The 115,343-nt window shown below is 51.7% G+C and carries 87 protein-coding genes and 2 pseudogenes (1 of these 89 running past the window's edge); 36 read left to right on the top strand and 53 right to left on the bottom strand.

From position 1 onward, the window contains the following. Positions 1-205: 205 nt before the first annotated feature. The 5 genes and pseudogenes from ACO0LO_RS10220 to ACO0LO_RS10240 all read left to right on the top strand — a co-directional run. Positions 206-544 (top strand): annotated as a pseudogene (locus tag ACO0LO_RS10220) (helix-turn-helix domain-containing protein); the annotation flags it as partial. A gap of 370 nt (positions 545-914) precedes the next feature. Then, positions 915-1,610, top strand: coding sequence for an alpha/beta fold hydrolase (locus ACO0LO_RS10225; protein WP_422964123.1), 696 nt, complete (start codon positions 915-917; stop codon positions 1,608-1,610). A 189-nt stretch (positions 1,611-1,799) separates the two neighbouring features. Next, positions 1,800-2,657 (top strand): alpha/beta fold hydrolase, encoded by an 858-nt coding sequence (locus ACO0LO_RS10230; RefSeq protein ID WP_422964124.1) that lies wholly within the window; start codon positions 1,800-1,802, stop codon positions 2,655-2,657. A gap of 122 nt (positions 2,658-2,779) precedes the next feature. Next, the gene (locus ACO0LO_RS10235) at positions 2,780-3,769 is read left to right on the top strand and encodes a zinc-dependent alcohol dehydrogenase family protein (protein ID WP_422964125.1); all 990 of its coding nucleotides are present in this window, start codon (positions 2,780-2,782) and stop codon (positions 3,767-3,769) included. Positions 3,770-3,979: 210 nt separating this feature from the next. Next, positions 3,980-4,750, top strand: a complete 771-nt coding sequence (locus ACO0LO_RS10240) for an SDR family oxidoreductase (protein ID WP_422964126.1) — start codon at positions 3,980-3,982, stop codon at positions 4,748-4,750. A gap of 224 nt (positions 4,751-4,974) precedes the next feature. Here ACO0LO_RS10240 and ACO0LO_RS10245 read toward each other — a convergent pair whose 3' ends face one another. After that, positions 4,975-5,655: a CGNR zinc finger domain-containing protein gene (locus ACO0LO_RS10245; protein ID WP_422964127.1), complete on the bottom strand. Its 681-nt coding sequence runs from the start codon at positions 5,653-5,655 to the stop codon at positions 4,975-4,977. 300 nt (positions 5,656-5,955) lie between these two features. Between ACO0LO_RS10245 and ACO0LO_RS10250 the strand changes: the two genes are divergently transcribed. From ACO0LO_RS10250 to ACO0LO_RS10270, 5 genes are all read left to right on the top strand, one after another. Next, a complete protein-coding gene (locus ACO0LO_RS10250) occupies positions 5,956-6,519 on the top strand; it encodes a TMEM175 family protein (protein ID WP_422964128.1) in 564 nt (187 codons plus the stop codon). A gap of 286 nt (positions 6,520-6,805) precedes the next feature. Further along, positions 6,806-7,708 (top strand): alpha/beta fold hydrolase, encoded by a 903-nt coding sequence (locus ACO0LO_RS10255; RefSeq protein ID WP_422964129.1) that lies wholly within the window; start codon positions 6,806-6,808, stop codon positions 7,706-7,708. A 50-nt stretch (positions 7,709-7,758) separates the two neighbouring features. Continuing rightward, on the top strand, positions 7,759-9,102 hold the full coding sequence (locus tag ACO0LO_RS10260; RefSeq protein ID WP_422964130.1) for an LLM class flavin-dependent oxidoreductase: 1,344 nt from the start codon (positions 7,759-7,761) through the stop codon (positions 9,100-9,102). A gap of 734 nt (positions 9,103-9,836) precedes the next feature. Further along, entirely contained in the window at positions 9,837-10,313 is a 477-nt protein-coding gene (locus ACO0LO_RS10265; protein ID WP_422964131.1) for a cupin domain-containing protein, read from the top strand. A 591-nt stretch (positions 10,314-10,904) separates the two neighbouring features. Further along, positions 10,905-11,678, top strand: a complete 774-nt coding sequence (locus ACO0LO_RS10270; protein WP_422964132.1) for a metallophosphoesterase — start codon at positions 10,905-10,907, stop codon at positions 11,676-11,678. Between the two features lie 121 nt (positions 11,679-11,799). Here ACO0LO_RS10270 and ACO0LO_RS10275 read toward each other — a convergent pair whose 3' ends face one another. Then, a complete protein-coding gene (locus tag ACO0LO_RS10275) occupies positions 11,800-12,339 on the bottom strand; it encodes a carboxymuconolactone decarboxylase family protein (protein WP_422964133.1) in 540 nt (179 codons plus the stop codon). Between the two features lie 311 nt (positions 12,340-12,650). Between ACO0LO_RS10275 and ACO0LO_RS10280 the strand changes: the two genes are divergently transcribed. Further along, a complete protein-coding gene (locus ACO0LO_RS10280) occupies positions 12,651-13,604 on the top strand; it encodes an MBL fold metallo-hydrolase (RefSeq protein ID WP_422964134.1) in 954 nt (317 codons plus the stop codon). Between the two features lie 68 nt (positions 13,605-13,672). Continuing rightward, positions 13,673-14,311, top strand: a complete 639-nt coding sequence (locus tag ACO0LO_RS10285) for an SDR family NAD(P)-dependent oxidoreductase (RefSeq protein WP_422964693.1) — start codon at positions 13,673-13,675, stop codon at positions 14,309-14,311. Positions 14,312-14,592: 281 nt separating this feature from the next. Here the strand turns inward: ACO0LO_RS10285 and ACO0LO_RS10290 are convergent, their stop codons facing one another. Beyond that, complete coding sequence (locus ACO0LO_RS10290; protein WP_422964135.1) at positions 14,593-15,708, bottom strand: NADH:flavin oxidoreductase; 1,116 nt, start codon at positions 15,706-15,708, stop codon at positions 14,593-14,595. 102 nt (positions 15,709-15,810) lie between these two features. Here ACO0LO_RS10290 and ACO0LO_RS10295 point away from each other — a divergent pair, with 102 nt between their 5' ends. Both ACO0LO_RS10295 and ACO0LO_RS10300 read left to right on the top strand, forming a co-directional pair. Further along, on the top strand, positions 15,811-16,719 hold the full coding sequence (locus ACO0LO_RS10295) for a LysR family transcriptional regulator (protein ID WP_422964136.1): 909 nt from the start codon (positions 15,811-15,813) through the stop codon (positions 16,717-16,719). Between the two features lie 269 nt (positions 16,720-16,988). After that, entirely contained in the window at positions 16,989-18,389 is a 1,401-nt protein-coding gene (locus tag ACO0LO_RS10300) for an FAD-dependent oxidoreductase (protein ID WP_422964137.1), read from the top strand. 243 nt (positions 18,390-18,632) lie between these two features. On the opposite strand, the gene ACO0LO_RS10305 is transcribed toward ACO0LO_RS10300, so the two are convergent. From ACO0LO_RS10305 to ACO0LO_RS10330, 6 genes are all read right to left on the bottom strand, one after another. After that, the gene (locus ACO0LO_RS10305; protein ID WP_422964138.1) at positions 18,633-20,135 is read right to left on the bottom strand and encodes an MFS transporter; all 1,503 of its coding nucleotides are present in this window, start codon (positions 20,133-20,135) and stop codon (positions 18,633-18,635) included. Between the two features lie 15 nt (positions 20,136-20,150). After that, positions 20,151-20,801, bottom strand: a complete 651-nt coding sequence (locus ACO0LO_RS10310) for a hypothetical protein (protein WP_422964139.1) — start codon at positions 20,799-20,801, stop codon at positions 20,151-20,153. A 1-nt stretch (position 20,802) separates the two neighbouring features. After that, positions 20,803-21,135, bottom strand: coding sequence for a hypothetical protein (locus ACO0LO_RS10315; RefSeq protein WP_422964140.1), 333 nt, complete (start codon positions 21,133-21,135; stop codon positions 20,803-20,805). 113 nt (positions 21,136-21,248) lie between these two features. Beyond that, positions 21,249-21,788 (bottom strand): carboxymuconolactone decarboxylase family protein, encoded by a 540-nt coding sequence (locus ACO0LO_RS10320; RefSeq protein WP_422964141.1) that lies wholly within the window; start codon positions 21,786-21,788, stop codon positions 21,249-21,251. 210 nt (positions 21,789-21,998) lie between these two features. Beyond that, positions 21,999-22,979, bottom strand: coding sequence for a cupin domain-containing protein (locus ACO0LO_RS10325; protein WP_422964142.1), 981 nt, complete (start codon positions 22,977-22,979; stop codon positions 21,999-22,001). 82 nt (positions 22,980-23,061) lie between these two features. After that, positions 23,062-23,472 carry a winged helix-turn-helix transcriptional regulator gene (locus tag ACO0LO_RS10330; RefSeq protein WP_422964143.1) on the bottom strand — a complete coding sequence of 137 codons (411 nt, stop codon included), beginning with the start codon at positions 23,470-23,472 and terminating at the stop codon, positions 23,062-23,064. Positions 23,473-24,015: 543 nt separating this feature from the next. Between ACO0LO_RS10330 and ACO0LO_RS10335 the strand changes: the two genes are divergently transcribed. Continuing rightward, positions 24,016-24,759, top strand: a complete 744-nt coding sequence (locus ACO0LO_RS10335) for a flavin reductase family protein (RefSeq protein WP_422964144.1) — start codon at positions 24,016-24,018, stop codon at positions 24,757-24,759. A gap of 58 nt (positions 24,760-24,817) precedes the next feature. On the opposite strand, the gene ACO0LO_RS10340 is transcribed toward ACO0LO_RS10335, so the two are convergent. Continuing rightward, positions 24,818-26,860, bottom strand: coding sequence for a putative bifunctional diguanylate cyclase/phosphodiesterase (locus ACO0LO_RS10340; protein ID WP_422964145.1), 2,043 nt, complete (start codon positions 26,858-26,860; stop codon positions 24,818-24,820). 823 nt (positions 26,861-27,683) lie between these two features. Between ACO0LO_RS10340 and ACO0LO_RS10345 the strand changes: the two genes are divergently transcribed. Continuing rightward, positions 27,684-28,319 carry a CGNR zinc finger domain-containing protein gene (locus tag ACO0LO_RS10345; RefSeq protein WP_422964146.1) on the top strand — a complete coding sequence of 212 codons (636 nt, stop codon included), beginning with the start codon at positions 27,684-27,686 and terminating at the stop codon, positions 28,317-28,319. Between the two features lie 836 nt (positions 28,320-29,155). Continuing rightward, positions 29,156-29,728, top strand: coding sequence for a CGNR zinc finger domain-containing protein (locus tag ACO0LO_RS10350; RefSeq protein ID WP_422964147.1), 573 nt, complete (start codon positions 29,156-29,158; stop codon positions 29,726-29,728). 49 nt (positions 29,729-29,777) lie between these two features. Here ACO0LO_RS10350 and ACO0LO_RS10355 read toward each other — a convergent pair whose 3' ends face one another. After that, the gene (locus ACO0LO_RS10355; protein ID WP_422964148.1) at positions 29,778-30,677 is read right to left on the bottom strand and encodes an AraC family transcriptional regulator; all 900 of its coding nucleotides are present in this window, start codon (positions 30,675-30,677) and stop codon (positions 29,778-29,780) included. A 1,401-nt stretch (positions 30,678-32,078) separates the two neighbouring features. Between ACO0LO_RS10355 and ACO0LO_RS10360 the strand changes: the two genes are divergently transcribed. Next, positions 32,079-34,988, top strand: a complete 2,910-nt coding sequence (locus ACO0LO_RS10360; RefSeq protein WP_422964149.1) for an ATP-binding protein — start codon at positions 32,079-32,081, stop codon at positions 34,986-34,988. A gap of 177 nt (positions 34,989-35,165) precedes the next feature. On the opposite strand, the gene ACO0LO_RS10365 is transcribed toward ACO0LO_RS10360, so the two are convergent. Next, complete coding sequence (locus tag ACO0LO_RS10365; protein WP_422964150.1) at positions 35,166-35,828, bottom strand: hypothetical protein; 663 nt, start codon at positions 35,826-35,828, stop codon at positions 35,166-35,168. Positions 35,829-36,508: 680 nt separating this feature from the next. Here ACO0LO_RS10365 and cfa point away from each other — a divergent pair. Continuing rightward, positions 36,509-37,672: a cyclopropane fatty acyl phospholipid synthase gene (gene cfa / locus ACO0LO_RS10370; protein WP_422964151.1), complete on the top strand. Its 1,164-nt coding sequence runs from the start codon at positions 36,509-36,511 to the stop codon at positions 37,670-37,672. 231 nt (positions 37,673-37,903) lie between these two features. Here the strand turns inward: cfa and ACO0LO_RS10375 are convergent, their stop codons facing one another. Genes ACO0LO_RS10375 through egtB form a run of 3 tightly spaced genes read right to left on the bottom strand, consistent with a single transcriptional unit; the run spans position 37,904 to position 42,009 of the window. After that, complete coding sequence (locus tag ACO0LO_RS10375) at positions 37,904-39,670, bottom strand: MOSC domain-containing protein (protein ID WP_422964152.1); 1,767 nt, start codon at positions 39,668-39,670, stop codon at positions 37,904-37,906. 51 nt (positions 39,671-39,721) lie between these two features. Beyond that, positions 39,722-40,720: an L-histidine N(alpha)-methyltransferase gene (gene egtD / locus ACO0LO_RS10380; RefSeq protein ID WP_422964153.1), complete on the bottom strand. Its 999-nt coding sequence runs from the start codon at positions 40,718-40,720 to the stop codon at positions 39,722-39,724. Further along, the gene (gene egtB, locus ACO0LO_RS10385; RefSeq protein WP_422964694.1) at positions 40,717-42,009 is read right to left on the bottom strand and encodes an ergothioneine biosynthesis protein EgtB; all 1,293 of its coding nucleotides are present in this window, start codon (positions 42,007-42,009) and stop codon (positions 40,717-40,719) included. The genes egtD and egtB overlap by 4 nt, the downstream gene beginning before the upstream one ends. 271 nt (positions 42,010-42,280) lie before the next feature. On the opposite strand from egtB, the gene ACO0LO_RS10390 reads away from it, so the two are divergent. Both ACO0LO_RS10390 and ACO0LO_RS10395 read left to right on the top strand, forming a co-directional pair. After that, positions 42,281-43,051: an SDR family oxidoreductase gene (locus ACO0LO_RS10390; protein ID WP_422964154.1), complete on the top strand. Its 771-nt coding sequence runs from the start codon at positions 42,281-42,283 to the stop codon at positions 43,049-43,051. A gap of 284 nt (positions 43,052-43,335) precedes the next feature. Next, positions 43,336-45,033, top strand: a complete 1,698-nt coding sequence (locus tag ACO0LO_RS10395; RefSeq protein WP_422964155.1) for a methyl-accepting chemotaxis protein — start codon at positions 43,336-43,338, stop codon at positions 45,031-45,033. A 399-nt stretch (positions 45,034-45,432) separates the two neighbouring features. Here the strand turns inward: ACO0LO_RS10395 and ACO0LO_RS10400 are convergent, their stop codons facing one another. After that, positions 45,433-46,260 (bottom strand): cupin domain-containing protein, encoded by an 828-nt coding sequence (locus ACO0LO_RS10400; RefSeq protein WP_422964156.1) that lies wholly within the window; start codon positions 46,258-46,260, stop codon positions 45,433-45,435. A 748-nt stretch (positions 46,261-47,008) separates the two neighbouring features. On the opposite strand from ACO0LO_RS10400, the gene ACO0LO_RS10405 reads away from it, so the two are divergent. Beyond that, positions 47,009-47,845, top strand: coding sequence for a prolipoprotein diacylglyceryl transferase family protein (locus tag ACO0LO_RS10405; RefSeq protein ID WP_422964157.1), 837 nt, complete (start codon positions 47,009-47,011; stop codon positions 47,843-47,845). A 510-nt stretch (positions 47,846-48,355) separates the two neighbouring features. Next, on the top strand, positions 48,356-51,799 hold the full coding sequence (locus tag ACO0LO_RS10410) for a DEAD/DEAH box helicase (RefSeq protein ID WP_422964158.1): 3,444 nt from the start codon (positions 48,356-48,358) through the stop codon (positions 51,797-51,799). Between the two features lie 173 nt (positions 51,800-51,972). Here the strand turns inward: ACO0LO_RS10410 and ACO0LO_RS10415 are convergent, their stop codons facing one another. Then, on the bottom strand, positions 51,973-52,689 hold the full coding sequence (locus ACO0LO_RS10415) for a trimeric intracellular cation channel family protein (protein ID WP_422964159.1): 717 nt from the start codon (positions 52,687-52,689) through the stop codon (positions 51,973-51,975). 301 nt (positions 52,690-52,990) lie between these two features. On the opposite strand from ACO0LO_RS10415, the gene ACO0LO_RS10420 reads away from it, so the two are divergent. Next, positions 52,991-56,863: a hypothetical protein gene (locus ACO0LO_RS10420; protein WP_422964160.1), complete on the top strand. Its 3,873-nt coding sequence runs from the start codon at positions 52,991-52,993 to the stop codon at positions 56,861-56,863. Positions 56,864-56,896: 33 nt separating this feature from the next. Here ACO0LO_RS10420 and ACO0LO_RS10425 read toward each other — a convergent pair whose 3' ends face one another. From ACO0LO_RS10425 to ACO0LO_RS10565, 29 genes are all read right to left on the bottom strand, one after another. Beyond that, positions 56,897-58,123, bottom strand: a complete 1,227-nt coding sequence (locus ACO0LO_RS10425) for a tetratricopeptide repeat protein (protein WP_422964161.1) — start codon at positions 58,121-58,123, stop codon at positions 56,897-56,899. Continuing rightward, positions 58,101-58,871 carry a sigma-70 family RNA polymerase sigma factor gene (locus ACO0LO_RS10430; protein WP_422964162.1) on the bottom strand — a complete coding sequence of 257 codons (771 nt, stop codon included), beginning with the start codon at positions 58,869-58,871 and terminating at the stop codon, positions 58,101-58,103. The genes ACO0LO_RS10425 and ACO0LO_RS10430 overlap by 23 nt, the downstream gene beginning before the upstream one ends. An 11-nt stretch (positions 58,872-58,882) precedes the next feature. After that, positions 58,883-59,665, bottom strand: a complete 783-nt coding sequence (gene fliP / locus ACO0LO_RS10435) for a flagellar type III secretion system pore protein FliP (protein ID WP_422964163.1) — start codon at positions 59,663-59,665, stop codon at positions 58,883-58,885. Then, positions 59,662-60,069: a FliO/MopB family protein gene (locus ACO0LO_RS10440; protein ID WP_422964164.1), complete on the bottom strand. Its 408-nt coding sequence runs from the start codon at positions 60,067-60,069 to the stop codon at positions 59,662-59,664. Before ACO0LO_RS10440 ends, fliP begins: the two co-directional genes overlap by 4 nt. Next, on the bottom strand, positions 60,066-60,410 hold the full coding sequence (locus ACO0LO_RS10445) for a FliM/FliN family flagellar motor switch protein (RefSeq protein ID WP_422964165.1): 345 nt from the start codon (positions 60,408-60,410) through the stop codon (positions 60,066-60,068). Before ACO0LO_RS10445 ends, ACO0LO_RS10440 begins: the two co-directional genes overlap by 4 nt. Beyond that, positions 60,407-61,216: a FliM/FliN family flagellar motor switch protein gene (locus ACO0LO_RS10450; protein WP_422964166.1), complete on the bottom strand. Its 810-nt coding sequence runs from the start codon at positions 61,214-61,216 to the stop codon at positions 60,407-60,409. Before ACO0LO_RS10450 ends, ACO0LO_RS10445 begins: the two co-directional genes overlap by 4 nt. Next, positions 61,216-62,400, bottom strand: coding sequence for a flagellar hook protein FlgE (locus ACO0LO_RS10455; RefSeq protein ID WP_422964167.1), 1,185 nt, complete (start codon positions 62,398-62,400; stop codon positions 61,216-61,218). The genes ACO0LO_RS10450 and ACO0LO_RS10455 overlap by 1 nt, the downstream gene beginning before the upstream one ends. An 11-nt stretch (positions 62,401-62,411) precedes the next feature. Next, positions 62,412-62,816, bottom strand: a complete 405-nt coding sequence (locus ACO0LO_RS10460) for a flagellar hook assembly protein FlgD (protein WP_422964168.1) — start codon at positions 62,814-62,816, stop codon at positions 62,412-62,414. Then, entirely contained in the window at positions 62,813-63,838 is a 1,026-nt protein-coding gene (locus ACO0LO_RS10465) for a hypothetical protein (RefSeq protein ID WP_422964169.1), read from the bottom strand. The genes ACO0LO_RS10460 and ACO0LO_RS10465 overlap by 4 nt, the downstream gene beginning before the upstream one ends. Further along, positions 63,828-64,298: a hypothetical protein gene (locus ACO0LO_RS10470; protein ID WP_422964170.1), complete on the bottom strand. Its 471-nt coding sequence runs from the start codon at positions 64,296-64,298 to the stop codon at positions 63,828-63,830. The genes ACO0LO_RS10465 and ACO0LO_RS10470 overlap by 11 nt, the downstream gene beginning before the upstream one ends. After that, the gene (locus ACO0LO_RS10475) at positions 64,298-65,608 is read right to left on the bottom strand and encodes a FliI/YscN family ATPase (protein WP_422964171.1); all 1,311 of its coding nucleotides are present in this window, start codon (positions 65,606-65,608) and stop codon (positions 64,298-64,300) included. Before ACO0LO_RS10475 ends, ACO0LO_RS10470 begins: the two co-directional genes overlap by 1 nt. Continuing rightward, positions 65,608-66,264, bottom strand: a complete 657-nt coding sequence (locus ACO0LO_RS10480) for a FliH/SctL family protein (RefSeq protein ID WP_422964172.1) — start codon at positions 66,262-66,264, stop codon at positions 65,608-65,610. Before ACO0LO_RS10480 ends, ACO0LO_RS10475 begins: the two co-directional genes overlap by 1 nt. 47 nt (positions 66,265-66,311) lie before the next feature. Further along, on the bottom strand, positions 66,312-66,875 hold the full coding sequence (locus ACO0LO_RS10485; RefSeq protein WP_422964173.1) for a hypothetical protein: 564 nt from the start codon (positions 66,873-66,875) through the stop codon (positions 66,312-66,314). Continuing rightward, on the bottom strand, positions 66,872-68,371 hold the full coding sequence (gene fliF / locus ACO0LO_RS10490) for a flagellar basal-body MS-ring/collar protein FliF (RefSeq protein ID WP_422964174.1): 1,500 nt from the start codon (positions 68,369-68,371) through the stop codon (positions 66,872-66,874). The genes ACO0LO_RS10485 and fliF overlap by 4 nt, the downstream gene beginning before the upstream one ends. A 13-nt stretch (positions 68,372-68,384) precedes the next feature. Further along, positions 68,385-68,693 (bottom strand): flagellar hook-basal body complex protein FliE, encoded by a 309-nt coding sequence (fliE, locus tag ACO0LO_RS10495; protein ID WP_422964175.1) that lies wholly within the window; start codon positions 68,691-68,693, stop codon positions 68,385-68,387. Further along, positions 68,690-69,127, bottom strand: a complete 438-nt coding sequence (flgC, locus tag ACO0LO_RS10500) for a flagellar basal body rod protein FlgC (protein ID WP_422964176.1) — start codon at positions 69,125-69,127, stop codon at positions 68,690-68,692. Before flgC ends, fliE begins: the two co-directional genes overlap by 4 nt. Beyond that, positions 69,127-69,510 (bottom strand): flagellar basal body rod protein FlgB, encoded by a 384-nt coding sequence (flgB, locus tag ACO0LO_RS10505; RefSeq protein WP_422964177.1) that lies wholly within the window; start codon positions 69,508-69,510, stop codon positions 69,127-69,129. Before flgB ends, flgC begins: the two co-directional genes overlap by 1 nt. Positions 69,511-69,574: 64 nt before the next feature. Further along, entirely contained in the window at positions 69,575-70,732 is a 1,158-nt protein-coding gene (locus ACO0LO_RS10510; RefSeq protein ID WP_422964178.1) for a flagellar basal body P-ring protein FlgI, read from the bottom strand. Then, a complete protein-coding gene (locus ACO0LO_RS10515; protein ID WP_422964179.1) occupies positions 70,699-71,286 on the bottom strand; it encodes a flagellar basal body L-ring protein FlgH in 588 nt (195 codons plus the stop codon). The genes ACO0LO_RS10510 and ACO0LO_RS10515 overlap by 34 nt, the downstream gene beginning before the upstream one ends. Then, positions 71,283-72,275 carry a flagellar basal body P-ring formation chaperone FlgA gene (gene flgA, locus ACO0LO_RS10520; protein ID WP_422964180.1) on the bottom strand — a complete coding sequence of 331 codons (993 nt, stop codon included), beginning with the start codon at positions 72,273-72,275 and terminating at the stop codon, positions 71,283-71,285. Before flgA ends, ACO0LO_RS10515 begins: the two co-directional genes overlap by 4 nt. 8 nt (positions 72,276-72,283) lie before the next feature. Then, positions 72,284-73,060, bottom strand: coding sequence for a flagellar basal-body rod protein FlgG (gene flgG, locus ACO0LO_RS10525; protein ID WP_422964181.1), 777 nt, complete (start codon positions 73,058-73,060; stop codon positions 72,284-72,286). A 9-nt stretch (positions 73,061-73,069) separates the two neighbouring features. Next, positions 73,070-73,786 carry a flagellar hook-basal body protein gene (locus ACO0LO_RS10530; protein ID WP_422964182.1) on the bottom strand — a complete coding sequence of 239 codons (717 nt, stop codon included), beginning with the start codon at positions 73,784-73,786 and terminating at the stop codon, positions 73,070-73,072. Positions 73,787-73,834: 48 nt separating this feature from the next. Next, entirely contained in the window at positions 73,835-75,883 is a 2,049-nt protein-coding gene (gene flhA, locus ACO0LO_RS10535; protein WP_422964183.1) for a flagellar biosynthesis protein FlhA, read from the bottom strand. Next, positions 75,880-76,965, bottom strand: a complete 1,086-nt coding sequence (locus ACO0LO_RS10540) for an EscU/YscU/HrcU family type III secretion system export apparatus switch protein (protein ID WP_422964184.1) — start codon at positions 76,963-76,965, stop codon at positions 75,880-75,882. Before ACO0LO_RS10540 ends, flhA begins: the two co-directional genes overlap by 4 nt. After that, positions 76,965-77,810, bottom strand: coding sequence for a flagellar biosynthetic protein FliR (locus ACO0LO_RS10545; protein WP_422964185.1), 846 nt, complete (start codon positions 77,808-77,810; stop codon positions 76,965-76,967). Before ACO0LO_RS10545 ends, ACO0LO_RS10540 begins: the two co-directional genes overlap by 1 nt. Beyond that, a complete protein-coding gene (gene fliQ / locus ACO0LO_RS10550; RefSeq protein ID WP_422964186.1) occupies positions 77,744-78,010 on the bottom strand; it encodes a flagellar biosynthesis protein FliQ in 267 nt (88 codons plus the stop codon). The genes ACO0LO_RS10545 and fliQ overlap by 67 nt, the downstream gene beginning before the upstream one ends. A gap of 550 nt (positions 78,011-78,560) precedes the next feature. Then, the gene (locus ACO0LO_RS10555; RefSeq protein ID WP_422964187.1) at positions 78,561-79,787 is read right to left on the bottom strand and encodes a glycosyltransferase; all 1,227 of its coding nucleotides are present in this window, start codon (positions 79,785-79,787) and stop codon (positions 78,561-78,563) included. Then, complete coding sequence (locus ACO0LO_RS10560; protein ID WP_422964188.1) at positions 79,784-80,788, bottom strand: NAD-dependent epimerase/dehydratase family protein; 1,005 nt, start codon at positions 80,786-80,788, stop codon at positions 79,784-79,786. The genes ACO0LO_RS10555 and ACO0LO_RS10560 overlap by 4 nt, the downstream gene beginning before the upstream one ends. Positions 80,789-80,815: 27 nt before the next feature. Further along, positions 80,816-81,970, bottom strand: coding sequence for a hypothetical protein (locus tag ACO0LO_RS10565; protein ID WP_422964189.1), 1,155 nt, complete (start codon positions 81,968-81,970; stop codon positions 80,816-80,818). A 1,024-nt stretch (positions 81,971-82,994) separates the two neighbouring features. Between ACO0LO_RS10565 and ACO0LO_RS10570 the strand changes: the two genes are divergently transcribed. Further along, complete coding sequence (locus ACO0LO_RS10570) at positions 82,995-83,483, top strand: DUF2846 domain-containing protein (protein WP_422964190.1); 489 nt, start codon at positions 82,995-82,997, stop codon at positions 83,481-83,483. A 31-nt stretch (positions 83,484-83,514) separates the two neighbouring features. After that, entirely contained in the window at positions 83,515-84,162 is a 648-nt protein-coding gene (locus ACO0LO_RS10575) for a hypothetical protein (protein WP_422964191.1), read from the top strand. Positions 84,163-85,536: 1,374 nt separating this feature from the next. On the opposite strand, the gene ACO0LO_RS10580 is transcribed toward ACO0LO_RS10575, so the two are convergent. Together ACO0LO_RS10580 and ACO0LO_RS10585 are read right to left on the bottom strand one after the other, a co-directional pair. Next, complete coding sequence (locus tag ACO0LO_RS10580; protein ID WP_422964192.1) at positions 85,537-85,833, bottom strand: hypothetical protein; 297 nt, start codon at positions 85,831-85,833, stop codon at positions 85,537-85,539. A 1-nt stretch (position 85,834) separates the two neighbouring features. Then, a complete protein-coding gene (locus ACO0LO_RS10585; protein ID WP_422964193.1) occupies positions 85,835-103,792 on the bottom strand; it encodes a DUF4214 domain-containing protein in 17,958 nt (5,985 codons plus the stop codon). Positions 103,793-104,042: 250 nt separating this feature from the next. Between ACO0LO_RS10585 and ACO0LO_RS10590 the strand changes: the two genes are divergently transcribed. The 4 genes from ACO0LO_RS10590 to ACO0LO_RS10605 all read left to right on the top strand — a co-directional run bounded on the left by ACO0LO_RS10590 (position 104,043) and on the right by ACO0LO_RS10605 (position 107,191). Further along, positions 104,043-104,633, top strand: coding sequence for a hypothetical protein (locus ACO0LO_RS10590; protein WP_422964194.1), 591 nt, complete (start codon positions 104,043-104,045; stop codon positions 104,631-104,633). 44 nt (positions 104,634-104,677) lie between these two features. Further along, positions 104,678-105,058 (top strand): hypothetical protein, encoded by a 381-nt coding sequence (locus ACO0LO_RS10595; protein ID WP_422964195.1) that lies wholly within the window; start codon positions 104,678-104,680, stop codon positions 105,056-105,058. A gap of 151 nt (positions 105,059-105,209) precedes the next feature. Continuing rightward, on the top strand, positions 105,210-106,457 hold the full coding sequence (locus ACO0LO_RS10600) for a glycosyltransferase (RefSeq protein WP_422964196.1): 1,248 nt from the start codon (positions 105,210-105,212) through the stop codon (positions 106,455-106,457). Beyond that, complete coding sequence (locus tag ACO0LO_RS10605) at positions 106,454-107,191, top strand: radical SAM protein (protein WP_422964197.1); 738 nt, start codon at positions 106,454-106,456, stop codon at positions 107,189-107,191. The genes ACO0LO_RS10600 and ACO0LO_RS10605 overlap by 4 nt, the downstream gene beginning before the upstream one ends. A 40-nt stretch (positions 107,192-107,231) precedes the next feature. On the opposite strand, the gene ACO0LO_RS10610 is transcribed toward ACO0LO_RS10605, so the two are convergent. Then, entirely contained in the window at positions 107,232-107,531 is a 300-nt protein-coding gene (locus ACO0LO_RS10610; RefSeq protein ID WP_422964198.1) for a hypothetical protein, read from the bottom strand. A gap of 166 nt (positions 107,532-107,697) precedes the next feature. On the opposite strand from ACO0LO_RS10610, the gene ACO0LO_RS10615 reads away from it, so the two are divergent. The 3 genes from ACO0LO_RS10615 to ACO0LO_RS10625 all read left to right on the top strand — a co-directional run bounded on the left by ACO0LO_RS10615 (position 107,698) and on the right by ACO0LO_RS10625 (position 109,053). Continuing rightward, a complete protein-coding gene (locus ACO0LO_RS10615) occupies positions 107,698-108,045 on the top strand; it encodes a nitrilase-related carbon-nitrogen hydrolase (RefSeq protein ID WP_422964199.1) in 348 nt (115 codons plus the stop codon). A 15-nt stretch (positions 108,046-108,060) separates the two neighbouring features. Continuing rightward, positions 108,061-108,279: a hypothetical protein gene (locus ACO0LO_RS10620; protein WP_422964200.1), complete on the top strand. Its 219-nt coding sequence runs from the start codon at positions 108,061-108,063 to the stop codon at positions 108,277-108,279. Positions 108,280-108,822: 543 nt separating this feature from the next. Then, positions 108,823-109,053, top strand: coding sequence for an MFS transporter (locus ACO0LO_RS10625; RefSeq protein ID WP_422964695.1), 231 nt, complete (start codon positions 108,823-108,825; stop codon positions 109,051-109,053). A 358-nt stretch (positions 109,054-109,411) separates the two neighbouring features. On the opposite strand, the gene ACO0LO_RS10630 is transcribed toward ACO0LO_RS10625, so the two are convergent. Continuing rightward, entirely contained in the window at positions 109,412-110,047 is a 636-nt protein-coding gene (locus ACO0LO_RS10630; protein WP_422964201.1) for a helix-turn-helix transcriptional regulator, read from the bottom strand. A 190-nt stretch (positions 110,048-110,237) separates the two neighbouring features. Here ACO0LO_RS10630 and ACO0LO_RS10635 point away from each other — a divergent pair, with 190 nt between their 5' ends. The 3 genes from ACO0LO_RS10635 to folE2 all read left to right on the top strand — a co-directional run bounded on the left by ACO0LO_RS10635 (position 110,238) and on the right by folE2 (position 112,206). After that, positions 110,238-110,822, top strand: a complete 585-nt coding sequence (locus ACO0LO_RS10635; protein ID WP_422964202.1) for a ferritin-like domain-containing protein — start codon at positions 110,238-110,240, stop codon at positions 110,820-110,822. Between the two features lie 101 nt (positions 110,823-110,923). After that, a complete protein-coding gene (locus ACO0LO_RS10640) occupies positions 110,924-111,292 on the top strand; it encodes a c-type cytochrome (RefSeq protein WP_422964203.1) in 369 nt (122 codons plus the stop codon). Between the two features lie 86 nt (positions 111,293-111,378). Next, positions 111,379-112,206: a GTP cyclohydrolase FolE2 gene (gene folE2 / locus ACO0LO_RS10645; protein ID WP_422964696.1), complete on the top strand. Its 828-nt coding sequence runs from the start codon at positions 111,379-111,381 to the stop codon at positions 112,204-112,206. A 19-nt stretch (positions 112,207-112,225) separates the two neighbouring features. Here folE2 and tnpB read toward each other — a convergent pair. From tnpB to ACO0LO_RS10660, 3 genes and pseudogenes are all read right to left on the bottom strand, one after another. Further along, positions 112,226-112,498 (bottom strand): annotated as a pseudogene (tnpB, locus tag ACO0LO_RS10650) (IS66 family insertion sequence element accessory protein TnpB); the annotation flags it as partial. 9 nt (positions 112,499-112,507) lie between these two features. Then, positions 112,508-113,941: an efflux transporter outer membrane subunit gene (locus ACO0LO_RS10655; protein ID WP_422964204.1), complete on the bottom strand. Its 1,434-nt coding sequence runs from the start codon at positions 113,939-113,941 to the stop codon at positions 112,508-112,510. Then, a protein-coding gene (locus ACO0LO_RS10660) for an efflux RND transporter permease subunit (protein ID WP_422964697.1) crosses the window boundary here: on the bottom strand, positions 113,934-115,343 show its final stretch. 1,770 nt of this gene lie beyond the right edge of the window; the window shows 1,410 of its 3,180 coding nt (coding positions 1,771-3,180); the start codon falls outside the window, past its right edge; its stop codon occupies positions 113,934-113,936. Before ACO0LO_RS10660 ends, ACO0LO_RS10655 begins: the two co-directional genes overlap by 8 nt.

Below are 115,343 nucleotides of genomic sequence, written 5' to 3' on the forward strand. Positions count from 1 at the left end.
TTTATAACGAACGGCGAATGCATTCGGCGCTAGGCTATCAATCACCCAATAAATTCGAAGCACAACTCGCTCGGCAAGCGGCTTAAATCTGGAAACCCGATTGGTCCAGCCCAAGGGGTTCAGTCCATTTGCTGGGAAATTTGCACGTAATTCTGACCCACGTTTAGAACACAATCCTACTTATCTTGATGAGTAGGAGATTGGAGTGATCGACGTGGCATTACTAGGCATTATTCGACGCTGGCACATTCGTGACCAGGTCCCCTTGAGAGAGATCGCCAGAAGGCTGGGCATCTCACGCAACACCGTCCGGCGCTATCTGCGCTCGGAAATCACAGAGCCGGCCTACGCGGAGCGGCAAACAACCAGTGCCATCGATAAATATGCTTTCCAGCTTTCGGGCTGGTTAAAGACGGAGGCAGGCAAAAACCGCAAGCAACGACGCAGCCTGAAACAACTGCACTTGGATCTGAAGGAATTGGGATTCGAGGGGTCGTACGACCGGGTGGCAGCCTTTGCCAGGCAGTGGAAGGTGGATCAAACTGACCGGGTCAATTCAGCAAGCAAAAGAACAGTCAATCTTCGCTGGACTTCCCCCCCATTCTAGATACCTCAGTCGATCTGATATTCCCTCGTACAAAATTTTCACTACCTGTTCATCCCACGGGGAATACACACATCTTTCATTTTCTGGGCATTCGAAATTACAAAGCTACTCAATGGCAAGCGCAAATAAAACAACCGAGCGCCAAGTAATGTCTCATGCAAATTCGCCTCCCATCAGCTCTAATTTCAATTTTAAATATTTTAATTAAGTAACCTTAAAAGATTTATTTGACAGGTTATTTAATTAAGGCGTAATGTGCCATTCTTATTACAAGGTATGCGGCCCTTTGGCCTTTTAAGGAGAAAATATGTCGATTGAAAATGTGAACGTAGTGCTGGCCCATGGTGCGTGGGCTGACGGATCAAGCTGGGCCAAGGTCGTTACTGCGCTCAAGGCGAAGGGAATTCAAGCGTCAGTTGCCCCGCTTCCTTTGACGTCACTGCCAGACGACGTAGCCGCAGTCCTCCGATCGGTTGAGCGGGCTGCGGGACCTGTTGTCTTGGTGGGACATGCCTACGCCGGCGCCGTTATCGCTGAAGCCCGGTCTGAGAAGATCAAGGCGCTTGTTTATGTTGCGGCACTAGCTCCCGATGAAGGAGAGAAGGTCGCAGATGTATTTTACAGAGCCGAACCACACGCTCTAGCGCCTAAACTCGCACCCGATCAAAACGGCCTCATATGGCTGCCCGAAGATGGGTTCCCGGCAGCCTTTGCGCAAAACGCCTCGGCAGACGAGTTGGCGATACTCGCTGCAGTACAGAGACCTATTTCACCTGTCTGCATAATGGTTCCTGTGTCCAGGCCACTTTGGAAGGATGTTCCCGCATGGTTCTTGATTGCCGAGGAGGACCGGATGATCGTTGCGGAGACTCAGCGCTTCATGGCTGAGCGTATGAAAGCGCGAATACGGTCCCATCGCGTGGATCACTCTCCGAGCGTCACTGCTCCCGCTGTCGTCGTCGACATCATCGTCGATGCAATCCTCGCAACGATTCCCACCTAGCAATCAACGACCGCAATAGTGAGAGGCCCACAGTGCCTCTCCTATCCTGAAAGAAATTTCTTGATTCAAACTAATCTCGCACATTTTTAAGTAACCCGTTAAAAACATATTGACAGGTTATTTAATCAAGAAGATACTGGCGTTGTTGTATCCAAAGAGGTTTCATAACGCTCGTAAAGGAGAATCACCATGGCCACGATCACATACCAAACCGCCGACGTAAACGGATTCAAAATTTCTTATCGCGAAGCCGGGACTTCCGGCAACCCAAAACTGCTGCTTTTGCATGGTTTCCCAAGTGCTGGGCATATGTTTCGGGACCTCATCCCGTTATTGGCTGATCGGTTCCATATCGTTGCGCCCGACTTGCCTGGTTTTGGCCAGTCAGATATGCCGGCTCACGACAAATTCGCCTACACGTTTGATAACCTGGCCAACGTGATCGAGAGTTTCACGGAGACCGTCGGTTTTGATCGCTTTGCGGTCTATGTGTTTGACTACGGCGCACCTGTGGGTTTCAGGCTGGCGATGCGGCATCCTGAACGGATTACCGGGATCATTTCTCAGAACGGTAATGCATATCTGGAAGGACTTAGTGATGGTTGGAACCCTATCAAAGCTTACTGGCAGGATGCGTCAGAAGCGAATCGCAATGCACTCCGTGCGTTCCTCGCGCCAGAAACAACTCGCTGGCAATATACCCACGGAGTGAGTGACACAAAAGCAGTGTCCCCAGATGGCCAAGGCCTCGACAACTTCTATCTTGCGCGTCCAGGTGCCGCCGAAGTTCAACTTGATCTGTTCGGCGATTACAAGAGCAACGTAGCACTCTATCCGGATTTTCAGAAATATTTCCGTACGCACAAACCGAAATTTTTGGCGGTATGGGGCAAGAATGACCCATTCTTTTTACCTCCTGGCGCAGAAGCATTCAAGCGAGACATTCCAAATGCCGATGTGCGCTTTTTCGACACAGGCCATTTTGCCCTAGAAACGCATAGCAGGGAAATTGCTGAAGCGATCAGCGAAGTTTTCAGCAAGGCGTAGGGACCGTCATCAAAGCAGATAGTGAGGGTCGCTACCCAATCCTTGCTGTCGGCGGATACCGCTCACCCGCATGGAGCGGTATCCAAGCCCTCCATCCAAAGTCATTTTTACAAGGAATTAGCATGAGCCGCATTGTACGTATACATGAATATGGCAACGCCAGTGTTCTTAAGATCGAGAACTTAGAGGTACCAGCTCCTGCGTCCGACGAAGTTCAAATTGCAGTCAAGGCGATAGGGATCAATCGCGCAGAAGTAATGTTCCGTAATCACGCGTATCTGCAGGAAGCAGAATTTCCGAGTCGCCTCGGATATGAGGCAGCAGGCGTTGTATCAGCAATCGGCAGTGGCGTTAAGGATATCAACAAAGGCGATGCAGTCAGTATCGTTCCACCACTTGATATTGCCCGTTGGGGTACTTACGGTGAAGTCGTCAATGTACCTGCGCGGCTCGTGGTCAAGCATGCAAAAAACCTGTCTTTCGAAAAAGCCGCGGCAGTCTGGATGCAGTACGTCACTGCCTGGGGCGCGCTGGTGGATTACGGCAAGCTCACCAAGGGTGACTTCCTCATCGTAACCGCGGCCTCCAGTAGCGTCGCGTTGGCGGCAATTCAAATCGCACGGATGGTTGGCGCAATAGTGATCGCATCGACGCGCACCAGCAACAAGCGCCAGGCTCTGATTGATGCCGGCGCGCATCATGTCGTGGCTGTTGACGAGGAAGATATTGTTCAACGGGTCATGGAAATCACCGGTGGAGTTGGTGCCAGGCTAGCGTTTGATCCGGTGGTCGGGCCTTCGTTTGACAAGTTGGCCGCCAGTTTGGCTCGCGGCGGAACACTCATCCAGTACGGTGCTCTTAGCCCTGAACCGACGCCGTTTCCGCCATTCACGGTTCTTGGTAAGAGCTTGACCTTGAGGGGGTATCTTTACAGCGAGGTGGTGTCTGACGACGCCGCTCTTGAACGTGCGAAGGATTTCATCAATGGCGGACTGGAGTCAGGCGCGCTGGCCCCATTGATTGCCAAAATTTTCCGGCTTGATCAAATTCAAGAAGCGCATCTGTTTCTGGAGTCGAATACTCAGGTAGGCAAAGTTATCGTAACCGTGTAGTCGGGAGCAGGAACGATTTCTCACAGCTCAATGACTTCTCTGGCGCCAGACGCCTGGCACCGGAGACTTGCGTAGAGGAAGCCCATAAACGTTCTGGAGGTTCGCTGTTTACCTCTGTCCCGCGACAGAAAGCCTGGCGACAAGGGCTAGGTCTGGACGCCGTCGTCCTTATGCATCACCTTACTTTTTAACGCTTTTAGGAGAAAAACCATGTCAAAATCTGTCGCAATTGTCACTGGCGCAAGTTCAGGGATCGGAAAAGCTACGGCCCTTCGCCTCGCTCGTGATTTTAGTTCCATTGTCCTCGCCGCACGGGATGGGGAAAGCTTGGCCAGTGTCGGAGAGCAGGTCCAGGCCCTGGGCGCGGAGCCTCTCGTGCTGGAACTTGATTTGATGGCAGCTACAGCGGCCGAAACGGTGGTTAATGCAACCATCGAGCGCTTTGGCCGTATCGACGCATTGGTCAATGTCGCGGGAGCTGTACCCGGACTCGACGTGTTCCAGATGACCGACGATCAGTGGAACACAGGGATGGAGCTCAAATTTCACGGCGCGCGCCGACTGACGATTCGTGCATGGGACGCATTGAAATCGTCTAAAGGTTCCGTAGTATTTATTTCTGGCAACGCTGCTGTCATCCCAAAAGCAGGCGCTGCAGCCGTGGGATCAATCAACGCCGCCATCGAAGCGCTAGCCAAGGCCTTTGCCGAAAAAGGAATTGAGGATGGGGTGCAGGTCAATAGTGTGTCTCCCGGCGCAATCATGACAAGTCGCAGGCTTGGGATGATTGAGAAGGCGGCTGCCGCCAAAGGCATCACATTAGAACAGGCCAAACATGCTTTCCTGGTTCAAGCTGGTGTGAGTCGCTTCGGGGAACCAGAGGAGATTGGAGATCTGATTGGATTCCTGGTTTCTCCACCCGCAAAATGGATGACTGGTTCTGTCGTGCGCATAGACGGTGGTGAAGTAAAGTCAGTCTAACTGCAGGTCACGATATTGCTTCTGGCGGTGCATCGCCCCATTCAGGTGGCGGGGTACCGGCTAGGAGCGACGGCAGTAAGCGTAGCTGCCAATACACGTCAAGGACGTCAATTCAGCTGCAGCAATATGGATAAGAAAATTTCCGTCCATTTTGGTCAAGAACTATGCAGTTGCCCAAGTTGATCCAAATACCTCCTTGTCACAGAATCTATAATATTTTTGCTTTAGCTGATCCGCTTATATATTCTTTTGGCGCTAGGTGCTCCATCGTCTGCTTTGCCCAAACGAGCTCGATGCGCAGCTTGCTTTGCTCGGTTGCCGCAAGTCGCCATACTGCACCAGCGACGACTTCGCCGTGGCGTGCGATCCAGAAATACCATTGTGCATGCTATCCCTTCGCATCCTTTCACCCTCGCAAAATCCTCAAAGCAAATAAGTTGCGCCATTGCTCTTGCGATTGGTAACAACAGCGCGCCTGGTGAATGCCATCGCCGTTGCACATTCCATCGCAATGCAGAGCCGGCAGCCTCGCCGAAGGCCGTGCCATCAACCAGGATCTGGCCAAATTCCTGGTCTTTTTCCAGGATCTTGTTGAGGGGGAGCAAATCATTGATCACCGCAGCATCCAGCACCCTACCCTTGTGATCGAGCACAAATCGCCGGAACCATTCACGCAGGTTGCGCGCTTGTCCAGCGATAGCGTCCAGGTCCCGCTGATTGGAGCCACGCTTAAGTAACGCTAGCACATCCTCTGGGACAAGTTTCGATTGCTTGAGCCAATCCACCAATCCTCCTCCCGTTCCTAGCCAGTCAATCGGCGTATCACCCGGGATCGCAATGGAATTGAGAAAATCAAGAGCGACATCATCTGCAAGAATAATTGCAGGCTCGCGGACATCTGTCATCTCGGCTGGCTCCTTCTTACAAAGCATATTTGGTTCATCTATGACAATCACATTTAGTAACCCTCAAAACACAAATTGACAAGTTACTAAATATTACATACACTGTCCGTAGGAACAGCATCTTTCCCGAAATTATTTCTTTTTTAGCGCGTTTCCTGAAGGTTTTTCACTTTTTCATCATCAGATTTAATAACCTGTTAAAACGAAATTGATAGGAATATCATAGTAGCTAATAGACATACGGCAACCTGTTTTTTTGAAAACGACTGTGTTGCAAACAAATGCTGAAGAGGTCGTATCATGGGACAACAGAAAGTAAGTTCTGAGCGGGTAAGTCTATTTTCTGATGGCGTGTTTGCAGTCATCATCACGATTCTCGTACTGGATCTCAAAGTTCCCGCAACAGAGACATTCAGCAACCTCTTGTCCTTATGGCCTACCGGCCTCAGCTACGCGATCAGCTATTTTTTTGTTGCGATCGTATGGGTCAATCACCATCATCTGTTCCGCTTTGCCGACACCGCGACATATCGGTTGATATGGGTCAACTTTGCACACCTTTTCATGGTCTCGCTCGTCCCTTTTTCTACATCCTGGATGGCCAAAAGCCATCTTGCTGCAGTTCCGACAGCGCTCTACGCGACGGTTTTCGTGTTGGTCAATGCAACCTATATAGGCTTGTGCTGGGAGGCCGTTCATCGGTCGCCGGAAGTAGATGTCCCTGAGAACATACGCAACATGATGCGTATGCGTTCTATTGCTACTCTTATCCTCTTCGCCGTCGCAGCAGGTGTATCTCTCATATCTCCCTTCTGTGGAATCGCGCTAATAAGTATTTGCCTGCTCCTTTACCTTCGTCCTTAAACATCACGGCGCCCAGCTCTCATGCCTGGCTTAATGGAAAATGTGATGCAGGCCTCCATCGATCACCAGACGTCAGTATTCGATACGACCTTTAGCAAGCAAGCATTCCAAGACCGTCGAACTTATACATCTGGACCATTCTCGGACGCTAGGCGACGACGACGAGTGCACGTATTAACCTTTCAACAAATACATAGTAACCCGTTAAAATGAACTTGACAAGTTACTTTATTTGCTTATACTGATTAAATCAATGATTGATTAACTGTCGTCGCAAGGAATTAAAATGGACATCACGCAATATCGTAAAGTTGATGTAGATGGCTTTGGCATCTTTTACCGAGAAGCAGGTCCGGCAGATGCTCCGGTGCTATTGCTATTGCACGGATTCCCTAGTGCTGGGCATATGTTTCGAGATCTGATTCCGACGCTCTCCCACCGCTACCATGTGATTGCGCCGGACTTGCCAGGATTCGGGCAATCGGACATGCCCTCCGAAACTGAATTCGAATATACGTTCAGAAATCTTGCCAAGGTTATTGGTCGATTCGCCGAAATAATAGGTTTGGATCAATTCGCTTTGTATGTCTTTGATTATGGCGCGCCGGTAGGATTGCGTGTGGCCGTTAATCATCCTGAGCGTATCACCGCCATTATTTCTCAGAACGGCAACGCTTACGAAGATGGCTTAAGTGCTGGATGGAATTCGATGAAAGAGTATTGGCGGACACCAACCAGGGAGGTTCGTGATTCTTTTCGATCCGCCTTCACAATCGACTCGACACGTTATCAATACCTGCAGGGCGTAACCGACCCTTCAACCGTTTCTCCCGATGGCATCGTCATGGATGATTACTATCTCGCTCGCCCGGGTGCACACGAAGTACAGTTAGCCTTCTTCCTGGACTATGGAACGAACGTATCAATGTATCCCGAATTCCAAAGATATCTCAGAACTTACCAGCCGCCCCTCCTAGCGGTGTGGGGGAAGAATGACCCGTACTTCTTGCCTGCCGGTGCTATAGCGTTCAAAACAGATATCCCTTCAGCTGAGATACATTTGTTCGACACAGGACATTTTGCGCTGGAAACACATGCATCGCAAATCGGTGAAATCATCGACGATTTTCTGCTGCGCGAGCTTCGCGTGTCAACAGCGAAAAAATCCAGCACGACCCAGTTTGTTTAGCACGGTGCAACCAGCAAATTACTTAATCAATTCTTCAAGAGAGAATCAACATGACGACCCCGATGATCCTCACCGCATTTTTCTTTAATCCCCAGGGGGATCACCGGATGTCCTGGCGTCATCCACAAGCTCGCGGCCCAGAAATTTTTGATCTCGAATACTATCAAGAGCTGGCACAAGCCGCGGAGTACGCGAAACTTGACGCGATCTTTATCGCCGACCATGTGGGCATGTGGGACACTTTCGAAAGTAACGTGGCGCATTATGCAAATGCAAGGTTAGAACCGATTACCCTTTTATCAGCGTTAGCTGCGGTCACCAAGCATATCGGATTGATCGGAACGGCATCAGCATCGTACTCGGAGCCATACAACCTGGCTCGCGCGTTCGCATCGCTGGATCATCTCAGTAAAGGCAGGGCATCCTGGAACGTAGTTACCTCTGCGATGAATGAAGAGGCAATGAATTTCGGACGAGACGGGAATATCGAGCATGCTTTCCGTTACGAACGTGCAGGCGAGTTCCTTGACACGGCCAAAGCATTGTGGGACAGCATTGAAGATGAAGCGCTTTTATTTGACAAGGAAACTGGATTCTTCGCGGACCCGTCAAAGATTCATCGCATTGAACACATAGGTAAGCATTTCAAAGTGCGCGGTCCGTTAAACGTCCCTCGCCCTGTGCAGGGCCATCCCGTTATCGTTCAGGCTGGTTCATCCGAAGATGGCAAAGCCTTGGCAGCCAAACATGCCGACATTAATTTTTCTTTAGTACGGACAATCGAGGAGGGTCAGCGCTACCGGAAAGACTTTGATGAACGACTATTCCAAAACGGGCGTAGTCCGTCTAGTCTAAAGATACTTCCTGGAATTTTACCGCTTGTTTGCAGTTCGGCGGCCGAGGCAAAGGAAAAGCAGGAGTTCCTCAATACATTAACGCCAGAACGGGTTGGTATCGACCTGGTGTCTAGTTGGTGCGGTGTCGATCTGTCGAAATTCCCGATTGATGGCCAACTGCCAGCTTTACCGGAAGATGCAACATTTAACGGCCAGCGCACCAACCTTGACCGGGTTCGATCGTTTGCTAAAGAGAAGCTGACCATCCGTGAAGTTGCCCGGCGCGTGTCGACAGCTGGAACTGCACCGGTGATGGCAGGCACGCCGAAGGACATTGCGGACCAGATGGAAGCATGGTTCACGGCGGGTGCCGGCGACGGCTTCAACCTGATGTTCCCGGTTGTTCCGGAAGATTGGATCAATTTTACTAAGTTGGTTATCCCAGAATTACAACGCAGGGGTCTCACACCCACTGAATACGCTGACGGCACATTCAGGGATAGATTGGGGCTACCGCGCCCTATGAATCAATTTAGCAAGTTGCCAGTGAATAAGTAGTGATATTTTTTCCTGTTTATTGCGTTCTCAAGCCGGAAAAATCTTAAGATACTTAGATGTTTGCAAAAATGACCTGCATCTCCATAATAAGGAAAAGCAATACCTGGAAGTGTGATCGTTTTATGGATGCAAATTATTTCTTGAAGACGCGGCTAGCTCGGATCAACGCAAACTTGTGGAGTGTCCATGCCGCGAGATAGAGAGCATGGGAAGCAGCGCGTGGCGTAATCCACAATGTTAACAGGGATAGTTTCACTTAAAGAGGATCCCGTTCGCAAACTGAGTATCCAAATGTCTATTGTATTGGGTATAGGCGAGAACGGCGACGGCTTGGTAGCTTCGTTGGCGCAATAGACCTCCTAATACAATCTGCTCAGGCTTTGCGATCACTGGCATCAAACAGATATCGCAAGGCTTTTTTTTATTAGCATCTCTCATATCAACACTCTCCACCTCCATTTTGCGACAGGCTAGTCAGCTAAGTTGAGAATTTTTCATCAAAATAACCAGTTAACAATAATTTGACAAGTTACAATGTAAAAAGTAACCTGTTGAATCTGTCAATTAGGTTACAAATTTAGACCGCGTTAGATGCAATGAGTTCTCGGCGAACGAAGCCCAGATACTTTCACTGTATGCATGTAATTTAAATTGTCAGGCACATGCCCTGGATAGGTAGCAGGACCAGGGCCACGTATGTTCTGCTATATCAAACCCAAACTTAAAGGTTCTGTATGAATTCAAGTATTCGATTGGCTGCGCTAACGGTTTTCCTATCCGGTATTGTCTGCATGGGAGCAAGTGCGCAAGAACCTCCAATTCCACGCAACAGATTGCTAGAGGCGCCGGTTTCCCACGGTTTAGCCGTGGAACCAGTCCTCAAGACCTCAACGACTGTCCTTGGCCAGCCGATTGATTACACAAAAACTACCGCTCCTGAGGTAGTTTCGGTAGTTCAAGTGTTTCAGCCAGGTGGCGAAACGGGATGGCATTATCACCTCCATTCCAGCCACATTTATGTACTTGAAGGAACATTAGAACTAGAGATGCTTGATGGTACAAAGCGCGAGTTCAAGACGGGACAAGGCTACATGGAATCAGTGAACGTTTGGCACAACGGTCGTAACAAGGGCTCACAGCCACTTCGACTGTTGGTCGTCAGCTTTATCGAAAAAGAAAAATCGAATAACGTGTTCGGCAAAACGGAATAATTCCAGGAGCTTTTGTCTGGAATCGCAAATTCCGAAGTGTTTGGAGGCGTTCTGGTTCTCGTTTGTGCAGATCGTCCCCTCACAAAATCCAAGGGGATTCGGGGCGGTATGGCGACTTGTTGGCTCAAATCCAGAACTACCGCCTGCTACCAGAGCATTCTCTACACGTCGCGCTGCCCGCCTAATTCAGACTATCGCCGAAGAAATATTGTGGCGCCAATGGCGTAAAGTGCGATGATAGCTGTGTAAAACCGGAGCGCTGCAGACCCGCTACTCCATCAAGAGCCAACATTCGCCAAGGAGGCAGGTGCTTCAGCCGAACGTCTTCCCTAGTTTGCAAGTTCGGTCAACCCACCGAGATCAACGGCACTACAGGCGTGCTGGCGACCTGCATCGCGACAGACCTTCATAATCGCTACCTCACGGCGCCCCTCCCTAATTCCTTGCTTCTGCTACACCACGTCCCTTCATGCCGATGTGCACACGGTCCGCGCTTGATCATTTCGTGAAAATAAATTGACATAAGAACGCCATTTTTTAAAAAATGGTAACTTACATCCAATCTAACCTTTGATATGGGCCATTCACACGATGCGCATCCTTGTTCTTTCTGATCTTCATCATGAGCAGTGGCGCGAATTTGCACCTGTTATAGACCCATCCATCAGCTTGCCAGATGTCGTTGTCTTGGCCGGAGACATCAACAACGGTTCTAATGCAATTAAATGGGCTTCGTCAACGTTTTCTGGCCTGCCAGTCCTGTACGTCCAGGGAAATCATGAGGCGTATGGCTACGATATGGGGCAGGCCGAATCGGAGGTGGCCGCTGCCTGTCAGGCGTCCGACAACATCCAATTACTGAGTTGCAGCGAGAGTATTATTGCCGGCGTCCGGTTTCTTGGCACCACACTGTGGACAGATTTTGAGCTATTTGGGCCAAACGCTCAACCTGCCGCTATGCGCGCGAGCGAAGACGCATTGGCGGACTATCGGCGCATCCGCAAAGGGCCAAGATATCTCACCGCCGAAGATACCGCATCGGTCCACATAACCCAAAAAACTTGGCTGGATAAGAAACTGGACGAATCCTTTCCTGGATCTACCGTAGTGATCACACACATGGCCCCATCGAAATCGTCGGTAGTCAAGCGCTACTCCGAAGATCTGGTCTCTGCTGCCTTTGCGTCACGACTGGATAAAATGGTCATGCGAGCCGATTTATGGATACATGGGCACATGCACAATTCCAGTGACTACCACATCGGGAAATGCAGAGTTGTCTGCAATCCCTGTGGCTACCGGACTAATGACGGAAGGCGCGAAAATCCTTCGTTCAACCCAAATCTCATTGTCGTAATCGAGTAAATCAAGTGGACTACATCAAAGGCATATAAATCCCCAAGCACAAAGACCGTGCTGCCCGTTGACCCGGGCGCATGCTTATCTGTCGATAGCCCAGCGGTGCACTGAGCTATCAACAATTGAGTTACTTAACGGCGGGAAAATCGACGTCAGTATCATTGATACGATTGAACGTATTGGTGAAGATCGTCATGGCGATGGCCATCGATATTTCGACTAACTGTTCATCGGTGTAACCAGCCGCGCGAATCGCGACAAGTTCGCTCTCGCTGATAGTTCCGCTGGTTTTTTGCAAGTTCAGTACGAACTTTACCAGCGCATCGCGCTTGGCCTCACCTGTTGCCTGACCGGCACGAATCTGCTTGAGCGCTTCAGGCGACAATCCGGTCATTTTGCCCAGCAGCGTATGTGCGGCGACGCAATAGTCACAGCCAGTCTGTTCGCTGATCAGCAGCTTGATGGTTTCCAGGTCTTGCTTGCTCAGGCTGCCCGACGCCAGGACACCTTCGGCGTTCAATGCTGCAGCCAATGTTGCCGGCGCCAGATAACCCATGGCGGCGAACAGATTGGGCACGCTACCTCCAGCAATTTTGCGTACTTGAGCATACACGTCAGCGGTTGCGCCAGTGGCTAAGTCGACGGCGGGAATTGTAATACGGCTCATGGTAAGACTCCTTCAGTGGTTATTTGGAGCCTCTACTTTACGTGCCGAGCCTGATTTTTATAAGCCTCGAAATATCCAAAATTCACCTCAAAAGTATCATCTCGATTCCGAGCTTATTTTTCTTCGTACGACGCGATAAAAAAAGTGATAGCCTTCAAATGCCGCTTGCAAAAAAATATACAGGCAAGCGATCGCGGTGCTTTATGAACGCTCCTTAATGTAGGTGAGGCCGCTGCGATCTTCACCCCTGCAACCTCTCGCTTCGCCCTTTGTCTGGCGGACAGTAGAGCCAACCCGAGGGAGATACTAATATGACGCAGCAAAGCGACAATGAAACCACACCGCCTTGGGATGCAGCGCGAGTAAACCTTACTTCGAAAGAGCTTGCCCCTGGTGTGTACGCAGTGATGCCTGACGACGTATTTGCCAAGGACCATGTTGGTACCACTGCAGGCTTCCTAATTGGCGAGCGAGGCGTTCTCGTTGTCGAGTCGATGTTAAATGGCGATCTCGCCTCTCAACTGATTGGGCTTGTACGCCAAGTGACGACGAAGCCTATTCGCTTCCTTGTCAATACGAGTTATCACGGCGACCACGCCTACGGGAACTATCTTTTTCCGGAAAGCACTGTTGTCATTCAGCATCCGGCGACCAAAAAGTACATGGAAGAAAATTTTGAAGAAGATCGCCGCTTCATGATTGGTCTCATGGGCAAAGGTAAGGGCATTGAGCGTGTGCAGGCGCGCACTGCCGACATCGCAGTCTCCGACATGATCAGTGTTGATCTCGGCGGCCTCCGCATCGAGGTGAAACATTTTGGCTTCGCTCAAACACCTGGTGATCTTGTTGTGTGGGCGCCCGATGCCAAGGTTCTGTGGGTTGGTAACATGATTCAAGCACCGGCGCCCGCTCTTCCTTGGCTTCTCGAAGGCCGCCATAAAGAGACAATCGCTACCTTGACCCGAGTGCGCGAATTTCTGCCGGAAGACGCCACAATCATTCCTGGCCACGGCCGGCCGATGCGTCCCGCCGACCTAGACTTTCCACTTCGTTACCTCCGCGAACTTGATAGCATCGTACGGGCGGCGATCAAGGCTGGCCGGTCAATTGAATCTACGCTCGACGTCGCCGCCATGCCGCACTATTGCTCCTACAGCCTGTTCGACTGGGCACACAAGACCGTCAACGTACCCGCCGCTTTTCTCGCTTATCGTGAGCGTCAGGACGAAGAGACGGAGGGTTTTGGCGAAGGAGGTCTTGCGTGAATGCACTTGAGACTGCAATCGTCTTCGGGGTGGGACCAGGCTTGGGCTGGGCCTTAGTGAATCGCTTCGTGGCAGCGGGCCTACGTGTGGGAGCGGTTGCTAGGAACGAGGCTAAGCTGGAGGCCCTAATCAAGTCTAAGCCATCGCAAAACGTTCGCTCCTATGCAGCCGATGTTTCAAAGGCCGAGGACGTTGCTCGCGTGTTCGATAGCGTCGAACGTGATCTCGGGGAACCTGATCTTGTCGTATTCAATGCCGGTGCTTTCCAGCGAGGCAGCATTCTCGACATCGATCCTGCCGACTTCGAACGCTGCTGGCGGATCGGTTGTTTCGCTGGGTTTCTTGTTGGACAAGCTGCCGCGCAACGCATGGTAAAGCGTGGGCATGGGACCATCATATTCACGGGTGCGACTGCTGCGCTTCGGGGCAGCGCCGGATTCGTCAACTTGGCAGTACCGAAGTTCGGCCTGCGCGCGCTAGCACAGAGCATGGCCCGTGAACTCGGGCCTCGTGGCGTCCACGTTGCATTCACAGTCATTGACGGACAAGTCGAGTCTGAACCCTACCGACACCTCGTCGATGAGCGTGGCCCAGACTCTCTGCTCGCGCCGGAGGCGATCGCGGAGACATACCTGCAACTACACCGGCAGCAGCGCAGCGCCTGGTCTCAAGAGATCGACGTTCGTCCTTGGTCTGAGAAGTTTTAATAGCAATGGGAAGCAGTTCGTGCGAAAACTCGCCCCCGAATCACCGCCGACGACGACCACGTTATCGCGCAGGATAACTATGTAAGATCACGTCATGCAATTTGGCTCGCACGGTCACGAATTTTCCTAGTTCAACGGCAATGTTAATCACGCATTAACTCGCTAACGAGTACCGTGAACGATGGACTTATCGTCTAAATCATCATTTAGGACAACCGCCATAAACGCCCCTGATGAGTACAGAGTTAGGCGAACACCGTGTGTCCGCCTAATCATCACGCTTAGCCATGTAACCGCATAGCGAGCTCTTGCTCTTTGATGTGGGCAATCGGTTGAAGAATCGAACCATCAAATGTCCTGGGTTCGCTCTTGCTCGCGAGAATTTTTGGCAGGTCGGGGTTAGCCAACGCCGCGCGTCCAACTGTCACGATGTCCGCACCAGTCGAGAGTACTTGTTCCATTCTCTCCTCTGTGTGCAAGCTGCCGTTCGCAATGAGCGTTACGTTGGGTGCAAAGCGGCGAGCTAGCGCTACCAGGCTATCTTTTGTGCCATCAAAGGCAGGCTGCCAGGCTTCAAACTCCGTAATATGAATGAAGTCCACGCCACTTGCAGCGAGTGTACCGAAGATAACTTCAGCGTCTGCCTCCCCATCTTGCCACTTCGATGTGAAATCATTAACCTTGCCTTGCGAAATTCGAATACCAACCGGGACAGCGTTACCAATATTAAGCTTGACTGCCATCACTACGTTGGCGAGCAATTGGACGCGCGCTTTCGTGTCCCCACCCCAACGGTCAGTTCTATGATTCGTCTCTGCCGTTAGGAATTGATCAAGGAGGTAACCATTGGCGCCATGGATCTCTATGCCATTGAATCCGGAAATTTTCACTGCGCGTTGCGCAGCATCCACGAAACCTTGAACAGCTTCGTCAATTTCGGCGTTCGTCATTTGTTTCGGTTCGGGATACTGACCTTCACCGAAGTAAAACTCCATCTGTTTGCCTTTTGGCCGAATGGCCGAAGGTCCCACGGTGTGATTTCGGTAGACATTGCCTTGACTCAACGCGCCAGCGTGCATAAGTTGTGCGAACACCAGTGTACCCTGAGCATTCATTGCCTGATTGAACGCAGTCCAAGCCCTTGCCTGTTCGTCATCTGCCAACCCTGGTTGAAACCGGTATCCTTGTGAAAATGCCTTGTCAGTGTAAATGCCTTCGGTTGTCACGAGGCCAAAGCCTCCCTTCGCGAAACGCATGTAATAGTCGAACATGGTTTGCGTAGGTTGGCCGTCTTCGGTGGCTGTAATACGTGTCATGGGCGCGACAGCCACGCGATTGCGCACTGTGATGCCTTTTTTATCGTACGGGGATAGAATTTGGGAATTTGTGTCGGTCATTTTGCCACTTTCGGTAAGTTAGTTGCTGCATATTAGGCGTCGTAATGGGGGAAAAACAGTGCACGCGATGTGAAGCCACCGTAACATTTTTGGATATAAACCATGCTTCTTCCAGACGTACGAACATTCCTGGCCGTTGCGTCGGCAGGCGGCTTTTCCGCTGCGGCACGCCAACTCAACATTGATCCGATGCAGGTATCACGCCGGATAGCTGCGCTTGAGCAAGATCTCGGCGTGCGCCTCTTTCACCGAACGACTCGATCCCTTACCTTGACCGCGGAAGGTGAAGCTTTTGCCCCATATGCTAAAGCGATGGCTGACGCAGAAGTAGGAGCACGCGCCGAACTTAGTCCATTGCCTAAAGCTGTCTCAGGAATGCTGCGCATGACAGCGCCTAGTGGCTTTGGACAATCTATCGTAATACCGATGCTCCCCCGGCTATTAGAAGCAAACCCTGGCCTTCGTATTGATCTTGACCTGTCAGATCGCCAGGTTGATCTCGTCGGACAGGGGCTGGATCTGGCGTTAAGAATTGCGCCACTAAAGGATTCAGAACTAGTGGCAAAGAAAATTGCACCTAATCCACGGATTATTTGTGCTGCGCCCGATTATTTGAAGAAACATGGATGTCCTGTGACGGTGTCCGATTTGGACGACCATGCCTGCATCAAGCTGTCTGCAGTATGGCCATGGCCCCTCATTGTTGGAGGAGAACTGGCACGCAAGCGTGTAGAAGCATTAATCACAACCACCAGTGTTGAAGCTGCACGTATCGCCGCTGTGCAAGGTCTGGGACTTGCCATGCTTACTTACTGGGACGTTTTCAGGCAGTTAACCGACAAATCGCTTGTGCAGGTTCACTTGCAAGACGCCACGATGGAAAACCTTTCGGTCTGGGCAATAATCCCGAGTCGGCGATACGTGCCTAACCGGGTGAACACGTTCCTCACCGCGCTTCAAAGTGAGATTGCGGATCTCACCCACAAACATGGTCAGCGTCCCTCCGACTGAACAAGTTCCTTTCTCATTCATAGAGATCGCGATCATCGCGAATCCCTGTGCGTTCATCACACCTCGAGTCATTAAATATCCAGCACTTACGAAATGATAAGTAACTGCGGAAAAAGTGCCTTCTTGTGAGGCATATTCAGCTCGTGATAGTGTCCGATGTCGATTGTTTCCGACTAAATAAATTGCCCATATCGTCAACACTATCCGACCAGAACTGTAGGTGACTGGCGTTGACCCTTTAACTGCAAAATAGTAAATGGAGAAGAACCATGCCCGAAATAGAAAAGTTCGAATATCTCATCCTTGGAAGTGGACAAGGTGGAAAATTACTAGCATGGCACCTGGCTAAATCAGGGAAGCGAGTTGCTGTTGTCGAGCGCCAGTGGGTCGGCGGCTCCTGTCCCAGTGTCGCCTGCCTGCCAAGTAAAAATGAAATCTGGAGCGCAAAAGTCGCTCATCTGGTTCGCCATTCTGCAGAATACGGTACCACAGCTACTTCCGTCTCCACAGACATGACCAAGGTTCGGCAACGAAAGCGCAACATGGTCAGCGGCGCAACTGATTTCCACATAGGTGCTTATAAAGGCACTGGGGCAGAATTGATTATGGGAGTCGGCCATTTCGTAAAGCCAAAAACCATTGAAGTGCGTTTAAACGATGGCTCAACACGCCTGCTGGCAGGAGACCACGTATATCTTAACGTAGGAACACACGCTGCGATTCCAGATATTCCTGGGCTTGCGGCAGCCCAGCCGTTGACACATATCGGCGCACTGGAACTTGGCTACGTGCCGGCGCATTTGATTGTCCTTGGAGGTGGATATATTGGGATAGAAATGGCTCAGGCGTTTCGGCGCTTTGGCAGCCGAGTGACCGTAATTGAAGCAAATGCTCAGATAATGAGCCGTGAGGATTCCGATGTTGCGGACGAGATTCAAAGAATCCTTACCGGTGAAGGCATTGAATTTATGTCTGGCGTGAAAATTCTCAATGTAAATGGAATATCCGGCACCAAGGTCGGCATAACCATCCAAACTTCTTCAGGCGAACAAATGATCGAGGGCTCCGATATCCTGGTCGCGGCAGGTCGCCTGCCGAACACCGCGGGAATCGGACTTGAAAATGCAGGTGTTGAACTAGATAGTCGCGGCTATATCCGCGTCAACGACCGCCTGGAGTCTAGTGCACCAGGTGTCTGGGCAATTGGTGAGTGTGCCGGCAGCCCCCAATTCACGCATGCATCTGTCGACGATTTCCGGATCATCAGGGACAATCTGGTGGGAGGCAAGCGCAGTACCAGCGATCGGTTGGTACCTTACTGCATGTTCACGGATCCTCCACTCGCGCGGGTAGGCCTAAGCGAGCGGGAAGCACAAGTTAAGGGTATTGCCGTCCGTGTTGCGAAACTGCCCATGGCTGCCGTATTGAGGACGGAAGCGACAAGCGAAACCCAAGGCTTCATGAAAGTTGTCGTCGCGGAAAACGACGATCGTATCCTTGGCTTTACGATGATCGGCTCAGAGGCCGGCGAAGTTTTAGCAGCAGTACAAACGGCGATGCTGGCAGCCTTGCCGTATCCGGTTCTACGCGACGCTGTGATAGCACATCTGACGATCGCAGAAGGGCTTGGTCCACTCTTCTCGAATATACCTTCTAGGTCCGTCAATTAAGTCCACCGCGTCATGCAGGCTATCGCATGACGCGGTTTTTTCTGGCGAAGGCCTCTGATATTTCACTTTGCCAGACAACACTTCCTACCTTCCTCTGCGAAGTATTCGGACCCGCATTAACAGGTTCGATCCAAACGACGCAAAAAAAGAAAGTATTTGGAAAATTTGCATTGATATGGAGGGCCCATGTTTCGCGCAACTGGGCGAAATAAGATGCCTGCCCCGTACAAGCGGGGTAGGCTCTCACCCTTTCTGATGACATACGCTATTGATTTTTCTCTGAAAAGACGAAATTAACGGAAGTTTTATTGACGCCATCAAAACCAATCCTGTCACCATTACCAATAATGCTGCTGCAACAAAAGCATGCTGTAGTCCAACCAATGCGACGTTCGTTGTAGTATTCGCCGACAACGCGCCACTGGCAGCCAGTCCCGCCAGAAGCGCACGCCCTAGAGGATTGCCGATTTGCTGTACCGTACCTGTCAGATCCGATGCGGCACCATGACCATCTGCATTGACGCCCATACCAAGTTTCGCCAGCATGAGTGCCCATAAAAAACCATGCCCCATACCGTCAAGAAAAAGCCCGGGAAGCAATCGAACAACCGAAGCACTTCCCCCAGTCAAACTCCACGCAACCAACAACAGCCCTATCGCACCGGCGACTAGACTCCCCATTAAAGTCCATGATTGCCCGACTCTTACGACCATGACCGTCGTTAGGCGAGTTCCCAACATGAATGAAAGCGAAAGTGGTAGGAAAACGATGCCTGCTACCGCAGGGCTGTATAGCAACACGTCCTGCAAAAACGCCGTCAATAAATAATAGTGCGCGCCAAACGAGCTTGCGAATAGCACAGCCACAAGCATGCCGGTGGCCAGAGTATGTTCGCGCAACTGACACAGAAAAAGCGTCGGACGAGATGCCTTTGTTTCAATCATCAGGCACCACACAAGTAAACTTGCCGCACCGGCAAGCATCGCAAGTACTTGTATATCTCCCCAGCCACGCTCCGATCCCAGGGCGCTGGCAACAACAGACAAAGCAATCGCGCCGGTAGCAGTGAGGGCGCTTGTCAAACTCATCCGACGTAGCGCGCCGGCGGAAGCACTCTCGATACGGGGAAGAAGTATAAAGGCAGCAGCAGCGGCCGCCACAGAGAACGGAATATTGACAAAAAACGCGGAGCTCCAGCCAAAATGATTCGTCAGGAAACTGCTCGCGAACGCTCCTGACGCGCCACCAATAGCGCTCACCGTGCCAATCAAAGTTAGTGCCCAACGCCGGGCAGACTCGTCGGTGAAAAATACCCCAATCAGTGAGACCGTGGCAGGAAACAAGAGTGCACCACCCGCCCCTTGCAATACCCGTGAGGTGATCAGCACCGCTGGTGATTCCCCAAATCCACCGACTACAGACGCAAACCCAAACAGGGAAAGTCCCACAAAGAATGTCAGGCGCCAGCCAATCACTTCACCAATCAGCTTGCCAACTAACAACAAGCCGCCAAAAGCTAAGGCATAGGCACTCACCATCCACTGCAAGCGATTTTGAGAAAACCCAAACTGTGCAGCGATGGGCACCACCGTAGACGACACCAGGTTGTATCCCATCGCCACGAAAAACTGCACGACAGTGAACAGCGCGAGCGCCAGGATTGAAGGCTTCAAAGTAACTTTTACCGAGCGAATATACAACCATTTTTCCTGGCTGTTCGTCGCATGAGTGGAAGACGATTTCATGTGTAGCTCCTGATATCAGTGACTGATCGCTGCCTCTATATCGGCAAACGAACGACGTGCCGGCGCCCAGGTCGCTGTTGGGTCGAGACGACGTACAATATCGGGGGCAAAGAATATTCCCTCTATCCATTGCTCTGATTCGTCTTGTCGGCTTACAGCAATGGCCCAAGTCTTTCCCGTCCGATCTAACTCGTCCACTACATCACTGACAGACATTTTTAGCGCGTTGGTGCAGTTGATCACATGCATCTCGGTAAGTGGCGCCATTACATCTCCTACGACGATGTCCGAATGAAGCAACCCACGCCCATTCACGAGCATCATCGGCTTTTCTCCCATCGCATCGGACATATGAAGTACTCCCAGGACTCGCTGATCCTGGCCTGTCACCACAAGATAGCGCGTATCAAGATTTTCCAGTATATCAATGGCGTCATCGAGTCGGAGCGACCAATCCACAGTGAGATGAGATTGAGACCTCGCGCTACGAATGACTTCTATGGCAGGAGTTTTCATGTGCATCATTGATGGGTGCTTTCCGCTACCCAGTCTATAAATGCCATCGGGTACTGACCAGCTTGCTCCTTTTTTTCCTGGTTCAATTATCTCGAGTTCTGCCACTCTATCCGTGCCAATCCCTGTCAATTTTTTGTCCATTGTCTCCATTTTAGATCTCCGTGTAGAAGTATAAAAATATAATAAGTACGGCCATTGCTGGCAGAAGGGCCTCACCGATACGGAAGGCATAATTAACAATCGGGTTCTGTTTGGGTAGATACCCATCCAGTGCTTGAATTCGGTCGAGACGAACGATTTCGCCCTGACTGAGTTCGATATACTCGACCCCATCCCGGCTAAACACATCTGCGATAGCCCCGCGGAATCGCTCGGTTTTCCCAATTGAAGAAGTGACTACCACTTCGCAGGTTTTTCGCGAGGTCGCCAGCGACAGTATCTCGTCGTAGACATCGCAAGAAACTGGAACATATTTTCGATCCATTTTATTTCTCCTAAAAACATGCAAGGTGGTAGTCCGTCAATCTGCGGACTATTGGGACAACAACAGATTTTTTTCGCAGTCGCTTGATATGATGCTGGCCCACGACGCACCACTTATTTAACAGCTGGAAAGTCGATATCCGTATCATTGATACGATTAAATGTATTTGTGAAGATCGTCATGGCAATTGCCATTGATATCTCAACTAACTGCCTGTCGTTATAACCAGCAGCACTGATAGCAGCCAGTTCGCTCTCGTTGATGGTGCCGCTAGTTTTTTGCAGGTTCAGTACGAACTTCACCAGTGCGTCCCGCTTGACGTCGCCTGTCGCTTGGCCGGCACGAATCTGCCTCAGGGCTTCTGGTGCCAGACCTGTCATCTTGCCCAGTAGAGTGTGTGCCGCAACACAATAGTCGCAACCGGTCTGTTCGCTGATCAGCAGCTTGATTGTTTCCAGGTCTTGCTTGCTCAGGCTGCCCGACGCCAAGACACCTTCGGCGTTCAATGCTGCAGCCAGGATTGCGGGTGCCAGGTGACCCATGGCGGCGAACAGGTTGGGAACACTGCCTCCAGCAATTTTTCGTACTTGAGCATAAACGTCGGCGGTTGCGCCGGTTGCCAGGTCGAGTGCAGGGATAGTGATACGGCTCATGATGAAACTCCTTCAGTGGTTGTTTGGAGTCTTCACTTTACGTGCCAAGCTTGATTTTTATAAGTCTCAAAATGTCCAAAATTCGCCTCAAAAGTATCAACTAGAATTCCTGTCGTCTTTGAGGCGTACAGGATAGGTTACCTCTGAATGCGCCTCGCCAATGCCCGGTGTAAAGGATATGTTTGGAGCAGTCGACCTGGCGGCTACGGCTTATCCAGCCGCTGCGCTCGCGTGGCTATTGTCAGATCTGTATAAACGTCGCCACTCTGCCGGCGTCATTCCTGCCCATTGAGTAAACACGCGCCGAAATGCCGTCACAGATTGGTACCCTACCGTTTCAGAAATAGCCTCAGTGGTCATTGCCGTCTTTTTCAGCTCATTGGCAGCCAGGCTCATCCGAATGTCCATTAACAAATCCAGAGCCGACCCACCCATTTTTTCTTGGAAATGTCTGATAAAAGTGGCGCGCGACATACTGCATAGTCCAGCAAGATCAGGTAAGGTCCATGGTCTCGCAGGATCACTAAACATTCCCGAGATAGCCGGAGAAAGGCGAGGATGACCAGCAAGCGCCAATAACCCCATCGGGGCTTGCTCGGATTCACTTGCCGCACGAATTGCTAGAGTAAACAACGCCGACGATAGTGCGTTGAGTATGGCAGACCCGCCTAACAGGTCTTTATTGGATTCTACCCGCATCAATCCAACGAGCGCAGCCAAATTATTCGAGGTGGACGCATCGTTAGCAACCCCTGCGCCGTCAGTAGAATTTACTACCAGCTTAGTAGGTAAATAATAGCGCATCAGCCTATCGTGAGGCGGTGCAATAAAAAATCGTCCACACAACATGTCCAGATACTCACCTGTACCGGCGTTTTCGCTAACAGTCAGATGAAAACCCTCCCGGTTATACACCGATGCGGGCCCAACGCCGCTACCATCATGAAGCACATGTGCAGACCCATGTGGTAGCAGCACGATATCACCCGCCACTAACTCTCTGATCGTCTCGTCCTCCGGGTCCTCCAGGATCGCTCGCCCCTTTACAACGACATGATAAGGAATCTCTCGGGCCGCGGATTGGCCATAAGCGACACGCCAAGGTGCTCCATAGGCACAACGGATTTCAAGCCGACCTGTGATAGTGATCATTTCCAGAAGGTGACTTAGCCAGTCGATCTGAGAGGGCATAGAGATAGTGGTATGGTTGAAATTGAAAAATTAAAGGGTCAAGGTCGTTTGGCAATTCCTGGAACAGCAAAACTTTTACAGTTCAGCTGGGATTTCCCGGTCTTTTGTTGTTCAAATCAAAGCAGCGTCTTGACTCGTCAATGGCGTGTCGATGGATAAGCGCCCACGCTCCCATTTGCTCCAGAAAATGCCTTAACGCATGACCTCGTTCAGAGAGTTTATATTCGACGCGAGGAGGAACGGTTGCGTACACCGTTCTTGCCAAAAGGCCGTCTCGTTCGAGATGCCGAAGCGTCACGACCAGCATACGTTGCGATATGCCTGCGATAGATCGATGTAAGTCGTTGAAGCGCATGCATCGATCCCCTAGGATATCCAACACCACTATCGTCCACTTATCGCCAACTCGGGCCAGAATTTGCCGTAAATATTCGCAGTCCTGAGGGGCAAGCCGCCTTTCGCCTAAGGCGAACTCGTTTCCCTGATCTAACATAACGTGAACAAACCAATGATGAATTGATACCTTCTAGTGGATCCATTATAAACATCGAACGAACCCCGACTGTGAGAATCAGGACGACAATAAAATGCAATTCTCATGGCGCTATTCCTTACAACAATCAAACTATCAAACCCGATACAAGGGCGCCATGCTCACCTTGAGAATTTCTGCTATTACTTCACACACCCTATCGTATCTTTAGCTACTCACCGCGGTCGATCTTCAGAAGATTACGATTCCCATAGTAACTTGTCAAGTTAATATCCGTAGGTTACAAATTAATTTGATGAAGTTACTTTTTAATTTTATTGTTCTCGCACAACAGAAAATCAAGTGACCGGGATTACACACTAAAATTCCCTCTTTCTTTATTCTTATACTACGCGAACGACTATTCAACGAGTAGGGGGCGCAAGGAAACTCTTCATGCGCCACCATCTCAAGCTTCTTTCTCCTTGACGTCAATCGGCACATGTAATAACCTATTATTTGACATTTTAGTGGTTATTTTATTTAACGAAAAAGGTGATCAATATGGACAGCAACAATAATGTAGTAAAACGCACAGTGATGGTCGTTTCTAACGGCGGCGAGGCGGGTCATTTGGTTGTTTCAGAGATCACTAGCCCCACACTCCCCGCGAGCTCGCATGCCATGCCGGCCAACGATTTTTTCGTAGGACGAAAAGGTGTCACGCCTGACGGCTGTGGTGTCACAGCCCAAGGCGAAGAAGAAGTTTGCTCTGAAGCGTTTAGGGACGCGATGCGTGACTTGGCCGGCGGCGTGACGGTTGTTACCGTTGGCAAGGGGGATGATATTACTGGCTTTACAGCGACGGCGGTCAATTCACTATCTGCAAATCCACCTCGCGTCATTGTTTGTATCAGCAAAGGATCATCGTCATTTACGCCTCTGGATTCAAACCGCTCGTTCGCCGTCAACATCATCGGTAGCGGCGACCAGGCAATTGCTGACCAATTCGCCGGTAAAGGAGGCCTTAAAGGCGCTCAACGTTATGGTGACGCCGAATGGACGACAATGTATAGCGGAACCCCAATCCTTTCAGCAAGCCTGGCTGCACTCGATTGCGAAGTTGATGAGGTTATTGAGCGTTATGACCATGCAATCGTCATTGGACGAGTCCGGGCAATTAGAATATTCAGCAGACAAACTCCCCTTGTATATTGGCAGGGCGGATATCAACAACTTGTTTCAAGTCCTGAACTAATAGGTGGCTTGCGGAACTGCTCTGGCCCTAAAGCTGTTCAGTACCCGTAATTATCCAGGTAAGAAAGCAATGTTGAGTCCGGCCTTCAGGCCGACGCAAAAATGTTAATCACACTGACAGCAATCGCTGTTCACGCAGAAAATCCAGAGCAGCCTCAGCGGATAACGGCCTGCTGTAAAAGTAACCCTGGATTTCGTCGCACTTCCAACCTTTGAGCAGCGCAAGCTGTGATGCGGTTTCCACACCTTCCGCGATGATCGTCACGCCGAGATTATGGCCCAGGATGATTGTGGCTTGAACGATGGCATTTTGTTCAGTTGCGGCAGTCATGTGCCGAATAAAAGACTGGTCTATCTTTAGCTTGTTGATCGGGAATCGAGCCAGGTAAGCCAGGCTGGAGTACCCTGTACCAAAGTCATCAATGGACAGCTTGAATCCCATCTTTCTTAGACGATGCAACACTTCAATCGCGCATTCAGCCTCCTCCATCATGACCCCTTCGGTGATCTCCAGCTCTAAGCAACCAGGGTCGATACCGGTCGTTGTCAAGAGTACTTCCAAGTGACGCACAAAATTTGCGTCAGAGAATTGACGGGGAGATATGTTGACCGCAACGACAACATTAGAGCCAATGATCGCGTGCCATGCCTGGATTTGACGACACACCTCCTGCAACACCCAGTCACCTATTGCACCGATTAATCCGCACTCTTCCGCCAGGGGGATGAATTCCCCTGGTGAGACAAGCTCGCCATTGCGCCGCCAGCGAATCAAGGCCTCGAATCCCACAAGTGTTCCATCCCTCAGATCCTGCTGGGGCTGGTAATGGAGTTCAAACTCATCTCTGTCGATCGCACGCCGCAGTTGGGCCTCTTGGTCAAGGCGCGCAGCCGCCTGTGCATTGAGCCGTTGCGTATAGACAGTCAAGGTATCGCCGCCGGCCTTCCGCGCGGCCTGCAAGGCCGCATCAGCATTTCTCAATAAAAGGTCGGGATTGGTACCATCATCCGGACAACTTGCAGCGCCTAAACTGAGTGTCGTGAATATTTCGTGCCCTTCATAGTCTTCCAGGTTGCGCACTTCCTCACGCAGCGCAAAAATGGCATCGTCGAAAGAACGCGTATCTCGTTCAAGCTGGTACAAAATAGCAAAGTTAGCACCATCCAGGCGGAAGACCTCGCCTCCGCTGTACTCCGCACCTTGCCTGATACGGTCGGCGAGTCCCACCATCACCTTGTCACCAAACGCGTGACCAAAGCCGCCGATAATACGGGAAAACCGATCTATGGTTCCCAATACCACGACATATCTCTGTCCCGAGAGACTCTGTAGGCGAGTGACAAATGATCTCCGATGCGCCAATCCGGTTAGAGGATCATGCCCGGCCTGATATTCCAGTTCCTTCTCAAGCCGAAAACGCGCCCAAACGTGGTACATCATGAAGCCGCTAGTGAGCAAGGCAAGGACGTCAAACAAATGCACCAGGCGAGCAATCCCAGAAATATTCCCATCAACCTTGGTACTACTCCCGGACAATGAATGCTGTGCCCGCTCCTGCAGTTCATTAATCAGTCCATGCAATATCTTCGCATCCTGGTTCTGATCGAAAATAATTCGACGAGCTGCTTCGCGGTTAGACACACCATTAGCCATCAGGTTGTGCTCTACCTCTGGCGTCCGATTGACAATTTTGAGGTAATTGTCACGCACCTGGTCAATCTCCTGGCTATTTTCCAGCTGTGGCGCCAAGCGATCGAAACTGTTTTCAAGTTCGGTCCGCTCTATACTCTCGAGCATATGAAATCGATCTTGGTCAATAGCGTGGGTGTAGTATTTATCCAGGACCAATTGGTAGCGTAGCACCGCACTCTCAAAATTCAGAAGATGTCGCAGTTGTGGAATGTTCTGCTGTATTGCGGGGTCTGCATTTCGGCGAATTGCTTTAGCCGTCGTCTCCAGCACAATAGACAATCCTATACTTGCACCAATAACGCTTAGCAACATCGCAAAAATGGCCCAACGAGAAGCTTTAGCCATTGCGCGGTGCAAGGGCTGCAAGCGCCTCGAAGGTTTCGATTTTCTGCTTTGGAGTGAATCGAGGACACCGGAACCGGGCGCTACCGGAAATTTTGATTCACCTACAGTATTCATCGCTTACCCCAAGGAACAGCAAAATTGCTATGGGCATATGTCATGAAGTGCGCAAGGCATCTTCTCCATTTTTGATTAAAAACAAGATAACCTGTCGACCTTCAAAGCGTCGGTGCATTGATATCTCGAAGAAAACCTCAGAAAACAGTTAACTTAGGGTTGAATGCCCCCTCTAAGAAGGGGGGATGGAATGATGTGCAAACAGGACAGATGCTATAATTTATGTATATGGCCGCTTTGGCTAACTGTCTGGAATAAAGACTGAAAGTTATTGGATAAAGCACTGGCTGAAAGAAATAATTGGATTTCACAGAATCGAAAATTCGCGCGGACTCAACAAAAACTCGGTATAAGGCAATGGGCCAGGAATCGGAACTGCGGTAGTTTCTGGCATCGACATTTTTTAGTAATGATTGTCGCTAGACCTTTAAATATGACAAGCCACCTGTATTTTTTCAATATCGAGCAATAGCATAACCTTGCTTCGAGTACAGCCAGAAATTGCAGCATGTATTCAAAGCAAAAAATCTGCAACGAAGTTGAATTACGACGCAAGTCAAAATGGCCAGCACAGCACCACACACCCAACGGAAAGTAAAATCCGATGGGCAAGGAATGTCAATGCTAGAAATTTCAGAACACCTTTAACGCTTGCGGTTAGCATACAAAACAAGTGCGGCAATTTCAAATTTTGCACTTTACCTGTCCGATTCTGCTTTGTATTTTATGGACACCACCATAACTTGTCAATATAGTTTTAACGAGTTATCAATTCAGGCCGTGTAGGTACTATAAAAAGGGCCCGGGAAAGGATTTTACAAAAATGAGCGACAAACGAATGCCGGCTTTTTTTCTTGCCGACGATATGGGGCTGGACTTTCTAAATTCGATTGCGACCCCAGTTGATACGCCCATTGATTGGCTTGATACCGGTGAAGGCTTGCTCGGTTGGCTTGAACAGGCGGAGCTTGTGCCGTTAGATGTGCTGACTTCCTTCAGAAAAGATGCAGTACCGGGTGAATTAGATGCCGTGGCAGCGCAAGCCCGGGCGTTAAGGGAATGGTTTCGTGAATTTGTACAGGCGCATAAAGGAAAACCACTGCGCGGCAAGGCCATTGATGAACTCGCGGTGTTGAACCAGGTACTTGCGCGCGATGAAGAGTTCGGTCAGGTGGTCGTGACAAAAGTGAAAGGTGAATCAAAAACGTCCGGCTTGGAATGGCGTTTGCAACGGCGCTGGCGTTCGCCGGATTCATTACTGTTGCCTGTCGCACGGGCAATGGCCAATCTGGTATGCACTGCCGACTTCACCTACGTTAAAAAATGTGAAAGCCCGACATGCTCGCTAATGTTCGTTGATCGCACTAACCGCCGGGCTCGCCGATGGTGCAGTATGGCCACATGCGGAAACCGTGCAAAGCAAGCCGCGCATCGTGCGCGTGTACAAAACGACGACTAGCAACACAACAAGAGAACGCACACTCTAACATTGCTAAAGTAGTCGTCGCCGAGTTGGTAAGTCGGAGATGCTTTATTGGCGCGATACTAAGCGTCACTAAGCAATCGAGGCCGTACTATACATCGGCATCCGCGTTCTCTTTACACCTTTCTTGCTGAATATCCGCCGAACTTACAGGCAGTCGCGGCATTCGTTACAGCATACCTCCGCTTCGCTAGTGCTCCACCTTCGGCACCACACATCTCAACGCCGACTGCTATCCACTGAATTATAGTCGCGGGATAGTAGCCTGCTCTTGTAAAAACCTTTGCGATTTAAACGCTTGAGTCAAAACGCGCAAAAAAGTTTATGCTCTCTTTATTTTTAGTAACTTGCTGAATTAATTTCAACAGGTTACAATTATTGTAGAATATTAGAATTGTGCTTCTCGTGGAGTTGCCCGTGCCCGTATCTTGGTCCTCTTGATGCGCCAATATTTACAGGCGATAAATCCACGATTTCTACAAATCGATGTAATGAATATTAGTCGTGGATTGCGGAAGCAACGTGATTCGGCCAGTGCCACACGCGAATACACGTGCAAGACATCCTTGCCGGCAAGCACTTCTTAGGACAGCAGGTATTTTCACGAAAAGACAGCTTGCACAGGAAAGCGAGTCTGTCGATTACGTGAGACGAATAAGTATTTTATTGAGCTACAAAGATCTTATCAGCCTCTTTTTTCTTCCGTATTCTATCGATCAATAAACTGTTACTTAACAATAAAATGATCATGACACTTATCGCGATTCTCGCGGCGAATTCGTCGCGACCACAACTAAAGCTCTAGCCAATCTATGAACCTCCTGGAGCCACCAATCATCGCCGATCATCCTGCGTTGGACCTGTTAAATACAGCAGCGCTTATTGACGGCAAGCTTTATGATTTTCTGCAGACAGATGCAGCGGTTCTGTCCTGGCTAGAGCGAACTGGCTTTCTGAAGGGACGTCAAGTTCCGCAATATGAAGTCAATGCTCTCCGAGACACGGCGCACTCTCTGAGGGATATTGCCGGTGTGGTAGTCGCCCAATTCAAAGCAGGAATAATGCCAAACATGGTCGCACTAAACTGCTTCCTGGCCTGTGGTCGACGGCATGTTCAAGTTGTGCGATGCGGGAAGGGGCTCGGTGTGGAGGAGCGGTACGACGTGCTGACACCTAAGCAGTTGTTAACACCGGTTGCACAGTCAGTAGCGGAATTGCTCGCAAAGAGCGCGCCCAGCGCACTCTGTAAGTGTGAAAATCCTGAATGCTCGTTATTATTTCAGGATAAAACTAAGTCGCGGCGCCGAAGATGGTGCAGCATGGCCATTTGTGGCAACCGCCATAAAGCTGCCAATTATAGAAGGCGCCGGCAGAGCAAAGAATAGGACTATTCGAGAAAGCCTCGCCCAACGTGTCCGACATTTACATAGCAGATCACTCAAGTTTTGATTTGCGCCATGCCGCAGGTGTCATACCATTCCTTTGCTTGAAAGTACGCACAAATGCCGCTACAGATTGATAGCCAACTGCCTCTGCCACAGTCTCTACGGAGGCAGATGTCTTCAATTCATTAATCGCCATCGTCATGCGAACATCCATGAGCAAGTCGCTGGCGGACCGCCCTATCTTATCTTGAAAGTGACGGGCAAACGTTGCGCGAGACATGTTGCATAGCCCCGCCAGTTCCGGCAGTGTCCATGGATAGGTAGGAGTGCGAAACATAGCCGTCAATGCGGGAGCCAAACGAGATTGGCTGGCAAGTGCCAACAGTCCTGCCGGTGCTTCACCCGATTCACTGGACAGCCGTAACGTTAAGGCAAACAAGGCTGCAGACAGGGCGTCAAGCATGGCATGACCACCAAGACTATCCAGACTCGCCTCTGTGCGCATCAGCGACGTCAAATTTGAGAGCTGCGCACCACCGGCCCGCACAATCAATCTTGGAGGGAGATAATCACGGATAAGTCGATCGTGCGATGCTGCCAACAAAAAATGGCCGCACAGCATGTCCAGACGATTCCCAATCCCGTTATTTTCGCTGATGGTGAGGCTCATGGTCTCACGTTTGCGCACTTCCGCCGGAGGTTCCCCGCTACCGTCATGCAGCATATGCGCCGCGCCATGTGGCAACAATACGACGTCTCCAGCGGTAAGACGTTGTGATGAGACGCCTGTTACTTCTAAAAAGGCAGTCCCGCGCAAGACGACGTGATACGGAATCTCGCCTTCTTTCGACCTATCATAGACGACACGCCACGGGGCGCCATAGACGCAGCGGACGTCTAGGCGGCCGCTGATTTGTATAAGTTTGAGCAGGTGACTAAGCCAGTCCATAGATTGCAATAGATCCGTTTAGGATGATTACCCTGTCGCGTAAAAAATGGGGGGCAATAATTTTTACAGAATCGCCCCGCTTTCTGTAATGAGTGTTTTCCATCGTCACAAACGGAACAGGAGTTCTTTCCCACCTTATATCATGCAAATTCGGGTAGTTGAGATCTTTGCGCCTTGGCGGCACTAACTCTGGGAACAATTGCTAGTCTCTCCGCGTGCCGATTTCATCCGTCACTTGCCGAATGTTGAAGCGCATCGCAAAATCCGCTTCAACCGCGACAAGGATGCGAACAACCTCCTTCGGCAACATGATAAACACTTTATGCGAGGCACCCGCTTAGATAGGCGGCCCAAACGTATGCCACAATTACGTGAGACGAATGAGTATTTTATTGAGTGGCGAAGACCTTATCAATCTCCTTACTTCAACGTATGCTACGGCCTATACGCTGATTTCAAAAATCGACATTATCATGAATCATATCGCGACTCGTCAAATGACTTCGTCACAACTACGGCTAAAGCTCTAACAAAGTGATGCGTCGACAAAAGAATCTCCATTCTATCGCCGCCTGAATCTGCGTTCAGCTTGGTTGGATGACTCGCCAAGCTGAGTGAGTACGTTTACGCTGCGATAGCACTGACCTATTCATCACCGTCGCTGTTACGGCCTCCGCGTGCAAACAGTGATCGCGTCTCTTTACAAGAATAAACACAGTCAAGAAGCCACATACACAAAGAACTACAGTTTACAACCCCTGGAACACTTAACATCCGAAAGCAATACCTAATCGAGCGCTCGACTCCAACTCGACGCTGGACCAAGCACCGTTGGGGAACGACCAACCTTGGTCAGCGCGTCTGGCATTCCGAGGTCAAGCGACCAGATGGCCAATACAACGGAATGACCTGATTAGTGATGAAAAAAAACTAAAAAATGAAATACAGCGAACATATATTAAAACCTGGTACGCAGCAGGGACCATGGGTAACACCCGATCATTTCAACGCTAGGACTCACGCCGAAAACCAAATCAATCGGCCACCCCCTCCCACCTCTTGCACTTTGTATTACCAGCTGCTCGCACTGGCTGCATTACGACAAGCGTGTCGTATCGCGTTCCTCTGCCGGGACGGGCAGATTGGACAAGCCTTTGGAATGGTTAGAGACGTCTACCGCCGAAGTGGTGCGGAGTACCTTGAGCTACTCGATGGACGCGTCTTTTGCCTAGATAGAATTTGTGCGTTAGAGGGCACAATTCCCGTAGTTGAATTATCGAACACTCCTCGGTCGGCCAATCAATAAAATTGAATAAGGCAAGGCCGGATCCGCAACAAGCCTTCTGGCAGCCCTGATGCACAGGTATGGTTGGTTTGGCGATTTTCGACAAGTACATTTCCATGACCACTAATAGCAACTTCACGACAGGAGAGATAGCAGCATTCGGCGCCTTTCGCCTTGCTCCGGCTGAAAGACTCCTTCATAAAGGCGATATTCCTATCGTATTAGGGAGTCGAGCGCTCGACATTCTGACCGCGCTCGTCGAGAGCGCAGGCGAAGTACTGTCGCAGCGTGAATTAATAGCACGCGCCTGGCCTAAGCTCATCGTGGAAGAGGCAAACCTTCGCATCCACATCGCCGCCTTGCGAAAAGTGCTCGGGGACGGTGAGGATAAAATACGCTACATTACCAATGTACCAGGTCGGGGTTATTGTTTCGTCGCGCCGGTTCAACGATCCACTCCGGAACTGAAATCCGACAAAGCGGTATTGGAACGTGTAAAAGCAACGACTGTGACTGCTTTGCCTATAGCGTTGGCAAGAATGATTGGGCGCGAAGAGACGGTTGACACCGTATTGGAACTGCTTAGAACCGGACGCTTTGTCAGCATAGTCGGGCCGGGAGGCATGGGCAAAACTACGGTTGCCGTGTCAATTGCCCATATCCTGCTCAATGATTTTGAAAATAGAGTATTTTTTGTCGATTTAGGCACGCTTACCGACCCTGCCATGCTTCCTGCAGCTATTGCATCAGCGATGGGAGTATCATCTCAAGCTCCGGACCTTCTTGCAAGCCTGGTCGCATCTGTTGCCGACCAGAGAACGCTCCTCCTCATCGACAATTGCGAGCATGTCATTGATGCCGCGGCAAAGCTCGTCGAACGTCTGTTCAGCGAAGCTCCTCGCATGCACCTTATCACTACCAGCCGCGAGTCCCTACGTGTGCAGGGAGAACATGTGTATCGGCTGCTTCCTCTGGGCAATCCCCCCGCGAGTGCAGAGTTGACCGCGGCACAAGCTCTTGCGGCGCCATCTGTGCAACTCTTCATGGAACGTGCCGCTGCCGGCGGGCATCGATTGGCGCTAAACGATGCCGACGCGCCGGTCGTTGCTTCCATCTGTTGCCGCCTTGATGGAATTGCACTGGCAATTGAACTCGTCGCAGGAAGGGTAGGAATCTACGGCATTTACGGAACCGCCGATCTCCTAGATACACGATTTAGGCTGTTGTGGGAGGGGCGGCGCACGGCCGTGCCACGTCACCAGACACTACACGCGATGCTTGAATGGAGCTATGCTCTTTTGTCGGATCGTGATCGACGCGCTTTATGCCGGCTGACCGTATTTGTGGAGATCTTCACTCTTGAGGCTGCGCAAGCGGTCGCCTGTGACTCAGAAATGGATGCCAGGCAAATAGTCGAGGCACTTGCGAGCCTGATCGAAAAATCGTTGGTGCGGGCCCTGTCGGTTGAGGGAAAAACATTCCATTGCTTGCTCGATACCACTCGCGTCTATTCAGCAGGAAAATTGATCGAATCGGGAGATGCCAGGGAAGTCGCAATGCGATATGCACTTTACTATTTGGAATTACTGAGATCAGGAGAAGTCGACAGGGGTGCTTCTGTACTACCGCATATGGCGAGCGTCGCCCTGCCCGTCAGCGACATTCAGGCCGCTCTGGAATGGTGTTTTTCTAATCGAGGAGACAGGCACATCGGCGTACAGCTGGCAGCACAGGCGGCCCCACTATTGTTGAAACTATCGATGTTAAGTGAATGCCAGAAATGGTGCGCCCAGGGCCTGGCCGCTCTGGGGCTTTTAGAACGAGGGACAAAGCTCGAACTGGAACTGCAGGAAGCGTTCGCCATCTCAAAAATGCTTACACAAGGAAACTGCGAAACCGTTCGAGCAGCAATTGAGCGTGGATTGAATCTCACAGAGCTGCTAGGTGAGGTCGAGCGTCAAGTACACCTGCTCGCCGGACTCCATATTTTTTTGACACGGACGGGAGATTTTCGTGAAGCATTGATCGTTGCCAAGCGAAACGTTTTGAGAGCAAAAGAAACAGGCTCCTCCGCAGCAATGGTCGCCGCTGACTGGATGCTTGGTTGCTCTTACCATTTGATGGGAGACCAAGAAGCTGCCCGGCGCTACTGTGAGCTTGGACTAAAACGTGCTGCGGTCGAGGAAGTCGGAAGAATAGATATCTTCGGGTATGACCATCAGGTGCGCGCGCTCATTATTCTTGCACGGGTCTTATGGTTACACGGTCGGCCTACTCAAGCGATTAAAGTGGCCCGTGAAGCGACTGACAAAGCAGAAAAACGCTATCACTCAGCAGATTTTTGCGCCGCAATGATCCTCACAACGTCCGTTTTCCTTTGGAATGGGGACTTCGAAGAAGCCAAGGAGCGTATTGATCTGCTGAGCACCTTTGCGGCAAAGCATTCGCTGCGGCCCTATCAGTCCGTCGGATTGGCGCTCCGGGGAGAACTTGAGGTGGCCCTCGGAAATTCGAATACAGGAGTTAAACAGTTACGAGAAGCTCTGCTTGTGTTGCATTCTGAGAGGCATGACATTTTATCGACTGGATTTAGCCGCGCACTCGCGGAAGGGCTTATTCAATCGGGAAGATACGACGAGGCATCGACCATAATTGAAGATGCATTGGCGGGAGCGGAAGGTCAAGGAACCATCTTGGATATGCCCGATTTATTGCGTATGCGCAGCGTGATCCTGATGGCTTCAAGTAGGCCAGATCGAAGAGCGGCAGAAGAGACTCTTCTAAAATCGATAGATTGTGCTCGAATCCAATCCGCGCTTAGCCTCGAATTGCGAGCAACAATGGCATTGGCGCGATTGTGGCAAGAACAGCGACGTACTGCTGATGCCTGGAAGATACTGGCCGGGGTCTATGAGCGGTTTACCGAAGGCTTCGAGACCATTGATCTACAAGCCGCCGCTCGCCTCATTACTGAACTCGAGCATTCCATGGATACCATCCAGCTCGGAAGTGCAGAAGCGAGGTAAGCTCGTACATGAGTCAACAAGCACCACAAGGTCCGGTTGTTGATTATTAATGAGAAAAATTCCTAGTATCCGGCGAATAACTCATGGCATGTTAGTCCGATATCACGAATGATTAGGTATCTACTTTCCTCGTCGGAGCTTCCTTGGCCTTCAGGCGTCATCATTAAGTATCAAACATTAAGCGCCGAGATTCTTGGCCAGACTACTAAGGATCGCGGTTGGATCAACGCTCGGCTGGGTAAGGCGAGTGAGATCCGTAAAATCTGCTTTTCCTGCCAACATGTCCGAAAACATTCCGTTCAATTTGTCCCTAAACACGGGAGTAGCAAAAGGGTTGGGAATGCTGTCTTCAAATTCCTTTGCCGAGACAGTGCCATCGCCGTCCATATCCATCGCTTTATATAACGCTTCTGCCTGAGCAAGGGTTCCTCCGCCTGCCTGAACCTGTTGATATAACTCGGACTGAGAAACCGATTTATCGCCATCCTTATCCACGGAAGACAGCATCTTACTCTTATAAATTCCGTCAAAAGAAATCGTAAAGACTTTGATTCCCTTTGCCTCCAGCTGCTGGAAGGAGGCGGCATTCTGCGCCTCTATGCTCGCATCCTGCTGGTCTTGCAAGGCGGATTGAGCCTGCGCCTGGGCGACTGTGGTCCCAGAGGTATCAATCGGCGTATCGCCAAAGCTTACGGCACGCTTTTGCTGTGCGGCGCTTAGGGCATTTGCTGCAGGCGAATTGTAGGAGCGAGTTAGTGGCGTTATTGAGTTCATCTTGAAATCCTTATATGCCAGAGGAAAGTCCGGCGCAACGATTTTTTCCGCACTGGCGGCAAGCATATGCCGATCGGGATGAGGCGGCGCTCCCCAGTACAAATTATGCGTTTGGAAAGCACATTATGCTAACCCCGAAATAAGTAAGCGTACAAAGAATAGAGCCTTAGATAAAAGGTCGAAAAATGTATCAATTCGTCGAATTAAAATTTACCGAATTGCTGGCCGCTACAGTCGAAGAAAAAAAATCGGATAGTTGTGTGGCCGGATGTATTTTCACCACAATGACCCATATTTTCGTGACGACAGAGCCATGCAGAAATTTACATCAATTTGCAACGTCCAACTCGCCTCGAGCGAAAATTCTTAGCATTATGTACAGGCTAGCCAAGGTTGATATGTAGAGAGAAAACGTAGAAGTTTCCTATAACGCTAACACCGATGTCAAAGGATCGACTCTTGTGACCTGTATCATTTTGAGCTCCACCCCATGGCATCTAAAAATGACTGACGAAAGTCCAGCGCACCCATCATGGGCCGCTACCGGACGTCAGCTCCACCATCGCTGGAATTTTTTGAACTACGCCCATTCCAACGGCCACGAGACGGCTCATTTCGTCGACCGCGCAACTAGAAATCATCGAATAAGCAAGCTTAACGCTCGCCACGACTGACAACCTAGAAAACACAACGTACAGCACAGATCAACCGATTACCTTCCTCACATATTCGATATGGAGCACGATATGCAAACCTATTTTCTTAAGCCAAATGAAACTCGTATTGCGCCAAAAGAATCATCTGCTTACCGAATGGCAGTCGATTTACTCGACAAAGCATCCATTAAAATAAATGGCGAAAATCCATGGGACATGCAGTTGCACCATACGAGAGTGCCTGACCAGGCTTTTGCACGAGGTAATTTGGGGTTAGGTGAAGCCTATATGGCAGGCGAATGGGACGCGGACCAGCTGGATGAATTTTTTTGTCGATTGCTGGCCACAAAGCTGACGGACCAAATCCAACCCATTCGCCTTCTGGGGCATGTTCTTGCCTCAAAATTTTTAGACCGTCAGAACGTGCAGCGCGCCAGAAAAGTCGGAGAAATTCACTATGATCTGGGCAATGATTTTTATGAACACATGCTGGACTCGCGCATGACTTACACGTGCGGATACTGGGAAAACGCAAATAATCTTGAGCAGGCACAGAATGCAAAGCTGGACCTGGTCTGCAGGAAATTACGACTGAAGCCGGGCATGCGGGTACTGGACATTGGTTGTGGTTGGGGTAGCTTTATGGCTTATGCTGCCGAGCACTACGGCGTGGAAGCAGTCGGTGTCAGCATTTCAAAGCAGCAAATCGCCTGGGCCAAACAACGGTATCCGCACCTTCCCCTTGAATTTCGCCTACAGGACTATCGCGACATCGATGAGCAATTTGACGCGATTGCTAGTATCGGCATGTTCGAGCATGTCGGCAGAAAAAATTATCGGACTTATATGCGAGTGGCACACCAAGCTCTAAAAAACGACGGCTTATTTTTGCTGCATACAATCGGCAAGAACATGCGTCGCTCCGCACCAGACCCCTGGATCGATAAATATATTTTTCCAAATGGCGATCTACCTTCCATTGGACAGATTGGCGATGCGGCCGATGATCTATTCAGGGTTGAAGACCTGCATAACTTTGGCGCCGATTACGATAAAACCTTAATGGCCTGGTTCAAGAAATTTCACGATTCCTGGCCTTTTTTTGCTGAGCGCCTCGGTCCGCGATTTTATCGCATGTGGAAATATTACCTGCTTTCTTGCGCAGGAGCCTTCCGCGCTCGAGACATCCAGCTTTGGCAGTGGGTTCTTTCTAAGGACGGAGTACGAGACGGCTATCGGCGTGAAAAGATTTAGCCAAGGCCCATACGCAAATCTGCCCAGGAAAAATTCCCGAGGATAGCAGCTGTCCCACTCGAATCCGCGGAGGCAATTACTATTGCATCCGCCCCTGGCTAAGCTGATTTCACCATAGCGGCCGACGCAAAAAGTCCCGTTGTAAACTCGCCGGGAACTGATAGTGCATTAATTTCTGGCCAGTTCACCAATATCGAGCGGCGCCACCACCCTTCGCAAGTCGCTGCAGCTCTACAAATCAAGTTGAATATCGGTCAACGGTGTTGCGCAACATATGAGTGCAGCTCCCATCAACGGCGGGTCTAGCGGGTTGGGGGAATAAACTATGTCACCGTCGATCAGCGAGCACTCGCAGTTGTGACACACCCCACTTCTGCATGACCATTTCACTGGAACGTCGCATGCCTCAGCCAGTTCTAGCAGAGACGCAAACCGAGTATCCCAACGCAGCGTCAATCCACTCTTGACCATCGTGACCAAAGGTCCGGTTCCCGGTTCGCCTTCCGGCAAATGGGGGGACCGGAATGTCATTTCCAGCCCAGGAAGATTCGAAGGATTACCCGCTCCGAACGCTTCCGAATGGACCAGTGCTCCGTTCACTCCCCAGTCTTTAAGGGAAGCACTCAACTCAGCGATAAAATTCTCCGGACCGCAGAGGTAGAAATGGGCATCTTGGGGGACGCCGTCTCGCTTGAGCGCCGCTAGATCGATGCGGCCCCGGTGGTCATAGTCTCTTCCAAGGATATCGTCATCCCTAGGAGAGCTATAAAAAATACTAAATCTAGCATCCGGCAGGAAATCGACTATTTGCTGTGCTTCTTTCGAAAACGCATGATGTTCGCCATTCCTTGTACCATGGAACCACCACAATTTACGTTCGTCTTCGCTTTCAGCATTTGCGATGCTATACAACATCGCGAGCAGCGGCGTTACACCAATACCTGCGCTCAGCAAAACTACTGGCCGTTTATCGGCGCGCAGGACGAAAGTCCCGCGCGGCGCGCTCACTTCGACAAGCTCATCAACGCCAAGACTTTCATGTATAAATCGGCTGACACCACCAGTCGATTCGCGTTTGATAGTGATCCGATAAGCACCGGTTCCCCCTGGCCCAGAAAGAGAGTAATTGCGCGTCGCAGGCGCGGCTTGCGAAGGCAAACTAACTTTTATAGTAAGATGCTGGCCAGGTAACGCATCTGGCAGCGGCGTACCGTCGAGGCTGACCAATACAAACGATTTAACATTTGCAGTCTCACTACTTACCGACTTAACCCTGAGACGTCGAAAGCCCAACCAGGCCGCAGGAATAGCCGCCGAAGGAGACAAGGCAGCATTCCCGACACGATGATGCTCTTCGTCTGTCGCTAGCAAGGCTCTGAACGACTCCCGCCAGCCCATACTTAGTGGAGAGATTTTCATCGCGCGCTGCAGCAGATCTACTGGATGATCCGCGGAATACAGTAACGAATCTATATCGGCGACCGTCATTCGCTCTGCGCCATCCGCAATTTTCTGGATATGGTCTCCCGCAGCAATCGACCCCTCTTGAATGACGCGACAATAGAAACCAGGGCGGCGATGCGACACCAGTAATGCCGCAATTTCGGGATATTGCATCCGTATGCCCAACTTATAACAAGTGACCCTGGGTTGGGTCACCTCAAGAATTAAATCTCCTATCTGGAATCGATCCCCAATACAAACCTCGTCGTCTGCCAGACCGTCGACCGTCAGGTTTTCTCCAAACTGCCCTATCTCCAAGGCAGGCCTCTTCAAATACTTCTCCCAATAACGATACGATTGCGTCTGATAGACCATCACGGCGCGATTCTCCCCCCCATGCCCTACAGTATCCGCCTGGCCGTCACCCGCAATGTTCAGGCGTCCAACATTTACTCTGCCTGCAATCGGATATTTCCAGATCGCCGTTTGCACCATCCGCCCATGCCATTCGACATCACGTGGTAGCCCAACATTCACAGACACAACGGTGCTCATTTTCATTCCTCCCCAGTGCTGCCTAATCTGACTTCTGCGTCCGCAGATTACCTACACACTTTCATCCAACGATGCACCGCTTCGCGATGTTGCTGCCAAGATCACGCCAAACTGACCGTCCACGTCTGTCCAGTCCGCCAATGGCTGCCATCCTCCGGCACGTAATAACACGTCGACATCACGCGGCCCATACTTATGGCTGTTTTCAGTGTGGATGGTCTCACCTCTCCGCATCGAGAAATCATACCCTTCTATCGTGAAATCCACGTCGTACAAAGCTTCCAGATGCATTTCTATGCGAGCGTGATCGTCATTCCATTTTGCGAGATGCCTGAACGCTTCAACCGGAATCGTACCGTCCAGTTCACGATTGATGCGGCAGAGTAAATTTAAATTAAATTCCGCAGTCACACCCTGTTGGTCGTCATAGGCTGGTATCAAAATCGCAGGATCTTTGATCCTGTCGATACCTATCAACAACATGCTGTCCTCACCCAGCGTTTCCGCCATCGCCCTTAATAAATCCACCGCAGCTGGAACTAAAAGATTTCCGATTGTCGAACCTGGGAAAAACCCGAGACTTCTCGTGCCCTGTATCCCTGGTGGAAGCGCTACTGGATGGGTAAAATCCCCTTCAATAGGAAATACGGGAACCGATGGAAACATTTTTCCCAAGTTCTGCGCCGACTCCCTCAGAAAGTCTCCAGAGATATCGATCGGGACATAGGCAGATGGAGAGATTGCAGACAGCAACAAAGGCGTTTTGGCGGAAGAGCCCGAACCAAATTCAACGACCGCGCGACCAGGCCCCGCCATTGCAGCAATTTCGCCCGCGTATTTCAGCAATATCGAACGTTCACTACGCGTTGGATAATATTCTGGCAGTGCGGTAATAGCCTCAAACAACTCAGAACCTCGCCTATCATAGAACCAGCGAGCAGGTATTTCCCTTGGGGAACTCGCCATTCCCTCCAGCACGTCTGCACGGAAATTTTTGTCGACAGTTCCTTTTATTAGCATCCGCGTATCTTCGTGGGAAATCAACATCATAGGTCCTTTGCTAGTCGAACGCCGGTGAACTGCCAGCGCTGGTGTGGGTAGAAAAAATTTCTATATGTCGCACGGACGTGGCCTCGTGGCGTCGCACAGCTCCCCCCTTTGAGCACGAACTGTCCCGACATGAATTTCCCGTTGTATTCTCCAACCGCACCAGGTTCGGGGACAAATCCGGGATAAGACAGGTAAGCTGATCCAGTCCATTCCCACACATCGCCAAACATCTGCTGCAACCCGTCATCATCCGGCGCACACAACGGTTGCACCACCCCGGCCTTGTCCATAAACACGCCAGCACTTGGATTTAACGAAGATGCAGCATGCTCCCATTCCGCTTCGGTTGGCAATCTCGCACCCGCCCACCGTGCATAGGCATCTGCCTCGAAATAGCTGACATGCCGGACAGGTCCATCTAAATCCAGCAACGTTACTCCATCAAGTCCAAAATGCTTCGTCCAGCCCCCATGTTGGTCACGGCGCCAGTATAGCGGCGACTCTATAGCATGCTCTTTCACCCATGACCAGCCATCTGATAACCATAGCGCGGGATTATGATAGCCTCCATTATCAATGAAGATTTGCCACTCTCTATTCGTAACCACACGATCTGCGATTGCATGAGGTGCAAGCCAGGTTGTATGTTCGGGCTTCTCACAGTCGAATGAGAAGCCATCTCCACTATTGCCAATCCTAACTGGCCCTTCAGCCATGGTAATCCACTGCAAAAGTCTAGGATTTGTTGGCATTGCCTGGCCAGGAGTTGCCCAAACCGTCGGTTCCAGCGGATTGATAGAAAACAAATGCAAGATGTCAGTGACGAGTAACTCCTGATGTTGCTCTTCATGCTGGCAACCCAACCATACGAGCTCCAGTGCCGCCGGCGGCAAAAGCGGAATCATCTCCTTCATTTTCTGGTCCACATAAAACCGATAGGCAATGACTTCCGCCAGGCTCGGACGGGTTATCAGCCCCCGTTGCGTGCGCGGAATACGCGCTCCCTTCGCCTCGTAATAACTGTTAAACAAGAAGGAAAACCGGTTGTCATAAAGGTGGTACGTATGAACGTATTCACAAAGCACAAATGTTTCAAATAACCATGTCGTGTGCGCCAGATGCCATTTCGCTGGCGAGGTATCTGACATCGATTGCGCACTTGCATCTGCTTCGCTCAACTCGCTAACCAGTGAAATGGTGAAATTCCGCACCCTCTGAAATCGATCCAACAGATTTTCATGGGGACTTGGCACATCGCATTTAGATACCGCTGAAGATAATACGTGCATTTCAATTTCCTTGACCTTGGCGCATAGCGCCAGCAAACGCGACATTTCTTCCATCGACCATACACATGCTTTCTTGTAAAACTAAATTTCTTAAAATCAAGAATCTTATTTTTAATTCAAAAAATCTTTTTTAAAAAATTAAATAATAACCCTTCAAACTACATTTGACAAGTTATTAGATACGTGCAACGATCGTGGTATGGAGAACTAAATAATAACGAAATGATGGGTCAAACTCGAGATTGCCCACAGACAATTCTGGGAGATAAATATGAAAAATGGTGTGGTGATCGTAACGGGCGCAAGTCGCGGAATCGGACAAGCGACGGCAATTCGATTAGCAAATGACTTTGCAAAAATCGTATTGGTAGCCAGAAGTGGAGATCTGTTGGAAGAAACTGCAGCGTCGATAAGCTCGGCTGGTTCCGAGACATTAACGATTGAGTGCGACCTACGAAAGCCGGATGTCGCGGAGATGATCGTGAAACGCACGCTGGCTCAATTTGGCAGCATTAACTCTGTCGTTAATATTGCCGGCGCTGTGCCGCAAATTGATCTTTTTGAGATGACGGATGAACAATGGGAAGACGGCGAAGCATTGAAATTGCATGGAGCGCGACGTTTGACTTTGAAAGCGTGGGAAGCTTTGAAGGCAAGCAAAGGTTCTGTCATATTCACGTCCGGCAATTCCGCTCTCACTCCAAAGTCAGGGTTCGCCGCCGTAGCCACAGTCAACGCTGCAATTGTCGCACTCGCCAAGGCGTTTGCCGACCGGGGCATCTCGGATGGCATTCAGGTAAATAGTGTGCTGCCAGGTCCGGTGATGACTGACCGCCGCCGCGGTTATCTAGAGAAATACGCGATAACAAAAGGGATGACCATTTCTGACGCGATTGAACACTTTCCGGTACAGGCCGGCATTAGCCGCTACGGAAATCCTGAAGAAATTGCAAACCTGATCGGTTTCATTCTATCTCCTGCAGCACGCTGGATGACAGGAACTGCTTTGCGTATAGATGGCGGCGAAATCAAGTCAGTATAAAACACATGGAGTGGCGAACGTCATTGTAACAACGCGCGCTCGCAGCAATCGGGAAATCATGGCCTGTATTCAGCGCTGCGAAAATTTACGTCGAATTCGAGCACGTCAGATTGTCCAAAAAATTCGAAATTATTCAAGACTGACACTTTTTCAATCTCTAATTCTCCTGCCAAAGAAGTGTTCGGCTTTGGCAATTTTTATCGATAAACATGGATTGCCTTGATTTCTCCTCCACAGCTAATTGTCCCTGTTGTTCAATAGTAGCACTCACGAAAGATAAAAAAATGGACTTCTCGAACTGGAATGTGCGGACGCGACTAGCGGTCGGATTTGGATTCATGCTTGTTCTGCTACTGACGCTGGCGGCCGTTAGCGGATACCAAATCCGCAAGACGGCATCAGAAACGGAGCAGGTATTAAAGAATGAACTGCGCTCTGAACGAAATATCAATGAGTGGCAAACGCTGATCGAGGTAAGCTTACAACGCGCGTTGGCCGCGGGAAAGTCCGACGACCCTAACGTCCAGAAATATTTCGAAGACGCGATAATAGCTGGCAGTGCCCACGCAACGGATCTGCAGAAACAAGTGCTCGAGTCCTTGAGCGACGATGCTGCAAAAAAACTCTATCAGGAAGCAATCAAGCTTCGCATCGTTTATCAAGATGCCCGCAAGCAGGCTTTCATGCAGAAACAGTACGGCGACGAGAGCGAGGCCAGCCGTTTCTTCGACAATGAATTGACTGGCTATGCGACAGCCTACTCCAACGCAGTTACTAAGCTCCGGGAATATCAACAACAGCGAATCAATAAGATGGCCGGAGCCGTTGAACAGCGTAGCAAGACCACTGTCGACTTGGTAAGCGGAACGGCGCTTCTGGCTCTCGTGGCCGCTGTCTCGATCGCGTTCCTGATTACCAGGTCAATCCTACTCCAGTTGGGCGCAGAGCCCACTTACGCTGTAGAAGTAACCAGTGCTATCGCCAATGGCGATCTCTCACAAAATATTCTGATCAAAACAGACGATCACACTAGCCTGTTGCACAGCATAGCGACGATGCGCGACAATCTGGCGAACATTGTTAGCGACGTTCGCCGGGGAACCGATCGTGTACTCCATTCGGCCACAGAAATCTCCGACGGCGCCCAAGATTTATCCAGTCGAACTGAACAGCAGGCAAGCTCGCTTGAGGAAACGGCCTCATCCATGGAAGAATTGACTGCAACTGTACGTCAAAATGGAGATCATGCGCGCCAAGCTGACTTGCTGGTCCAGCAGGCATCGGACGTCGCAACTACTGGAGGTTCTGCGGTGACAAAGGTCATCAACACAATGGATGGCATTGCCAGCTCGTCTCGACGAATGTCAGACATCATCGGTGTTATTGACGGGATCGCTTTCCAAACGAACATTCTTGCACTAAACGCGGCGGTGGAAGCCGCAAGGGCCGGCGAAGAGGGTCGTGGCTTCGCGGTGGTCGCTACAGAAGTACGAGGTCTGGCACAACGCGCAGCAAACGCTGCGCGGGAAATCAAAGAATTAATCAGTGCGTCAGTTTTGCTAACTACGTCCGGCACTGAGATGGCCGACAGCGCGGGCGACACAATGAAAATGGTTGTTCAAAGCGTACAGTCAGTTTCCGACCGGATTACGGAGGTAGCAAAGGCAAGCGTCGAGCAGGAAACGGGCATAGAACAAATTACGATAGCCGTTAGTCAAATGGATACTTTCACTCAACAAAACGCAGCTCTAGTAGAACAGGCTGCCGCCGCTGCGGAGTCCCTCAAAGAAGAAGCAAAGTGGCTTTCTCAGTTGGTCAGCAAATTCAAATTAGGCGATACAGGCAGTCACGCGGAAAGCCAACGCATATTTGCAGTAAGTCCAATTTCGGTCTCTGAACACTCCCCGGCGCCCTTTCCTGTGCCTCGCGGAAATGCCCGTGCTAGTAAAAATCTAAAGGGCATGAAGCTAAACAATTTATAGATGGTGTCTCGTTGTCGCTCACGAATCGCAACCGGGGTGTTTTTTTAAGAAGGTCCAGTTCCATGAACTGGCCTACTTTACGCTCCAAGGGGGCAATGTGGACTTCGTATTCAACCACTGTCGTGGCAGCAGCTTCTTCCAGATCCAACTCACCGCGATCAAATTGGATTAGCCACATCTGCATGATATTGGCGCGAGAGTCTATGCGTCTTTAATGCCTCTCGACGTCCGACTTTACCGCTACGAATAATCGCTGCAGACCTGGATTTTGAATTCCAGGCTGCGCCGACGATATGGTCTCCTGACTGACATGGTGTCTCTCCTCTTGTGAAGGCTCGACAAGCGTATCATTTCTTCTCGCCATCTTGGTCCAGCTCGAGGGGTTCAGTCCAAGCCGAATCAGGTCGCATCTTGTCGCGCCAACCATTCCCGCGGGCTCACGCCTGTCTTGCGCCGGAATGCGCGAGCCAGCGCAGATGGGCTTTCGTAACCGACCTGCCCCGCAATGATGGAGATAGGATGGCCGTCACGCAAACGTCGCTGCACAAGGCTGATACGCCAGCCTGCCAGATAGTCTGCAGGTGTATTGCCGATGACCGCCTTAAAATGTGCGGCGAAGCCCGCCCGTGACATGTTCGCCACGCCGGCCAGTTCCTCAACACTAAAAGGGTGCTGAGGCCGCGCATGCATCAGATCCAGCACCCGTGCAATACGTGGGTCCGCCAGTCCAGCCAGTATGCCCTTGCCGAGCTTGTCTGTTTTCAATATATGCCGCAGCAACTGAATGATCAGTAACTCGAATAAACGGTCGGTCGCCGCCACTTTGCCGTATTCATCGCTGAACGCCTCCTGGAACAGCCAGTTGAGCGTGTTACTCAGGCTTGGCAAGTCTGCCAGCAGCAATACCATGTACTCCGGCAAGGCTGTCGCGAGCGGATTGCCGAAACCACCGTCGAAGTGTATCGACGCGCAAACCAGTTCTGCCTTGTCCTCTTGGCTTGCGAGCAGCCTGTGATGATAAGGCCCGGGAAAAAAAATCAACGCAGGCTCCGCAATCTCTATCTCCGTCCCGTTTTTTAATACTAGCCTCATGCGCCCGGCACGCAGCAAATGGATATGTCCGTATGGCACGCCCTCATCAAAATTGGCGATGCCGCAATGGCCGCCACTATGAAAAGTGCCTGCGTGAGCACCAAACTGCACTAGCAGCGTCGAAGTATGATCCATATTGCCCCCAGAGTGCATTTTTAGACGATCGGTTGCTTATTATGGAGGATATGCATCCGAAACGACAGAAAAACTAGTTATCGTTCCTACTCTCGCATTAAAGTCTACATATTCAATTTCTACAACCAGAACCATAGCCATGCAAGCCGAGCATTCATCATTAACGAAGCAGCCACTTACGAAGGGCAATGTGGCATGACAGTAACAACCCTGCAATCATCCGCTAGGTTCGCACTGGATGCATTTGGCCGCCGTCACCAGGTGTGACATCGTAATAATGGAGCTGACTCCGACACCGGCAGCGCAAAAAATGGCGAACTCGTGAGTGTGAACGGTAGGTTCAGGGTGGAAAAAAAATGCAGCACATGGACCTAATTGCACAGTCAAAAAAAATGTCGACGTTCGCCTCCACTTATTTTGTACGCGACGCGCGCATGGCCAGGATGAATGTGCGAGATTCTCGGGTTTTGCTGTTCGGGAATTTTCTAGGTGGCATACCCAGCAGCAGTTGTACCCTGGCCGCACCGGACTTATCGTCAAATGTGCGGTCATGGCAAGACGTGGAAGGAAAAGTACGGGTCAGACGCACGCACCAAAATATCTGATCGAGCGTTTATCGCCTTCCTCATGCAAGTGCGATGTCCTTAGAAGCAACCAGTAACCTGACTAGTCAGGCCTTTCAATAAAATTAAATTACAACACCTGGTCTGCCCTGCCAGAACAGATGTTCCAGAATGGTTGTATCATTATGCATAGTATCTCTTTAGGTTTCTTCTCCATCTCTGCCACCCAATTGCTGATGCTGGGCTCTCTCCTACTGGCCGCCGGCGTCGGCCACATCGTGGGAAAGCCAAAAAAAGTCGGCGTTCTAGACCTGCTGCTGGGAATGACACTAGCAGGCCTCGTTGTCGCGCGCATCGTGTTCGTCGCCATTTGGTTCCCTTTGTATCTTGCTTCTCCGCTATCGATGCTGGACATCCGTGACGGCGGCTTTCATATGTGGGCCGGCGTCGTAACAGGCCTTGCCTTCGGAGCCTGGCGTTGCTGGAAACGTCAGGAACTCGTCGCCCCTCTCACTGCCGGCCTGCTCGCTGCTTTTGTGGTAGGTGATATGGCTGGCGCATCCCATATTTCCGCCATGTCCAAAGAGGCAGACCTGCCTGCGTATAACTTAAACACGCTAGACGGCAAACCCACGACACTTGCAAAGCTTGCACATGGGAAACCTGTTATCGTCAACTTGTGGGCGAGCTGGTGTCCACCCTGCAGGCGCGAAATGCCAGCTCTCGCGGAAGCCCAGCGCCGGCACAAGGACATGGTATTCATCTTTGTAAATCAAGACACGGACGTCGCGGCGGCGAAGCAATTCATTAGCGACACCCATCTTGTCATCGACAATGTCGTACTTGATCCAGCAGGACAGATTCCACAAGCAGTCGGCTCATCGGCACTGCCGACCACCCTCTTTTATGATGGCGGAAAGCACATGGTAGATCTTCACATCGGCGGGTTCTCGATTGCGTCATTTAGCGATGCTCTGGACAAGTTTACCGAGACGCTGAAAAAGAATGAGCACGCGAAATAAGATAAAAAAACAGCAGACACGAGCCGACAGCTACAATATCGACTTAAGGTTTTTTCGCTGAATCTACCAGTGTAGACACCCTGCATACTGGGTGCTTTGGCAAATGATGGCCCCCCCCCCCGATAACTCTATGGCAGCCGAGCCACTAGTACCACGTCGAGACGAGGTGCTGGCGTTAGGACATGTAATGCGCTAAACGCTAGCCACATTTGTCCATTCGATGTGCCTAGCTCGACTCCACAAGCGATTGCTCCGCTGCACGGAGGGCTTGTCTCGACAGTTATGCCGTTGCTGCTGTGCGTTCGCAGGTTGGCAGTCCATTCGCGTAGCAGACCGCCGCGCGCACTAAGTGCTTTGTTTCAAGCTGGTGAGATTCTTTGCTAGCCAAAGCATATACATTGCATTCTTTCAACGAAATACAGATAATGGTGCCCCTTCGGGGCCTGGCAACCAGGACTGAATCGACAGGCGAAACTTACCGCCACTCACAATTAATTTCAGTAGAAATGAATGGCTAACACTATTACGCAAGTACTCAGCTTCTGGCGCGACGTCGAAATCTTTAACATCCCCTCTGCTCCGACTACAAAAGATCAAACGGACCGCATTAAGATCATTACCTTGAAGCCAGGCGAAACTCTGCCCTGGCGCCGGCAAGAGTATCAAGGAAATGCACAATTTGGCTTTGTCCACGTTGTCCACCTTGGCGTAACCGATATGGAGGCGTTATCCCGTCTGCTGCTCCGGGCGATTCACAAGGATAAAGAGCTGAGCGAACGAGAGTTGCAGCGGATGCAGGGCATGGGCTGGATGGCAACCTTTGTCGCCGACGAAAACGGGCGTCCAAAGGGTAAGACCTATCTACCGGCCAGTTTCGCCTTAGGCGCGGACATGCGCCGGCGCTCTTTACCAATGGATGGTCTGTCAACACGCCTTGCTGGCGCTGTCGAGGAATTCCAGCAGCGATGCCACAAGATTGAGGGCGCTGAAGCCGGCATTGCGAATGCCCAGGACACGGAAGTCGTGTTTGAGGCATTTACCTGGTCCGACCTTGACCGCGAACTGGGTGTTGTACGAAGTCTTCTTGGTGAGGAAGCGCAAGGCGCCTCCATCGACTGGAAAGTCGTCGTCAAGGTCATTAAGGTCAATCGCCAGTATCTGGAAGCGGATACTGCCACAGCGATCGAATACCTGAACTCCTTTTATCTGGAAGACCTGGACCGGCTTGTCGCTCAGTCCAAGAAAAACAAACCTTTCGGCAAGGCATTAAGCGCTTACCTTGGGCTGCCGGTACCTGATGACCAGCGCATTGACATCCTGCAGCGCCAGGATGCCATGACAGCCCTGACCAGCGTGACCAGGTTGTCAAGGGCGCGCTGGCCAGCTTCGCCGCATCACCCTCTGGTACTGGCACAGCAGGCAGTGGTGGCGCAAATCATTTCCGAGGTGGGACAAAAAGGCGGCACCATCGGAGTCAACGGCCCTCCTGGGACGGGTAAAACGACTCTGCTGTGCGATGTGATCGCAGAGGTGGTCACCGAGCGCGCCCTAAGGATAGCGAATCTCAAGCGGCCGGTGGACCTGTTCGAAGAAAAACGCCAAGTTGGCGGGAAGAACTTCTTCCCGCTCAAAGCGAGTGTGATGGGCGCCAGCGCCATTGTGGTTACCAGTTCAAACAACGCCGCGGTTAAAAATATCACGCAGGAACTCCCTGCCCGAAAGAAGATCGCTGGCGAATATAAGGATGCGGAGTATTTTGAGGAAGTGATCCGGGAGATCTTCGTGTCGCAAAAAGTCACCGATGATGAAGGTACGCCGGTTGACAGCTGGGGCCTGGTGGCTGCGGCGTTGGGCAATGCTGGCAATCGGCGCAGCTTCGCCAAGGCCTTCTTCCGGGATGACTACGTACTACCGGAAGAGAGGGCGACAGCGGATAAAAATGGGAATGCGGAGTCATTCGGTAGTGGACAGACTTCCCTGCTTCCCGACGATGTATCGTCCAGCCAGTCTATTGCGCCTGCCGCTCGTCGTGGAATAGCAATCGCGGACGCAGAGCATGTCAACGGCGACCTGGTCCCCCTTCCGCCCACGATGAAACAATTGCTGGAAGCGGCGACGAATGAGTTCGCTCGCTATCAGGCAGAGTGGCAGTCGGCGAAGAGCAAGTTACTGGAAGTAGTCAATGAATTCGACGAAAAGCGGGCAATCCTGGCCAAAGCAGAAAAATCTGCACTGACCATTGACGATACACGTCGTCGGCTATCGGAGCACCGGCTTGCGGTCCAGGCGATCGAGGACGATCATGCGCGCATCGTGCTGGAAGTGAATGCGATCACGGAGACGGTGTTGGATCTGCGCCGCCTGGTCGATGCACGGCAATCAGCCCTGATGCAGCTACAGGCGGCCAATCTCCCAAATCTGTGGGACCGTCTGCTGGCCATGCTCGGTATCGAAAGCGGCCGTCGAACGAACGCCCGAAAGCTGCTCGAAGAACCAACCAGGCTGTTGTCACAAGCGAGTGAGCAACTCGCTGAAACATCGCGCCTTAAAAAGTCGCTGGAAGCCAAGGCCAGCAATTTGCAAGAGCGCTTACGTGCGATGGAGCTGGAACAACATGCTCTGCAGAAGAAGATACTAAAGCTGGAAAAAGAAATAAAGGCTGGCTTTGCGCTGGGTGCGCGGCATTTTGGGGATGAGCGCTTCTGGGCACTGCCCAACGACGTCCGCCACCGCGCATCAATTGCGGTGAGCCCGCAGATTGATCACCTGCGCTCTCGCATATTTTTGCAATCGATGGAGTTGCATCGGCTGACGATACTGGCGAATGCGGGCAAATTTATCAGCAACTTCCGCCTCGTATTTGGCATGCTGACAGGTAAAGGCAATGATAGTCTAATGCCTGAACACCGGAAAATCGTCTGGGATGCATTTTTCTTTGCCGTGCCGGTCGTGTCAACCACCCTCGCCTCCTTTGACCGTCTGTTCGCAGGCATGGGGCAGGATAGCCTTGGATGGCTGTTAATTGATGAAGCGGGCCAGGCGACACCGCAATCCGCGGCGGGCGCCATTTGGCGCAGCCAGCGCGTGGTATTGATCGGCGATCCACTACAGATAGAGCCGGTCTTTACCGTGCCTCTGGATATCGTCGAGAATTTACGAGAATTGAACGCGGCGGCACCGACCTGGTCTCCCAAGTCAGAATCGGTACAAACCCTGGCGGACAGGATTACGCGATTCGGTTCGTGGATTGGTGGTGATGAAACGGACGAGAGTGCATCCCGTATCTGGACAGGTATGCCACTGCGCACGCACCGACGTTGTGACGATCTAATGTTCTCTGTATCGAACCGCATCGCCTATTCCGGCCAGATGGTACAAGGCAAGGTCAATAAAGAAGGGGTGTCCGTCCCCTCCAATTTCTCATCTGTCCTAGGGGAAAGCACCTGGTTTGATGTATCGGGCGAGCAATTCCAGCATCCTGTGGTCGAAGATGAAATCGACATATTGATCAATCATCTCCGTCAGTTGCAACAACACCCTGCTTTTACCGTCGCCGACAAACCAGGTCAAACACCTAAGATCGGCAAGATCTATGTGATCTCCCCGTTTCGCAAGGTGATCGGTGCGTGCTCGGCGCGCGTCAGGCAGGCGGGTATATCAAATGTAGAGGTGGGGACCGTCCATACGTTCCAGGGCAAGGAAGCCGATATCGTGTTTTTGGTATTGGGGACGGCACCAGGCCCTGCTGGCGCCGGCGCGCGCTCCTGGGCGGTTCAGACGCCAAATCTGTTGAACGTGGCAATGACACGGGCGAAGTGCCGACTGTATGTGATCGGGAGTGCGTCGGACTGGAGTGGTTTATCGTTTATGTCGGAGCTTTATCGTGCGTTGCCTAAGAAGCGAGTTGGCAGGTCGATGAATTCCTTACCGATTCAGGATAGCTTGCCGTTGTAGGAAATTGGTTGCTGCTCAAATGCATAACCTTCGAAGAGCAGCAACACCTTAGTCCGACCTGGTATGTCACTGTTTGAGAACACAATATGCCTGCTCTCAAGTTTTTAATCTAAGCCTGTCTGCCTTCTGGAAACCACTTAGACCTAGATAATGCTCCTGGCAAGATGGAAAAATTAGCGTTTAAGTCGAGAAAAAATTGCCCTCGCTCCCAAAATAGTTACCAAGGCTACGGCGACTCGGAAAGGCATGCTAGCCAACATACCCGACGCAACTGTAACAGTACACGCGGCAGCAGCGCTGGCGAAAAAATCGCCGTTGATGAAGCAACTAGGGAGTTTCATCTGCAGCAAGTCTCGGATAAGTCCACCGCCTACTGAAGTGAGAATTGAAAAATATAAAGCGCTCGGTAGGAGGTGAGGCCCGGCACCAGCCAGTGACTTCGCAGCCTCACTTCCCAGCGCCACCGTAACAGCGATCGCAATGGTATCCAACGTTGCTACGGCAAACGATACTCGAGCGTCAGGCTTACCGTCTTTCACGCTAAGGCGCAGCATGAACACTGCCACACCGGACAAAATGCACAATGGAATGAGCGCCGGAGCGGTGGTAGCCCAGACGGGCTTCTGCATCAAAAAAGCATTGCGAATAGTCCCTCCCCCGGCTCCGACGAGAAGCGCGGACACGAAAAGCCACCAGCAATTTCTATGCTTAATGGATCCATATGCACCCGAGACTGCAAAACATATACTGGCAGCAATGTCGACGCCGAGAAGCATATTAATTTTTGCCGGTGCCACCAATAAAGACACTGTCCAGGACAAGAAGAAAAATACCGCGACAGAAATCATAGCCACGGCAGCTTGCATTGCATATTTCGACAATTGGTTCATGGTGCTCTCCCCCGATAGTTACCATGAAACTCACTATAGATTGTCTACTCGTTCGACATGAGCGTTTCCGTCCATGAGTTTATGGATAAGCGATTTATGTATCGGACGACACTTTGCATTGAAAAGCTAAACGGTCATAAGACAATACCGCTCATCCGCAGCCGTATCTTTCATACTTCGACTTTTCCTGAAAACAACAACTGCACATCCATAAGTTAATGGCTAAATAAATTAGACAGGACAGAGGTTTTTCCTTACCATCATTAATTGCATTTACGACAATAACAGCAAAGGGGCGGTGATGAGGGATCCACAGGTTAAAGATTATTCCAATGCCCTGCTGCTACAGTTCGGCATCAATAGCAAATCTAGCCTTGCGCCTGAATTCATCGCCTGGAATAGCTATTGGATCAATCATTGCCGGCCAAATACGTTCGATAAAAATCACCAAGATGAGGCCCTTCCCAGTACCCCCGCACCGAAACAACCGAGCAATAAGAAAAAAGGTCGCTTCCAAAAAGTAGAGAGATTGAGTGAGTCAATTTCTGACGACCAGATAGGACTGGGTCTCGCATTTCGCTGGTTCTTACTCTTGGCGTCTCTTTACGTGCATGACTTTCCGGTCAAACCGCCAACCAGAGACCAGATGATAGAGGATATAGACGTTCTGACGTTCTCTCAATTTTGCGATAGTGTAGGCCGCCAAGTCTGCAGCATTCGGAACATTTTCAAACTAGGCACAAAGGACAGCATAAAAAGTCCTTTTCTCCTTCATAAAGCGTACACCAATACCCTGAATCTACGAGAGCTGTGCAAGCAGCATCGCATGAGATATCCAAAGATAGGGATGACGACAGATCGGTTTTTATGCCGCGTTACTGGAGCAAAAGCTTATCTGCAATTCTTCAACATGCTAATTCACGGTGGAAACTGCATCTCTTCCAACTCAAGTCTGATTGCCCCAACCCCCTACTTTCAGGAACGGTCATCAGGCTCGCAAGAGCATGACGCAATGGCGGCCTTAATGAATGAACTCAAGGTAACGCATGACGGAAAGCCCATTATCGGCGTGACCTTGCAAGATGCGCCGCAAGGGCTACGCGCGATAGCCCATGAAATCGCAGCACGTGTGGATGCAGACCCGGAAGATTTTCGTCCATGCATATTAATACCCGTCTCAACGCAAGAAGCCCCCCACGATATTCGCAGAGACGTCGATTACATCGCAACTATCCTTATCCAATTCTTATCTGGAAAAAAGGTAAACCCTTCCGACAATAATCTGCCAGATGAATTTTCTGCCTCAAATGATCGTAGATCTACCTCATTTCAATCGACGGGAGCGACCGACAAATTGCTATTTGCTCGATCGCTACTCGCAAAAACAAACGGCGCAATTATCGTATTTGTTGGGCATGATCCCGTCTCTGGCCTCTACCCCAACCTGGTCCGAGCGATAAGACACTCGTCCTCGCTGCAGCTCGTTTTGGACATACTCGTTCATCCGTTGATTTCAGATACTCCGCCCGACAGCGCTTTGAAGGCATATCAGCGGACTCACATCGCCATTCTTTCTGGAGGGAAGCTTGACATATCTCCAGTCTATCGGCGCAGGGAAATTTTATTCACGCAGCCCGACGCCAAGCACTCTGCAGCTATCCTTGCGTTGCACATAGGCGCAGCAGAAAATAGAATGCGAGGCGCACGAAATGCCGAGAATAGAATCAATCAATTCAAAAGTGCATTGCTGGATCGCTCATCGGGCGTCCCTGGAGAATCAAAACTAGCTGCGTTTTGCCAAGGACTCAGCGTGGGGCAAATAGCTCCGATACCGAATCGTGGAGAAAAGCTGGAGTGGGATGAAAATATTATCCATTTAATGGTTACTGGCATTACGAGCGAACTGGATTTACTTCGTTTGCGTTTCATTGCATTGTCAGAGTCCGGCGTAAAGAAAGAAACGTTGGAATTATGGACAATGGTCTGGATTGATTCTGTAGAAAAATCGACATTTAGTCTTCCCTCTGAGCTTGCGGAATATAAGGCACAGCTATATTCGCAGATGAACAGTTCGGTCGATGACTTCTTGTGGCGTTACCGCTTCATACTAGTGGTTACACGAGGTCGTGGCGCCGAACGTGGTATCGAGTCGCGATTTCACCCCTATGCCTATCCATCATATCCAAATGGAGCGAGCTCCATCGCTCAAAGCGCATTAGAAAATCCCAACTTTATCAATGCGCCTACCGACTCCATAAGCTACATGTACCCTGAAATTCGCGATGCGGTTCTTAGCGACATTTCGTCTCACACAAGAAAGCAACGACAGCAATACGAATGGGAACCATATCTGCTTCGGCAAATCATTGCAGCTGAGGGTTTACGGCAGCACGTTATCCAGCGCCGAATCTGGGCAATCAACCAAAGCATAGACCCATCCACATTTAGAAGAATTTTTGAAACTCTCTACAACGGATTCCTTAGCCTACCGCCATTTTCGCTGCACGCCGCAAGCGAGAATTGGCCGCAGATAACCTGGCCCGCCGGCTTTTCAGGAACGCCTGAGCAGATTTTCAAGATGCTTTACGAAATACTATTCAGGGAAATTTTGGATGGAAATTCAGCCCATCGATTAAGCCGTCAATTTGGCTTTGATGCGGTTCGCCTAGATCTATTAAGACTGGCCCATTCGGCATTTTCAGATCAGGTCAATCAATCCCCTTTCCAGCAACATCCTGCATGGGCAAACACACAGACGCAACCCGGTCAAAAATTCTTAATCGATCACTACGTATCTGCGGGTATTTCTGCGCGTCGCATCGGAAAATACGCGAAGGACGATGGACGATTCGTCGTGGAAAGACTACAGGAATTTCGCGATGATCCGATGGAAACTGGCCTCCGAAATCGGCTTCACAAAACCATCGCCGACTTCGAATTTGAAAATCTGGGTTATTTCGAACGCGATGCAAAAAATGGCAGCCTAGCTGCCTTAGACTTCTGTAAAAAACACTTAGAAGATCAGCACATCGATTTGCGATTTATCGAGGATTTACTCAATAAAAATTCCCAGTTGATGATTGGCGATCCCTCTCTATCACGCGAAATTGAAGACAGTGCAAAGAGGGTAATCGCAACATGCCGCGCGATCGAAGAAGTTGAGGAGGTTAGTGATTGGCTTTCGAGGTATGCAGACCTTCTATACGAACAAAGCCAAGCCTATCTCAAGAGCGGAAACTGGAATGAGAATACGGAAAATACAAAAAAACGTGGTGCCTACGCGCTTGCCGCTTACACCGCTACCGTGACGGCAAAAAAAATTAGAGAAGAAGGCAGGGGCTCGAATTTTCCACAACTCGAGCCTCATTTAACCCCCCTGGGCTTACGCGTCCTTGCGCGCTCTGGTCTAGAGCTCGTCAGAATTCTCCGGACAAACGAGGAACGGCTCACCCAAATAAGCTCCAGCCGCCTCTTCGAACTAATACAGGAAATACGAACAGCCCTTGACTGGTACGCACTCAAGTACGGTGGATTCGCACCCGAACAAGTAACGATGCTACTGCTAGAATCGCGATTTGCACGCACCGTCGGAGAAATATCGGAAATAAAGGACGGAAATTCCGAGGCTAGACACCTAGTCGCCCTCGGCTATATCAGGCGAGCGGAATTGGCGATGTTCGGGTTTGGTTTTCGGCCCAGACTTACCGTGCGAATGCTCCTTGAAAGGTGTGCAACAGTAAGAGGACTTGGAACGGCCGTTTATGACAAAATTCGCCAATTGCCGTCAATATCGGAGATACAACTCAGAGTGGCACACACTTCGTTCCCTACTCCTCAAGCCAGTCAGAGCTCACAGAAAAATAGTGCTTCCACTACCGATGGGCGACGCGACATGGAAGACTATTTATACAGGACAGAAGAACTGGAAAGATCCTTGCGGCTAACCCAACTAGCACTCATCGACGCTCACCATGCCAGGGGTGTTATACAACAGATATTTGGCTGGAAAACTCACATTGACGCAACAAATACGCTTGATGACGAAGGCTGGCATTTACAAACGAAGAAGCAAATCGACGCAACCGAAAGAAGACTCAATGACATACGTGCCTTGCTTCAACGATATATGACTTTGTACGAAAAAGTGACCCGACACGCGACACAGGGACGATAGATACAAAAATCTTGATCCAATCCCAATAATGATTTAGCTCCGTGCGAATTTCTGGATCAGTTCGCCCAGAGTTCCCCCAAGAGGACCTGTCCTCGCCGAAAGCAGCTTGCCGGCCTGTTCGCGGAACTTCACGGGGTCATTGACCACGCCCGATAAAATCATCTGCGCGTACCGAGCCGACAGCCCTGCCCGGTCCAATCGTTGAGCACGACGTATGTATTCTTCCGCAAGTTCTCGATTTCCTTTTTTCGCTGCGACCACAGCAAGGCCACCATGGCTTTCGCCAAAGTTGCGATCAAGTGACACTGCCTTTTCATAGATTAGCTCAGCGGCGTCAATATCCCCGCTAAAGATCTTGCACCAACCCAGCGCAAGCAAGGTACCGACATGGGAGGGCATGGATGCCGCTGCCTGCTCTAGTTGAACCGTCGCGGCAGGTAGGTCATGCCTGATCATGCTGATGACGCCCAGACCGACTCTACTCCTTCCGTCGGCAGGATTTATTTTGAGGGCGGCATTAAATTGGGATTCGGCGGCAGCGGCGTCCCCGAGACCCAGGGACACATTGCCGTCTACCACCAAACTCTCCAGTGAGTCCGGCCCCTTCGCTTTGGCCACAACCCCCATCTCTTTCGCGCGCTCCAATTGCCCGTCATCCAGGTACAACAAGCTCGCCGCAGACAGTAGTTCTGCGCTGGCAGTATCCACGTCGATATTCGCTTCCACAATCCCAATGGCTTTCTTGAGGTCACCAATGTGATGGAGTGCGCGAAGCAAGGTCATAAGACCCATGGGGCTCAATCCGGGCGTACCAAGAAGCGGGAGGAGCAAGTCAGCCGACTCTGCGTATTTTTTCTTCAGGAAGGAAATGTAGGCCAAATTATAGATAATGCCGGGGTTTGGGCCGCTACGATGCAGGACTTTTAATATTTTCTCGGCGTCGTCCAGCTTCCCTTCCGCGATCAATACGTTGCTATGTCGATGATGAAAAAAAGGGTCATCGGGATAGAGGCTCAACGCAGCGTCCACATACGTGCGCGCCTTTTCTGGCGAGCCACTCTCAAGATTGAGGTCAACGGCTGCGGCAAGAAGATCCCGGTTGCCGGGATCACTTGCCAGGTACATTTCTACGCGTTGCAATTGCATCGGAGACTCAACGAATGCGGACGATTGGGTTTGCATGAGTTTGCCCTGTAAGTAATCTGAAATATTAAGCAAAATAAAATTATGGGATGCTTCAATAACTAATGTCGACATCATTGCCGCAGGAAATTGCTTCGCTAAGCCTGCGGATTGCATCCTTGTGAATCTGGGACACTCGCCCGCGCGTCAACCCTAAAATCTTGGCGACTTCCTCAAAAGCGAGTTGCTGCAGGTAATGATAGGTGATGACCTTTTTTTCGTTATTTGGTAATGTCGATACCAGTGCCCTTACCCGCTGGACCAGTTGTTTGAGCTCGATGCTCTGGTAGGTATTGTCGGGGTAACTTGCGGCGTCCGCCTGGAAGATTCCAGAATCCTCCAGCGCAAACCCCACAGCAAGCCCAATCGCCAACTCGGCCAGGTAACTAAAAATTGCCTCTGGCGTTTTTTTGGCCGGAGCATCGTTCTTAACGGATTCTACGCGGCTGGCGACGATACGCTTGCGCGCACTGACCTGTTCCTGCTTTTCGCTGAGAGATTCGATGCCGTTGAGGATTGCCCCGTTAATCCGTGGGAACGCGAAGGTCTCAAACTTGATACCACGCTCAGGATCGTACCGGTCGATCGCCTCAATAAGGCCTATCGATGCATACTGAAAATAATCATGGAACTCCAATTCCAGATAAGTACGCTTCGCATAGCACTTCGCGGCCAGCCCGCGCGCGTAAGGAAGAAAATGTTCAATGAGTCTCTCCCTGGCCGCTTGGCCCGCGCCATGTTGTAGCGCGTTCCAAAGGACAATCAGCTCCTCGTTCTTTTCCCCTGCAGGATCGGACGCAAGGAGCTGATTCGGCTTCACGGTCATTTACCCCTGCTCTAGGAGAAAGTTCCGACCAGCGCGCGCACGACGATATTCCAGCCGTCGATCAGTACGAACATCAGTATCTTCAACGGCAACGAAATGGATGCCGGTGGCACCATCATCATCCCTAGCGACATCAGTGCACTGGAGACAATCAGATCGATCAACAAAAAGGGCAAGAAAATCACGAAGCCAATTTGAAATGCTGACCGCAATTCCGACAGCATGAAAGCCGGGATCAGCTGCAGCAACCCGATATCGTCGATCGTACTCGGTTGCTCCGCCTTGGAGAGCTCCACCATCAACCCCAGATCCTGCTCACGCGTCTGACGCACCATGAATTCTCTGATAGGCCGAATGCCTTCGGTCACGGCTTTGTCAGTTTGCAGCTTGCCGGCCATATAAGGCTGGAGCGCCCTGGAATTCACTTCCTGCAGAGGTCCCGCCATGGTGAACATGGTCAGGAACAGCGCCAGGCTTACGATCACCGTATTAGGAGGGGTATCCTGCATGCCCAGTGCATGACGCAACATCGAAAGGACGATGACAATCCGCACAAACGATGTCATCGACATCAGAATGGCCGGTGCCAGGCTCAGGACCGTCAGACCCAAAAGAATCTTGATAGCGGAGGAAATTTCTGCGGGATTGCCGGCACCACCCCCTATCCGAATTTGCATCCCAGGTATGGAAATTGCCGAGTCCGCGGCCAAGGCAGACGAGCAGCATACTGCGCTGCAAATCAATGCCACCGTGATTGCCATGACGTTTGCCAATGAAAAGCGAGGTAATGTCATTGCGGCTCCGATGAATTGGGAGCCGTGAGCGGCACAGTTACCAGGCACTGGACACCCTGTTCGCTTTGCGCCAGCATATATTGAGAACCGGCAAATTCAACGACATGCAACGATGACTTGGGAGTCAGTCGATGGGACTCAACAATACGTAGTTGCTTCGCACGAGTGGAATTCACTGCGAAGCCCAGGCGCCGGCGTACCACGTAGACGCCGCCAGCCAATATCAGCAACACCAGCGTCATGCCACCGGCCATACGCGAAAAGTCCCCTCCCGATGCAGCAGGTTCCCGTTTAAACGGAATTGAGTTGCTGTGTAATTCCTCACCAGCAGCCTGGCAAGGAATCGCCATCGCAAGTCCGGCCAGCACCAGGCAAAACGCGGACAGGTATTGCCTTAACATCATGACTTGGTCGCAGTAAAAACTTCGGTCACTTTTACACCAAAATTGTCGTCCACCACGACCAGCTGGCCGCGCGCGACCACTTTACCGTTCAAGGTCACGTCAACCACATAGTCGACAGGCTTGTTGATTTTCAGGACCGTGGATTCTTTCAAGCCCATCAACTCGCCCAGGTCACTTTCAATCTCGCCGACATTGACATTCAACATGACCTTGACGCCGTGCAGGATATCCAGCTTGGTGCCAAGCAGGCTTTCCCCTGCCGCTGGCTGCGTCTCGATTTCTGTCAGCTCAAGCGCTTGTGTCCTGGCTGTTTCGTTTTGTTGCTGCAATAAGTTATTCAAAGACTTGCTCCATGCATTTTATTTGTTCGACGGACTACTTCAATGGCGACGGAATCCCCGGACAAGCCAAGATATCCTGCGAACAGCGGCTGCTTGTCCGGACCGAGTATTTCAATTGGCCTATCAACGGACGATGGCAGACAAATTACATCACCGATACCAAGCGTCATCAACTGGGTGATGTCGATTTCTACCTGGCCTGCGGATACTGATAAGGTCACAGGTACCTTGCCCAGCGCCTCCATTAAGTCACCTCTGGCGCTCACGTCCTTGGCAACAGGCATCTTGTCACCCACCGCATCCACGCACGCGTGATTGAGTAACACAGAAATGCTCAGGTCCCCCAGGCGAACGTGTATAAGGACGCCACCGCAGCCGTAGCGAAATTCACCAGGACCAGGAGCGCTGTTTTCTTCGGACTGATGCATCGCGGAAGAAATTCCTGCCTCGATGGCCATCCTTTTACCCAGAGCCTCCAGTGCGGCCTGCCCCGCCTCCACGGCAATCACGGACTGCAAACCCGTCATCGGCCCATGCCGGGTGTCTGTGGGAAACATCTGCCGTTGCAGGTATTTGCCAAGGTCAGCAGCATGGGAGATCCAGATCGCCTGCGCACCCATCCGATACTGCAATGGCCATTCGGCGATTCGTTGCGCATTGGACTCCCACACACGTTCGCAAGAGGTATCGACCTGCAGCGTGTCAACACCCCAGGACACTGCCCAGCTCTTGACTACTGCAGCGACTTTTTGTGCGACTGCCTCCAGCACCGAAGAAGAAAGCAACGCGAAAGGACTTACGTTCATTATTGTTTCTTCATATCGAGGAGCGTTTGTATCATGTCGTTCGCCGTGCTGACGACCTGCGACGAAGCCTGATAGCCACGCTGCATGACGATCAGGTTACTAAATTCCTGAGACAGGTCGACGTTCGACCCTTCGATTTTTCCCGCAGAGATAGTGCCATACATGCCTGTAGAGGCCTGGCCATAATTGGCGTCCGTTGGATTCTTGCTGACGAACTGGTTGCCACTCACTTCGGAAATCGACTGGTCTGACTTGAAGGAGGCGATGGCCAGATGTTGCCCCTTGGCTGTTGCCCCATTTGAATAGGTGGCCACCAGCGTGCCGGTCGAATCAAACGTCGCACCCGTCAACGCACCGGTCGCATTACCATCGATTGATGCAATGGCGATCGTCGAGGTATTGCCGTTCGATGAAGAAGTGACGTTACTGGAGAAATCCAGTGACAACGCAAATGGCGACACGCCTCTCGGGGAATACGTCAACTGGATTGCATTTGCCGTCACCACCGGATTGCCATTACTGAATTGAAGAGAGCCTGTACCCACCGTGGTGCCAGTCTCATCTGTCGCTGTCACGGTCCAGTTATTCGGAGTTCCCTGATGGAATACCAGCGACAAGGTGTGCGTACCGCCGGCAGGGTCGAAAATACTGATACCGCCCAGCGTAACATCAGTCGTCGCATTGCTGGAAATATTCCCGGTGAATTTCACCGAGGATGACGCTTTTGCCGCATTGGTCTGTAACGAAGAGAGTGAAATATCGGCCAGTTGACCGACTTTGTCAAACCCGGCAACCCGCTGGCCGTTGTTCGCACCGTTGATCAAAAAGCCGTCCTTGTCGAAAGTGAACTGCCCCGCCCTCGAATAAGTGATGTCCGATCCCTCGCGAAGCACAAAAAAGCCTTGGCCATTGATTGCGAGGTCTAGTGGATTTCCCGTCTGATTGAGAACACCCTGCTGGAAGTTGATCTGCGTCGCCAGCGTATCCAGCCCGGTCCCCATGCCCGCAGTCGAACCGCCGCCCGCCGCACCCTGCTGGTTTTGCTGCGCAAACATATCGCCGAACTCCGCGTTGACTCCCTTGAAGCCCGGCGTGTTAACGTTGGTCAGGTTATTGCCAATGACTTGCAGGCCCTTGGAGTATCCCATCAGCCCCGACATACCCGTGAAGATTGTATCTAACATACGTGCACTCCTTATTTTGCTGAAGTAATCTGAGCTAAAGTAATCCCCTGATGGAGAGATCCATCCGAGGCGGTGACAGTCAGCTGGGCCTGACCTGAAACATAATTAATCGCTGTAACTTTTCCGGTAAGACTGCCGTTGGACGTTGCGGTCGACGTGTCTACACCGACAGTCCTGCCGATCAGTCCGATGGACTGCGTGACCGACTGCTGGGACAGCATCTGATCTATCTTCGCGTTCAGTTCCGTGCTTTGCTCCAGCGTCGAGAACTGCGCGATCTGCGCCACGAATTCCTGGTTGTCCAAAGGCTTGAGCGGATCCTGATTGGTCAATTGACTGGACAGGATTTTCAGGAAATCCTGAAGGTTAATGGCGCTGACCTGGCCGGCGGCCCCTGGGCTTGCACTAGTACTCATTGGTTACGCTCCGTTTCCGATCTTTGTTGGTAAGCCGGGCCTGGCTGTAAATCCGTGCTGCCATTGGACTCCTTCCAGTCACCGGTCGCTTCTTCCTGATATAAACCCTCGCCATATACGCCAGCGATCTTCCTTCCATTGACAACCAGTGAATTCAATCTGGATCCGGCATTCTGCAGTTCGGCGCTCAGCGCCTGGCCAACCTGTTGCCCACTCGTGTCATTCAATCCGGCATCCCGGATCCATGCCTGGACGCCATCGGCACCGTGATATAAGTGCAGGATCCGCGCAGCAAATTGATCTACGTCGGCCGACGGCTCCGAAGGTGATGTTCGATCCGCTTCAGCCTCTTCGGTCTCGATACCAGACTCTTCGGAACCCTCCGTCAGGGCGATGGGTTTTGTCGAGTCGATCGGTGCCGGCAGCGGGGTAACTCTATAGTCGTTGGCCAAGGCCTCTTCGGTTAAGGCAGGGACGGTGGATCCGGCGTTCATGGGCAAGATACCTGGCTGGTGAATCAAGGTGGCAAGCACTCCGACATCACCACCCAGTGGTCGGTTCGTTTCGACCGAAAACAGTGTGGCTGCAGGCATCACACCGAGCCCAACGGCATCCATGCCTTGGTCATGGGGCGCGTTGATCCTCTTTGACACGCTAACAGATCCGGAGGACCGAGCTTGTGGACTGGGTTCATCTGGCGAGGCAGTCGCGTCGGAGAAGGATTTTGTCGCGATGCTATTAGCGAGCGGGGTAACGTGTTTTTCGCTTTCCGATGTGGCCGTACGATCGCCACCCATTGCCTGGCCACCACCGTCCCTCTGGCTATCGGAGATTGCCGGATTGGTAACAGCGACGTTGACAGAAGGCTGCCCTAACACGCTAGACGCTTTAGGAGTCTCAGCAAGGAATGCGCGTTCGAGCTCCAGCATCCAGCTTCCAGTGGGCGTCGTGCCTGCGCGCACACCGCGTGCAGCGCCTGACATATCAGGAGAAAGACCTAGGGAGTCGAGATTAGTTGCCATGGTATTCCGCGCGTGATTGCAATGTGGACCAGTGATCGTCTGCTTGCTTGAAGTCGTGACTGAGCGCCAGCTTGGTGAAGTTTTCCTTCATTTGGCTGCGGTGCTTTTCAATCGCTTCCAGTCCGCGTTGCGCATGGGCTATCTGGTCGATCAGCTGTTCCCTCTGCATGTCAGTTTCCTTGATCGATATTTCCTTGGCACTACATTGTTGAGCGAGGTCATCCATGTAGCGGGCAATGACCATATGACGCTCAATGGAGATCAATTCTTGCCCCCCCGAATGTTGCTTCCACTCCTGGACTGTCAACGCTGCCACTTTCTCCAGGTCGCTGAGTTGCTGCCGAAGATCTCGCAGTTGCTCGTTCACCTTGGATAAATCAAGCTTCAATGCGTCCAGCGCCCATTGTCTTGACAGCAAAATAGGTTCGAGTTCGTACTGGAAACGGGCATTTCCCGACATCAAGTCCTCACTTCCATTATCTGGTTCAACGCCATCATTGCCTGCTGGCGCGACGTCGACTCATGAACGGTTTGCCGCAGCATGCTCTTCAACGTTGGGGCGAGCTGAATAGCCCGGTCGATCGCCGAATTGCTACCGGCGCGGTAAGCTCCCATTTCGACCATCTGCTTGTTACGCTCGTACACTGACAGTAGTTCGACGGCGGCAGACATGGCCGACTGGTCCTCACGACTAACGATGTCACCCGCCAGGCGACTGACGCTCTGCAGAACATCGATCGCTGGGAAATGCCCCTCGTGGGCCAATGTTCTCGACAACATAATGTGGCCGTCCAGCGTCGCGCGCAGGATGTCGGAAACCGGTTCGTTGAAATCATCCCCTTCCACTAGGACGGTATAGAGAGCCGTAATAGAACCTCCCGAGTCCGTGGTTCCACATCTCTCGCACAAAGCAGGGATTTCCGAAAATACGGACGGCGTATATCCCCGCGCTGTCGGCGGTTCGCCCGCGGCCAGACCGATTTCCCGTCTCGCCATCGCAAACCGCGTAACCGAGTCCATCATCAACAGAACTTGTTGGCCATTGCTCCTGAAGTGCTCGGCAATCGCCGTCGCCGCGTAGGCGGCCCTGGTGCGTACCAGGGCCGATTGGTCAGAAGTTGCCACGATCACCACACTACGTTTCAATCCTTCGTCGCCCAGGTGTTTTTCGACAAATTCGCGCACTTCCCGGCCACGCTCACCTATCAGGGCAATGACGTTGACATCCGCCTTCACATCCCGCGCCAGCATGCCGAGTAAGGTACTTTTACCCACGCCGCTGCCAGCAAATATACCCATCCTTTGTCCTCGTCCCAGCGGCAATAGGCAATCGATCGCGCGGATGCCTGTCTCGATGAGCGAGCTAATCCGAGGCCGGCTTAGCGGGTTCAATGGCGCTGCCTGCAGCGGAAGATAAGATTCAATTACTGGCTTGGGGCCATTGTCCAGCGGGTCACCGAAGGCATCCAACACACGCCCCAGCAATGCGGCTCCCACCGGCGTACGTGGTGCGCGGCCGGTGGCGATAACTTCACTGCCACTCCCGATACCGCGCAGTTCACCGTAAGGCATCAATACGACCTTGCCAGGCTTTACCCCGACCACTTCGGCCATGACCCTCTCCGTACCAAAACTGGGGACGATCTCGCACATTTCGCCGATAGTTGCATTGGGTCCAATAGACTCAATACTCTGACCCGAAATGCTGATTACCCTCCCCGTTCGACGAGTGAGTTCCATGTTACGCACAGCATCAAGATAAGCTTGCACTAGCGGGCCTCCTCGCTACTGCGGTTACCTGCCCTTACCTTCAGCAGCGCCTCGCGTAAGGTCTGCATTTGCGTTTCCAGCCTGGCATCGAGTGTTCCACTTGAGCCGTCAACGATGCAACCACCCAATTCTATCGACGCGTCCACTGCCAGTTCCCAACGCGTATCAACCGATGGAATCCCTGCTTCGCCGGACAATGCGCTGATCATTTCAAAGTCAGCGGGATGTAACCGCACGACGAGGTCTTCATTTTGCTGAAAGGACTTCGCTGTCTGCGCAACTGCGCCTACAACCCCCTGTCGAGTAGCTGCAGTCTCGCCCAGCATCTTGCAGATGGCAGCGTAGGCAATCTCGACGACGGCATCCTCTGCCTCGTCAAGTATCATTTTACGGGTATCAATCAAGGAACTAGCGATGGTTGTCAGATGTTGCAACTTTTCTATCGCTGCCTTCCTTGCTGTCTCTTCTCCTTTTTTCATTCCGTCTTCAAATCCCCGACTTTCTGCTTCGGCGCCCAGGCGTGATAATTCCTGCTGCACCCTTTGTTGCACCCGCTGCTCTAGTTCGATTTCATCCTGTTCATTCCGCTGAAGTTCCCCATCGGATACGGGGACGTCAGCGGCAACCGGAGGTGGAGTTACAGCGACGCGTGCCACATGGCGCTGCAGCCGACGAGGCTCTGCAGAGAATGTGGGCCTGCGAATTATTGGCTCCATCTGGACACCGTATGACGAATTCTTGATAAGGCCTGCCGGACCGACACTACGGGCGACGGCTCACCGGCGCCAAGATCTGCCTGCTGCCTTTCCGGTGCCAGTGCAGCCAGCCGAGCCCCCAGTGTGTTCAATAAAAAGTCCTTTTGAGCCAAGGGTATTTCACTGCGCTGGGATTTCGCCAAGCGAATCTGCTCCTGGCGAACCGACGAAAACATTCCGACACACGCATCTGCCCAGTTCCATCCCTCGATGGCCAATACTCTGCCGATTAACGAAGCGGGTTCACCCTCCAATATCTGGAACATCTGCATGGAAGATGCAGTACGTAGATGCTCAATGGCCGACAACGCCCCTTTGGGCGCCGTGAAAGCCAGTTGTTCAGCAAAATCGTATCCGGAGGCATCCTCATTCGAAAAACCGAGCTCCTCCAGTTCGTCCAGGTATTGCTGCAGCAACTCCCTATCCCCGGAAGGCAATTCGTTCAGGATCCAGTCCTTATCCTGCCGGCTCAAGCCATGAAGGGCAACAGCCGCCTGGCGGTGTCCGCTCATTGACGCGCTCCTGCCAGCGGCTTTGATACTGATGGACTATCGATCCATGAACGTACCTTCTGCAACATCTGCTCTTTTTCAGCGGGGCTAAGATGTCTGGCAACCGGCCGACGTTTGCCCCTGCCAATGGCAACAAGCACCACAATGACTGCTATAGCCAAAACGACCGCCCCCAGGACGAACAGAAAGTACTTGAAGAATTCCGTCCTGTCCGTTCCCGGTAATAAATTCGCGTGGACAGTACCTGGAGGCTTGTCCGTAGCAGCCTGCTGGGTTTCCGCGTCATCATGACCCGCCACTGCCACCGGAGCTCCCTCCAGGCCGCCGTGGACCAACTTGTCCATCGAATAGATCACAACGGCGTCACCTCGCTGGCTATTGAAACCAACGGCAAGACTGACAACTTCTCGCAGGTTGGCGATCTGTGCTTCATCCATGGACTTTTTGACGACAACGGCGATCGTCAGACGACGGGTGGATCCCGGCGCAGTGACGACCTGCTCAACGCGCCGTCCAACCTGGTAGTCCGATTCAGTCGATGTGATGCCATTGGAATTCGTGTCATGGCCAGCGATCGTTTGGGTGTTACTTCCCGCATCATGGCTTGTCTGCTTTTCGCGGACCACGACGCCAGTGGGTATCGCATCGACTGAACCATTTTTCGAAGGCAGTACTTCCTCCGTCGTCACGCGGTTCTGGTCCATGTTTAACGCAACGTCGACCGTCGCAACGGCGCCGCCTTCGCCAAACGTACTGTCCAGTATCTTGGCAACCTTGCGTGTCAGGTAGTCTTCCGCACTACGCTTGGAATCCAGTTGTGTCACTGCAGTCTCCGCACCTGGCTCTCCAGAGGTATTCCGGGTGAGTGCAATACCATGCTGATCAAGAACCGTGACATCTGACGCAACAATCTCCGGAACCGATGCCGCGACCAGGCGCTGAATGCCTGCCACTTGCTCCTGGCCGATGACCTTTCCTGGCTTCATCACGAGAGTGACAGAGGCTTTTGGCTTGGCAACCGCCTTCTTGAACAAGCCTTGCTCTGCAATCGCCAGGTGAACCCGGGCCGACTGGATCTCGTCAATAGACAATATCGTGCGCGTTAATTCACCTTGGATGGCCCGCTGATAATTCACCTTCTGCACAAATTCCGTCATGCCAAAGTCTGCATTGTTAAAGACCTCGAAGCCAACAGCACCATGCAACGGCAAATCCTTGCCCATGACCTTCAGGCGCGTCTTATAGACCGCCTCCTTTGGCACCAGGATGGTGTTACCTCCATCGGACAGCTGATAAGGCACCTTCAGACGGTCCAGCTCTGCGGTCATTGATGCAGCGTCGCCAGACGACAAGTCAGCGAATAAGACCTGGTAATCAGGACGGTAAGCCCATACGGCCACTCCTACGGTCGCTGCCAGGATGATAGCCACGCCAACACCCATGCCTACCTTTGCCTGGTTTGTCAGGCCGTTCCACGTTTCAGTTACAGATGCCACTTTATTGAATCTCCTAAACCTGCATGCGCATTACTTCTTGGTAAGCCTCTAACAGGCGATTACGCACCTGAGCCAGCAACTGGAATGAAAGCCTTGCTTCTTCCATCTTGATCATCACCTCGTGCAAGCTCTGTTCAGAGCCCACCGCCAACTTTTGCATCGCGTGATCGGCCTCTACCAGGTTGTCGTTGACAGCCCCGACCTCCTTCGTAAACCAACCGGCGAAGTTACCGCCGACAGACTCGACGTTTGACGAAAAAACGAATGCGTCGGGCTCTATCAGCGCCGGCGCAGTGATCGCACTTACCGGCTCGACCGTCACGATTGACCACCGATGTCCAGGGTATGGGATGCCATGGTTCGGGCAGCATTCATTGCCACTACATTTGCCTCGTAGGCGCGCAACGCACTCATCATGTTCATCATTTCGGACGTGTTGTCTATTCCCGGATAGGAGACGAATCCCTTGTCATCCGCATCAGGATGCCCTGGTTCATAGACCATCTTGGGAGCGACATCCATCGGCTCGATCCCTGCCAGTTGCGTTCCACCATTGGTCACCATCTCCGCCTGGCCATACTGGTCAGAGAATGTCATGGGGCTTTCGCGGGACACAACGCGCATGGGGCGATATAACTGGCCGCCGGCAGGCGCTGTGCTATGCACGTTCGCAAGATTGGCCGCGGTCACGTCCAGTCGCGCCTTCTCGACCACCATTCCTGTTGCACTAATATGAAACGAAGCGTTGTAGTCCATCAGGATTTCCCTTCATTGATGGCAGAATTAATAATAGAGAAATGCCGTGTCAGTGCTTTCAATACCGCCTGGTGATGCAAGGTATTTTCGGAAAGCTTGGCCAGTTCCATTTCCAGCGTCACCGCGCCTCCGGTCGAGAAATTTTCTTCTGCAGGTTCCAGTGTCGGGCGATAGGTGGTCAAATCATCAAGTGAGACGCTTTGCCCCTGCTCCAGGTCTCGCCTGGCTTCCGACAGGCGCGACTCGAAACTGACTCCCATCGCTTGGTAACCAGGTGTGTTCACATTGGCGATGTTCTGCGCGATCGCCTGATGCCGCAGTGTGCTGGCATCCAGCGCCAGGCTCAGTAACTTGGTCGTATTGTTGTCAATGATGGATATCATTTCTGCGGCCCCCGTCCTTGAAGAGTTTGAATTACTTGCTTATCAGTCGTGTTTTGCTCATCTATTACTGGACCACCAGTTCCGCGTGCAGGGCGCCGGCAGCTTTCACTGCACGCAAAATAGAAATGATGTCCCGCGTGCTTGTCTTGATTCTCGTCAACGCCTGTACCAGGTCGGCCACCGTGTTACTGTTGGCAGGGACAAACCCCGTTTCAGACTTGTTGTCAACATTGATGCGGCTGTTCGCAATTGTGACCGTGCGAACGTTCTCCCCTACTTGCCGTACAAAACCTGGCTGGGAAACAGAGTTATCCGTCACGATGGAAACTTTAAGGTCGCCCTGGGATATCGCCACTTTGGAAATTTGTACATCGCCGCCCGACACGACCGTACCGGTACGTTCGTTAATGACGACCTTGGCCCGCCGATCGGGTTCGACCTTGACGTTCTCGATCTGCGTCAGGAAGTCGGTCAGATGCCGGCGACGTCCTTCAGGCACCGTTATCTCGATTCCGGAAGGATCCGTTGCATCCGCGACCTCCTGACCCAAAACCTTATTGATCGCTGCCGCAACACGGCTGGCAGTCGTGTAGTCAGGCTCGGAAAGCACGAAGGTCACCGTCTGCTGCGGGCTCATGACATGGTTGGTAATGCCTACTTCGATGCTCGCACCACCCGGAATCGCACCAACCGTCGGATGGTTGAGCTGGATGACGTTTCCGTTCAGATCGTACTTGTATCCGCCGACTGCGACCGACCCTTGGGCCAGCGCATAGATGCGCCCATCCGCCCCTTTCAACGGCGCCAGCATCAGGGATCCACCCACCAGACTACGGGCATCGCCTATCGAGGTAACCGTGACGTCCACTGCGTCGCCTTCGTGCGCGAAAGGTGACAAATTGGCGGTCACCATGACAATCGCCACGTTACGGCTTTGGACATCCTCGGACGACACTGCCAGGTCGAATCTAGACAGCATGTTAGATATTGATTGCCGGGTGGTTTTGTTGCGACCGGAGTCCCCGGTCCCCGCCAGACCAGTAACGATGCCATAGCCCGTCAGTGCATTCTCGCGCCAGCCCGCGACTTTGCCAATATCCTTGATGCGAATCGATTGCGCGTTGCCGGCTTGGCACAGCAATATGCCCATCATCAGCAGAAAAACCGTAACAATCCTGTTCATTTTTTTCACAGTCCAAACCATGTAAATATCTTTTGCCACCAGCCCGGGCGCTGCTTGTCGGACAAGTCCCCGCTTCCGACATAGCTGATTTTTGCATCAGCAATTCGCGTCGACAGGACGGTATTCGCATCCGAAATATCCTGCGGCCTGATCGTCCCCTGTACCCGGATTTGCTGCCGCTCATTGTTAATTTCCAGCAGCTCTTCACCGGAAATCAGCAAGTCTCCGTTCGGGCTGACATCGCCGACCCGGACGGTAATCTGTGCAACGACCTTTCCCTCCCGCTGTGTCAAGCCTCGGCCGTCCATTTCGTTGGTGGTTTTGATGGCTCCTGCCCTGCTCCGCCCGAAGCCTTCAATATCCAGTCCGACATTGGCATCGCGCCCGGCAGTGGTGTTCGCCGTGCTGGTGGCGCTCGAATTTTCCACCACCATCACCGTGATCAGGTCGCCACGCTTGTGCGCTTTTCGATCAGATGCCAAGGACTGATAGGAATTCTCCTGATATAGCGACGTGGCTCCCGCAAATGTCGCTGGTATAAACGCCGTAACCAATACCGCCGTCAAGAAACTGTTCTTCAACATTCTCATCATTTACCTTCCACTTGAACGACACCACCCACCAGTACTCTTCCCGAAAAAGCCTCGGCACTCGTTTCAGGTTTTACTTTGACCAACTGCCCGACGACGCCATCTTGCTGCGCAATCGCACGGGTTTCAATGACGACACCACCCTCGGCCAATATCAACTTGACCGAGTCTCCCCGAAAAACCAAACCTTCCGGCGACAGCTGTTCGCGCCTCAGCATTTGACCGCGTCCTACAGCCTTACGAAGCCTGGTTGCTTCAGACAAGCCATTCGCCGACACCAGGCCTTCGGGATTGTCGGTAACGTCCTCGGTCCTGGTCTCAAAATCCGACGGGAGTGCAATCGTTCCCGCAGGTAAGTCACGCTTGGCCACATAAACTTCTTGCGCCACCTTGATGGTGAACGTGACCACGACCGAGCGATATACTTCGCCATTGACCCGGATGTCGACCCAGATTGGAGCACGGGAATATAGGCGTCCCATCTCCAGAGGCCGGCATGTCATCGACACCTCCCCCGTCGGTAACTCGATATCGGCGACAGGGGCGGCGGAGTTCAGCTCCACGCGTTTGAATTTCGCACCCAATTCTTTTGCAAGGTATTCCCTGGCGCTCTCGACAACTTTCGCATTGTCCAGACTGTGGCCGGCGGCACGCACTTTGACTGCCTTGGCGCCGTGCCAATCCAGAGCCGCGCGCATCAAGGGTACGCGCGAGTGGATAAGTCTATCCAGCTCCTCTTTCGTGTACTGTTCCACATAACCCACGCGCGGCGCCTGACCGACTTCCAGCGACTCCACCGTCTTCCTTATCTCGTTGTCATCGGTCTTGACGACGGCGATTTGCCCCAATGTGAAACGTTTCTGGGAAATCGCGACGTCGGCTGACAGGTCCACCTGGACCGATGTCGATGAACCCGCTGCACAGGCCATGGAAACCATGCATCCAGAGGCCAGCAAGAAAGCCATGTGCAGGAAAGTAAGTGGACGAGTCACAAGCATTCTCAACGGCGCAGGTTATTGCTCATGCCGAGCATCTCATCGGATGCCTGGATGACCTTGACGTTCATCTCATAGGCGCGCTGGGCGGTCATCAGGTTGACCATCTCATTCACCATATTGACGTTGGACGCTTCCAAATATCCTTGTGAAATGGTACCCATCCCGTTGTCACCCGGTTTTCCATAGACCGGATCGCCGGACTTTGCCGTCGGCTTATACAGGTTCTGACCCAGCGCGTTCAACGTGGACGGATCCGCAAAATTCGACATCTCGATACTGCCTACTTCCACCGCGGCTCCCTGCGCACTTGTCTGCACCTGGACCTTACCGTCCGCCGTGATCGTCACCACTTTCGCGTCAGCACCGACATGGATACTCGGCTTGAGGGCACTGCCATCCGGCGTCGTCAGGAACCCATCTGCGTTGACTTGCAAGGAACCGCCACGGGAATAGGCGTGACTACCGTCGGGCATCGTCACTTCTAGAAAACCGCTTCCCTGGATGGCAATATCCAAAGGCCCAGTCGACTTTTGTAAATCACCCAGGGCAAAAAGCGTAGAGAGGGATGAAACATTCACCCCTATGCCGTGTGCCTGCTGCAGATTGCCCTCATTGTCGGCACTGGTGGGATGCCCCATCTGGTGCACCATATCCTGGAAGTTCACGCGTCCGGCCTTGAAGCCAGGCGTCAACATGTTGGCAAGATTATTCGCTGTCGTATTAACGTTCAACTGCTGGGCTTGCATACCTGTTGCTGCGATATAGAGCGAATCGTTCATCAATGTTCCTTAAAAATCGCCGAGTTTGGTGATGGCCTTTTGAAAGACATCGTCATATCCCTGCATCAGTTTCTGCATAGACTCGAAATGACGAACAGTTTCAGTCAGGCGTATCATTTCTTGCGGCGAGCTGACGTTGGAGTTTTCCAGGTATCCGCCGCGCACTTTCGATGTGTCATTCTTATTCGTGATCTGCGCGGCGCCTTGCTGGAACAGGCCGTCTCCGATCGGCAGCAAAGACTCTGCCTTGGAAAACTGAACCACTTTTATCTGGCCTATCGTCTGAGTCCCTTGCTTGACATTGCCACTCTCGTCAATGCTGAAGCTGGTTCCGGACGTGAACAGTTCCCCGCCGGTCCCCATCAATGGGAGACCCTGCACGTTCGTCAGTCTTCCCTGCGTATCGATCTTCAACGCCCCTTGTCTGGTGTATGCAGGCCCTTTGTCCGTCGTGACCTCGAAAAAGCCCTCGCCTTCGATGGCGATATCCATCGGGTTCTTTGTCGCGCGCAAGGTACCCGAGCTCGGATCAATGACAGACGATCCAGTATTGCCAGAATGTGGGTCTATCGCTGCATTTTCGGACACGAAACTGTCGAAAGAGCGCGTCACCGAGACATGGCGCTTGTAGCCAGGAGTAAGGACGTTGGCCAGGTTCTGGCTGATGTCGTTCATCCTCAACAAATCATTTTGCATGCTAATACTGGCAATCGTTTGGGGATCCACTTATATGCTCCGGTCATCAACTAAAAAGGTTGCGTTCATTTCACTCCACTACGAGAGACTGATCATCCCGTAGGACTTTAAATTCAAGGTATTCGGGATTTCCGACAAGGACAGCACACGCATATGAGGAACTACGCGTTCTGATAGGGAGCGCAAGTGCCTCCTCAAATCTGGCGCGCATAGCAATACAGGCATCAGATTTGCCTTCATCATCCGTTCGGATTGTCCAGCAAGGCGGGTGAGAAGCTGCTCCGCGAATTTGGGTTCCACGACCAGACGACTGCCGGCATCTGCCGTACGTACACTTTGCATCAGGCTTTGTTCGACGGCGGGATCCAGTGTCAGCACGTGCAAGGCCGGCGACTCACCCAGCAATGACTGGCAAATGGCGGCGCCCAGCTTTTGACGCACCGCTTCGGTCAGGAAAATCAGGTCCTTGTTGGTCCTTCCCCTATCCGTGAGCGTTTCTACAATGGCTTCCAAGTTGCGGATGGAGACTTTTTCGCGCAACAGGTTCTGCAACACTTTCTGGACATCGCCGATGGTCAGCACGGTCGGGATCAGGTCCTCTACCAGGCCGGCCTGGTTCTTTCTTACTCGCTGCAGCAAACGATCTGTTTCCGTCCGTGTCAGCAGCATGGCTGATTGCTGCTTCAGCACTTCGCTCAAATGCGTAATAAACACTGTAGTCGCATCCACCAGCGTATAACGAGCATGCCGAGCAGCCTCCTTCTGTGAATCTTCAATCCAGACAGCCGGCAGCCCATAGGTAGGCTCCTTGGTTTCGATACCTTTTAGAGGCTTGGATTCTGCGCCGCCCTGTATCGCCAGCGTTCGATCGGTCATGATTTCCCCGCGCCCCGACGCGACGCCAAAAATATTCAATTCATAGGCGTTGTTACTTAATTGGGGAGCATTCCGAAAACGGACGCGCGGCAGCACCATGCCGGACTCAAGCGCAAACTGCTTCCTGATTGCGCCTATCCTGTCATTGAAGATGCTTTGCTCTCCCGACACCAGCGGCGCCAGGCCTGCACCGACCAATACCTCAATCGGGTCCACTTGTAGTAATTGGTACGCATCCTCTTCTTCAGCTGCCTTCTTGGTCGCCTCTGCCTTTTGCGGCTCAGCTTCGGTCTCACCGTTCTTCTTCACGAAAAATGTCACCGACAGGAAGATCGCCATCAGGATCAGCACGGGAATTGGTGGAATACCAGGCATGAACAGGATGGCACCCAGCACGGCCACCACCATCAGCATGGTCTTCGGGAAGGACGTAATTTGCCGCAGGACCTCCACGCTCAGATTGCCGTCGGATGCCGAGCGGGTCACGATCAGGCCGGTGCTGACCGCGATGACCAGCGCTGGCAGTTGCGTCACGATGCCATCGCCCACTGTCAGCAAGGTATAGGTCTGCAATGCCTGATCCCAGTGCATTCCCATCTGCATGACGCCGATAACCAGGCCACCGACGATGTCAATCAGCAAGATGATGATGCCGGCAATCGCGTCACCCTTGACGAATTTACTGGCGCCGTCCATCGCGCCATAGAACGCGGTTTCCTTTTCCAGGCCCTTCCGACGTCGCTTGGCTTCTTCCTGGTCGATGAAACCCATGTTCAGGTCTGCGTCGATACTCATCTGCTGACCCGGCATGCTGTCCAGCGTAAACCGCGCAGCGACTTCCGAGACACGCTGCGCACCGTTGGTGACGACTACGTATTGAACGACCACCAGGATCAGAAATACGATCAGGCCGATGACATAGTTACCGCCCACGACATAAGAACCGATGGATGAAATGACACGGCCGGCATCGGCGTCGGCAAGAATCAGGCGGGTCGCGGCGACATTCAGGGAAAGCCTGAACAGCGTGGCAATCAGCAGCAGCGACGGAAAAGTGGAAAACTCGACCGGTTTAGGAATATAGAACGTCAGCAGCAGGATCAGCAGACCGAAACTGAAATTGGTCAATATCAGGAAATCGAGCAGTCCGGACGGAATGGGAGCAAACAGGACAGTGAGTACGCCCACTACCAGGAAAACCATCACTAGGTCGGTATTATTGTTAAAGACACGGCGTAACGCGAGCATCATGCGACCTTCCCGGTATTCAACCTGGCGTCTCGCATTGCCTGTACCCAGACCATGATCTTTGCTAGTTGCGGATAGAATTTTTCGGGAACGAAACCGTCGTAATCAACCTCGCGGAACAGGGTCCGGGCAATCTCACGGTTTTGGACGATGGGAATATGATGCTGACTGGCGATCTCCCGCATTTTGCGAGCGAGCTCACCGGCGCCCTTGGCGACGACGGTCGGAGCGCCGCTCTCGCCATGCTTGTAACTGAGCGCAACCGCAACATGGGTCGGATTGGTGATCAATACGTCCGCCGACGGCAGCTTGCGCATGGCCTTGCTGCGTCTCAGCATCTCCTTGCGAATTTCACGTATACGTGCCCTGATCCTTGGGTCGCCGTCACGATTCTTAGTTTCGTCCTTGATATCACGCCGACTCATGCGCATACGCTTGGCAAATTCCCATCGTGTATAGGCAAAATCAAGCGCCGCAATCACCAGCAAGGCGAACAGCAGCTTGACCATCAGGCCGCCGACCAAACCGAGTAGTACTTTTGAATACCCTTTAGGATCCAGCGTGGACAGCCCCATCAAGCCCGGCATCGTGTCGCGAATGCTGAAATAGGTAATCAGGCCGAGAACTACCAGCTTGGTGACACTCTTGAACGATTCGTACAGAGTACGCATCGAAAAAATACGTTTGAGTCCGTTTGCCGGATTAATCCTGTCAAAATCCGGCGAGATTGGCGTGAACGAAAAAATAGGCCCCGTCTGTGCAAGATTAGCGACCACGGCAGCGACGACCAGCGCCAACATCAACGGCGCCAGGATATGCAGCATTCCGAAGCAAAGCTGGCCGACCAGCGCAGCAACGCCGTCTGCCTGCCAGTCCAGGCGGCCTACCTGACCTAGTACACTCAACTGCAGGCGGACGGCGTCCTTGAAAGACTCCCATCCGTTGGCGTAGACCGTTCCCACCAGCGCCGCCAGGACGACCATGGCCGTCACATCGGCGCTTTTTGCGACGGTGCCTTTTTTGCGCGCCTCCTCCAGCTTATAGGGGGTGGCGGCCTCGCTGCGATCTGAATCTTGTTCAGCCATTACGACAACACCTGTTCCCAATAATTGAAAATCGACGCGTACACGCGGTTCATTGCTGCACCAAGTGATCCTATCGTCAGGGCAAACATCACCAAGGCTACGAATATCTTTGCTGGCACACTGACGACGAAAACGTTCATTTGCGGCAGCACACGTGACATCATGGCAAACGCAGCTTCCACCAGAAACAAGCAAAACATCACAGGTGCGATAAGCGCCGTTCCTAGCGAAAACATCAATCCAAACTGGCGGATCACCGGTTCCAGCGACAATTCGGAAAATCCCGCGCCTGGCGCAATTTGCTGCGCAGAAAATGCGATACCGCGCAGCAGTGCGTGGTGGCCGTCCAGGCTGAAGAAGGCTGTTACGGACAGCATGTTCAACATCATCGCGAAGAGCGGTGACTCTGCACGCGTCACCGGGTCGAACACGCTGCCAATTCCAAAGCCGCTTTGCACATCCAGTATTTTTCCGGCTACGGCAAAGGCGCCGAATGCGGCCGACACACCGAATGCAAGGGTGACACCGACGGATATTTCGAGCAGGGAGGCAATAATGAGCGCGCCCAGGCTCAATGGGCTATGCAGAGGTTGTATACGGAGGCCGGACACAAGGACCACGCTGAGCGCCAGCGTAAAGAGCACGCGCACCGTCACCGCGCCGGCCAGGTCTGCGAAGACGGGCGTGGACATCAGCAGCACGCCAATGCGGAGGGATAGCAGAAAAACAGCAACTGCCCAGGTTGGATCAATGTCCAGAATCATGGGATGGCTGTCCGCTAAAAGTACGAGGGAATACTGTTGATGAGATTCGCAGAGAACGCGAGCAAACGCTTCAGCATCCACGGGCCGAACGCGACTAGCACGACAATCGCTACTACGATTTTAGGAATGTACGTGAGCGACATTTCCTGCACTTGCGTGACGACCTGCACAACGCTCACGATCAAACCCACCAGCAGCGTTGCAGCAAGCAACGGGCCAGAGATCAGCAAAGCGTTCCAAAGGACGTCGGCAAGCAGCTGTATGGCTACATCCGATTTCACTTCTTTTCCCCTGAGCATTCTCAAGTGGGCCGCCATTTGTGAATAGGCTGGTACCACTCGAGGCTCGAATATGTGCTTATTCTTGTGAAGTGAGAATTTGCAAACAGAATTTACGCATTGCCATCGCAGCCTATTGCTGAGTCCTGTCTGATCCAGATCAAACGGGACATTCACATACTGGACGCAATAATCTATCTATTTGTTGCCTGTTGGACATTCAGGCGATCAGTCTCTCACACCTCAGAATAATGCTTTATTTATATGCCTTAAAGGCAATAGTACAAAATAGTTAAAAATTTTGCCACACATTAATCTTGTAACATATTGAAACAAGATCTTGGTTTTATAACAAAACTCGCCTATGGATGCTCCAATAGCATGCTTAAACGTTCTTTACATCGCTTGAAAGAGCGTTACACTTCTCAACAGTTGGTTACATCACTATCTGATTTAACAACGTTTACGGGTTCAAATCAACGGAATAACATCATTAAAAAGTAACGTTGCCACTTAGCAACGTTACCAAAAAGTTCTTTTCTTCAATCCAGAATCAGGCTAATAGCGCGACCTTCTTTTGAAAAACAGGCGCTTTGCGCGCCAAGGTCAGGCAGGTAGCCGCTATCCGGTCTAACTGCATGTCCGTAGAAAAGCTTGCGTACTTTGAGGAGAATGCCTGCGCGGCGCGGCGATAGGATGGATCGCCCAATAACTGGTTAAGCAGCCTAGGTAGATTCGGCTGATGGAACCTACGGGCATTAATTCCTGCACCTATCTTCTCCACTTTGGCAGCATTCCCAAATTGTTCCGCATGAAAAGGAAGCAGCAACAGCGGTTTGCCGGCAAGGAGCGTTGCCGCAATAGTTCCCTCTCCTGCGGGGCAAACCACAAGCAGCGCGGTCTTCAGCGATGCCGACAGATTTACTGGCTGTTCGCAAAACCGCAAATACTTGGTCGAGTAGCGCTGTACCCAAACCTTGGGTACATTGCTGATATAAACCAGCGTAGGAATACAGCTGGTTTGCAGCGCTTGCAGCATTGGCTCTGCGCTAGCTTGCTCCGCTTTGACATAGCAAAATATACCTTCCGACCTGCCGTCTGGCCACGGCTCTTCCGCACCACGCTCTCGTGCAAAACATTCGCCCCAATATTCCGTACCGTCAGGACGCTCATAACAATCGAGCTCAGGCCAGGTACACAAGAAATTGTGGTCCACCTGGAATAGATCGGGCAAGCATGACAAGTGCTCCCGCTGGGACATTTCCAACACCTTGTTGACGACCGCCAGAACTTGTCGCTCTCGCTGGAATGCTGCGTCAGACTTCACGTTATCAAGCCAATGACGAAAACTCGGAAGGCTATCTGCCGGCGGTGGATAAAAGAATCCGCTGCCAAACCAGGCTGTTTTCACGCCACAGATCCTCGCAGCAAGTAGTGCGGATGGGGCATAGTCCATCAAGATCAGATCAGGATTCAGCAACGCATAAAGGCTCTGCCAACCGCGTACAAGTCCATACAGGCTCTCCCAATCGCGGAACCCTGACTCGATCAATAGGTCGGCATAAGTCTCATGTGCGTACCGCGGCGCCGACGAGCTCAGAAAAGGTGCTGGCAAGACAACGCAACCAGGCTTCTGACTAAATAAATGAGCGTGGGTCAGATCGCGAAGAACCAGCACGACCTCACAATCTTGCTGGATGAATCTTTCGACTAAAGGGACCAGGCGCAATATATGTCCCAGGCCGCTACCTAGCTCCCAGGCGATGACAATTTTTTTCATGCGGCAGACGGAAGGTTTGCGCCTGATGCCAGGGCTGGTGCCTGAAGGCGCTGACTATGGCTCCACGCCGACTTCAGGATGTCGTCTAGACCTAGCGTCGGTCGCCAGCCCAGCAAGCTTTGAGCCTTGTCAATATTGGCAACCAACCGGCCAGGATCGCCGGCTCGCGGTGGAAGAGGCCGCAGGCGCATTGTCTTTCCCGATACAGTTTGGGCCTGCCGAACCAATTCTGCTGTGGAAGTGGCAACCCCGCGACCGATATTGGCGATAATGCTGGATTCGGTCTCGTGCAGGTATTGCCACGCTGACTGAAAGGCCATGCAGGCATCGTCGACGTGAACGAAATCACGTAATGAATATCCGTCATCCGTGTTGTAGCCTGAGTAGAGTGAGAATTCGCGATCATTCGAAAGTGCATCCATCAATGCAGGAATCAACGCATTCCTTACCGGAGGATTCACCGACGAATTCACTCCAGCTGGATTAAAAAGGCGAAGGCAGGCATGCCTTATTCCATATGCTTCTTCAAAATCAATGAGCATCGTTTCTATCATGGCCTTGCTGCGGGCGTAGGGAGTTTGCGGGGCCAGCGGAGCGCTCTCCTCTAGCTTTTCCGCACTGTTATCGCCATATACCCCTGCACTAGAAGGAAAGATGATTTTTTTGATCCCGGCGTCCTTCATTGCATCCAATAGCGTCAAAGTATGGCTGAGGTTATTGATGTAGAGTGGTGAAGGATCGAGCAGAGAGTATGCGGGATCACTGCTTCCAGCCAGATGGAAAACCACGTCGATTTCGACTTCATTGAATAGGCGTCGCAACGCAGCTCGATCAGATAGATCCAGCACATTTGCGCAAGGGTTTCGCGAATTGAGCTGCCGTCTGCCCAGCGCGATCACTTCGAACCCGCTCCTCAACAGATGCAAATGAAGATGCTTGCCAAGGTAGCCGAAGGCTCCGGTCAGAAGAACACTAGGGTTCGGCCGTGCTCTTATATCCATTTTAATTTCTTTTGAGCAGAGGGGGAGTCAGTAGGTTACCTTATAAATTTGCCCACCCTGAACTTCGACACCCAGAAAGACGCCAACATACACGCTACCGCGGTTGTCGGCCACCATCGTGTAAATACTGCCTGGATCAAATGTGTGATTGTTCCCAGTGACGCTCGCCATTGGATACGAAGTCCTCTTACCCGTAGGATCTATACGTAAAATCCCCACTTGGCTCGCCACGAAAACATTTCCAGAACGGTCAACAGCAATTGCGTCGCCCATATCCGGAATCTGTGCAGCGAAGGTGGTTACTGTCAGGTCTGGCGCAATTTTACGAATGGCATTACCACATTTCACGTAAAGATTATCATTGCCATCGAATGCCATGTCTTTAGGCGCATTGATGCTGCCAAACTTGCCATCGACGATACCAAGCGCTCCTGTCCCCGAAAACACCGAAAACACTGGTCTACTAGATTGCGTCGGCGACGCTATCATGAATATCTGATTCGTAGATCGATCAGAATAATATAGATTCCCTTTACTATCGACTGCTAATCCGCCGCGCGGATCTGACGGAAGAGTCATATTTCTCGCGCCGGTGACATAGAGAAAATTGGTTATGCTGCTGAGTATCCCCGCCGAGCTCACATAGTTGATAAGCACCGGATTGCCTTGATTGCCTTGTTGCGCAGCAGCCCCGACGCCATAAATCGTGCCTTTCGAATCGACAGCGATTCCTTCAATCATATTGATATAGCCACGAGTGAATTCCCAAGGATGGGTAACTATGCCGCTTGCGGTCACTTTCCTGAAGCTTCCGCCCTCCTGAAGGTACAAGTCTCCGGAAGGATCTAGCGCCAGATGCCCAAATCCAAACAAAGTCGCTGCGGTACCGACACCATCAACGTCGAGCGAAGGCTTCGAACGACTTGCGGAGCCGGCAATCAGAGACACCTTTGCTATTGCCGTAGGTAAGGAGTCGACTGAGACATTTGTATAAATCATTGCAGTCGGAATGCCGGTAGCGTTTGCGGGGACGGTCACAGTTGAACCCACCAACGGTGTCAGGATATTGGGTGTCGCATCAAGAGTGAGGCTGCGACCGCCAGGCAATACGATCACCGTACCAGGCGGAACAAGTAAGGTCATCTCAGCAGTCAATACGACAGAAGATCCTGGTTGCATCACTGTCGTTACTCCGGGTGATGTTCCGGTTGTTGGGGGTGCTGTCCCAGTCGTTGGAGGCGCTGTTCCGTTCGTTGGAGGCGCTATGCCAACACCACTTTCTCCTCCCCCGCCACAAGCACACAGTATTGCAGACAACAAGGGAATTGCTACAGCGCGATATATCTTTTGCATAAAATCCGGTTATTTAAGTTGGTTTGCGTCCTAAGTTATCCAATCTTTTTGTGGAATGTTTAGGCTGGCGATAAGTTTGAACACCAAATAGAAAATATTTCGGCAAAAGCTGTTGCTGTCCGAGAGGCGCCCCAACAATCTGATGAATGCGCTGATCAGACCACTCAGCACGATCAAATTGGGATAGCAACATCGGTATGAGTCTGGATGATAGATTATGCGTCTTTAACGCCTCTCAACCTCCGACTCTACAGCTACGAATATCGCTGCAGCCCTATATTTTGAATTGCAGGCTGCGTCGACAATATAGACCCTTGACTTATATGACGTCCCTCCTCTTGTGAAGGCTCGACAAGCGTATTATTTCTTCTTGCCATCTTGGTCCAGGCCGAGGGTTCAGTTCCAAAGTGGGTCACCCATCAGCCGCCCCTTGTCAACACTACCAATAAATTCCCCGCACTACTCCACGATATTTCAATTCCATTGCACCATCGTCATAGCTCATCGACTGACTTCGTGCCCTTTGCTTCAGTGCGTGGCTCTACTTTTTACAAATAAAAAATCTACATAGCGAATCTCAACTATTGGGCTAGGCCAATTCATTTTGAAATATATACAGGAATGAACAACTGTTTTTTAAAAAAATAGTATTGCTTTGATAATTTACCCTTGGTAACATGGATAAGGGAGTTATAGTTGCTCCGAGTATTTATAGATTTAAAATGTAGCTTGCAAAGTTGGTGGAACGTTTCCATCGATGCGAAACGCTACGTAACCCCGAGCGCCAGATGCTTCCATCTATCCCTTAGATAGACGAATTAAACAGCATCGCATTATTCACAAAAACGATAAAATGAAAAGAATATTCTTTGCAATTTGCATCTTCATGCTCACCGGTTGCGCCGCAAACGGCCCCGCATTCAGCCCAGTAAAGTCAGCGGAAAAGAATAGTGGGCTCTTATACTTTTATCGAGAAAATCAGTTTCGCGCAGGCGGCAGAACTGCCTATTTTTACGTTAACGACGTCAATGTTTTTGATTTGGACCGCAACGGTTATTCCTGGATCACACTACCTGCTGGGACATATCGGTTGAAACAAAAGTGGCCGGTGGATATAACAACCAAAGCAATTGAAGGTGACATCGAGGTCCGTGCAGGAGAAACCCAATATTTTTCGTTTCGAGTGGGATCCTGCAGAAACCCAGATCATTGGGAGAGTGGTCGTTGCTTTGGATGGGAACTCCGAAAGGAGCAGGAGGCGACGGGAATGACTGACATAGAGGATAAGAAATTTCAGGAAAATTTCGGATTGGCTATTTTGAAGCAAAAGCTTAGCAAATAGTTCGAACTTATTAGTATCGGACGATTATCAATTGATTGTCGATTTTTCAAACGCAATTCCAATTTCAGGTTTTCGCATGCGATTAAAATTTATGGTTGGCTTAGGGGCGCTTGCCGCTATCTCGGGGTGTGCTAACGTATCAAATGTCAACAGCATGGAAGGTTTTTTGCCAACAGTTGAAGAGTCAATACTTGTATTGGGCGTTCCGCAAGGATATAAAGTTTCATTGGGACCAGGCAATTACGTTGGTTACAAATGGACCCAAGAAAAGCCCGAATTTGATACGAGCAATACCCCGTCGGAAAATGGCTTCGTGATAGTAAAAATACCCGCTCGTACAGGCCAAAAAACATACGGTCTCGTCTCAATTACACCGATTACCAACGATCTCATTCCTAAAAAACTCCATGCTTGTAACGGATTGGAAATGCTGACGTTCGAAGCGGAACCTGGAAAAATAAGTTACGTTGGGGATATCCAAATCGCAAAAGACGGAAATATCGAGATGATCGGCACGGCTTCAAAAGTTCGACTCAAATATTCATGGAATCCTGACCGAGCCGTTGATTACCTAAAATCTCGGTATGGCTTTGCTGCATCGCGTCTCGAAAATAAAGAGGCTACAGTCATACAAAGAAGCGGCCACGCACCTCTTTTTGGTAGATGCTTTATTGGCTGATACAACCGAAACCGCAATATACAGTCGGACGCAAGCTTCAAACATCGCTGTAGTGGAAGGCCACTGCTGTAAATCAATCCTATTAAACCCCGCTGCCTTCTCTTTTCCCAAACTAGAATCGACAAATATTGGCCTTTGAGAATGCAGACTCGGCGGTCTACTCTGCTTTTGTTGGAGGCAGATGAAGCGTAAAATCAGCATTGCCTGGACGAATTCGCTCTACTCGCCCATAGTCAAATTGTGGCGCGGTGGTTATGCCCACAATTTAATCATGGGTAAAAATTTTCAACCAACCGCCACGCGCGAGCTGCGAGAAAAACACTGTAAACACACTACGAGTTCAATCGCGCACTCGTTGAGCAGGAGTTTGACTTGTGGGTAAAGACTAAATTTATTTAGAGCGGCTGCAAAAATACATTGACCTCGACTTCGCCAGTCAGCCGATTCACTTTGGAGCAGCTTATTACTTTCGCGTCCTGAGGTCGATCCGCCGGGATATATAGCTCAAAAACACCCTGCGTATCCGTGACCACCTTCCCTTTCGGCTCTATCAGCTTCAAGCATCGCCTTCGTGTCATCACTTAGTCCCATCGGCACATCGGGCGTGAGACCCTATTGCTCAGCGAGCCAGGTATCCACGGACCGTTTGGATGCTCTAGCGGCATGTCTTTGATTTCAGTGCTATAGCTCCCCAAACCGGTCTGTGGGCAAATCAATGAATACGGCATTACGCGGATAATCATTCTTTTGCAGATCTGCGCCATCGTAGCCTGGATAGACTCTGTTAGCGCTTGTCTGATCAAGCGCCCCCAAAGCGCCCTGTGCGTTCACCCATTGCAAGTACCAATCCCACTACCGACGCTACCAAACAAAGCCGGATTGCCCACCGGCATACTATCTTGCCAGCTACCCGGGTCATCTCTCTCGCCGTATTGATGCTCGCATCCTCCGCGTTGTACGGCGCGGCAGCGTCATACCGTCGTAAGCGTGCCCATTCAGCATCAGTCTGATCGGGCACATTTTGTCGTGCCAACTGGTCGGTCAAGGCTGCCAAACGCGGTTGGCCCGATGCACCGCCGTATCCTAACACTCCGCACACGCAGACATGGCGGGGCTTTCGCGGCTGTGGCCCTGTCTAGTTTTGGGGTGTTTGAAGTTTTCGACCCCGATGTGCGGTTTTGAACCGTGCGACAGATAGACGGCAAAGCCGTCTACCGTACAACAGCGTTTAGAACAGTATCAGAATCCAATGATGCGTCAAACGGGGTGCGGGGGCTCCGCCGACACCGAGCCACGGACCAGCAACCAATCCCCCGTGGTCCGTCCTCTGATTTCTCTACCTGTCGGCCGGCTGGTGCCGTCAGATCACGGCGTTCAATGATTCAGCGATAGCCATTCCTTTAATTCGAGGTAGCGTTTTTTTACGGCGTCGTCCCCATCGCTATGTGCAGGGGCTAATAAAATCGAGTCCTCATGAAGATCGTTCATGACGTTCAAGATTCCATCTTTAACCCATGTCGGCAATTCAGCCCACAGGGCTTCATTGAATCCCAAATCCCCGCCTTCAAAAAGAATGACTGCAGCATGAATAACTTCGTCATTTGTATATGCACCATCAGCATATAAACGAATTAAACTCTGCAATCGCCTTTGCCAGTCTACTTTAGCCAATTTAATTTCCCCCCCGCATCTTTTGAATCAATAAATCTGCATAGTCCCAAGCCTGCTCGTGCCAATTATTGGGTACGCCGCCAGAATTTCTGTCCATGATCGCTCTTCGGAAATCGATCACCTTCATTGAACCGACATCTTCGAACTTATTTAGCTCAAACATTTCATGCCCAATATGCGCTACGGCTGCTTCATCACTCGTAAGGAGATCCGTACTAAACCGTACAGGTATTTTTCCTTGTGAGTTCTTAAGACTATCCCAAGTCATTAGATCACCAGGCTTTTGATTGGCCGCATTCCGAGGAAGTTGTGAGTATTCGGCCTTCGCACCAACTGAATTTAGCAATTGATCGTTTTCAACGAAGTGAATCGAGACGTCCTCAGAAATCACAACCCCATGGCTTTCCGCCAAGGCAATGACTTCCTGCGGGGTCCGGACCAAGCCATTTGGATTCTCAGCCCATTTCACTCGTGGCTGGGCTGCAGCTCCAAAAATCCTTTCGCTATTTACCCCTTCTGCTACCGGCGAGAACCTATTTACACCCGCGCGAGCTAGGGAGAAGGTGCCTTGGGCAACCTTTCCATAAGCCGAAGGACTTAGAAATTCCCCGGCTATCCCACCCGTTTGCTGATAGCGGCCATTGTAGTCCCAAATTTGTCCAGAAGGTAACCGCGCCGCTGACTCATTGGCCATTTGTTCAGCCACGACTGGATCCACACCTCCTTCAATCGCCATAGACATCTGCGAACCACGCGCTACGACGTTGAGAGTATTCATCGCGAACTTGGTCGTGCCTTGCACCAACCCTTTTGCTGGACCTACAAAGAACTGATCAGCTAACGCTCTTCCCATGGTTGGTTGCTGAGCCCATGGATTATTAGAATTGGATACACTTGCACGCCTTGCTTTTTCAGCATTGGCTGCAAAATTGCTAAATGGTTGACGTGCCAGTTGATCGTCTGACGATTTACCGAAGTCTTGGCTGCTGAGGTAGTCCAACGCGTCACTGCCATAGCTCTCCAATTTTTCCAAGAAGGACAGCTTATGACCCGTCATGATGACGTCCGGCTGTCTAACTCCATTTTCAGGCGATCTCCCGGACTGGTCTCCGTCGTATAGAGTTCCCCCACTCAAGAGCGTAGATGGAATGCTTTCATCAGAACTCCGTTCAACAAGCAGGTTTGAATTTTGTAAATGCGCCTCCATGTCGAAATTCGCAATCGGATCATTCGCCCTCCAGTTTTTCAGCCATGAAGGATCTGACCTATTTGCCATATCCTCCGCAAAGGTGGTCGGCCTATCCGCCGCAGCCAAACTCTCGCCCAGGGCATTGCCAAATGAATAGTCACTTGCGTTAGATTGTCGAGAACCACCGGCATACCCTTCTAAACGCTCCCGTTCGGCCGCACTTTCATTTGGCAGACTATTAAAAATCCTCTGATCCTCAATCACCTGCCCAAACGCATTGGTCGCGATGTTCAGATAATTAACAGTTCCACCCACCAGGCTTCGCACGACGGTTTGCCGAATGACTCCTTGCACCACATGCCCCGCAAAATCACGGATCGAATCGCTTGCAGCACCTCCAACAAACTGTCCAAATGCATTAGACGTCCCGCCAGCAATCGTGGCACCGATTTGATTGGCGATCGGCGCACTAATAAAGCTGGCGCCGACTTCCGTCCAGTTAAAGCCATGCTGAGTGCCGATCGCCATGTTAATGCCCTGCCCAACTCCATCCTGGACTGCCGCATTCAAGGCCATATTCAATGGCGCACTGTCAGTAAAATCGCCGCTCAACCCTAGCTGTTGAGTGACTACACCGGCAACCAACCCTGTTACGCTGAAGCCATCTTGTGTGCCCAGCAAATTTCCGGCCAGCTGCCCTACCAGGCTACCAATCACGGGACCGGCATAAAAACTCACAACGGCTGAAATGGCAGCAACAATGAAATTAGCGATGCCACAACCATCGCTGCCACCAGGATTCGTGATTGGAGGCGCCTGCAGGACCGGGTCCGTCTCGCCGATCGCTTTCGCCGGGTTGTACGGGGTATAGGTTTGATAGTTGTTGTGTACCGTCGTTGGTTTTGCCGGTATTGTGATCGTATTGCCTGCAGCCGCTACGTAGCCGTCGCCAATACCGTTGGCGTTGGCGATGACGTACCACAGTGAAGAATCCCCCCACGCCGCTTGGGCCTGGTCTTGTAGAACCTGCGTGATGCCAGAAAGAATGTCGCTGGTTGTAAGCGTATAGGTGATAGTAGTCGTGGCAGTGCTTGTCGTATTGCCACTTAAGGCCTGTACGTTGTCCCCAAACGAAGATCCATTTGCGGCGCCGATAACGCTAGATGAACCAAGGCTTTGTCCATTGACAATCAGACCGTGGGTCTCGGTGCTGCCCCTAAGATCCAGCGTCAAGGGATTCGCACTGTCACTGATGACTGTCGAGGGATCCGCAACCGTCTGCGCCGCATACAGCGTGTTTTGCAGTACCTGGCCTTGTGCGTTGTTGATCAAGCTCCGCTGGACGACGGTCGCATCCCGGTATTGGGAGACAGTGCCATTATGCGTCAGACTAAAATCTAGCGTTTTGTCGACCGTGCCGACCACCTGCCCATTACTATCGTACTGATAATAGGTCGTCGCATGTTCGGTTTGGATGTAGCCTTGTTTTGCGACATTGCCGACTACGCTTCTTTGTTTATAACTGTCCGTCAAAAACCGATCGGAATAGTCATACGAGTAAACGACGCTATTGACGCCGGCATGGACATTTTGGACATGCAGGTCAAGATTACCGACGCCGTCAAAGGTATTAGCGATATCGCTGAGATCCCCTCCAACCGAGCTCTTTATCGTCTGGAACAGCAACTGACCGCCGTTGTCGTGGACATTGAGCTGGTACTGATTAGTAATGCCAAACTTGGTCAATGCGGTTTGATCAACAAATCCGGCGTCCTGAATGATACCGCTGATGGCAACATCGCCCAGCGCGTCGTAACGTTCCGTATCAATGAGCGCGCCATCGCGAACAATACTTCCAAGGCGGCCTGCGGCGTCGTAGCTGTAGGACTCTGTAGTGAAGCCACTCGCGGGGCCCTGGATGACATCTGCAATGTCGGGATTATCCGCACCATAATGTATGCCTCCATAGGTGTCCGTTTTTCGGTTACCGTCAGTGAAATACGTTATCGCGTGGCCTTGTGTTGCGGTGATCACGACTTTTCCGGCGCTGTCTTTGATGCCGTTGGCGATCAGTTCCCGGTTCATCGCATCAAACGTATTCCAGTTATCAATATCCACCACAGGATCGGAAACCGGCTCCGAATTATCCGATGTCGACGCTGTATAACCGACCGCTCCCACATCGGCAACGTACTTGGTTTCAACATGCGTGCGGTTGCCATTGAGGTCATAATCATACTGAATATCATAACGACCATCGTCGACGCGCGCGATACGGCCGAGGGCGTCATATTGGGTATGAATATCCTGCACTACCCGCGTCGTTGTATCCGACGGAGAATTGTATGACGGGACCACGGCAACCGTTTTTTCAGCAACACGATGGCCGGCAAAATCATAGCTGTAGTCAGTTTTTTGACCGCTTACGGTATCGTAAATTTCGGCAAGCCAATTACCGTCGTAGGTATAAACCAGATCTTGTGGGCGTGGATTGAAATTGGCGGAAAGATTTTCAGGGCTAGGCGACGACCCGTATGGATTACCAGTAGATCCATATTGCTCAATCAGCTGACCTGCCAGGTTGTATGTGTAATTGGTGACATTCCCACCCATGTCGGTTGATGAGCTTACTCGGCCGTAGGCGTTGCTGACCCAAGACAGCGTATTTCCCAGATTATCCTTCTGTGCAGTCTTGTTATGGAAATCGTCATAGGCAAAGTAAGTGTGGCGGTTGAGACCGTCCGTCGTATCAATAACATTGCCGGCCAAGTCATAGACAGCAGTCGTTGTACTGCTCAATGACACGGGGTTAGTGCTGGTACTGCCATTTTTGACCGACGTACGCCGTCCCAGTTCATCATAGGTAAAGTCGACTTCCAGACGCTCCCAGGAAAAGGTCGGATCGTTCGACAATAAGTTATCGCCACCTGCATTTGTCGCTGTGACGTTGGAGACTTGCACTATCGCGCTATCGGTTGACTTTACATGGCCGAGATGATCGTAGCTATAACTGGTTTGTTCGCCCGTGCTCAAGGACATCGACATACGCTGCCCGAAGACATCTGTCGTGTAGGTCACCACACCTCCGTCCGGATGCAACTCCTGAGACAAATTGCCATCACCATCATAGATGTACTGTGTCGTATGACCTTCTGCATCCGTCGTCGCTACAAGGTGGCCGGCGGCGTCGTAATACGAAGTTACACCGTTGGTCGGATCTTTCGCAGAGAGATCGTCGGTAATATCAGCTGCCACCGGATTGACGGTATGAGTCAATTGGTTGTTAACGTTGTACGTAAAGGTGGAAATCCAGTCGTTTTTGCGCGGATCGACGAGAGCTGTCACATTACCCCAGCGATCCATCGCCTGATAAGTCACCGGCGAGGCAGACGATACAGCATTTTCTGGGTTGTTAGCAGCATCATCCACATTGACTAGTTCGACTGTGGACAGCGTGGTCGAAGCAGTCAGCAGAGAACGTATGGCTGTTTGCACTGCCACTGCCGTGTTGGAAGTAGTAACCTGCGGCGTAAATAAATGTGAATCTGAAACCGCGTCCTGTCCGCCTAGGCCGATAGCGTAAACTAAGCCAAGATTGACCTTGTTGTTGAAAAGCGTTGTACCAGTTCCACCCGTAGTAGTCACATATTGGGTGATATCAGCCAGCACTGAACCTTCGTTGCCGGCGTTCGAGTTCAACAAGCTGGTCCATGCGGAGATCAGTGAGCTATCTGCGGGGTATCCCAGCACTTGGGTGACAATGTTGGCAGCGAGAGCTCCGTTGTCGTGGTTATAGGACCTGTGCGCCTCGTCGCTGTCATAGATACTTTGGGCAATATCGGCAAGAGACTGGCCGTTATTGAGATCGTTCACATAATAGTTGACGCCTCCCAGTTCCGGAGTGCGACCAAGGATCAGGGTGTAGAGTTGAGTGATTGCTCTTCGCTGCGCCGCGAGCGTCGGAGAGGCAGCAGTAGCATCGACGGCAGCCGCCAGTGCCGTAGCAGTGTCCTCAGTCGAAACAAGCCCCATGAGAAAATGCTCAGTGGTGAGATCCCTTCCATCGAGGTTGGCTGCGTAGACTTGTCCGACCGTGGTCTTGTTATTGAATAAGGTCTTTTGTGCGATCGAAAGTGAAGTCGCCGTCGTTGGCGACTCGATGTCCTGGAGAAGCTGCAACAGGACTTTGCCACGCTCTTGATAGGGTTTTGCGTTCAAGGCTGCAGTCCATTTCGCCTGATCAGCGGCGACGCTTCCCAAGCTGCTACCGCCCAGCGCATTATTATAAATACTTGCGACGACTACAGAAGAATCCTCCACGGTCGTATCGCCGTAAATCGTCGTGCCTTCTGGGCTGGCATACAGCGTTTGGGCGATTTGCCATAACTGAGTACCTTGCTCCATCAGGTTGACATAGTGCATCAAGCCCGGCTCATCGGGAGCCCGATCGAAGATCAATACATATAGCTGTGTAATCTGAGCAATATACGGAGAATTTTTCTTGTGCTGAACGTCGATGGCGGCAGCATCAATGGCATTTGATGTAAAACCACCTTGCACGGACGCGAGTATGTCGAACGCGTCACCAAAAGCATCGTTGCCGCCCATCGCTGCATAGACGATCCCTACGTTGACTTCGCTATCAAACAACGGCTTCAGTTGATTACCGTAATAGTCATCAACATTGGGATTTTCGACAGCATTCAGTAAGTCACAAAGGACCTGACCATATGCATCTGGGTTGTCCGTGTCTGCTGCGGCCTGGTTCAGCCTAGCGATCCATTGGTATTCGCGTCCAATTGTATTGCCAGTAAAATATCTAAAACTGAATTGGAAAATGTTGTCGATCAATGCTTCATTATCGATGATATGCGGATCGTCGCCGTGGAATAACACCAACGACTCAGGTGCGTTGACCATTTCCCTGGCAATGGTCGCCAGAGTCTTGGTACCGTCCGTCAGCAACTCCTGAGACCAGTAATCCAATCCGGCGCGTTCAGGTGCGCGCGCAAACAACATCACGTAAAGCTGCGCAATCGATGTACGAACCGCTTTGACTTGAGCCGATTGATCAAGGCCGACAGCGTAAGCCAACGCAGTAGCAGTGTCGTGTTCGGTAACCAACCCCAGTATGCTTCTCTCAATATCGAGATTGTTTGCATTCAATCCTAGCAAGCCGGCGTAAAGACGGCCAACGGTAACCTTGTTGTCGAACAGCGCGGAACCACCTGATTCAACGGAATCCAGCGAATTAATAATTCCAACAATGACCTGTCCGACGGATTCTGCTGGCAACGCAGCAATCTGTGCGTTCCACTTTGCCAAGTCGCCTGAGGAAGGTGAGTGGCCTGTTATCGCTATATACAGTTCGGTGACAAGACCAGTCGTACTGCCAACCCTGTCCTGCACCGCTTCGTCGCTATGATAGATAGTGCTGGCAATGCTCGCAAGGGACGCCCCCTGCCGCATGAGTTGACGGAAATAGGCCAATCCAGGTGCATCAGGAACACGCCCTAATAGGGTGACGTAGAGACGTGTAATCTGGGTGTCCATTGATAACACGGATACATGTGCATCGCCATGCGCTGTCGGTTCAGTGTCGCCCAGACCCTGATAGACAAGCTGGAAGTCGTATTTACCGTCCGGCAGGTTGCTTGCGTCTACCAGGATCATGTCACCAAAATTTCCTACGACATCCACGTCGGTCCACGTTGAACTTCCGCCTACTGGCTGATAACGCACAGTAACCGGTCCGTTCGCTGATGCAGGCACAGCCATTTTGATGTAGTTGCTGGATTGGTTTCCGCCACCGTTATCAATGACTTTGACCCACTGACCAGTGACATCTTTCTTCCAAACTTGGATGTGACTAATCTGATCAACAGGGCCGCCGGATGACCAATTGACGGTCGCGCTCGTGCGGCCGTTGTTATCAGTCAATTGATCTTCTCTGAACACCATGCTGGTTGTCAGGTTCTCTGCCGGAACAGCTGAGTACCCCTGATCATAAACAATCGTGTAGTTATTATCCGGATAACTCGTTTCCTGGCTATATGGCCTCTCGGGCACGGCAACGGTGGAATAATCAATCTGAATTTTGACATCGCCGCTACCGAGATCGCTTAACGAAGATAGATCGACATTGACCTGATTAGCAGGAGCAAGCGTCCAAGAAACGTCAATCCTGGTCAGAGGACTATCCCCGCCTGTTCCTACCACAGTCGTGGTAGAACTGACATAGGCTTTAGTCGGATCGCTAGGAACGTTAGTCGCCGACACAGTCAAATTTGTGGTGGATAATGCAGAATCTGGATCAATCTTTTGAGGGACGCCTACCTGTGCAATGACGTGACCCAGATGATCATAGTAGGTTTCCGTAACGAGGGTTTTGTCGGTCTCGAGATCATCTGCAGTATGAATGGTCGTTCTTGTAACCTGACCGTCAAGGTTGTACGCCAATTCTTTAGCAATACCGTCGCCTGCATTCGTATTGATGACATGGCCGGCATTATCGTACTTGTCGTACTCAAACTGATGCCCATTCATGACGCGTGAAACGACCTCGCCGAAACCACTAATCAGATTTTGTTGCTGGGAGAGTGTTACCGATCCTACGCCACCATATGAAGCGTCAATATCATGCGCCGCTGCTGGAGCAATGACGCCAACAAGTTGGCCAAGTTCATCGTACTTGTTAACCGTAAAGGACGTCTGTGCAGGGCCCGTCGAACTGGTAACCCTTTGCCATTGCTTGGCCAAGCGCCCATACGCATCGTAGGAAGCAAACGATGCATGGTTTTCGGCGTCAATGTTTTCAATTGCATGTCCGCTTGCATCAAACAAGGTTTCTGTTTTGCGGTCATTACCAGAGGATTGCAGCGGAGAATATCCTACCAATGACGCACTATTTTCTCGGGTTGCATAGGCGATGCTTTGCACGACATTGCCGTAAACATCCAGCTTGTATTCCGTCAAGGCGTGTGCACTTGAAACCGTAGCGGTCACATGTCCAATCTTGTCGTAATAGCTGTAGCTTGTTCCGCCGTCCGCATCCCTTGTACTAGTGAGATTGCCCACTGCATCATAGGTATAGGTCGTTGTCGGCGCAATATAATCTTCGTCATCGCTGGTATGCGTAATAACAGAATTTCCACCCACAGTTGAATAGCTGGCACCGACTTTGGTTTCCGATACCTTACGATTATCGAGGTCGTAACCGTATTCTGTAATGCGGTCATCGGCGCTACTCTCAGGGTATTGGAAGTAGAAATCTTGGAGACCATTAGATTCATCCACCATCGACGCATATTCTGTCTTCCTGATGACGTTACCCGCCTGGTCATAATCCATGGTCGTAACATACCAGTCATTCAGTATTCCATAATAGCCACCATAGCCAGCAGGAAGTCCACCGCCAACGCTCTGAGCGGCATTTTCCGCAAAACCATCTGTGGCAAATTGCAAAATCGCCGTGTTCCTACCATTCCTATCGTAATAGTAACGAGTATCGCTTCCTATTGCGTCTTTGAAGTCATCCGAATCTGCGACTCCGACTATTGATTGCTCGATCGCCTCACCAAAGGCGTTATACCGGATATTTGTAATTTTATTTCTGTCTGCCTCTCCCATCCCAAGCTGGCCTTGATAACGCGGAGCCGTAACATCGTAGACAAGAAAGACTGGTTCCGTCACCTGAATCGCATGATCCAAGGAGTCATATTTGGTCAGTATAGTACGGTCTGCAGTGTGGTCCTGGTCAGCCAATGCATCTTCGATGCCGCCGACGGTCAGTTGGGTCGTCGTAATATCGGCTAAATTACCCTTGACCAGATTATTGAAGTACTGGGTATCGGTATCTCCCCTTTCCAGAATGCCCGCGATAAATTGTTCAACCACGAGTCCTCTGGATTTACCAGGTTCGTTGGCGCTCGCCGTCCAATACGCGAGTCCATAGGCATCTGGAGCTCGTCCCAGCGCCAGCTGGTACATCTTGGTGACAAACGACGTCACATCCATGCCAGCCGGATACAGCGCTTTCGCTTCATCGCTCGACAACATGTCACTAGCGACGCTTTCCAATGAGACGCCACTTTCGAGGCTGGAAATCCAATAAGCCATTCCAGTCAATTCCGGTGGTCGACCTAGCAATGTGGCATAGAGCTGCGCAAGCTGAACTCTCTGTTTGCTGAGCGACGTGGCAGGATCCGTAGACAGATTCAACGGAACCGCATAGCGTGTCAGCGCAGTGACATTACCAAATGCGTCACGTTCATATCCGGTGACGTAGCCCAACGCATCAATGTCATAGCGGACTCGACCGATGCTGTCGTAAATTTTATAGCTTTCGTTGCCACCGACGTCAACACTGCTGACCGCATTCCCAAGGGCGTCATAGGTGACACTGCTTGTTGGTGTAACGATTTGTTCGGAGCGTGTGGCGACACCAAGGACGCCGTTATGCGCAAGGTCATCTGTCGAGGAGTAAACACTAACCGGTGGATAGATGATTTTGACCTGGCGGCCGACCAGATCATATTGATAGGACGTTGTCCTCGTGGACGCAGGTTGATTCGCGGCCTCTGTGCGGCTAATCACGTGACCGAATGTGTCGTAGACCATGGTGGTCTGCACGCGCACGGATTGTTGCGTTGTCAGGCTATAGCCGTAAGTATTGTCTGAGTTAGCGCCAGAATTGGGGACCAGCGTGCTGACGACGACAGGCGGGTCCAGCTCACTGACTAAATTGCCGGCCGCATCGTACGCATAGTTCCAGGTATTGCCAGCCTTATTGGTAAAGCTGAGCTTTCTTCCCAGCGCATCGTAGGAGTTGTGCTCCGTCTGCTGCATTGCATCGGTCGTCGAAAGAACGTTTCCCTGTGCATCGTAAGTATAAGAAGTGGTGCGATTATTGACGTCATAAGAATCAAGGGAGGAAAAATCCTCAGCGGCCAAACTCAAGGAGTCGTTAAAGAAACGTTCGGCATATTGGATTGTGCTAAGAACGTTGCCGACGCCATCATACATGCTCTGGGTAACATCGCCCTCGCCATCGACGCTATAGGTCAGCCGGTTGGCGCTATCGTACACATTGCGTTGCACCCTGTCCTGTCCCGGATAGCCCCAGCTTTCTGCAGCATTCTGGAGATCCTCGAACAGCATGTCCTCTTGCGGCGATAGCTGCAATTGTGCAAAGGCCGTTTTTGCCGTTAAGTTTCCCGCACTATCGTATTGGTAAGCGGTTAAGTTGCCGATGGTGTCAATCTGGAACGCCACGCGATTGGCTCGATCAAAGTAAGTAGCCGATACGCGCGCTACCGTATTGTCCATCCAGTCGTTCCAGTTATCCCAGCTATTCGGGCCATAACCATAGCGGGGATCGTAGCTGTTTCCTTCTGGTATCAAGGCTTCAGCCAAGCCTTCTAACGTGAGATTTCCATCGATCTCTACCGGCGTCACGAAAGTGATTTGACGCGTGACATTGCCATCGGCGTCGTATATCCGCTGGCTAACATCACCCAAAGCATCGACGGTAAAGGTCAACCGGTTATTACTGTCGTACAGCATCCGCGTTGTGTTGTCCCTGAATTCGTCTGCTGCCACTGAGCTGAGCCAAGCATCGACATCACCTTGCGAAGGATTCGCCACCAATTCCGACGAGGACAAGAAATTGGCATAGGCCGTAGTGGATGAAACGTTGCCATTGCCATCGTAAGTCTGGCTTACAACGGACCATTGCAATACACCTGAACCATCAATATGCTGAGCGGTGGCCACTGCGGTTACGCGGCCATCCGTATCGTATACCATGCGCTGTTCGTGATCGCGTGACGGATCAGCAGTAACAAGCGTCTTTATATCGCCAGGAGACGGGTTATTGGAGAGAAGATTGACATTGATTGGATTGGCGTAGGCGACTCTGTCGGTAACGTTGCCGTTAGCGTCATAATTGACTGTCGTAACTTGTCCGGCGCCTGATACCTGATCCACCATGCGACCTGCGGCGTCATAAACATTGATGGTGACCGCGTCGTGTGCAACATCTCTGTATCCAGGTACACTCGCCAAGAAATTCGAAAGGGTAGGAACTAGGGTTTGAGAAGCGGTGCTGGCATAGGCAATTACTTTGAGGACATTGCCATTTTTGTCGTAAAACCGCTGGGTAACCGCCCCATTCCCATCTTTAGTGAAAACGAGCCTGTTGTCGTTATCGTAGATATAGAAAGTAGAAGAGTTCGCGTCGGTGCGAACAGAGAGATTGCCGTTGGCATCGTACGAATAGCTAGTTTTAAGTGCTAAACCAGTCGGATCTATGATTTGGTTTTTGACGCGGCCATTTGCATCATAATCAAAGTGCGTGACATTGCCATTCGGATCGGTACGATCTGCCACCCTGCCAATACCGTCGTAGGCATAGAGCGTGCTAATAGCGAGGCCGTTGGGATCAGTGACTTGAGCGATAACGCGATTATTTGTATCGTAATCGAAATGCGTTATCGTGCCGTTCGGATCAGTGCGGTCAATCACGTTGCCATTTGCGTCGCGGCTGTAAAGCGTTGTCAGCGCAAGGCCATTTGGATCGACGATCTGTGCGGACAAGCGTCCATCGATATCGTAATCAAAATGCGTGACGACGCCATTGGGATCAGTACGATCAATGACGTTGCCGTTGCTATCGTAAGTAAAGCTTGTAGTCAGATTCAGCTCGCCCGGCGCGACGGTTTGGACTGTAACGCGGTTATTGTCGTCGTAGTCAAAATTCGTAGCAACGCCATTAGGATCTATCCGATAGATGACATTCCCGCTGTCGTCGTAACCGTACTGCGTGGTCAGAGACAAACCTCCTGGGTCTCGGACCCGCGCTACAAGACGATTATTCGCATCGTAAGTGAAGTCTGTGAGTGTGCCATTAGGATCGGTTTGATTCGAAACATTACCATTCCCATCATAGGTATAGTGAGTTGTCAGGGCCAGACCGGTTGGGTCGACTATTTGATAGGAAACGCGATTATTGACATCATAGTCAAAGTGCGTGACCACGCCGTTCGGATCAGTGCGATTCGTGACATTGCCATTACCATCGTAGGTATAGTGAGTCGTCAGCGCTAACCCAGTTGGATCGATTACCTGGTAGGACACGCGCCCATTGGCGTCGTAATTAAAATGTGTAACTGCTCCGTTTGGATCGGTGCGATTGATAATATTGCCATTTCCGTCGTAGGTGAAATGGGTGGTCAGCTGCAGACCAACCGGGTCGACAACCTGCGCGCTAAGCCGGTTGTCAACATCATAGTCAAAGTGTGTCACCACGCCATTCGGATCAGTACGATCAGTCAGATTGCCATTGCCATCGTACGCGTAGCGGGTGGTCAGCCCGAGGCCGTCCTCGTTGTCAATCTGGGCTATCAGGCGGTTGTCAGCGTCATAGTCGAATCGCGTCCACATGCCGTCTGGATTTTCGCGGTTAGTGACATTGCCATTGCTGTCGTAAAAGTAGTCCGTTATCAGTCCCAGACCTTCCGGGTCGATGTTTTGACGGCTGCGATGACCTTGGCTATCGTAGGTATATTGCGTGACGATGCCGTTCGCATCAGTGACTTCAATCGTATTACCCTGGCTATCATAATTGAATTGCGTCACCAAGTTAAGTTGACCAGGGTCGACTATTTGCTGGACAAGCTGCCCCTTGAGGTCATATTGAAACTGCGTTACGACATGATTGGCATCAGTCACACTTATCCGACGTCCCTCGGCATCATAGGAATAGGATGTGACCTGATTCAGACCGCTTGGGTCCACTGTTCTTGTCAGTACCCGATTGGCAGCGTCGTATGCATAGTTGACTGCGTTGCCATTGCCGTCGACCGTCTGGATGAGATTTCCTACTTTATCGTAGAAATTGTCGGCCGAACTCAGCGGGCGATTCGTGGCCTGAAGATCGCCATTGGTATCATAGACAAACGTTGTAGTCTTTCCATTGCCATCGCGAACGCTCTGAGTCTGCCCTTCCCTGTTATGCACGGTAGTGACCGTTACTTGGTCAGGGGTCGTGATAGAGACGCTTCGGGCGGCGTCGTCATAGGAATATGAAGTTGTATTGCCACGCAGGTCCGTCTGCGTCAGTACGCGATCAAAGGCATCGTAACTCGTGCTAGTAGCGCCATTGGAAGCATCCATGGCGGGATCAGTGATCCTTACCGTGCGTCCCAGACGGTCATAACTGCGCTGGGTGATATTCCAGTTAGCATCAATGCTGAGTATTGGCCGTCCAAATGCATCATAGTCAACATGCGTAGTAACGCCGCGACCATCGACATCCTGCACCTCATCGGTCTCCAATCCCCGCTTGTCATAGGCTATATCGGTCACAACGGCAGGTGAGTAAATGTCCGGCTGCCACGCTATGCTGGTTTGCTCACCAAAACTGTCGTAACCATAGCTGGTGACGTTGCCGAGTGCATCCGTAGTGGTGGCGATGGTTCCGTCCAGGTTGTAACTGACACTATTGACGCTGTCCAATGAAGGATCCGCAATGGCTGCGAGTGCGGTCAAGAAGATCGAATCGGTCAACCCGCCGTTAAACGATGCGAGGTTAGTGAGGCGCGTGCCATACTGTATGGTGTCCGTCAGCTGCCCAAGTGCGTTGTAACGTTGTTCCTGCACTTCACCCAACGCGTTAATGGTGTGGGTGAGATGTCCGATCTGGTCATAGTAATAGCGTGTTTTATTGCCATTGGCATCCGTCATACTGGTCTTACGGCCAGCGGCATCATAGGTGTACGTCGTACTGTACTGAGCCCAAATGGCCTCAACCTGGGCGGGTGTTTGACCTGCAACCAGCAACGCACTTCCTTGAGGCGACAAGACGCCGGTCACACGACCCATTTGATCGAATCGCTGATTGACTGTCTTAGCATCGATAGACGCATAAGCAACCGTTGCCGCCCTCAAGTTTCCTGCGACGTCATATTGGTAGGTGGAGACAGTGCCTTCCGCATTGGTGCTGCTAACCAGGCGGTTCAGGGCATCATACGAATTGGAAGATGTTTCATCTTTACTGTTCACGGCAGGACGGAGATCGTCGAGATCGGCGCCGGCGTCAACGGGAGCGCTTATAGCTGTCGCGTATCGCGTAGTGCGTACGAGATTACCATTCTGGTCGTAAGAAAATTCGGTGAGATAGTTTTCTGCATCAATACTGCCGATCAGTCTGCCTTCACCATCATAAAATCCCAGGGTGTGCTGGTCAGCAGGATCGACAGCTGGCAGCAAGCTGGCGAAATCGCTGGCTATGGAAGCATTCGAAATTTGGGTGGCGAAGCGGATGGTTTCGACCAGACGGCCGGCATCATCGTATTTAAATTGTGTGACATCCCCACCAGCATCCACCAAGCCGATTTTTTGGTTATCCAGATTATAGTAATAGAACGTGCTGCGATCGTCAGTACTCGCAATCGAAGACAGATCCTGGGGCAGTGAGTCTTTGTTTAAGACGCTTGTATCGATCGTTGTATTGTATTGCGTGGCCTCGATCAGATTGCCTGCGCCGTCGTATTGGTATTCAGTTACGTGCCCAGCAGGGTCAATGGTCTGCGATAGCCGGCCGTCCGCATCGTAAAGAGTGTAACTGACCTGATCACTGACATTTGGTGCTGGTAAAGACGAAAGGTTAAACGTCGTCTCTGGAGTTGTGGTCGGCCCCAAATCAAACCAGTAATCCGCCCCATCCCAGTCTCTGTATTTAAGACCAGACGTAGGATTGTAAGAATTGGATTCTTGCCCGGCTTGCCACAAATGCCCCTCATAGACGACAAGTTCGCCGGAACTATAGAGGTGAGAAGGATCCCAAGTCGGCAGCGGCGCGACTTCCCCAAGATCAATCCAAGAAGGTTCGCCCGCAGACGGATTCGGCCATCCCCAATTTGGATCCAATGCAGGAATGGGCCATCCCCAATCTGGGTTAGAGGTGTTCTCATCCATCTGTGACTGCCACAGATGGCCATTGTATAAAACGGTTTCACCTTTAATGTATTCTTGTGGAAAAGTGTATGTCGGGGTGGCACCGGGCGCAATCAAAGTCCGCCAGATTCCCGAGTCCGGGGGCAAACGGTACATATCTCTCTGAACTAAAACATATGTTAGCCCATGAAAAATCACCGTATCTCCGATTAGATACACTCTTTCAGGTTGCCATTCAACAGGCGCTTGATCGTATGAAACAATCTCCCAAGAAGTGCCGGACCCAACAACATCGGTATCCGGCTGCACTCCTTGGCTATCGATTTTCGCCTCGTAAAGAATGCCATTAAACACCATCCTCTCGCCAGGATGATAAAGCCGCTCAGGAGTCCAAAATGAGCCTTGAGGATCGTGAGCAGCTCCATCCCATTCCCACGCCCACGTGCCAAGGGCCGCAATCCAACTATTAATTTGAGCAGAATCCCAAGCTATCGAGCTCTTCACCCCCGAGATTTCCGTCCAAAAGTGCACTTGGTACGGGCCTGAATTCGTTAGAACAAATGAATCTGGCAACTCTCCGCTACTGTCCAAACGTGCCTGATATAACTTTCCACCGAAAACTACTTTGTCACCTTTGTGGTAAGCCACCGTTTTGTCCCATTCCGGCACATCAGTCGGTAACGAGTTGGGAACTACCGTATAGTGCGTGTCGTAAGGGCTGGAAAGCAACTCCATTTGGGCCGATGACAATGCGATACTATGCACGTCGGTCATCGTTCTTTGACCCAACGCGTTATATGAGTACTGCGTCACCTTTCCATTTCCGTCAATTTGCGCGCTCAAATTTCCTGCTGCGTCGTATAAATAGAACAATTTGGCGCCAGTAGGGTCTATGGTAAGCGCCAGCCTGCCGAGGACATCGTAGCGATATTCGGTTTGAGCGTTGCTTCCTTGCAGCCGTGAAATCAGCTGACCGCCATCGTTATAGACCGATATGTCCACTCGCCCATCGGCCTGCGTCTGACGAATCGTATGACCGAAATCATCATACTGTGTGGTTACAACCTGACCTGTAGAGTCGGTGGACGTCAATATCCGACCTAGGCCATCGTACGTGAAACTGGTTTGATTTCCATTCGGATCGATTTTTTGCAACAGCGCTCCACTAGCATCATACGTATAGTGCAACGACGACTGCGTTCCGTCAGCGATTCCATTTCCGAAAGCATCGACATGTGGATAACTTGTAACGATAATCTGCTGGCCGCGGGCGTTATATTGATAATCAATGCGGTTCGACTGCCCAATATCTTGGTTCGCCACCCATGCGTCCAAGTCGCTCAGCGTCAAAGAAAAATTAACGGGTACCGATACGTTAACCTTGGCGCTTGGATAGGTGACGGTACTCGTTTCTTGCCCATAACTATCGTAACGATGGTCGGTAACCAGGCCTTCCGCACTCACCTCGTACCGTACGTTCGCGCCGTCGTATACATATTGCGTTACCTGATCGGGCTTTTCTGGAGAGGACAACACTCGAACAAGAAGATGATGATCGGCCGTATAGGTATTTTGTATTTTGTTACCGAGACTATCTTCCTGCGTCAAAATATCGCCATTGGAATCGTATGTATAGACAGTTTGCGTACCTATCGCATCGGTCACCTTGATAATATTACCGACATCATCGTAGTCGTACTGTACTGTTTGTGTAATTCCATTTACGGCCGGCCCTGCAATACTGACTATTTGATTTTTATCGTTGTAAGTATATGTATTTTGATTGCCTAAGCGATCAGCCACATTGGTAACGTGATCGTCAAAGTCATAGTCAAAATTTGCCTGATTTCCACGGGAATCAGATATGGAAAATAAAAGATCAACCCAAGGCCCGTCAGACCAACCATCACCATCAGTGTCAGCACTAAATGATAAATACCCAAAGGTCACAACCGTTCCATCCGATTGTGTCATGCTAGTGAGTAAAGGCTGCCTTGTTGCATCTGTTGCGGGAAGATAGGTATACGTTGTCGTATAGAACGCTCCATCTTCGATTGAGTTATCTGCGGGCGAAAGGTCTACCTTGACCTGATAGAGTTGCTCACCTACCCATTCTGAGTCTTGGTATATGTAATACGTGTTCCGGATGCTGGCGCCATCCGCACCCTTAATACTCTCTTGAACAACTTTATTATTTTCGTAGGTGAACTCTACAGAATCCCCATTCGCATTTTGAATACTAGTGAGCAGGCTGCCTGTATAGTTATATGTAACGGCGTTACCCTTAGTATCGACTGCGGCATGTAGGCGCCATCCGCTCGCATCCGCATTCGCTTCGAAAACCTCCTTATTCTGAGTCTTCGCATCTGTCCAAGTCCATTTATCGCTAGATGCGTCATAACTTAGCGTATCAAAATTGCCATTGGCTTCGGTCGATCGATAAACCTGAGCGACGGTATCAAAGGCGTAGGTCGTGACCGTGCCGTCCGCATCATTTTTCTGTATGGTGCTTCCATTTGAATTTGGCGTACCGGACATATTAAGCAATTGATCGTAGCTACCAATGTGCCATACATCACCGCCGGCGCCTGCATTGCCAGCGCTGTTGTATGTTGCATTTACGCCGATTTCCTGCCCGCGACTGTCCAACACACCCTCAAAATCCTGGACCACCAACCCACCGGTAGCAATGTTAACGTAGTCACGCTCCCCATTCGTGCCCTCATTGGCTTGACCGAGAGAGCCCCGCTGACCAAGTGTTGCCGCTGTCGTTGAGTTAAGGCCGACGCTGTTTCCGCTAACAATCCCTACCATGCTGGATTCTCTCTAGTCTTAAGTGATCATCACGCGCAAAACCCGGTTTGCGCGCTCCATGACAACTTATCCAGACATTTTTTCGTTTGTTTAGCCTTTCCGTAAAAAAAATTAAACTCTTTGCCTCTTGGGCCGCTCGTTCGTAGAATGTCCACAAGCTAATGAGCGAGCCATAGGCCAGTTTGCTCTAAATGCGATCGATTATGTATAATTTGGCAATTATAATTTTCCCATGAGTAGCTGGAGTTTTATGGATACGTCGTCACTTGTCTTGCTAGATCAGGAAGAGCTGCAGCAACTGGCTCTCGCTGCAAACCGCAGCCAGACGCCCGGAGCAGCGATTGCCTATCTGAAGGAGGCTGTATCGCGCGCGGATGCGACTGCCAATTCGCACTTTTTGCTGGGTGCCGAATATGCACAGGTCCGGATATTTGACCGTGCATTAAAAGAATTTGAGTCGGCGCTGGCGATTGACCCTGCACTTGCCATCGCTCGTTTCCAGCTAGGCCTGCTGCTCTATACCCTTGGCGAAAAGCAGCGATCGGGAGATATCCTCAAACCGCTGTACGGGCTCGGCGAGAGCAACCCATTAAGCCATTTTGGCAAAGCTGTCGACTACTTGAACACCGAACAATTTGCCAAGGCTATCGTCTCTTTGAGTCGCGGTATCGAATTGAATCCTGCTCAGCGCGCGCTAACTCAGGAAATGCAGAAAATGGTCGAGGAACTCCGAAAACTACCTCCGGAATTACTCAAAGATAGAGAAAATGCCGACTCTTCTGATGAGGGACTGGAAAATCGCCTTCTGTTGTCCGCATACGCAGGCAATAGCATTCATTAACACTAGCCGCCGTTAGATCTGTTCATCAAAGGGTAAGCAGCAATATGTCAGCGCATCTCAGTTCAGTTGGTCAACTCGTTTCTCTCATCAGGACCCAACTGATTTCCAGCAACACGCCACTTCCCTCATCGAAGCAACGGCCCCAGGCCAACACGAAGAACGCCGACAGCAATGGGCAAAACAATCTTGAGTTCGTTATCGGACAGAGGATTAAAGCGATTGACCGGGACGACCCGCAAAGAGGAAAAAAAGCGTTCCGGGTATTCCTGGAGTCTATATTGCTATCGCATTTCGGAGACCACCTGATCAACGACCCGAAATTCTACCAACTCATCGATGAGGTTCAAACCTCCATGGAAAACAATCCAGAAGCAAATGGGATGATTCAGCTCGCAATCGAGCATTTATTGTCCGATGCAGCGTAGCCGGCAGCGTTATATCCAGTAAAGGCACCTTTGCCCAATATAAACCGCCTCCGACTTCCCATTTGATGCAGCCTCCTGAATTATCTTTATCAACAAGCAAGAGCTGGCTGATTCCTACAAGCGATGGTTTTAAGTGAATCACAAAAAGCAAATGACAAGAAAAATTCTCATTGCATGGGAACTTGGAGGCGGACTTGGGCATGCCCTTCGCATGGCACCTTTGGCACAACGATTTATGGATGAGGGCTGCGAGGTCACGCTGGTAGTGCGAGATCTCTCTCATCCGCAGCTAACCGCTAAGAAACTGAATTGCAGGGTTTTACAGGCGCCGTTGTCGCAAGTACCAGCGCCGAGATTTAAACATGAGACCTACGCGGATTTGCTGATCGAGTCGGGATACGTGAATAGTCAAAATTTATTTTCTTTGGTGACTGCGTGGAAGAGCCTTTTCGACCTTATCCAACCTGATCTGGTATTGATGGATTTCGCACCTACGGCGCTGCTGGCCGCTAGAATTTGTGGAATCAAATCTGCCTGGTACGGCAGCGGTTTTTTCTATCCACCCATGACAACTCCGTTACCCAGTTTTCGGCACTGGGAAAAGGATCAAAAAAACGACCAAAATCAGCGAGAGCTCGATGTCCTAAGGTCTGTGAATTCTGTACTTGCACGGGAGGAAAGGCCCGAGTTGCCTCGTCTCGTGGATATGTTCAAAGTCGATAGGAATTTTCTATGCACGTGGCCAGAGCTCGACTGTTACGACCGTCCACCCGATACACTCTATTGGGGAGAGTGCTTCGCTCCAGCAGTCGGCGCCGAAACATCGAGCGATGTAGAAAGGGAGTATCAGGTATTTTGTTACTTGAAAGCGGGTCAGATCGAGGCAGAAGGAGTCTTGGACGCTCTACGCTCGCTACAAATTTCCGCCCTTGTCTTTATACGCAACATTCCCGAAAAATGGGTACAGAAATATGAGAGCAAACACCTCCGTTTTGCCAAGGAGGCCATCCACATGGATAGCCTCATCCCAAGGGCTCGCTTCGTGATCTGCTCCGCAGGGGTAGGAACAATCGCCTCCGCCCTGCTCGCCGGAAAACCGATGCTGCTCATTCCCATCTATACGGAACAATTCGGCAATGCCGTAAAGATCGAGAAGCTCGGCGCTGGAATTAATGCAAAAGGAACCATCCGCTCTGACCTTCGTCAGCTAATCAAACGCCTGATTGATGATCCGAGTTATGCGGAAAAAGCAGAAGCATTTGCAAGGAAATATACCGGCTTTTCAACATCGAGCCAAATGGAGAACATGGTCGATTCCTGCTTATCGCTCTTGACGGCCATACCAAGTCACACTTCTATTGATTGCCCTACACCCCTTCAATCCCAGGCGACATCATGAACGTTCAGGTGGAGGTAACGACTCGCTGCAACTTTGGATGCTTTTATTGCGCAGGCCGGGACATGCCACAAAAAGACATGTCCTTGGACCAATGCAAGTCAATTATTGATCGCCATGTCGAGCGATATGGAGTTCCGGTCGAGATCTCATTGCAAGGTGAAGGCGAACCAACGCTCAATCATTCATTCTTTGATATGGCGGCGTATGCTAAAGATGTGGGCGCCCTACCCTATACCATCACCAACGGGACCTATAAATACCCGGAGCATTTTGCCGCAAGTTTTTCGAAACTCGGGGTCAGCGTCGACACGCTCGATCCACACGAGGCTAATCAGATCGGGCGATACAATCTCCCCAGGGTGATCGAGTTTATCAACGCAGCCAAATTCTCGGTCACAGTAATCATTCACTCCGTAGCACTCTCGCCATCCATTCAAAAAGTCGCCGACTGGTGCGCTCGGGAGGGTTTCACGCACATCGTCCAGCCGTTACAGACAAAGCCGGACTATCAGTATCGCTACCCACAAATGGTGGTAATGCATAGAAAGCCCAGCCGATTCAAGTGCGCTTATTTGACTCGAGACCTCATGCGCTACTACACGATCGGTGGGACAGAACTGCCCTGCTTCAGTATCAAGGATACCAAGACTTTTATCTCCATTAGCGACCTGCGCGCGCAGTTTTTGGCAAGGCAGGAGCCGTCTACATGCATAGGTTGCCGATATCTGGGATAGCGCCCAATAAGCCGAAGAACACGAATGTCAAGCGCTTGCGTTATCCAGACAATTGCTCCGCTTGCTCTACAGTTCCCAATATGCTTTCAATGCCCTGATATACATCAAGATAGTGTGACTTCAGGTAGGCGGAGATCCGCTCATTGCGCGACAGGGTCGTCAGATAGACTTTAACCACGACCAGATTCAGCAATTGCTGGCCATACACCTGCTCGACCTCTTTATATTGTCCCTGCAAACAGCTCATCTCTTTTTCCATTCTTTGCATCTGCTCGTAACCTATCTTTGCAGGTTTGGGGAATTTGCGCTCTGCGACACAAGGAGGAAAGCTGAAATCCAATACGTAGCGCCGCCTCTGCTTGGACGGCCGCACGAACCAAAGCGAAGACGTTTTTGAAAGGGGCTAGTGTTAGCGTAATTATGGGGACTCCAGATGAGTTGCCTCGTCGCAGGAGTCACTTATTTTGAGTTATGTTGCATATGCAACATATAAACTCGGTCATTTGATGCCCTTTTTCATCACCGACGCTATCGGCAAGGCTGCCCGGAAGGCGGGCATGGTGGTCTCCATTTGCGTCAATGAGCGCGACGTCTGCATCCTGTACAACACGCAGTTGCTCTTCGAAGCCGATTGCACCTTGATCCAGCGACGCCGCAAGATCTCGCCCCCCCCATTTCGAGCGCATGGTCTGCGGCCAGGGCGGCGGGTCGGGCCTGCGCGCCGCCGACAGCAAGGTCGACCGCATTGGTCAGTGGTATGCTTCGAGCATAACAACCCGCTGGCACGTTACACGCTGATTGCCGACGGCGAGGAGACCCATTCGGCCACGTATCCGGGTTCTGCCTTCGGCTAGGGGTTTGCCCAGAGGATGGAAATCAATCTCGGCGAGCATGTGCTGGAGTCTGAGTGCTTTGTCGTCAACGCAACGGCCTGGCTGGATGCCGACCAGCAGGCGCAAATTATGAAGGACACGGGCTGCGAAATCACTCCAATCTCGGGCGGTTGCTTCACCACGATCGTGGCACCCGACGGTACTTTGATCGGCGAGCCCCTGCGCTCGGGTGAAGGCGTGGTCACCCCGATCTAGATTTCACGCAGATCGACCGACGCAAAATGTTGATGGACTCGGTCGGCCACTACAACAGGCCGGAGTTGCTTAGTCTCCTGATTGATCGCACCCCGACCGCTCACATTCACGAACGCGCTGCGCAGGCACCGCCAAGCGCTGGGTAAAGGTTCAGAGAATCTGATCACCACGGTTGCTTAAGCACAGGAAATAAACCACGACTCGCCCGTGTGTGCAATACAAGCGCGCGGGCTTCATTTGCTACAGCCGCTAGCAAATGCGGCGCGGCTGTTGGCTCAACTGCAGCCTCTATAGTTAGTGCGAAGCTTTCTACCACCGAGCAGTATATTTCAATTTCATTTGATGGGATATACCATGGCCTCAAGAGACGATTCTTCGTCACTAAACCGAATGCGCTGTTTTCTGATTCTGTTGTGCCTGTCGGTTCCTTCGTTCATGATCACCCTCGACGCAAATATCGTTGCGGTATCTCTCCCATCGATTGCGCGGTCATTGCATGCCGATTTCGCCGATATCGAGTAGGTGATCAGTGCCACACACGTGATGCCAGAAGGCGCATTAGCGGATCGCTATGGCCGCAAGCGCACGATATTAATCGGGCTTGCCGCCATCACGCTAGCTTCGCTTATCTGCAGAATTACCACGAATGTGCTGGTATTGAATTGTGCTCGTGAGGTTCAGGGCATAGGAGCGGCAATGCGGATAAGCGCTACTTTTGACACGCTTTCTCACTCGTTTCGTGGGCCCGAGCGCGCTCGGGCGCTCGCTTCCTAGGTCTCGGTAATTGGCATTGCTGTGTCGCTCCGACCGGTAGCCGGAGGCTTGATAATAGAGAATGTCAGATGGCAATAGGCGCTTCAAATATCACGAAATCGTGATCGACCGCAGATTGTCTACAGTCGCAGTATAGATCTGCAGTATCATGTTTCGAAAACAAAGAGACCACTCTCGTGCAAAGAAGCGGCCATGCGCCCCTTTTTGGGAGATGTTTTATCGGCTGATACAAGCGACCGCACATAGAATGATTTTTTCGCTGAGCACTCGGATCCGAGCCATTACATACGGCTAGCGCAGTCCTCAAGCTTCGTCGCCACGCAAGGCCGTGGTTTTAATCAGAGCGTCGCTAAAATCGCTACCGAATCTTCGCGCCAAACTTGAACCGGCAAATATTATCGCCCCTGGCCATGCAGGCCTGATGATCCACGCTGCTTTCAGTGAAAGCCGACAGCAGGGCCAGGTCGAATCTGCATATGTTAGGGTTTCCCAACGCCAGCGTATGAAAGACGCAGTTGTCGGCAACGACGGCTTCTGCCTTGTTATCGCTGGCATTTTGCGCATCGTAGCCGAGCTCCTCCATGATTTCAGATACTTTTTGCACCTTTTCTCCGCGGCTTACCAGCTCCGGGTGCTGGGCGCGCAATTGATTGCCCACCCGCGTCCCCATTGAAACCAGGCGGTCTCCCAGCGCATCGGCGCCGGCCTCCTGCTGCACGGATTCGATTAGCAACTGTGCGAACCAGGCGTAGTGGCGCGGAAAACATTCGCTGCCCTTGTCGCTCAACACATACAGTTGCTCCGGCCGGCCGCCTGATGCGCGGGTAACGCCTTTTTTGAGCAGGCCGTCCGTTTCGAGGGCAGCCAGATGCTGCCGTACGGCGTTACGCGTAATGGCTAGTTTGGCGGACAGCTCATCCGCGGTCATCCCGGACTTGTTTTTCAATAGCAGCTTCAGCAATTCTTTCTGCCGCGCACCCAATATCTCTAACATGCATGACTCCTGCGAACGCGGTAAGGGTTTGACTGAATTTTTTCCAAACCCTATTTTAGCGCATTCCTATATTAAAACACTTAAAACATATTTTACTGTACAAAGTATTTTTATTCGCCTAAGCTGACGGTTCTTCCTGAAGTCGGACATTCTTCGACTGCGTTGCGGAAGTATTTTCTGGAGAGAAAAAATGATAACGAAACTATTACAAAATCCAAGCTCAAGGCGCAGCTTCCTGCGCGGCACCACTACCGGCATGCTGTCAACTGGCGCAGTACTTTTGCTGGGAGGACAGGAATCGAGGGCTGCGACAAGCCCTGACGGTGCTGCGAACGATATAGGAATTCTCAATGTCGCCCTCGGTCTGGAACATCAGGGCATTAACGCCTATACGTTGGGCGCGAAAAGCGGACTTCTGCAAAAACCCGTGCTGGATATCGCACTGAAATTTCAGAACGACCATAAGATTCACCGTGATCTGCTGATTGGCGCCATCACCAAGCTGGGCGGAAAACCAGTCGGAGAAAAATCTCTGGACGTGTACGCAAAAGCACTGAATGCCAGCCAACTTAAGAATCAGGAAGATATCTTGAGACTGGCATTGTCACTGGAACTCGGCGCCACGAACGCCTATATCAGTGTGATTCCGTCCTTTAAAGATGTCGCATTCGCACAGGTCGCGGCGCGGTTGGCGGCAGACGAAGTGGCCCATTGGGCGGTGTTAAACAATGCCCTTGGGATGCCTCTGCCAAAGGCCATGGCTTTCGGCGCATAACTACCATTGGGCTGCAGAGGCGCATACCCTCCGGCGGCCCACAAGGTCAGGCTGCAAGGCTCGCGCCAGGCAGATGTTGTGTCAACTCTCCCTTAACGTCCATGAAAACGCTCATCTTTTTGCTCGCCGCGGCGCTGTACCTGACAACTTCGGCCGCTGATGCCGCCGGTGATGCAGTCAACGGGAAACTCCTATACGGCACACACTGCATTGCTTGTCATTCCATCGAAGCCAGCCTGGCCGGGCCTGCCCACCGCGGCGTCTTCGGACGCAGGGCCGGAAGCGTAAGGGATTTTGAATATAGCCCAGCCCTTGCCAAATCCCATGTGATCTGGAATGACGATACTCTCAACAAATGGCTTGCCAATCCTGAGAAATTGATCCCGGGTCAACAGATGAATTACTCGATACCGGCTGCGCAAGATAGGGCCGATCTCATTGCCTATCTCAAAACACAAACCGCACGGTAGCGGGTATCGGCAGGTACCGCTACAGTTCCATCCTAGTGGAATCTATGATGATTCCAACTCTATCAATTAACGCTTTAGGAAAGATCATGAATGCACCCGACAAATTGCCGCTTCCCGATGTCCAGGCGCAAGCCGACATTCGCAATCTTGGCATCGACAGCGTCGGCGTCAAAGGAGTCCGTTACCCGCTGACGATAAGTTCGGCCGAAAGGGATATGCCCAGCATTGCAAATCTGACGATGAGCGTATCTTTGCCGTCACACGTCAAAGGCACTCACATGTCGCGTTTCCTGGAGATACTGGAGGCGCAGACGGGCGCGCTGAGCCAGCAAGGATTGATGACGATGGCTCACGCAATGCTGGACAAACTGGACGCGTCGGCTGGCACTATCGAAATGCGTTTTCCGTATTTCGTGAAAAAGACCGCTCCGGTTTCCGGCGTCTCCAGCTTGCTGGATATTGACGTGACCTGGCGCGCGAGCATTGACCAAGATGGCCGGCAAACGGTATCGTTGCAGGTCCTGGTTCCCGCAACCAGCCTGTGCCCGTGCTCCCGAGATATTTCAGATTATGGCGCCCACAATCAACGCTCCAATATCCGTATCGAAGTGATTCTGGAGGAAAAAATGGCGATTGAAGAACTGATCGCGATTGCAGAGAATAGCGCTTCATGTGAGGTGTATGGGCTGCTGAAACGTGCGGACGAAAAATATGTCACGGAACGCGCTTACGATAATCCTAAATTCGTTGAAGACATGGTGCGAGACATCGCCCTGGCACTCAATAGCCACATGTCGGTTGGACGCTATTCGATCGAAGTGGAAAATTTTGAATCCATCCATAACCATTCGGCATTTGCCTGCATTTCGGGCGCCGGCGGCCCTCCAGCAGCCATTCAAGTTGCTGTATCGTGACCGCCTGCCTGGCATTGTCAGCGTCGCGCGGCCAGGCGGACTTTTCGCCCTCGAGGCGCTTGAGCCGTAGGCAGAAGCCGTTGCGATGCCAGTACCAGACCTTGATCTTGTTGCGGTCACGGTTGATGAACACGTACCGCGCGCTGCCGAACGGATCGAGTCCCAACTCCTGCTCGACGAGCACTGCCGTTGCTTTTTCGTCGGCGCGGCGAGCCACGCATTGCACCGAGTTCCGCCCCACCGCTGGGCTGCTACTGCGCCTAAAGTTCCTTGCGTGGCTGTGGCCGTCCATTGATGTGCCCTACTCCTCGCGCGGCGGTAGGTGCTGTGGCCAACCGCCGGCCAACGCTTTGTACAACGCGATAGCCGTCACGGCGCTGCGCGTGCGACCGTCGGCGAAAGCGTCCTGCGCCTCAAATTGGGTCCGTTCAGCGTCAAGCACTTCGTACAGCCCAATCGTGCCGGCCTTGAGCCGCGTACGCGCCAATTGCGTGGCGCGCGCGCTGTTGGCGGCCGCGCGTTCGAGATGCTGGTCCTCCGTCTGCGTGCGCGAGTAGCGCACTAACGCATTTTCTACGTCTTCTAACGCCAGTAAGACTGTCTGCTGGTACTGTGCAAGCAGACCTGACGCCTCGGAATTGCTCGCCGCGATACGCGCCCGGACCCTGCCGACATCCAGGAACGACCAGTCGACGCCAAGCGCGACCAAATTGCTTTCGCTCGCGCTCTTGAACAGGCCGCCGGAGCTGAAGGCGAACGTGCCAAGCACGCCTCTCAAGCTCAGGCTGGGAAACAGATCGGCCGTAGCCACGCCAACGCGCGCGGTAGCGGCATGCAGGCGCTGCTCGGCAGCCGCAACATCGGGGCGCCGGCGCAGCAGCTCCGCAGGCGTGTCGGGGTCGATGCGGGCCGGCAACGAAGGCAATGGCGCCGGCGCATCCAACTCGGCGATCAAGGCGCCCGGATCGCGGCCTGTCAATACCGCGAGCCGATGCTGGTCTACCGCGATCTGCGCCTCGAACACCGGCACGCGCGAGGTCGTGGATTCGAATTGCGCCTGTGCTCGCGCGGTATCGAAATCAGAGTCACGCCCGGAGTGCGAGCGGACGTTGACGATGCGCAGCGTCTCGCGCTGGTTATCTGCATTACGGCGCGCTACGCGCAGCCGCTCCTGCGTACCGCGCAAGTGGGCGTAGGCGCTGGCGACTTCACCCACGATGCTGATTTGCAATGCCTGCAAATCGTCCGCGCGGGCCGCCGTCTCTGCGCCACGCATCTCGATTCCACGACGCACCCGTCCGAAGAAATCAAGCTCCCAGCTCGCGTTCGCACTCGCGCCGTAGATATCGGCACTGCGCGGAAAACCGAAGGCCTGGTCCTGGCTCACGCGCTGATGACCAGCAAGCGCGCTGGCGGTCACTGTCGGAAAGCGGTCGAACTTGGCCTCGCGCAACAGTGCGTTTTCGCCGTCGTAACGCGCCAGGGCAACGCGCAAATCGTTGTTCGCCGAAAGCGCCCGTCCGATCAGTGCAGTGAGTTCGGGATCGTTGAAGCTGCGCCAGAATTCAGCATCTCCTGTCGGCGCGGCCGCCGTGCTTCCAGCGCCCGATTCGGCGCGCGCGAAATGTGCGGGTGTCGGCATTGGCATGGCCGGCCGATGATAATCCGGGCCAAACGCGCAGGCGGCCAGCATGCTGGTAAGCAGGACAGTCGTGACGAGTCTATATTTATTCATGATCGAACTCCGTGGTGGACTGTAAATCGGAAACTACTTCTTTCTTTTCATGACGGGTGGCGAGTTTACGCAGCACCACGTAGAACACGGGGGTCAGGAACAGGCCGAACAGGGTCACGCCGAGCATGCCGGCGAAAACGGTGATGCCGGTGGCGTGGCGCACCTCGCTGCCGGCGCCGTGGCCCAGCAACAATGGCACCGAACCCGCGATAAAGGCGATCGAAGTCATCACGATCGGACGCAGGCGCAGCCGACATGCTTCGAGCGCTGCTTCGACGATGCCTTTGCCCTCGATCTCTAGTTCACGGGCGAATTCGACGATCAAGATCGCGTTCTTGCACGCCAGGCCCATCAGCACGACCAGGCCCACCTGTACGAATACATTGTTATCGCCTCCGGTCAGCCATACCCCCAGCAGCGCCGAGCACATGCATACCGGCACGATCAGGATCACCGCCAGCGGCAAGGTCCAGCTCTCGTACAAGGCGGCGAGCACCAGGAACGCAAGCATCACGGCCAGCGGAAACACGATCGCCGCTGCATGGTTCTGCGTGACTTGTTGGTAACTGAGATCGGTCCATTCAAGCTTGATGCCGCGGGGCAGTACGCGATCGGCGATCTCCGTCAGCTTGGCGATGACTTCCGCCGACGAGAGCACTTTCGGATCGGAGTCGCCGATTACGTCGGCGGCCGGATAACCGTTATAGCGGATCACAGGATCGGGGCCGAAAGTCGGGATGATAGTGACCATCGAAGCGATTGGCACCATTTCTCCACGCTCGTTGCGGGTGCGCAGCCTGCCGATATCGGACTCCTGCTGGCGAAAGGATGCGTCGGCCTGCGCCATGACGCGATAGACGCGCCCGAACATATTGAAATCGTTGACGTAGGTGGACCCCAGATAGGTTTGCAGGGTTTCGAACAGCTCGGACAATGCAACGCCCTGCGCCTTTGCCTTGTCGCGATCGACCTTCACTTCGAGTTGCGGGATATTCGCCTGGAAGGAACTGACCGGGAAGGTCATGCCTGGCGTTTTCGCGACCTCAGCCTGAAATGCGGTCAGCGCATTCTGTAGCGCGCCATAGCCCAGCCCGCCACGGTCTTCCAGGAAAAGCGAATAACCCGAACCGTTGCCCAGCCCCTGGATGGGAGGCGGCAGCAGCGCGTATGCGAAACCGTCCTTGATCGCCGCGAACTTGGCGTTGATTTCGCTATTGATCTCGGAGGCGGAACGGCTACGCTGATCGAACGGTTTGAGCGTGATGAAGCTGGCCATGATGTTGGGCGTATTCACCCATTGCAAGGCATTGAAGCCAGCATAGTCGGACACCACTTCGACGCCATCGACGCCCAGCGCGATTTTGCCGAGCTGGTGGGAGACCGCATCGGTGCGCTTGAGAGA

The organism is Undibacterium sp. TJN25 (genome assembly GCF_049339885.1).
GTDB lineage: Bacteria > Pseudomonadota > Gammaproteobacteria > Burkholderiales > Burkholderiaceae_D > Undibacterium.

Excerpts from the sequence above, each read along its gene's own strand:
- ACO0LO_RS10390 (WP_422964154.1), top strand. The coding sequence starts at position 42,281 with ATGAAAAATGGTGTGGTGATCGTAACGGGCGCAAGTCGCGGAATCGGA.
- ACO0LO_RS10455 (WP_422964167.1), bottom strand. The coding sequence starts at position 62,400 with ATGTTAGATACAATCTTCACGGGTATGTCGGGGCTGATGGGATACTCC.
- egtB (WP_422964694.1), bottom strand. The coding sequence starts at position 42,009 with ATGCACGTATTATCTTCAGCGGTATCTAAATGCGATGTGCCAAGTCCC.
- ACO0LO_RS10655 (WP_422964204.1), bottom strand. The coding sequence starts at position 113,941 with ATGAATAAATATAGACTCGTCACGACTGTCCTGCTTACCAGCATGCTG.
- ACO0LO_RS10625 (WP_422964695.1), top strand. The coding sequence starts at position 108,823 with ATGCCAGAAGGCGCATTAGCGGATCGCTATGGCCGCAAGCGCACGATA.
- ACO0LO_RS10280 (WP_422964134.1), top strand. The coding sequence starts at position 12,651 with ATGACGCAGCAAAGCGACAATGAAACCACACCGCCTTGGGATGCAGCG.
- ACO0LO_RS10325 (WP_422964142.1), bottom strand. The coding sequence starts at position 22,979 with ATGCCCTCTCAGATCGACTGGCTAAGTCACCTTCTGGAAATGATCACT.
- ACO0LO_RS10595 (WP_422964195.1), top strand. The coding sequence starts at position 104,678 with ATGTCAGCGCATCTCAGTTCAGTTGGTCAACTCGTTTCTCTCATCAGG.
- ACO0LO_RS10590 (WP_422964194.1), top strand. The coding sequence starts at position 104,043 with ATGGATACGTCGTCACTTGTCTTGCTAGATCAGGAAGAGCTGCAGCAA.
- ACO0LO_RS10235 (WP_422964125.1), top strand. The coding sequence starts at position 2,780 with ATGAGCCGCATTGTACGTATACATGAATATGGCAACGCCAGTGTTCTT.
- ACO0LO_RS10310 (WP_422964139.1), bottom strand. The coding sequence starts at position 20,801 with ATGGAGACAATGGACAAAAAATTGACAGGGATTGGCACGGATAGAGTG.
- ACO0LO_RS10515 (WP_422964179.1), bottom strand. The coding sequence starts at position 71,286 with ATGATGAGAATGTTGAAGAACAGTTTCTTGACGGCGGTATTGGTTACG.
- folE2 (WP_422964696.1), top strand. The coding sequence starts at position 111,379 with ATGAATGCACCCGACAAATTGCCGCTTCCCGATGTCCAGGCGCAAGCC.
- ACO0LO_RS10240 (WP_422964126.1), top strand. The coding sequence starts at position 3,980 with ATGTCAAAATCTGTCGCAATTGTCACTGGCGCAAGTTCAGGGATCGGA.
- ACO0LO_RS10400 (WP_422964156.1), bottom strand. The coding sequence starts at position 46,260 with ATGGATCATACTTCGACGCTGCTAGTGCAGTTTGGTGCTCACGCAGGC.
- ACO0LO_RS10290 (WP_422964135.1), bottom strand. The coding sequence starts at position 15,708 with ATGACCGACACAAATTCCCAAATTCTATCCCCGTACGATAAAAAAGGC.
- cfa (WP_422964151.1), top strand. The coding sequence starts at position 36,509 with ATGCAAACCTATTTTCTTAAGCCAAATGAAACTCGTATTGCGCCAAAA.
- ACO0LO_RS10440 (WP_422964164.1), bottom strand. The coding sequence starts at position 60,069 with ATGATGTTAAGGCAATACCTGTCCGCGTTTTGCCTGGTGCTGGCCGGA.
- ACO0LO_RS10270 (WP_422964132.1), top strand. The coding sequence starts at position 10,905 with ATGCGCATCCTTGTTCTTTCTGATCTTCATCATGAGCAGTGGCGCGAA.
- ACO0LO_RS10355 (WP_422964148.1), bottom strand. The coding sequence starts at position 30,677 with ATGGACTGGCTTAGTCACCTGCTCAAACTTATACAAATCAGCGGCCGC.
- ACO0LO_RS10335 (WP_422964144.1), top strand. The coding sequence starts at position 24,016 with ATGGACAGCAACAATAATGTAGTAAAACGCACAGTGATGGTCGTTTCT.
- ACO0LO_RS10225 (WP_422964123.1), top strand. The coding sequence starts at position 915 with ATGTCGATTGAAAATGTGAACGTAGTGCTGGCCCATGGTGCGTGGGCT.
- ACO0LO_RS10585 (WP_422964193.1), bottom strand. The coding sequence starts at position 103,792 with ATGGTAGGGATTGTTAGCGGAAACAGCGTCGGCCTTAACTCAACGACA.
- ACO0LO_RS10555 (WP_422964187.1), bottom strand. The coding sequence starts at position 79,787 with ATGAAAAAAATTGTCATCGCCTGGGAGCTAGGTAGCGGCCTGGGACAT.
- ACO0LO_RS10315 (WP_422964140.1), bottom strand. The coding sequence starts at position 21,135 with ATGGATCGAAAATATGTTCCAGTTTCTTGCGATGTCTACGACGAGATA.
- ACO0LO_RS10375 (WP_422964152.1), bottom strand. The coding sequence starts at position 39,670 with ATGAGCACCGTTGTGTCTGTGAATGTTGGGCTACCACGTGATGTCGAA.
- ACO0LO_RS10405 (WP_422964157.1), top strand. The coding sequence starts at position 47,009 with ATGCATAGTATCTCTTTAGGTTTCTTCTCCATCTCTGCCACCCAATTG.
- ACO0LO_RS10605 (WP_422964197.1), top strand. The coding sequence starts at position 106,454 with ATGAACGTTCAGGTGGAGGTAACGACTCGCTGCAACTTTGGATGCTTT.
- ACO0LO_RS10410 (WP_422964158.1), top strand. The coding sequence starts at position 48,356 with ATGGCTAACACTATTACGCAAGTACTCAGCTTCTGGCGCGACGTCGAA.
- ACO0LO_RS10540 (WP_422964184.1), bottom strand. The coding sequence starts at position 76,965 with ATGGCTGAACAAGATTCAGATCGCAGCGAGGCCGCCACCCCCTATAAG.
- ACO0LO_RS10245 (WP_422964127.1), bottom strand. The coding sequence starts at position 5,655 with ATGACAGATGTCCGCGAGCCTGCAATTATTCTTGCAGATGATGTCGCT.
- ACO0LO_RS10450 (WP_422964166.1), bottom strand. The coding sequence starts at position 61,216 with ATGAACGTAAGTCCTTTCGCGTTGCTTTCTTCTTCGGTGCTGGAGGCA.
- ACO0LO_RS10600 (WP_422964196.1), top strand. The coding sequence starts at position 105,210 with ATGACAAGAAAAATTCTCATTGCATGGGAACTTGGAGGCGGACTTGGG.
- ACO0LO_RS10395 (WP_422964155.1), top strand. The coding sequence starts at position 43,336 with ATGGACTTCTCGAACTGGAATGTGCGGACGCGACTAGCGGTCGGATTT.
- ACO0LO_RS10305 (WP_422964138.1), bottom strand. The coding sequence starts at position 20,135 with ATGAAATCGTCTTCCACTCATGCGACGAACAGCCAGGAAAAATGGTTG.
- ACO0LO_RS10365 (WP_422964150.1), bottom strand. The coding sequence starts at position 35,828 with ATGCTTGCCGCCAGTGCGGAAAAAATCGTTGCGCCGGACTTTCCTCTG.
- ACO0LO_RS10260 (WP_422964130.1), top strand. The coding sequence starts at position 7,759 with ATGACGACCCCGATGATCCTCACCGCATTTTTCTTTAATCCCCAGGGG.
- ACO0LO_RS10295 (WP_422964136.1), top strand. The coding sequence starts at position 15,811 with ATGCTTCTTCCAGACGTACGAACATTCCTGGCCGTTGCGTCGGCAGGC.
- flgC (WP_422964176.1), bottom strand. The coding sequence starts at position 69,127 with ATGGACTACAACGCTTCGTTTCATATTAGTGCAACAGGAATGGTGGTC.
- ACO0LO_RS10640 (WP_422964203.1), top strand. The coding sequence starts at position 110,924 with ATGAAAACGCTCATCTTTTTGCTCGCCGCGGCGCTGTACCTGACAACT.
- ACO0LO_RS10620 (WP_422964200.1), top strand. The coding sequence starts at position 108,061 with ATGGAAATCAATCTCGGCGAGCATGTGCTGGAGTCTGAGTGCTTTGTC.
- ACO0LO_RS10340 (WP_422964145.1), bottom strand. The coding sequence starts at position 26,860 with ATGAATACTGTAGGTGAATCAAAATTTCCGGTAGCGCCCGGTTCCGGT.
- ACO0LO_RS10470 (WP_422964170.1), bottom strand. The coding sequence starts at position 64,298 with ATGTCGGGAAATGCCCGTTTCCAGTACGAACTCGAACCTATTTTGCTG.
- ACO0LO_RS10360 (WP_422964149.1), top strand. The coding sequence starts at position 32,079 with ATGACCACTAATAGCAACTTCACGACAGGAGAGATAGCAGCATTCGGC.
- ACO0LO_RS10635 (WP_422964202.1), top strand. The coding sequence starts at position 110,238 with ATGATAACGAAACTATTACAAAATCCAAGCTCAAGGCGCAGCTTCCTG.
- ACO0LO_RS10250 (WP_422964128.1), top strand. The coding sequence starts at position 5,956 with ATGGGACAACAGAAAGTAAGTTCTGAGCGGGTAAGTCTATTTTCTGAT.
- ACO0LO_RS10415 (WP_422964159.1), bottom strand. The coding sequence starts at position 52,689 with ATGAACCAATTGTCGAAATATGCAATGCAAGCTGCCGTGGCTATGATT.
- ACO0LO_RS10630 (WP_422964201.1), bottom strand. The coding sequence starts at position 110,047 with ATGTTAGAGATATTGGGTGCGCGGCAGAAAGAATTGCTGAAGCTGCTA.
- ACO0LO_RS10255 (WP_422964129.1), top strand. The coding sequence starts at position 6,806 with ATGGACATCACGCAATATCGTAAAGTTGATGTAGATGGCTTTGGCATC.
- ACO0LO_RS10320 (WP_422964141.1), bottom strand. The coding sequence starts at position 21,788 with ATGAGCCGTATCACTATCCCTGCACTCGACCTGGCAACCGGCGCAACC.
- ACO0LO_RS10430 (WP_422964162.1), bottom strand. The coding sequence starts at position 58,871 with ATGACCGTGAAGCCGAATCAGCTCCTTGCGTCCGATCCTGCAGGGGAA.
- ACO0LO_RS10615 (WP_422964199.1), top strand. The coding sequence starts at position 107,698 with ATGCCCTTTTTCATCACCGACGCTATCGGCAAGGCTGCCCGGAAGGCG.
- ACO0LO_RS10345 (WP_422964146.1), top strand. The coding sequence starts at position 27,684 with ATGAGCGACAAACGAATGCCGGCTTTTTTTCTTGCCGACGATATGGGG.
- ACO0LO_RS10300 (WP_422964137.1), top strand. The coding sequence starts at position 16,989 with ATGCCCGAAATAGAAAAGTTCGAATATCTCATCCTTGGAAGTGGACAA.
- ACO0LO_RS10265 (WP_422964131.1), top strand. The coding sequence starts at position 9,837 with ATGAATTCAAGTATTCGATTGGCTGCGCTAACGGTTTTCCTATCCGGT.
- ACO0LO_RS10460 (WP_422964168.1), bottom strand. The coding sequence starts at position 62,816 with ATGAGTACTAGTGCAAGCCCAGGGGCCGCCGGCCAGGTCAGCGCCATT.
- ACO0LO_RS10275 (WP_422964133.1), bottom strand. The coding sequence starts at position 12,339 with ATGAGCCGTATTACAATTCCCGCCGTCGACTTAGCCACTGGCGCAACC.
- egtD (WP_422964153.1), bottom strand. The coding sequence starts at position 40,720 with ATGATGTTGATTTCCCACGAAGATACGCGGATGCTAATAAAAGGAACT.
- flgG (WP_422964181.1), bottom strand. The coding sequence starts at position 73,060 with ATGAACGATTCGCTCTATATCGCAGCAACAGGTATGCAAGCCCAGCAG.
- ACO0LO_RS10560 (WP_422964188.1), bottom strand. The coding sequence starts at position 80,788 with ATGGATATAAGAGCACGGCCGAACCCTAGTGTTCTTCTGACCGGAGCC.
- ACO0LO_RS10330 (WP_422964143.1), bottom strand. The coding sequence starts at position 23,472 with ATGTTAGATCAGGGAAACGAGTTCGCCTTAGGCGAAAGGCGGCTTGCC.
- ACO0LO_RS10485 (WP_422964173.1), bottom strand. The coding sequence starts at position 66,875 with ATGAGCGGACACCGCCAGGCGGCTGTTGCCCTTCATGGCTTGAGCCGG.
- fliP (WP_422964163.1), bottom strand. The coding sequence starts at position 59,665 with ATGACATTACCTCGCTTTTCATTGGCAAACGTCATGGCAATCACGGTG.
- ACO0LO_RS10425 (WP_422964161.1), bottom strand. The coding sequence starts at position 58,123 with ATGATGTCGACATTAGTTATTGAAGCATCCCATAATTTTATTTTGCTT.
- ACO0LO_RS10230 (WP_422964124.1), top strand. The coding sequence starts at position 1,800 with ATGGCCACGATCACATACCAAACCGCCGACGTAAACGGATTCAAAATT.
- ACO0LO_RS10465 (WP_422964169.1), bottom strand. The coding sequence starts at position 63,838 with ATGGCAACTAATCTCGACTCCCTAGGTCTTTCTCCTGATATGTCAGGC.
- ACO0LO_RS10420 (WP_422964160.1), top strand. The coding sequence starts at position 52,991 with ATGAGGGATCCACAGGTTAAAGATTATTCCAATGCCCTGCTGCTACAG.
- ACO0LO_RS10350 (WP_422964147.1), top strand. The coding sequence starts at position 29,156 with ATGAACCTCCTGGAGCCACCAATCATCGCCGATCATCCTGCGTTGGAC.
- flgB (WP_422964177.1), bottom strand. The coding sequence starts at position 69,510 with ATGATATCCATCATTGACAACAATACGACCAAGTTACTGAGCCTGGCG.
- flhA (WP_422964183.1), bottom strand. The coding sequence starts at position 75,883 with ATGATGCTCGCGTTACGCCGTGTCTTTAACAATAATACCGACCTAGTG.
- ACO0LO_RS10570 (WP_422964190.1), top strand. The coding sequence starts at position 82,995 with ATGAAAAGAATATTCTTTGCAATTTGCATCTTCATGCTCACCGGTTGC.